The organism is Undibacterium sp. CY21W, assembly GCF_014284265.1.
In the GTDB taxonomy this organism is placed as follows: Bacteria; Pseudomonadota; Gammaproteobacteria; order Burkholderiales; family Burkholderiaceae_D; genus Undibacterium; species Undibacterium aquatile.
This window is the reverse complement of record NZ_JACOGE010000001.1, coordinates 634385-749727: the sequence shown is the minus strand read 5'-3', so window position 1 is coordinate 749727 and position 115343 is coordinate 634385. Positions and strand designations below refer to the sequence as shown.

At 50.7% G+C, this 115343-nt stretch carries 98 protein-coding genes, 1 tRNA gene and 1 riboswitch (2 of these 100 running past the window's edge); of the genes, 47 read left to right on the top strand and 52 right to left on the bottom strand.

Annotated elements, in window-relative coordinates; genetic code table 11:
* The 6 genes from H8K29_RS03365 to H8K29_RS03340 form a co-directional block, all read right to left on the bottom strand.
* On the bottom strand, positions 1 to 616 hold the 5' portion of the coding sequence (locus H8K29_RS03365) for an enoyl-CoA hydratase (RefSeq protein ID WP_186884765.1). 161 nt of this gene lie to the left of the window's left edge; 616 of the gene's 777 nt are visible here — the first part of the coding sequence; its start codon is at positions 614 to 616; its stop codon lies off the left edge, out of view.
* Between the two features lie 223 nt (positions 617 to 839).
* Positions 840 to 2036, bottom strand: a complete 1197-nt coding sequence (locus tag H8K29_RS03360; protein WP_186884764.1) for an acetyl-CoA C-acyltransferase — start codon at positions 2034 to 2036, stop codon at positions 840 to 842.
* A gap of 123 nt (positions 2037 to 2159) precedes the next feature.
* On the bottom strand, positions 2160 to 4547 hold the full coding sequence (locus H8K29_RS03355) for a 3-hydroxyacyl-CoA dehydrogenase/enoyl-CoA hydratase family protein (RefSeq protein ID WP_186896374.1): 2388 nt from the start codon (positions 4545 to 4547) through the stop codon (positions 2160 to 2162).
* 193 nt (positions 4548 to 4740) lie between these two features.
* Positions 4741 to 6531, bottom strand: a complete 1791-nt coding sequence (locus H8K29_RS03350) for an acyl-CoA dehydrogenase C-terminal domain-containing protein (protein WP_186884762.1) — start codon at positions 6529 to 6531, stop codon at positions 4741 to 4743.
* A gap of 76 nt (positions 6532 to 6607) precedes the next feature.
* Complete coding sequence (locus tag H8K29_RS03345) at positions 6608 to 7210, bottom strand: TetR/AcrR family transcriptional regulator (protein WP_186884960.1); 603 nt, start codon at positions 7208 to 7210, stop codon at positions 6608 to 6610.
* A 282-nt stretch (positions 7211 to 7492) separates the two neighbouring features.
* The gene (locus H8K29_RS03340) at positions 7493 to 7897 is read right to left on the bottom strand and encodes an RNA-binding S4 domain-containing protein (protein ID WP_186896373.1); all 405 of its coding nucleotides are present in this window, start codon (positions 7895 to 7897) and stop codon (positions 7493 to 7495) included.
* A gap of 267 nt (positions 7898 to 8164) precedes the next feature.
* On the opposite strand from H8K29_RS03340, the gene H8K29_RS03335 reads away from it, so the two are divergent.
* Positions 8165 to 8818: a TetR/AcrR family transcriptional regulator gene (locus H8K29_RS03335; RefSeq protein WP_186896372.1), complete on the top strand. Its 654-nt coding sequence runs from the start codon at positions 8165 to 8167 to the stop codon at positions 8816 to 8818.
* Positions 8819 to 9005: 187 nt separating this feature from the next.
* Here H8K29_RS03335 and H8K29_RS03330 read toward each other — a convergent pair whose 3' ends face one another.
* The 11 genes from H8K29_RS03330 to H8K29_RS03280 all read right to left on the bottom strand — a co-directional run bounded on the left by H8K29_RS03330 (position 9006) and on the right by H8K29_RS03280 (position 19304).
* Positions 9006 to 9806, bottom strand: a complete 801-nt coding sequence (locus H8K29_RS03330; RefSeq protein WP_186896371.1) for a DUF429 domain-containing protein — start codon at positions 9804 to 9806, stop codon at positions 9006 to 9008.
* On the bottom strand, positions 9803 to 10975 hold the full coding sequence (clsB, locus tag H8K29_RS03325; protein WP_186896370.1) for a cardiolipin synthase ClsB: 1173 nt from the start codon (positions 10973 to 10975) through the stop codon (positions 9803 to 9805). The genes H8K29_RS03330 and clsB overlap by 4 nt, the downstream gene beginning before the upstream one ends.
* Before the next feature lie 10 nt (positions 10976 to 10985).
* On the bottom strand, positions 10986 to 11792 hold the full coding sequence (locus tag H8K29_RS03320) for an endonuclease/exonuclease/phosphatase family protein (protein ID WP_186896369.1): 807 nt from the start codon (positions 11790 to 11792) through the stop codon (positions 10986 to 10988).
* Between the two features lie 4 nt (positions 11793 to 11796).
* On the bottom strand, positions 11797 to 12246 hold the full coding sequence (gene nudB, locus H8K29_RS03315; RefSeq protein ID WP_186896368.1) for a dihydroneopterin triphosphate diphosphatase: 450 nt from the start codon (positions 12244 to 12246) through the stop codon (positions 11797 to 11799).
* Between the two features lie 186 nt (positions 12247 to 12432).
* Positions 12433 to 12912: a cache domain-containing protein gene (locus H8K29_RS03310; protein ID WP_223826804.1), complete on the bottom strand. Its 480-nt coding sequence runs from the start codon at positions 12910 to 12912 to the stop codon at positions 12433 to 12435.
* A 387-nt stretch (positions 12913 to 13299) separates the two neighbouring features.
* Positions 13300 to 14106, bottom strand: a complete 807-nt coding sequence (locus H8K29_RS03305; RefSeq protein ID WP_186884755.1) for a CsgG/HfaB family protein — start codon at positions 14104 to 14106, stop codon at positions 13300 to 13302.
* Between the two features lie 144 nt (positions 14107 to 14250).
* The gene (locus H8K29_RS03300) at positions 14251 to 14778 is read right to left on the bottom strand and encodes a GNAT family N-acetyltransferase (protein WP_186896367.1); all 528 of its coding nucleotides are present in this window, start codon (positions 14776 to 14778) and stop codon (positions 14251 to 14253) included.
* A 70-nt stretch (positions 14779 to 14848) separates the two neighbouring features.
* Positions 14849 to 16654 (bottom strand): aspartate--tRNA ligase, encoded by a 1806-nt coding sequence (gene aspS / locus H8K29_RS03295; RefSeq protein ID WP_186884753.1) that lies wholly within the window; start codon positions 16652 to 16654, stop codon positions 14849 to 14851.
* Positions 16655 to 16724: 70 nt separating this feature from the next.
* A complete protein-coding gene (locus tag H8K29_RS03290) occupies positions 16725 to 17333 on the bottom strand; it encodes a DUF502 domain-containing protein (protein WP_186896366.1) in 609 nt (202 codons plus the stop codon).
* A gap of 55 nt (positions 17334 to 17388) precedes the next feature.
* Complete coding sequence (locus H8K29_RS03285) at positions 17389 to 17709, bottom strand: FmdB family zinc ribbon protein (protein ID WP_186896365.1); 321 nt, start codon at positions 17707 to 17709, stop codon at positions 17389 to 17391.
* A gap of 164 nt (positions 17710 to 17873) precedes the next feature.
* Positions 17874 to 19304 (bottom strand): sodium:solute symporter family protein, encoded by a 1431-nt coding sequence (locus tag H8K29_RS03280; protein WP_186896364.1) that lies wholly within the window; start codon positions 19302 to 19304, stop codon positions 17874 to 17876.
* A gap of 635 nt (positions 19305 to 19939) precedes the next feature.
* Here H8K29_RS03280 and H8K29_RS03275 point away from each other — a divergent pair.
* The 5 genes from H8K29_RS03275 (at position 19940) to H8K29_RS03255 (ending at position 27691) form a co-directional block, all read left to right on the top strand.
* A complete protein-coding gene (locus H8K29_RS03275; protein WP_186896363.1) occupies positions 19940 to 20674 on the top strand; it encodes a ribonuclease in 735 nt (244 codons plus the stop codon).
* 197 nt (positions 20675 to 20871) lie between these two features.
* On the top strand, positions 20872 to 21801 hold the full coding sequence (locus H8K29_RS03270) for a hypothetical protein (protein ID WP_186896362.1): 930 nt from the start codon (positions 20872 to 20874) through the stop codon (positions 21799 to 21801).
* A 227-nt stretch (positions 21802 to 22028) separates the two neighbouring features.
* A complete protein-coding gene (locus tag H8K29_RS03265; RefSeq protein WP_186896361.1) occupies positions 22029 to 23279 on the top strand; it encodes an exonuclease SbcCD subunit D C-terminal domain-containing protein in 1251 nt (416 codons plus the stop codon).
* Entirely contained in the window at positions 23276 to 27223 is a 3948-nt protein-coding gene (locus H8K29_RS03260) for an AAA family ATPase (RefSeq protein WP_186896360.1), read from the top strand. Before H8K29_RS03265 ends, H8K29_RS03260 begins: the two co-directional genes overlap by 4 nt.
* Positions 27224 to 27361: 138 nt before the next feature.
* Positions 27362 to 27691, top strand: a complete 330-nt coding sequence (locus H8K29_RS03255; protein WP_186896597.1) for a DUF2322 family protein — start codon at positions 27362 to 27364, stop codon at positions 27689 to 27691.
* Between the two features lie 183 nt (positions 27692 to 27874).
* Here H8K29_RS03255 and H8K29_RS03250 read toward each other — a convergent pair whose 3' ends face one another.
* On the bottom strand, positions 27875 to 28201 hold the full coding sequence (locus H8K29_RS03250; protein ID WP_255423232.1) for a phage tail protein: 327 nt from the start codon (positions 28199 to 28201) through the stop codon (positions 27875 to 27877).
* 103 nt (positions 28202 to 28304) lie between these two features.
* The gene (locus H8K29_RS03245) at positions 28305 to 29546 is read right to left on the bottom strand and encodes a hypothetical protein (protein WP_186896359.1); all 1242 of its coding nucleotides are present in this window, start codon (positions 29544 to 29546) and stop codon (positions 28305 to 28307) included.
* Between the two features lie 336 nt (positions 29547 to 29882).
* Here H8K29_RS03245 and H8K29_RS03240 point away from each other — a divergent pair, with 336 nt between their 5' ends.
* From H8K29_RS03240 to H8K29_RS03230, 3 genes are all read left to right on the top strand, one after another.
* The gene (locus H8K29_RS03240) at positions 29883 to 30194 is read left to right on the top strand and encodes a single-stranded DNA-binding protein (RefSeq protein ID WP_186896358.1); all 312 of its coding nucleotides are present in this window, start codon (positions 29883 to 29885) and stop codon (positions 30192 to 30194) included.
* 429 nt (positions 30195 to 30623) lie between these two features.
* Entirely contained in the window at positions 30624 to 32084 is a 1461-nt protein-coding gene (locus H8K29_RS03235) for a hypothetical protein (protein ID WP_186896357.1), read from the top strand.
* Between the two features lie 273 nt (positions 32085 to 32357).
* The gene (locus H8K29_RS03230) at positions 32358 to 33062 is read left to right on the top strand and encodes an ABC transporter substrate-binding protein (protein ID WP_186896356.1); all 705 of its coding nucleotides are present in this window, start codon (positions 32358 to 32360) and stop codon (positions 33060 to 33062) included.
* A 56-nt stretch (positions 33063 to 33118) separates the two neighbouring features.
* Here H8K29_RS03230 and H8K29_RS03225 read toward each other — a convergent pair whose 3' ends face one another.
* A complete protein-coding gene (locus tag H8K29_RS03225; RefSeq protein ID WP_186884739.1) occupies positions 33119 to 33259 on the bottom strand; it encodes a DUF3149 domain-containing protein in 141 nt (46 codons plus the stop codon).
* Positions 33260 to 33557: 298 nt separating this feature from the next.
* On the opposite strand from H8K29_RS03225, the gene H8K29_RS03220 reads away from it, so the two are divergent.
* The gene (locus H8K29_RS03220; protein ID WP_186896355.1) at positions 33558 to 34733 is read left to right on the top strand and encodes a GNAT family N-acetyltransferase; all 1176 of its coding nucleotides are present in this window, start codon (positions 33558 to 33560) and stop codon (positions 34731 to 34733) included.
* Between the two features lie 156 nt (positions 34734 to 34889).
* Positions 34890 to 35699 (top strand): ABC transporter substrate-binding protein, encoded by an 810-nt coding sequence (locus H8K29_RS03215; protein ID WP_186896354.1) that lies wholly within the window; start codon positions 34890 to 34892, stop codon positions 35697 to 35699.
* A gap of 3 nt (positions 35700 to 35702) precedes the next feature.
* Here the strand turns inward: H8K29_RS03215 and pssA are convergent, their stop codons facing one another.
* The 13 genes from pssA to H8K29_RS03150 all read right to left on the bottom strand — a co-directional run bounded on the left by pssA (position 35703) and on the right by H8K29_RS03150 (position 50862).
* Positions 35703 to 37073, bottom strand: coding sequence for a CDP-diacylglycerol--serine O-phosphatidyltransferase (gene pssA, locus H8K29_RS03210; RefSeq protein ID WP_186896353.1), 1371 nt, complete (start codon positions 37071 to 37073; stop codon positions 35703 to 35705).
* Positions 37074 to 37136: 63 nt separating this feature from the next.
* Positions 37137 to 37763, bottom strand: coding sequence for a methyltransferase domain-containing protein (locus H8K29_RS03205; RefSeq protein WP_186896352.1), 627 nt, complete (start codon positions 37761 to 37763; stop codon positions 37137 to 37139).
* Between the two features lie 3 nt (positions 37764 to 37766).
* Positions 37767 to 39332 (bottom strand): ubiquinone biosynthesis regulatory protein kinase UbiB, encoded by a 1566-nt coding sequence (ubiB, locus tag H8K29_RS03200; protein ID WP_186896351.1) that lies wholly within the window; start codon positions 39330 to 39332, stop codon positions 37767 to 37769.
* Positions 39329 to 39901, bottom strand: coding sequence for an SCP2 domain-containing protein (locus H8K29_RS03195; protein ID WP_186896350.1), 573 nt, complete (start codon positions 39899 to 39901; stop codon positions 39329 to 39331). The genes ubiB and H8K29_RS03195 overlap by 4 nt, the downstream gene beginning before the upstream one ends.
* 201 nt (positions 39902 to 40102) lie before the next feature.
* Positions 40103 to 41023: a Tim44 domain-containing protein gene (locus H8K29_RS03190; RefSeq protein ID WP_186896349.1), complete on the bottom strand. Its 921-nt coding sequence runs from the start codon at positions 41021 to 41023 to the stop codon at positions 40103 to 40105.
* Positions 41024 to 41053: 30 nt separating this feature from the next.
* Positions 41054 to 41788 (bottom strand): bifunctional demethylmenaquinone methyltransferase/2-methoxy-6-polyprenyl-1,4-benzoquinol methylase UbiE, encoded by a 735-nt coding sequence (gene ubiE, locus H8K29_RS03185; protein ID WP_186884731.1) that lies wholly within the window; start codon positions 41786 to 41788, stop codon positions 41054 to 41056.
* Positions 41789 to 41979: 191 nt separating this feature from the next.
* Positions 41980 to 42477, bottom strand: a complete 498-nt coding sequence (locus H8K29_RS03180) for a TonB family protein (RefSeq protein WP_186896348.1) — start codon at positions 42475 to 42477, stop codon at positions 41980 to 41982.
* 147 nt (positions 42478 to 42624) lie between these two features.
* Positions 42625 to 43044: a gamma-butyrobetaine hydroxylase-like domain-containing protein gene (locus tag H8K29_RS03175; RefSeq protein WP_186896347.1), complete on the bottom strand. Its 420-nt coding sequence runs from the start codon at positions 43042 to 43044 to the stop codon at positions 42625 to 42627.
* Positions 43045 to 43053: 9 nt separating this feature from the next.
* Complete coding sequence (locus tag H8K29_RS03170) at positions 43054 to 43500, bottom strand: HIT family protein (RefSeq protein WP_186896346.1); 447 nt, start codon at positions 43498 to 43500, stop codon at positions 43054 to 43056.
* Positions 43501 to 43503: 3 nt separating this feature from the next.
* Positions 43504 to 47478, bottom strand: a complete 3975-nt coding sequence (locus tag H8K29_RS03165; RefSeq protein ID WP_186896345.1) for an FAD/FMN-binding oxidoreductase — start codon at positions 47476 to 47478, stop codon at positions 43504 to 43506.
* Between the two features lie 454 nt (positions 47479 to 47932).
* Positions 47933 to 48487: a hypothetical protein gene (locus H8K29_RS03160; protein ID WP_186884726.1), complete on the bottom strand. Its 555-nt coding sequence runs from the start codon at positions 48485 to 48487 to the stop codon at positions 47933 to 47935.
* Between the two features lie 345 nt (positions 48488 to 48832).
* Positions 48833 to 50137, bottom strand: coding sequence for an HAD family hydrolase (locus tag H8K29_RS03155; RefSeq protein WP_186896344.1), 1305 nt, complete (start codon positions 50135 to 50137; stop codon positions 48833 to 48835).
* A 233-nt stretch (positions 50138 to 50370) separates the two neighbouring features.
* Positions 50371 to 50862 (bottom strand): YqaA family protein, encoded by a 492-nt coding sequence (locus tag H8K29_RS03150; protein ID WP_186884958.1) that lies wholly within the window; start codon positions 50860 to 50862, stop codon positions 50371 to 50373.
* An 81-nt stretch (positions 50863 to 50943) separates the two neighbouring features.
* On the opposite strand from H8K29_RS03150, the gene ilvA reads away from it, so the two are divergent.
* The 7 genes from ilvA to rapZ all read left to right on the top strand — a co-directional run bounded on the left by ilvA (position 50944) and on the right by rapZ (position 59160).
* Complete coding sequence (gene ilvA / locus H8K29_RS03145; protein WP_186884724.1) at positions 50944 to 52491, top strand: threonine ammonia-lyase, biosynthetic; 1548 nt, start codon at positions 50944 to 50946, stop codon at positions 52489 to 52491.
* Positions 52492 to 52498: 7 nt separating this feature from the next.
* Complete coding sequence (gene queF / locus H8K29_RS03140; RefSeq protein ID WP_186884723.1) at positions 52499 to 53347, top strand: NADPH-dependent 7-cyano-7-deazaguanine reductase QueF; 849 nt, start codon at positions 52499 to 52501, stop codon at positions 53345 to 53347.
* A gap of 50 nt (positions 53348 to 53397) precedes the next feature.
* Complete coding sequence (locus H8K29_RS03135; RefSeq protein ID WP_222611391.1) at positions 53398 to 53991, top strand: hypothetical protein; 594 nt, start codon at positions 53398 to 53400, stop codon at positions 53989 to 53991.
* A gap of 95 nt (positions 53992 to 54086) precedes the next feature.
* Positions 54087 to 56741: an EAL domain-containing protein gene (locus H8K29_RS03130; protein ID WP_186896343.1), complete on the top strand. Its 2655-nt coding sequence runs from the start codon at positions 54087 to 54089 to the stop codon at positions 56739 to 56741.
* A 103-nt stretch (positions 56742 to 56844) separates the two neighbouring features.
* Positions 56845 to 57318, top strand: coding sequence for a PTS sugar transporter subunit IIA (locus tag H8K29_RS03125; RefSeq protein ID WP_186884721.1), 474 nt, complete (start codon positions 56845 to 56847; stop codon positions 57316 to 57318).
* Between the two features lie 41 nt (positions 57319 to 57359).
* Positions 57360 to 58301 (top strand): HPr(Ser) kinase/phosphatase, encoded by a 942-nt coding sequence (gene hprK / locus H8K29_RS03120; RefSeq protein ID WP_186884720.1) that lies wholly within the window; start codon positions 57360 to 57362, stop codon positions 58299 to 58301.
* A 1-nt stretch (position 58302) separates the two neighbouring features.
* On the top strand, positions 58303 to 59160 hold the full coding sequence (rapZ, locus tag H8K29_RS03115; protein WP_186896342.1) for an RNase adapter RapZ: 858 nt from the start codon (positions 58303 to 58305) through the stop codon (positions 59158 to 59160).
* Between the two features lie 111 nt (positions 59161 to 59271).
* Here rapZ and H8K29_RS03110 read toward each other — a convergent pair whose 3' ends face one another.
* From H8K29_RS03110 to mutM, 6 genes are all read right to left on the bottom strand, one after another.
* Positions 59272 to 60426 carry an ABC transporter permease gene (locus tag H8K29_RS03110; protein ID WP_186896341.1) on the bottom strand — a complete coding sequence of 385 codons (1155 nt, stop codon included), beginning with the start codon at positions 60424 to 60426 and terminating at the stop codon, positions 59272 to 59274.
* A gap of 5 nt (positions 60427 to 60431) precedes the next feature.
* Positions 60432 to 61301 (bottom strand): ATP-binding cassette domain-containing protein, encoded by an 870-nt coding sequence (locus H8K29_RS03105; RefSeq protein WP_186896340.1) that lies wholly within the window; start codon positions 61299 to 61301, stop codon positions 60432 to 60434.
* Positions 61298 to 62731 carry an alpha/beta hydrolase gene (locus H8K29_RS03100; protein WP_186896339.1) on the bottom strand — a complete coding sequence of 478 codons (1434 nt, stop codon included), beginning with the start codon at positions 62729 to 62731 and terminating at the stop codon, positions 61298 to 61300. The genes H8K29_RS03105 and H8K29_RS03100 overlap by 4 nt, the downstream gene beginning before the upstream one ends.
* Positions 62732 to 62906: 175 nt before the next feature.
* Positions 62907 to 64073 carry an A/G-specific adenine glycosylase gene (mutY, locus tag H8K29_RS03095; RefSeq protein WP_186896338.1) on the bottom strand — a complete coding sequence of 389 codons (1167 nt, stop codon included), beginning with the start codon at positions 64071 to 64073 and terminating at the stop codon, positions 62907 to 62909.
* An 11-nt stretch (positions 64074 to 64084) separates the two neighbouring features.
* Positions 64085 to 66022: a dynamin family protein gene (locus H8K29_RS03090; RefSeq protein ID WP_186884714.1), complete on the bottom strand. Its 1938-nt coding sequence runs from the start codon at positions 66020 to 66022 to the stop codon at positions 64085 to 64087.
* Positions 66023 to 66321: 299 nt separating this feature from the next.
* Positions 66322 to 67143, bottom strand: a complete 822-nt coding sequence (gene mutM, locus H8K29_RS03085) for a bifunctional DNA-formamidopyrimidine glycosylase/DNA-(apurinic or apyrimidinic site) lyase (protein WP_186896337.1) — start codon at positions 67141 to 67143, stop codon at positions 66322 to 66324.
* A gap of 184 nt (positions 67144 to 67327) precedes the next feature.
* Here mutM and H8K29_RS03080 point away from each other — a divergent pair, with 184 nt between their 5' ends.
* The 7 genes from H8K29_RS03080 to ggt all read left to right on the top strand — a co-directional run bounded on the left by H8K29_RS03080 (position 67328) and on the right by ggt (position 74731).
* On the top strand, positions 67328 to 69175 hold the full coding sequence (locus tag H8K29_RS03080; protein ID WP_186896336.1) for a lipopolysaccharide assembly protein LapB: 1848 nt from the start codon (positions 67328 to 67330) through the stop codon (positions 69173 to 69175).
* Positions 69176 to 69271: 96 nt separating this feature from the next.
* The gene (gene lolB, locus H8K29_RS03075; protein WP_186896335.1) at positions 69272 to 69889 is read left to right on the top strand and encodes a lipoprotein insertase outer membrane protein LolB; all 618 of its coding nucleotides are present in this window, start codon (positions 69272 to 69274) and stop codon (positions 69887 to 69889) included.
* Positions 69886 to 70728 carry a 4-(cytidine 5'-diphospho)-2-C-methyl-D-erythritol kinase gene (ispE, locus tag H8K29_RS03070; RefSeq protein ID WP_186896334.1) on the top strand — a complete coding sequence of 281 codons (843 nt, stop codon included), beginning with the start codon at positions 69886 to 69888 and terminating at the stop codon, positions 70726 to 70728. The genes lolB and ispE overlap by 4 nt, the downstream gene beginning before the upstream one ends.
* A gap of 83 nt (positions 70729 to 70811) precedes the next feature.
* Positions 70812 to 70888: transfer RNA gene (locus tag H8K29_RS03065), tRNA-Gln, on the top strand.
* Between the two features lie 122 nt (positions 70889 to 71010).
* Positions 71011 to 71973, top strand: a complete 963-nt coding sequence (locus H8K29_RS03060) for a ribose-phosphate pyrophosphokinase (RefSeq protein ID WP_186884709.1) — start codon at positions 71011 to 71013, stop codon at positions 71971 to 71973.
* Positions 71974 to 72088: 115 nt separating this feature from the next.
* Positions 72089 to 72688 (top strand): 50S ribosomal protein L25/general stress protein Ctc, encoded by a 600-nt coding sequence (locus tag H8K29_RS03055; protein WP_186884708.1) that lies wholly within the window; start codon positions 72089 to 72091, stop codon positions 72686 to 72688.
* A 333-nt stretch (positions 72689 to 73021) separates the two neighbouring features.
* The gene (gene ggt, locus H8K29_RS03050) at positions 73022 to 74731 is read left to right on the top strand and encodes a gamma-glutamyltransferase (protein ID WP_370527134.1); all 1710 of its coding nucleotides are present in this window, start codon (positions 73022 to 73024) and stop codon (positions 74729 to 74731) included.
* Positions 74732 to 74977: 246 nt separating this feature from the next.
* Here the strand turns inward: ggt and H8K29_RS03045 are convergent, their stop codons facing one another.
* A complete protein-coding gene (locus tag H8K29_RS03045; RefSeq protein WP_255423231.1) occupies positions 74978 to 75571 on the bottom strand; it encodes a 5-formyltetrahydrofolate cyclo-ligase in 594 nt (197 codons plus the stop codon).
* A gap of 70 nt (positions 75572 to 75641) precedes the next feature.
* Here H8K29_RS03045 and H8K29_RS03040 point away from each other — a divergent pair, with 70 nt between their 5' ends.
* The 4 genes from H8K29_RS03040 (at position 75642) to H8K29_RS03025 (ending at position 80301) form a co-directional block, all read left to right on the top strand.
* Entirely contained in the window at positions 75642 to 77588 is a 1947-nt protein-coding gene (locus tag H8K29_RS03040) for a lytic transglycosylase domain-containing protein (protein WP_255423230.1), read from the top strand.
* Positions 77575 to 78288, top strand: coding sequence for a glutathione S-transferase family protein (locus tag H8K29_RS03035; RefSeq protein ID WP_186896331.1), 714 nt, complete (start codon positions 77575 to 77577; stop codon positions 78286 to 78288). The genes H8K29_RS03040 and H8K29_RS03035 overlap by 14 nt, the downstream gene beginning before the upstream one ends.
* A complete protein-coding gene (locus H8K29_RS03030) occupies positions 78285 to 79538 on the top strand; it encodes a multifunctional CCA addition/repair protein (RefSeq protein ID WP_186896330.1) in 1254 nt (417 codons plus the stop codon). The genes H8K29_RS03035 and H8K29_RS03030 overlap by 4 nt, the downstream gene beginning before the upstream one ends.
* An 82-nt stretch (positions 79539 to 79620) precedes the next feature.
* Positions 79621 to 80301, top strand: a complete 681-nt coding sequence (locus H8K29_RS03025; RefSeq protein ID WP_186884703.1) for a GNAT family N-acetyltransferase — start codon at positions 79621 to 79623, stop codon at positions 80299 to 80301.
* A 37-nt stretch (positions 80302 to 80338) separates the two neighbouring features.
* On the opposite strand, the gene H8K29_RS03020 is transcribed toward H8K29_RS03025, so the two are convergent.
* On the bottom strand, positions 80339 to 80842 hold the full coding sequence (locus H8K29_RS03020) for an Lrp/AsnC family transcriptional regulator (protein WP_186896329.1): 504 nt from the start codon (positions 80840 to 80842) through the stop codon (positions 80339 to 80341).
* Between the two features lie 175 nt (positions 80843 to 81017).
* Between H8K29_RS03020 and hppD the strand changes: the two genes are divergently transcribed.
* Both hppD and phhA read left to right on the top strand, forming a co-directional pair.
* A complete protein-coding gene (gene hppD, locus H8K29_RS03015) occupies positions 81018 to 82133 on the top strand; it encodes a 4-hydroxyphenylpyruvate dioxygenase (RefSeq protein WP_186884701.1) in 1116 nt (371 codons plus the stop codon).
* 90 nt (positions 82134 to 82223) lie between these two features.
* Positions 82224 to 83111 carry a phenylalanine 4-monooxygenase gene (gene phhA / locus H8K29_RS03010; protein WP_370527133.1) on the top strand — a complete coding sequence of 296 codons (888 nt, stop codon included), beginning with the start codon at positions 82224 to 82226 and terminating at the stop codon, positions 83109 to 83111.
* A 173-nt stretch (positions 83112 to 83284) separates the two neighbouring features.
* Here phhA and H8K29_RS03005 read toward each other — a convergent pair whose 3' ends face one another.
* From H8K29_RS03005 to H8K29_RS02995, 3 genes are all read right to left on the bottom strand, one after another.
* Positions 83285 to 83815: a hypothetical protein gene (locus H8K29_RS03005; protein ID WP_186896327.1), complete on the bottom strand. Its 531-nt coding sequence runs from the start codon at positions 83813 to 83815 to the stop codon at positions 83285 to 83287.
* A 269-nt stretch (positions 83816 to 84084) separates the two neighbouring features.
* Positions 84085 to 84948 carry a lipid A biosynthesis acyltransferase gene (locus H8K29_RS03000; protein WP_186896326.1) on the bottom strand — a complete coding sequence of 288 codons (864 nt, stop codon included), beginning with the start codon at positions 84946 to 84948 and terminating at the stop codon, positions 84085 to 84087.
* Positions 84945 to 85805, bottom strand: coding sequence for a lysophospholipid acyltransferase family protein (locus H8K29_RS02995; RefSeq protein ID WP_186896325.1), 861 nt, complete (start codon positions 85803 to 85805; stop codon positions 84945 to 84947). Before H8K29_RS02995 ends, H8K29_RS03000 begins: the two co-directional genes overlap by 4 nt.
* Before the next feature lie 221 nt (positions 85806 to 86026).
* Here H8K29_RS02995 and metK point away from each other — a divergent pair, with 221 nt between their 5' ends.
* The 7 genes from metK (at position 86027) to H8K29_RS02960 (ending at position 99234) form a co-directional block, all read left to right on the top strand.
* Positions 86027 to 87208 carry a methionine adenosyltransferase gene (gene metK / locus H8K29_RS02990; protein ID WP_186884696.1) on the top strand — a complete coding sequence of 394 codons (1182 nt, stop codon included), beginning with the start codon at positions 86027 to 86029 and terminating at the stop codon, positions 87206 to 87208.
* 26 nt (positions 87209 to 87234) lie between these two features.
* Positions 87235 to 88152: a M14 family zinc carboxypeptidase gene (locus H8K29_RS02985; protein WP_255423229.1), complete on the top strand. Its 918-nt coding sequence runs from the start codon at positions 87235 to 87237 to the stop codon at positions 88150 to 88152.
* A gap of 669 nt (positions 88153 to 88821) precedes the next feature.
* Positions 88822 to 90696, top strand: coding sequence for a M4 family metallopeptidase (locus tag H8K29_RS02980; RefSeq protein WP_255423228.1), 1875 nt, complete (start codon positions 88822 to 88824; stop codon positions 90694 to 90696).
* A gap of 327 nt (positions 90697 to 91023) precedes the next feature.
* Positions 91024 to 93135 carry a prolyl oligopeptidase family protein gene (locus H8K29_RS02975; protein ID WP_186896324.1) on the top strand — a complete coding sequence of 704 codons (2112 nt, stop codon included), beginning with the start codon at positions 91024 to 91026 and terminating at the stop codon, positions 93133 to 93135.
* 344 nt (positions 93136 to 93479) lie between these two features.
* Positions 93480 to 95231 carry an ABC transporter ATP-binding protein gene (locus H8K29_RS02970; RefSeq protein WP_186896323.1) on the top strand — a complete coding sequence of 584 codons (1752 nt, stop codon included), beginning with the start codon at positions 93480 to 93482 and terminating at the stop codon, positions 95229 to 95231.
* 1 nt (position 95232) lies between these two features.
* A complete protein-coding gene (locus H8K29_RS02965) occupies positions 95233 to 96993 on the top strand; it encodes an ABC transporter ATP-binding protein (RefSeq protein ID WP_255423227.1) in 1761 nt (586 codons plus the stop codon).
* A gap of 6 nt (positions 96994 to 96999) precedes the next feature.
* Complete coding sequence (locus H8K29_RS02960) at positions 97000 to 99234, top strand: penicillin-binding protein 1A (RefSeq protein ID WP_186896321.1); 2235 nt, start codon at positions 97000 to 97002, stop codon at positions 99232 to 99234.
* 155 nt (positions 99235 to 99389) lie between these two features.
* Here the strand turns inward: H8K29_RS02960 and metC are convergent, their stop codons facing one another.
* On the bottom strand, positions 99390 to 100595 hold the full coding sequence (gene metC / locus H8K29_RS02955; protein WP_186896320.1) for a cystathionine beta-lyase: 1206 nt from the start codon (positions 100593 to 100595) through the stop codon (positions 99390 to 99392).
* Between the two features lie 145 nt (positions 100596 to 100740).
* Between metC and H8K29_RS02950 the strand changes: the two genes are divergently transcribed.
* Entirely contained in the window at positions 100741 to 101223 is a 483-nt protein-coding gene (locus tag H8K29_RS02950) for an Lrp/AsnC family transcriptional regulator (RefSeq protein WP_186896319.1), read from the top strand.
* Here the strand turns inward: H8K29_RS02950 and H8K29_RS02945 are convergent, their stop codons facing one another.
* From H8K29_RS02945 to H8K29_RS02915, 7 genes are all read right to left on the bottom strand, one after another.
* Complete coding sequence (locus H8K29_RS02945) at positions 101224 to 102006, bottom strand: MBL fold metallo-hydrolase (RefSeq protein WP_255423226.1); 783 nt, start codon at positions 102004 to 102006, stop codon at positions 101224 to 101226.
* Positions 102007 to 102254: 248 nt separating this feature from the next.
* On the bottom strand, positions 102255 to 103082 hold the full coding sequence (gene metF / locus H8K29_RS02940) for a methylenetetrahydrofolate reductase [NAD(P)H] (RefSeq protein ID WP_186884689.1): 828 nt from the start codon (positions 103080 to 103082) through the stop codon (positions 102255 to 102257).
* Complete coding sequence (locus H8K29_RS02935) at positions 103079 to 103423, bottom strand: phage holin family protein (RefSeq protein ID WP_186896318.1); 345 nt, start codon at positions 103421 to 103423, stop codon at positions 103079 to 103081. The genes metF and H8K29_RS02935 overlap by 4 nt, the downstream gene beginning before the upstream one ends.
* 68 nt (positions 103424 to 103491) lie before the next feature.
* Positions 103492 to 104919 carry an adenosylhomocysteinase gene (ahcY, locus tag H8K29_RS02930; RefSeq protein ID WP_186896317.1) on the bottom strand — a complete coding sequence of 476 codons (1428 nt, stop codon included), beginning with the start codon at positions 104917 to 104919 and terminating at the stop codon, positions 103492 to 103494.
* Between the two features lie 26 nt (positions 104920 to 104945).
* A riboswitch (S-adenosyl-L-homocysteine riboswitch) is annotated at positions 104946 to 105019 on the bottom strand.
* 386 nt (positions 105020 to 105405) lie between these two features.
* Positions 105406 to 105930: a GNAT family N-acetyltransferase gene (locus H8K29_RS02925; protein ID WP_186896316.1), complete on the bottom strand. Its 525-nt coding sequence runs from the start codon at positions 105928 to 105930 to the stop codon at positions 105406 to 105408.
* A gap of 164 nt (positions 105931 to 106094) precedes the next feature.
* Positions 106095 to 106637: an adenine phosphoribosyltransferase gene (locus H8K29_RS02920; protein ID WP_186884685.1), complete on the bottom strand. Its 543-nt coding sequence runs from the start codon at positions 106635 to 106637 to the stop codon at positions 106095 to 106097.
* A 33-nt stretch (positions 106638 to 106670) separates the two neighbouring features.
* Entirely contained in the window at positions 106671 to 108653 is a 1983-nt protein-coding gene (locus H8K29_RS02915) for a monovalent cation:proton antiporter-2 (CPA2) family protein (protein ID WP_370527122.1), read from the bottom strand.
* Between the two features lie 124 nt (positions 108654 to 108777).
* Between H8K29_RS02915 and H8K29_RS02910 the strand changes: the two genes are divergently transcribed.
* From H8K29_RS02910 to H8K29_RS02875, 8 genes are all read left to right on the top strand, one after another.
* Entirely contained in the window at positions 108778 to 109818 is a 1041-nt protein-coding gene (locus H8K29_RS02910; RefSeq protein WP_186896314.1) for an SIS domain-containing protein, read from the top strand.
* Positions 109818 to 110342, top strand: a complete 525-nt coding sequence (locus H8K29_RS02905; protein ID WP_186896313.1) for an HAD family hydrolase — start codon at positions 109818 to 109820, stop codon at positions 110340 to 110342. Before H8K29_RS02910 ends, H8K29_RS02905 begins: the two co-directional genes overlap by 1 nt.
* Positions 110339 to 110959: an LPS export ABC transporter periplasmic protein LptC gene (lptC, locus tag H8K29_RS02900; RefSeq protein ID WP_186896312.1), complete on the top strand. Its 621-nt coding sequence runs from the start codon at positions 110339 to 110341 to the stop codon at positions 110957 to 110959. Before H8K29_RS02905 ends, lptC begins: the two co-directional genes overlap by 4 nt.
* Positions 110960 to 111017: 58 nt before the next feature.
* Positions 111018 to 111593, top strand: a complete 576-nt coding sequence (gene lptA, locus H8K29_RS02895) for a lipopolysaccharide transport periplasmic protein LptA (protein WP_186884680.1) — start codon at positions 111018 to 111020, stop codon at positions 111591 to 111593.
* Position 111594: 1 nt separating this feature from the next.
* The gene (gene lptB, locus H8K29_RS02890; RefSeq protein ID WP_186884679.1) at positions 111595 to 112347 is read left to right on the top strand and encodes an LPS export ABC transporter ATP-binding protein; all 753 of its coding nucleotides are present in this window, start codon (positions 111595 to 111597) and stop codon (positions 112345 to 112347) included.
* Positions 112348 to 112358: 11 nt separating this feature from the next.
* Entirely contained in the window at positions 112359 to 113840 is a 1482-nt protein-coding gene (locus H8K29_RS02885) for an RNA polymerase factor sigma-54 (RefSeq protein ID WP_186896311.1), read from the top strand.
* Between the two features lie 109 nt (positions 113841 to 113949).
* The gene (gene hpf, locus H8K29_RS02880) at positions 113950 to 114294 is read left to right on the top strand and encodes a ribosome hibernation-promoting factor, HPF/YfiA family (protein WP_186884677.1); all 345 of its coding nucleotides are present in this window, start codon (positions 113950 to 113952) and stop codon (positions 114292 to 114294) included.
* Positions 114295 to 114443: 149 nt separating this feature from the next.
* Positions 114444 to 115343, top strand: partial view of an enoyl-CoA hydratase/isomerase family protein gene (locus H8K29_RS02875; RefSeq protein WP_186896310.1) — the 5' portion only. Its footprint extends 195 nt past the window's final position; only the first 900 of its 1095 coding nucleotides appear in the window; the start codon lies at positions 114444 to 114446; the stop codon falls past the right edge of the window.

Genomic DNA, 115343 nt, shown 5'->3' with positions numbered 1-115343 from the left:
CGCGTATCGACGCTGCGGGTAAAGCCACAATTTTTGCAGCGACTTGCTGCGCATACGGTAACAACTCGTCCAGCGGCAATACTTTGTTGACAAAGCCCATCTCCAACGCTTCCTGCGCGCTAAACGGTTCACCCAGCATCAATTTCTCAGCGGCACGCTGATAGCCGACGATTTTCTGGAAAATCATACTGGAAGCAAATTCCGGACATAAACCCAACTGCGTGAATGGCATGGATAACTTCGCATTATCGGCAAGATAAATCAGATCACAATGCATCAGCAAGGTCGTACCGATGCCGACGGCTGCACCGGAAACAGCAGCAATTACCGGCTTACCCGATTCATTCAATGCCTGCATGAACTGATACACAGGAGGCACAACCTCTGGTGAAGCAAGTGAAGACGCATTTTTCATGAAATCTTCAAGATCATTACCGGCAGTAAAAATTTCTGGTTTACCAGTAATCAGAATCGCCCGCACGGCATTGTCGCTCTCGGCGTCACGCAATGCGTCAGCCATCGCCTGATACATTGCCGCGGTAATCGCATTTTTCTTTTCAGGGCGATTGAAGCTAATCGTCAGAATGCCATTTTCTTTGTGAGTCAGGATATCCATTATTTTGTCTCTTCAAATCGATTATTTTTTTGGGGTGTTATGACCAGTAATTGTAAAGCCTGCTGCCAACAGGTATGAAGTTTTTCGTCATCCATCGTGCACTGGCAGCAGCAACAATTCGTCTCGCCCGTATGAGGGCAGATTCCAGATCATTTCACATACCTTTAAAAAAAACGCGCAGAAAAATTATTCTGCGCGTTTTGATTGTAGCCGGGCTTAAAGCTTACATACGCTCGAAGATACCTGCTGCACCCATGCCGGTACCAACGCACATCGTCACCATACCGTATTTCAGATTGTTACGATGCAATGCATGGATGGTGGTTGCGGAACGGATTGCACCAGTTGCACCGAGTGGATGACCCAATGCAATCGCGCCACCCATAGGGTTCACTTTCGCTGGATCGAGACCGAGGTCTTGTACCACCGCCAGCGATTGCGCAGCGAACGCTTCGTTCAGTTCGAACCAGTCGATCTGATCTTGCGTGATACCAGCGGCGCGGCAAGCAGCCGGGATCGCTTCTTTCGGGCCGATACCCATGATTTCCGGTGGTACGCCACGCACTGCGAAAGACGCGAAACGTGCCAGCGGTGTCAGGTTGAATTGCTTCAGGATTTTTTCACTGACGATCAGCAAAGCACCAGCGCCGTCGGAAGTCTGGGAACTGTTACCGGCAGTAACGCTGCCTTTGGCCGCAAACACGGCTTTCAGTTTTGCTAAACCTTCCAGCGATGTATCAGGACGTGCACCCTCATCGCGTGTCACGGTACGGGTTTTCAGTTCAATTTCGCCAGTCGCCAGATTCGGCACACGGTCGATGATATCCACAGAAGTGGTTTCCGCATCGAAGTAGCCCGCGTTTTGCGCAGCGATTGCACGTTGATGCGATTGCAAGGCAAATGCGTCTTGTGCTTCGCGCGATACTTTCCATTGCGCTGCTACTTTTTCCGCTGTCAGACCCATACCGTAAGCGATACCGGCATTTTCATCTTTCAGAATCGCCATATTCATCGATGGATTGTTACCCATCATCGGTACCATGGACATCGATTCGACACCGGCAGCGATCATCACGTCGGCCTGACCAACGCGGATGCGGTCAGCCGCCATTGCCACGGCGGTGATACCGGATGCGCAGTAACGGTTAATCGTGACGCCACCGATAGTGTTAGGCAAACCTGCCAGCAACACACCCATACGCGCCAGATTCAAGCCCTGCGCGCCTTCTGGAAACGAGCAGCCGACAATCGCGTCTTCGATCAGTTTCGGATCCAGATTAGGTACCTGTGCCACTGCCGATTGCAGTACGCGCACCAGCAGATCATCAGGACGGGTGTTACGGAACATACCGCGACCGGATTTGCCGATCGGGGTGCGTGTAGCAGAGACGATGTATGCGTCTTGAAGTTGTTTAGTCATTTTGAGTACTCCTTTTGAGTAAAGTCAATTTGTATCCGGAAGGAGAGCAAGGCGCGCTATCGAAGACAGTACTTTAGTACGCCAAGATTGCGTAACGCAGCTATCGTTCCGGTGACAAATTGATTAATTGCGTACTGGTTTGCCGGTTTGCATCATGCCCATAATGCGCTCTTGCGTTTTCGGATGATTCAGCAATTCCATAAACGCCTTACGTTCCATGTCGAGCAACCATTGTTCGCTGACCAGACTGCCATTATCGATATCGCCGCCGCAAACAACTTCAGCAATCATCTTGCCGAGTTTGAAGTCATGCGCAGAAATGAAGCCGCCGTCACGCATATTGATCAATTGCGCGCCGATTGTTGCGATGCCATGACGACCAGTGACCGGCACCAGCTTTCTCATCGGTGCACGATAGCCAGCATCAAACATCGCACGTGCTTCTACCTTCGCTACATGCAGCAATTCATAAGGGTTGAACACGACGACATCGCTGTCAGACAGGTAACCCATTTTCTTCGCTTCCAGCGCCGATTTGGATACCGCTGCAGTCGCTGCATTGGTGAAGTAGTTCTTCAGGAATTGCAGCAAGTCTGTGCCTTTAGCATCCGCTGCAGCACGTACTGCGGCTTCTTTCAGACCACCACCGCCTGGAACCAGACCAACGCCGACTTCAACCAAACCGATGTAGGATTCTATCGACGCCACGCGTTTTGCTGCGTGCATCATCAATTCGCAACCGCCACCGAGTGCCAGACCAGAAACGGCTGCCACCACAGGAATGTTCGCGTATTTCAATGCCTGATGCGCATTTTGCAGACGGGAAATCGCGGGCTCGATCGCTTTCACACCACCGGACATGAACAGCGGCAGCATCGCTTGCAAGTCAGCACCGGCGGAGAACGCGCCGCCATCAGCTGCATCAGCACTCCAGATCACCAGACCTTTGTAATTCTTCTCAGCTTCGGCGATCGCTTTTTCCATGCCTTCGATCACGCCAGGGCCAATCACGTGCATCTTCGTTTTCATCGACAGAATCAGCACGTCGTCGTTCTGATGCCAGATACGGACGGAGTCATCTTCGAAGAATGTTGTACCGGCTGTTGCACCAGTCGCGGCGCCAGTACCAAGTACAGGAGCACGGAATGCCTGACGGTCGTACACAGCGAGTTTGGAACGCGGAACATAAGTGCTGCTTGCTGGCGACCAGGAACCTTCAGCTGTGTGCACGCCGGTGCGGCCATCGAATACCCACGCTGGCAATGGCGCGTTACACAATGCTTTACCGACGTCGATATCTTCTTTGACCCAGCCAGCTACTTCCTGCCAGCCGGATGCCTGCCATGTTTCAAACGGACCTACCTGCCAGCCGAAACCCCAGCGCATCGCAAAGTCGATGTCGCGTGCATTGTCGGCAATCGTTGCGCCATGCACAGCGATGTAATGGAACGCATCACGGAAAATCGCCCACAGGAACTGCGCCTGTACATTGGTCGATTCACGCAGAGTCTTCATTTTCTTGACCGGATCTTTTTCTTTCAGCATGCGGGCAACAACGTCATCTGCTTTCGCGCCGCCAGTCACGTATTGTGCTGTCGCGAAGTCAAGACGCTGAATGTCTTTACCCACTTTTTTGTAGAAACCGGCACCAGTTTTGGAACCGAGCGCACCGGCTGCGACCAGCTTCGCCAATACTTCCGGTGTTTTATAGACCGCGAAGAAAGGATCATCCGCCAGGTTGTCCTGCATGGTCTTGATTACATGACCCATGGTATCCAGACCAACCACGTCGGCAGTACGGAAAGTACCGGACGATGCACGACCGAGTTTTTTACCGGTCAGATCATCGACAACGTCAACGGTCAGACCAAATTTTTCTGCTTCATAAATCGTTGCCAGCATACCGAAAATACCGACGCGGTTAGCGATGAAGTTCGGTGTGTCTTTCGCACGTACCACGCCTTTACCCAGCGTTGTTGTCAGGAAGCCTTCGAGCTGGTCGATGATTTCCGGACGGGTAGCCACGGTAGGAATCAGTTCCACCAGATGCATGTAACGTGGCGGGTTGAAGAAGTGCACGCCGCAGAAACGCGCTTTCAGTTCTGCGTCAAAGCCTTCGGACAATGCTGTGATCGACAGGCCGGATGTATTCGAAGCGAAGATTGCAGTTGGCGCAATGTGTGGCGCAACTTTTTTGTACAGATCATGTTTCCAGTCCATACGTTCAGCAATCGCTTCGATGATCAGATCGCAGCCAGCCAACACGTCGAGATTGTCTTCGTAGTTGGCGACTTCGATCAACGCAGCGTCGTCTTTATTGCCAAACGGTGCAGGATTGAGTTTTTTCAGGTTGTCGATCGCGCGCAGAACGATACCGTTTTTCGGGCCTTCTTTGGCAGGCAGATCAAACAGAACGACAGGCACTTTTGCATTGACGCAATGTGCAGCAATTTGCGCACCCATAACGCCAGCGCCGAGAACGGCGACTTTTTTAACGATGAAATTGGTCATTTTTAACCTCGGTTAAATTCGTAAAACAACGAAAAGCAATTTTTTCAGATGCCCCCTCTTAGCGAGAGGGTGGGAACGGGTGACAGATGAAGCAACTCCGGTTGATATTCTGCTACCGAAGAGCTTCAATCTGATGACATCATTTCATCCGTTACCAATAACGCTCTCCGTTTGACGGGAGAGCGCATTTGCATCAGAACAGATCAGCTTCGAGAGACAACAGATTAGCGGAGCCGGAACGTGCCTGACGGATCAGCATGGCTGTTTCAGGATACAGGCGGGCAAAGTAGAAACGTGCTGTAGCCAGTTTCGCTTTGTAGAAGGTATCGCCGGAATCTTGTTTTGCCAGAGCGATTTTTGCCATTTGTGCGAAGAAATAGCTGTAGACCAGATGGCCAACCACACGCAGATAAGGCACAGCAGCAGCGCCGACTTCATCTGGATTCTGGAAAGCTTTCATGCCGATTTCCATCGTCAGTTTCGTCACTTTGTCACCGATTTCAGCCAGTGGAGTGATGAACTCTGCCATCGCTTCGTCTGTACCGTTCGCTTCCACAAATGCCTGTACTTTCGCGCCGAATTTACGCAGTTTCGCGCCGTTGTCCATCAGGATTTTGCGACCCAGCAAATCGAGTGACTGAACGGTGTTTGTGCCTTCGTAAATCATGTTGATACGGGCGTCACGCACGTATTGCTCCATGCCCCATTCTGCGATGAAACCGTGGCCGCCGTAGACTTGCAGACATTCGGATGTCGCAGTCCATGCATTGTCTGTCATGAAGGCTTTGATGACCGGTGTCAGCAACGCAACTTCATCAGCACAGTCTTTACGTACTTGCTCGTCAGGGTGATTCAGTTCTTTATCCAGTTGCAGGGCAACGTAGGAGCTGAATGCACGGCCAGCTTCTGCGTAGGCTTTTGCTGTGAACAGCATACGACGCACGTCAGCGTGAACGATAATCGGATCAGCAGCTTTGTCCGGTGCTTTCACGCCAGACAGACTACGCATCTGGATACGGTCTTTCGCATACACCAGCGCGTTTTGATACGCGACTTCGGTCAGACCCAGACCTTGCATACCAACGCCCAGACGCGCAGCGTTCATGAATACGAACATCGCGTTCAGACCTTTGTGCGGGCCGCCGATCAGCCAGCCTGTTGCACCGTCCAGATTCATCTGGCAAGTGGAGTTCGCATGGATACCCATTTTTTCTTCGATCGCGCCGCAGAAAATCGGGTTGCGCGCGCCCAGTGTGCTGTCTGCATTCGGCAAGAACTTCGGTACGATGAACAGGGAAATACCTTTTGAACCTTCCGGTGCATCTGGCAAACGTGCCAGCACCAGATGAACGATATTTTCGGCAACATCATGTTCACCGGCAGAAATAAAGATTTTTGCGCCAGTGATTTTGTAAGAGCCGTCTGCCTGCGGTTCTGCTTTAGAACGCAGCAAGCCCAGATCGGTACCGCAATGCGGTTCGGTCAGGCACATCGTACCTGTCCATTCACCGGAAACCAGCTTAGGCAGATACAACGCTTGCTGTTCTGGTGTGCCATGTTCATGGATACATTCGTAAGCACCGTGCGACAAGCCTGGGTACATCGTCCAGGCCTGGTTCGCAGAATTCATCATTTCATAGAAAGAATTGTTGATGACAACAGGCAAGCCCTGACCACCGAATTCCGGATCACAGGACAATGCTGGCCAACCAGCTTCCACGTACTGTTTGTACGCTTCTTTAAAGCCTTTTGGTGTCGTGACGGTGTGGTTTGTTTTGTCGTGGTGGCAGCCTTCGCGGTCACCGGAATGGTTCAGCGGGAAGATGACTTCAGAACTGAATTTGCCGCCTTCTTCCAGAATCTGATTGATGATGTCAGCATCGACTTCAGCATGCTTAGGCAGTTGCTTGAGTTCAGATTCAACATTCAATAATTCATGCAACACGAACTGCATATCACGCAATGGAGCGATATATTGACCCATGATTTTCTCCTGACGGCAAAGTTAGTACATTAGATTGAGAAACAAAATTTGGCTTGCAACAACAACGACAGCAGCCTCAGACTTTTGAAGCTGCTGGCGCGTAATATTCGATCATTCGTTCAAATCCGACCTGTGCCCTATCCACACTTCCCGGTTTGCGCAAGAAACGCGCATCGTGGTGCAGAGCGAGTATCAGTCCATACATTTCATACACGATCTGATCGGCATCCACATTGGCATTCAGATGACCAAGCTGGATGGCCTGACTTGCTGCGCGGTGCAATGCGCCTTGCCAGGCTTTCACCATGCCGACCAGTTCATCACGGATAGGTCCCTGCCGATCATCGTATTCGGCCGCGCCACTGATATAAATACAACCAGAGGCAATTTCAACCGTCACGCGTTTAATCCACAATGCAAACATCGACTGCAAACGCGGCAAGCCACGTTCTTCTTTCATGCTCGGGTAGAACACTTCCTGCTCAAAGTGATGGTGATATAACTTCAGCACTTCGATCTGCAAATCCTCGCGCGAGCCGAAATGAGCAAAAACGCCGGACTTGCTCATGTTCATCTTGTCGGCCAACAAACCTATCGTCAGGCCTTCGATACCATCACGACTGGCGGCGTCCAGTGCAACATCCAGAATGGCGGCGCGAGTCAATTCTCCCTTACGCATGAATTTCGATGTCATATTCATATTACATTGTTTTTATTGAAATGCTTCTTGCTTACATAAAACATGTAAACCAGTGAATTAATCGAACGCTCGTACTATTAAGCAGAGCGCATTAAAAGTCAAACCCGATTCCGTCTTTAGAGGAGAGTATCTACTTGTTTTGCTGGCCTGACGGCTGCCGTTTTTTTACTCCTTTTTTGCCGTATTTCCCTATGAAATTCCAACCTCCACAACATTGCTGTCAAGCTGCCCCGTCGCGCTGCAATAGAGCTTTTCTTCAAATTAACCACGGGTAAAATCGATTTGCCGCCGGTCACGCTTGGTCGGCCGCCCCTGCAGTTGAGCGGCAGGTTCGCGGAAGTATTTTCTGTCTTCCGCTGCTTTACTGCGCTTCGCCAGACTCTCTGCCGTTTCTTCATACATCGTTTGCGCGACCGCTGCCGATCCGCGCACATCAGAGACCCGCAGCACTTTGATCTGCCAGATTTGTTCGCCGTGCTGGACTTCGATCAGATCGCCGGCTTTCACACTATGCGCTGGCTTGATACGCTGTTCGTTCTGCAAAACCCGACCCAGCTCGACGGCATGCGTGGCGAGGCTGCGGGTTTTAAAAAACCGCGCGGCCCATAGCCATTTATCGATACGGATAGTGCCGTTCTTGTCGTTCTTCTCGTTCTTCTCGCTCATCTCTATCATTTTGTTCTGACGGCTGGCAGACCTGTGCCAGGTGTGACTGGCGACTGAAAAGGCGCCGCTGCCAAATCCGTACGTTCATTCTATTTTGAAGCAATGTATTGCAGCCCGACGGCAAATACAAGGCATTTATCTTGCCAGCGCAGGAACAGCAGCGGATTCCGTTGCTTATGTTGCGGCGCGCATAGACAAGAATTCGCACGACCGTACAATTCACGACACCTTACTGTTGGCATAGACGTTTGCACCTTGGGATCTGTGATGAGCTCAGTTGATGATTTGAACGGAAAAAAGCGTGCCATTCTGATCGCTGCCGAAAAATGCTTTGCAGCGCAAAGCTACGAGGGCGTATCGATTCGCGACATTGCGCATGAAGCCGCAGTTCCGGTCGCGCTGGTCGGATATTACTTCGGTGCCAAAAATGAGTTGTATCACGCGATCTTTGAATATCACAGCAGTTATCTGGCCGAGCGTCTCGACAAATTACGTCATGCGCGCCAGCAGGCAAGGAACGACAGCATGCTCGATGCCGTCATTGCCGCCTTCATTTTGCCCACCCTGCAACTGAATCAACACCCGGAAGGCAAGTATTTCTGCCGCATGGTCATGCGCGGCGCCATCGACCAACACGAAGCCAGCGAACGGATTTATCAGGATTTTTACGAACCGATGGCGAAAGAATTCATCGCCGCCCTGCGAGACGCGCTGCCACTCGCCAGCGCCGACAGCATTTGCTGGAGTTATCAATTCACACTGGGAGCGCTGCTACACCATGTCGTCGATACCAGCCTGCCGCGTCTGGCGGGTACGCCGTACGCTGACAAGCTGAATCTGAACGCCGCACCCTATTTGCTGAAATTCATCAGCAGCGGCATACGCGCCACCACCGATACGGGTGTCGCAGAGGAAAATTAAGGATACTCCCCCCTGTTTTTAATAAAAACGCCTTCATCTCCTTGAGAATAAAGGGCTTTAAAACATACTGAGGGGGAGTATATTTAGCATCAAAAACCGCTGAATTTGCACTTTACGGCGTCAACGCCGGATATTCGTTCAACGCTGGCTGACATCAGTCACAAATCCGGCATTTGCCGAGCCAGATTCAGGCACCGACGATCCAGCCTTCGAGTGCATCAAATACCGGCAAACCATAATTCTGTTCCCGCCGTTGCCACGCCCATGCGGCGAGCATTAGACAGAGCACGGCATCGAGCAAATCGGCGCTGCCATCGTCGATCAGCGCATCGCGGAACTGTCCGGCATCCAGCCGAATCTGCCACGGGGTCGCGCCCTGCTCCAGCGCAGAAACGATGCGCTCACGCGCAAGGCTGCGTTCCGGTGTCTGCTTCGCCTTATCGTCGCTCTTGTACGAAGCGCTGGTAATACTGCGCGCCACCATGCCCGGATAAGCTTCCAACGCAATGCGTTGCGGATCACCGGCAACCATGCCGGGAATGCTGACCTCGGCGGCCAGCAAGCGCGGCGCACCCGCATGCAACATATACGCGACCGGCGGATTGACCCATTTCATCGAGGGCGACGAGCCTGCCGGAATATCGGTCGCCCGGTGCGCGAACTTGCCTCCCACGGGGCGGGCATCGCAAAATGCTTTGAATTGCAATCGCATCTCTGCGCGCGTGACAGTAGTCAAATGACGCATCAAGGCTGACCACTCCTGCGGCCAGCGCAGATGTGTCAGCAATTCGCGTGGCAAAGAAAAAGGTAAATCAAACCCAGCCAGCCACGGCCCGTCATGTTTTAACCAGGCATCAAACGCCGCAAAATTCGTCAGCGATTGCAAACTGTCGAGACATAAAATGCCAGATCTCAGCGCGCCGCTGGCGATGGTGATCGCCTTGCGTTTCGACGGTGCCGAAGTGAAATCAACGCCGTGCAGCCTCATCCGTAGCCACCCAGCGTGACAATGCGCATCAGACCGCGATACAGCAGATACACGCTGCCATACCAGGCACGCCGGTACCATGCGCGGCTGACATAATCTTCCAGTAATACCTCAACGCCATCGTCAATACCTTGTTGCAACTCGGTCGTCAGGCGCTGGTTAAAATGTTTGTCACGAATCACGATATTGGCCTCATGATTAACAAACAGGCTCAGTCCATCAAAGTTACTGGAGCCGACCGTCGCCCAATCATTGTCGATCACAGCCACTTTCGCATGCAATTGTGTTTTCCTGTATTCAACGATGCGCACGCCTTTGCTGAGTAACTTTGGATAGTAAGAATGCGCGACGGCGTCTTGCAAAACAAATTGATTCACGCCGATCAGCAGCGTTACATTCACACCGCGTGACGCTGCAGAAATCAGAGCACTCCGGAATTTTCTGCCGGGCGCAAAATAAGGTGTCACCAGCACCGCGCTCTGGCGTGCGTTGCCCAGCGCATGTAAATAAGCTTTTTGTATGGTGGCGCGGTTACGCAAATTATCGCGGACAACCAGCGCCGCCCGGCTGAGGTGCCGAAGCTGGCTGCGCGAGACTTTTGCATCGGTGCGCAAATCACGCATCAGACCTATCCGCGACAGCAAATCGAGCCGGCCTGTGCGCCGCCATTGGGCATCGGCTTCCAGATGGATATGCGCAACCAGCGGGCCGCTGATCGCGACAGCAAAATCCCAGCGTGGAAACGGTAAGGTATCCGCCCAACCGTCATCGGAAATGTCGTCGCTGATAATATTAAAGCCGCCCAGAAACGCACGCTGCCGGTCGATCACGCAAATCTTTCTGTGGGTGCGCGCCCATCCGCGCCGGAACCACGGATTAAAGCAACGGCACTCAACACCCGCGGCCACCAGCAAGGCAGTTAATTGCAGAGCCTGATCGCGCCCGCTGCCCAGCCAGTCGATCACCACCCGCACCACGACACCGCGTTGCGCGGCCGCGATCAGCGCATCACGCACTTGCGTTGCCGTTACGTCGCTCGCAAAAATATAGGTTTCCAGACAGATTTCTTGTTGCGCCTGCGCTATCGCCGCCAGCAAGACAGAAAAATATTCGCCGCCAGAATGCAATAGCCGGACATCATTACCATCGATGTAATGAAGTTTTTTCATGCCTCAAACATCAGCGAAGCTGGCGCAATTCAAGATGCGCCATGATGGGAACATGATCTGACAATTTGCGCCACGGGTCGCCGGTCATCACATTCGCTGCGGCAATGTGAAAGCCACGTAGATACACGCGATCCAGACAAAGCCACGGAAAGCCCGCCGGAAATGTGCGGGCATGAGCAGAAGCGGACTGCGAAAATAAATGCGCCAGACCTTTGCGCTGGAATTTATCCGTACCATGCTGACCATCCACATCAAAGGCTTCCACTACGCCTAGCTGTTCATATAAAGCAGAACTGAGGCGTTGATTCCAGTCATTGAAATCCCCTGCGATGATCAGTGGCGCATCGGCTGGCGTATCTCTTTGGATGGTATCAATCAGCGCTTGAATCTGGCGCCGGCGACTGGCGGCAAATAAGCCCAGATGAATCACAAAACAATGAATATCAACCTGATTTGCGCGGACCACGGCATGCAAAATGCCGCGTTGTTCATACGCATGATCCGAGACATCATGATTCACCTGAGTGGTAATCGGAAAGCGGCTGAGCAAGGCATTGCCGTGATGCCCGTGGTCGTACACCGCATTCATTCCGTACGCGACATGATGCGATGCCCCCGCCAGAAATTCATGCTGACCTTCTTGCGGCCAACTGAGATGTTTTCTGGCGTGCATATCATGCTGTCCCTGCACTTCCTGCAAAAACACCATATCGGCATCCAGCGCAGCAATCGCGTCTTTAATGCTGTGTATGCGCTCATGCCGGCCAAAAGCACTGACGCCTTTGTGGATGTTGTAGGTCGCAATGCGTAGCTTCATGATTTCAGTTCTGATTAAATTCTGGCAGCAGCAATATCGCTTCTGCATTCGATGCTGAAAAACAGCGGTCTGCAGCGGCTTGCCACGGCAACCACTGATATTGCACATGTTCACGCGGAGCAAGGCGCACCGTCACATCCGGGCTGACACATAAGCCAAATACGTGTTCCGTATTGTGTGTCACACCCGGCGCATAGCGATGACGCCAGACCGGATAAATTTCATACACATTCGATAATTGCCAGTCGCGCAGCGCAAATTGCGTGGCGTCGATGCCGGTTTCTTCCGCCACTTCACGTATGGCGGTGGTAAGCAACGCTTCGTCCGGCGTATCTTTAGAGCCAGTGACCGATTGCCAGAAACCGGGTTTATCAGCGCGTTCAATTAAGAGTACATCGAGTGCAGGGGTGTAAATCACAACCAACACAGATTCAGGAATTTTATACGGGGACATTATGCTCGTGGGTGCTTATGCTTATACATACATGTGTCGTCAACCACTCCATTCTAGCGCCTTTAGCTACCGTTTTTTTCTTTCGCTGAAAGTAAAACGCTGCTCCGGAACAAACTTTCACGGAACAGCGTTTTACTTTTGTCAGATCAGTACCCGCGTTTTGCAGCAGGCATTTTCCGAAGCAGATTATTTGGCAACGTAAGTGCCGACACACACGATGGTATCGCCCGCACCACGTTCGCAATACGAACGTTTCAGATCATACGATTTGGTCGCCGGATTATTGAATTTATACGGACCGTACCAGCCTTTTGACGATGCTTTGACGGTATCGATCATGCCTTTGATAAATGCATTGCCATCAACGTCTTTCATCGACAACAGATTTTTACCAACCATCTTGGCATTCGCACCCTGTGCCAGACAGTTGCCTTCAAAATCGTACACGAAGACATACAGATCTTTATGGTTAAACGTTGCATCAGGATGCTCGGTGAATGCTTTATAGGCTTTTTCCGGACCGGCTGATTTCACCAGCGCTACCGCTTTTTTTACCATCTCTTGTGCTTCCGCTTCAGTCCCATGATCCGTCGCATACGCAACCGACGACAACGCAACACTTGCCAACATGGCGACCGGCATGATTTTCTTTACAAAACTGCTCATTTTCCACTCCCTGAAATTAATTATTGTTCTGACCAGATACCAATATTTCTTGTAACTACAGGATAGTTATAGCAGTTTTTTATTGCTTAATTGCATCTGGAAACAAGAATTCACATTGTCGTATCGATGTCGTTGTGACGGTATGTGGCACCAACGCTAAGCGTGACAAAATGCATTCCCGGCTTCGTGCAGCAACATTTTTCATGTTTGCTCAATAGGTATTGAAGCTGTTCCTGTAAGGCTGAATGGGGCGGATCAATTCAGTAGCACACGAGGTCCGCGGGAATGTTCATTTCAGGAAAATCAACATGCAACAGCGCCCACAACGTAAAAGGGTTCGCCATGCGAACCCTGAACGAACTTTTTATCACCCGCAAAAAATATACGCTATTTCTTCAGCGGCACAGCAGGTGGTAATTCTTTACTCTGCAACTGCCTGATCTGCGGCACCAGTTTATTGTGTGCATCAAGAAACGCGGCAACAATCACTTTGGCTTCATTGGTATTGCTCCATCCAGCCCCTAAGCCGCCTATGCCACCACCAAAACTGAGTCCGCCGATACCAAGATCAGTCGTCTTCGCAGCGCCTGTTGACGCCGCGATTTGTTCGGTTGTCTCATTATCAGTTAACAATAGTGCGACCTGCGCTTCTTTAAAACTGACCTTTTCTGCATATCCGGTATAGTTTTTCAAGAAAGGAACCATGCCCATAATGACGCCGAGTACGCCGCCAGCTTTGCTTTCAGAAAATGTCAGGCTCGGCGTCATGGTGTATTGCGCTTCATAGCCTTTGCCTTTTTGCACGGTCGTGTTCTTGCGAATGATGCCCTGCGCCTGTAAATCCTGCTCTTGTATCACGGCCTTCAAACCTGACGCCCGGTCAACGACGCGAAAACATCCACTTTGCTGCGCCAGCAAACGAATCAGCGGTACAGGCGAAGTCGGCAAATTGTAGGAACTTTGCAGCGTATAGCCATTCGGATTTTCCACCAGCGCCAGCGTGGCGACAGGTGCATCGCACTTCACCAGCGATTTGTTTGCTCCCATTGCACCGACTGGCCCCGCAGCACCGGTGATTTCCGACGAACCTTGTCCCAGCTCGGTCTTTTTTTCACCACAGGCACTCAGTACGAATGCAGAAAGCCCGAGCACAACACAGACACCGCAACGAGATGCAGACAGACGATATTTCATCACTACGAACCCAATCTTCCAAAAAATGAACCCGCCGAATTTACACGAAATTGCACTCCGCAACGCCAAACCTGATATGTAAAATTCGTAACAATTTATGTTTCAGGGCGATGACGATAGCGCTCCGCGTCTCTGCACTGGTTCTTATGCTGTGTCTGGTGTTTGTAACATGATCCAGTTTTTATGCCGGGTCTCTCCTAAGTCAAAAAAGATCTCGCCACATTGCTGGTATTGATGTTTCTGATAAAACTGCATCGCTTTGCTATTTTCCGCATTGACACTCAACCACAAGCGGCTGCCTTGTGCCGCAGCCAGTTGTCCGGCACGTTGCAACAATGCTGTACCAAGACCATTGCCAGCAAAATGTGCCTGCACATATAAAGTCTTCAATTCGACATGGCTAGCGTCACACGTCGGACATGCACTATCAGTATCCACCAATGCCAGTGCGAGCAAATGTTGCTGATGTTCCGCCACCAACAAATGCTGCGATGCCTGTTGCATACATTGCAGAAAATAAGCAGGCGTCAGATTCTTCAGGACGTAGCTGGCAATCTCGTCGTTAATTCCCTGCTTCGCATAGGTATGCGTCCAGACCTGCACTGCCAGCACGGCCAGACGCGGTGCATCTGCCGGAGTGGCAAGGCGAATCTGCATGGTCAAATTCAGCATAGTTCAATTTTTCAAAAAAGATGGCGAAAAAAAAAGCGCGGAATCCGCGCTTTTTTTAATCTGAAATAATTCAGGCTTTGATTGCTGGCTCTGTCGCACGCAGACGGATGTGCAATTCGCGCAATTGCTTTTCGTCGACTTCCGATGGTGCTTGCGTCAACAGACATTGTGCACGCTGAGTTTTCGGGAAAGCGATCACGTCGCGAATCGATTCTGCACCAGTCATCATCGTGACGATACGATCCAGACCAAACGCCAGACCACCATGCGGAGGCGCGCCGTATTGCAATGCATCCAGCAGGAAACCGAATTTCAATTGCGCTTCGGCATCGTCGATCTTCAATGCACGGAACACTTTGCTTTGTACATCTGCACGGTGAATACGAACCGAGCCACCGCCGAGTTCCCAACCATTCAGCACCATGTCGTAAGCCTTGGCGATACACTTGCCCGGATCACTTTCCATCAAGTCTTCATGACCATCTTTCGGAGCAGTGAACGGATGATGCGTTGCTGTCCAGCGGTCATTTTCTTCATCATGTTCAAACATCGGGAAATCAATCACCCACAATGGTTTCCAGACATCTTCAAACAAGCCATTGGCTTTACCGAATTCGCTGTGGCCGATCTTGACGCGCAACGCACCGATCGCATCGTTAACAACTTTGGCTTTGTCTGCACCAAAGAAAATCAGATCGCCGTCTTTGGCACCAGTGCGCGCCAGGATTTCTGTCAATGCAGCGTCATGAATATTTTTGACGATAGGCGACTGCAGACCGTCACGGCCTTTTGCCAGTTCGTTGACCTTGATGTAGGCCAGACCTTTAGCGCCATAAATCGCAACGAATTGCGTGTACGCATCGATCTCGGAACGCGGCATGTTCGCGCCACCAGGCACCAGCAAACCAACCACGCGGCCATTGTTCATGTTGGCGGCGCCAGAGAACACTTTGAAATCCACGTCCTTCATGACATCCGTCAATTCAGTGAATTGCAGCTTGACGCGCATATCCGGTTTGTCGGAACCATACAGACCCATCGCTTCGGCAAAGTCCATCACTGGGAATGGATTCGGCAGGTCGATATCCAGCGTGTTTTTGAAGACCAGACGGATCATGCCTTCAAACATGTCGCGGATTTCCTGCTCATTCATGAACGATGTTTCGCAATCGATCTGAGTAAATTCCGGCTGACGGTCAGCACGCAGATCTTCATCACGGAAGCATTTGGTGATCTGGTAGTAGCGGTCAAAGTTGGCCACCATCAGCAATTGTTTGAACAACTGCGGCGACTGTGGCAACGCAAAGAAGTTACCCGCATTCACGCGAGACGGCACCAGATAGTCGCGTGCGCCTTCCGGTGTGGATTTGGTCAACATCGGTGTTTCGATATCGATGAAGCCGTTTGCATCGAGAAACTTACGCACTTCCATCGCGACTTTGTAACGCAGACGCAGATTGTTTTGCATTTGCGGACGACGCAGATCGAGTACACGGTGGGTCAGGCGTGTAGTTTCAGACAGATTGTCATCATCCAGCTGGAACGGTGGCGTGACGGAAGGATTCAGCACTTCAACGTTGTGTGCCAGCACTTCGATCTTGCCGGATTTCAGATTCGCGTTACCGGTTCCCTCAGGGCGGCTGCGTACAACACCGGTGATACGCAGACAGAATTCATTACGCACGGATTCTGCAGCAGCAAAAACATCTGCACGATCAGGATCGCAGACCACCTGCACCAGACCTTCGCGGTCGCGCAGATCAATAAAAATCACACCGCCGTGATCACGACGACGATGAACCCAGCCGCACAGGCTGACGGTTTGGCCGAGTAATTCCTCAGTAGTGAGGCCGCAGTAATGGGTACGCATGGACATAATTTCTTACCTGTCTGTATTCAAAATTTAAAATGAGTTGATCAAGCGGCAGCTTGTGGCTGCAAGATCTTTATTTCTTCTCGGTGGGGAGATGCTCGGGAGCCACCACGCCCATGGAAACAATATATTTGAGCGCCGCATCGACACTCATATCCAACTCTATCGCATCCGCCTTCGGCACCATCAGGAAAAAACCTGAGGTCGGGTTCGGCGTTGTCGGCACATACACGCTGACAAAATCACCTTGCAGATGATTGACCACATCGCCGCCCGGCACACCGGTCAGAAAACCGATGGTCCAGCAATCACGGCGCGGATATTCAATCAACACGGCTTTACGGAAAGCATTGCCGGATGACGAAAACAAGGTATCGGACACTTGTTTAACGCTGGAGTAAATCGAATTCACAATCGGAATCCGGTTAAGCAAGCCTTCCCAGATACGCACAACATAATTGCCGATGAAATTTCGTGTCAGCAAGCCTGTCACAAAAACAATCAACACTGTCAGTAAGGCACCGAGACCGGGCACCTTGGTACCGAACACCACTTCAGGCCGCCATTGCTCCGGCAGCAGCAGCAAAGACTGATCCATGGTCGTGATAATGGCGTGCAACACCCAGAAGGTGATACCCAGAGGAACCAGAATCAGCAAACCGGTAATAAAGTATTTACGCATAGTGTTCAGTCAAGCTCAGTCTAAGTAGTGTTTCATTGTGCATCGTTGACAACGATCAGGTCGATGTCTTGTCGCTGGCCGCAGCAGATGCTGCTGGTGTGGCCGGTGTTTCTGTCGCCGTTGGGGCGCTTCCTGCGGCACTACCGCCATCTGTCGACACAGCCGGTGCGGATGTTCCTGCAGAACCGCCGGAACCACCACGAAAATCCGTGACATACCAGCCCGAACCTTTAAGCTGAAAGCCAGCGGCAGTGACTTGTTTCTTAAATGAGGCTTTGCCACAAGAAGGGCAATCTGTCAGCGGTGCATCGGAAATCTTTTGCAATACATCTTTGGCAAAACCACACTCTTCACAACGGTAAGCGTAAATCGGCATACTCTCGCCCTAAAAAAACTGATAAAACCCTGAATTATAAAGGTTTTCAACTGAAATTTGCGCATTGCATCAACAAGCGGTGTGCGCAGTAGCGCTGAGCCGACCCACGTCACTGGCTGGCGACATCGCTGAGGCGGACAAAAAGCGCCGCCACAAGCTGGAAATCAGCGTAACGACGTTTTCACCCCGCCCTTGTATTGCGGCAATAGCGAACCGACGATCATTCCGGCCATACTCATCAACACGCCGACCAGTTGCGGCGGCCAGAAACCTTCCGGCGCAGTCAATTCCAGCGCAACCCAGCAAGTAATGCCGAAAATAATCGATACCAGCCCGCCCTGCGCTGTCGCCCGTTTCCAGTACAAACCGAACGCCAGCGGTACAAACGCAGCCACCAGCGTCACTTTGTAAGCATTCTCCACCATCTTGTAGATGCTCGATTCGGTATTCATGGCAAAGATGGTTACGATTGCAGTAAATACCAGTACCACAACCCGCATCATCAACAGGAACTGTTTATCTGACTGTTTCGGGAAAAATGGTTTCAGTATATTTTCTGAAAAAGTAACCGATGGTGCCAGTAAGGTCGCACTGGCGCAGCTCTTGATCGCCGACAACAAAGCGCCGAAAAACATCACCTGCGCCAGCATCGGCACTTTATTCATGATCAGCGTCGGTAAGATCAACTGCGAATCTTTATCGATCAGGCTATTCACCATGCCAGGGTCGATCAGCGTAGCGGAATACGCGAGAAACATAGGAATAAACGCAAAGCAAAAATACAAAACGCCGCCGAGTATCGATGCGTTCCCGGCAATTTTTTCGTTTTTCGATGAGGCTACGCGCTGGAAAACGTCCTGCTGCGGTATCGATCCCAGCATCATCGTGATCCAGGCGGCAAAAAACCATAGCATTTCCCGCGCTGTCGGCGACGGCCAGAATTCAAATTTACCCGCCGCTGCCGCATGTTCGATCACGACGCCTGCACCGCCCACCATGCCGGAAACTTCCCAGCCTATGTAGACCATGCCGACCACGATAATGATCATTTGCAGAAAATCGGTAATCGCCACCGACCACATGCCGCCCATCAGCGTATAAATCAGCACGCTGGCGGCACCAATGATCATCCCGGTTTCCATGGCTATGTAACCACCGGAGACCACGTTAAACACCAGCCCCAGCGCCTTGATCTGCGCCGCAACCCAGCCCAGATACGAAATCACGATACACAAAGTGACCAGAATTTCGACTGTGCGTCCAAATTTATTCCGGTAATAGTCGCCTATCGTCAGCAGATTCATGCGGTACAGCGGTTTGGCAAAAAACAACCCGACCAGCACCAGACACAAAGAGGAACCAAACGGATCTGCCACCACGCCTTTTAAGCCTTCTTTGACGAAAGTGGAAGAGATGCCCAGCACCGCCTCAGACCCGAACCAGGTCGCGAATACAGTGGCAGTCACCACGTACATCGGCAAAGAGCGTCCGGCAACAGCAAAGTCCTTAGAGTTATTCACATAGCGCGCCGCATACAGGCCTATGCCAACCGAGATAACCCAATACAGGATAACGAACCAGATAAGTGTATTCATGAAGTTGCGTGTGTCAGGAAACCAATAAAAAAACCCGCGAATTTTGAGCGGGCATTATAAAGACATAGGAGATGAGAATATACAGCGAATAATCACTATTTATATAGAGAAAATCATCAGTTTCCGGCATCACCGTAATGATCTGTGCGTATCTTCAAGCTTTGCAACAGCATGCGTGCATACAGTTCGAATCACAACTGTCATACCCACGTAACACTCAGCATATATAGTGCGCGTCAGACATGTGAACGTCTCCCCTCGGATTAACCATCCATTCGGCAGCCTGATAAGGCTGCCTTTTTTTTGCTGGTTTCGACAGAAAACGCCGCCCGTAGACAGACTATGACTGCGAACAGCGTCGCCATCACAACGGTAACAGTTCAACAATCTCGCAGAAATCGTCATAAAACAACATTTGCCACACCAAATAGCTTGATGGGGCCAATCGCTCATTGTTGTTATATTTAAATTACAAATTTGTCACATTGCCGTCATATCCTGACGGTAACTTTCTCAAGTCGCCGCACTGGCGATAAATCCGGCGCATTCATGTCTCAGCGATGCGTTTTCACCTCACTGGCATCTCAGTGTATTTCGCTTTAAAAACAAATAAACATTAACCTCAGGGAAAATCTATGTTGTCTAAACTTATCAAGGCGTCAGTCGCTATATGTGTTTCTATGCTGGTCAGCGTTGCGGCTCAGGCGCAATCGTATGACTTCGTTTTACTTGCTGCGTCCTGGCAGCCTGGCTTTTGCGTCACCCACAGCAGCAAACCAGAATGCCAGAATCTGAAAGGCACTTACGCTGCCACGCATCTGTCTCTGCATGGCTTGTGGCCAAATGCCTACGATGGCAACCATCCACAATATTGCAATGTTCCGCAAAAAGATATCGATCTGGATGCCAGCAGCGCCTGGTGCAGCATGGATTCTTACGGCGCCAGCAGTTCCACCTTGTCGGTGCTGAGCACTTATATGCCAGGCGTGCAATCCTGCCTCGACAAACATGAATGGTTCAAACACGGCAGTTGCAGCACCAAAACAGCCGACAACTACTGGGGCGATGCCAGCAGCCTGAGCAATCGTCTGGGTCAAACCGCGCTCAACACGCTGATCGCGAATAACATCGGTAAAACTTTATCGCGCTCGCAATTGCTGGCAGCCGCGAATACATCGTTCGGCAGCAGCGGCTCGTCCGCAGTGTCGCTGAAATGTACCAAAACCAACGGCGTCAGCTATCTGACTGAAGTCTGGGTCAACCTGAATAAAAATAATCTGAGCCAATTCCCGGCATCGACGTCGCTGGTCACGAATGCGAATGTTGCCGGCACCTGCCCAAGCACCAATATTTTTATCGCTAAACCATAATGACTATAGAGTTGCGCTGCTGACGACATTCGTCATGGTCGAATTGTCGTAGATCGAAAAATTTACGGTGACGGTGACGCAGTACGCAACGCAGGTCAAAAATAAAAACGGCTATCCGCTTGCATGACGGATAGCCGCTTCACAGAACACCAATCAAAACATCAATACAACATCAATCCGCCATCGACAGTCATTTCATGTCCCACAAACAATTGCTGGCATTTTCCTTATTTCTCAGCAGCGTCGTGCTGATGCTGGTATTCGCCACGCAAAATTCTGGCGACAGCGATCATGCGCCGATCAGATTAGTTATGCACGGCAGTTCATCGGCACCAAGTGGCGACAACAGCACCAACGACACACAAGCGACTGAAACACTTGCCACCAACACTGCCATTGCCGACCCGCTCGAGCAAAGCAAAGATTTACGCGCGATTTTTGAACAAAACAAAAACGCACAGGATGCCGCACGCCAGCAACTGGCTTATCGCGCATGGCGCACCTGTCTCCCGAATTTTGCAGGCACCGGTGGCGATACCCTGCGCCAACAGATGCAATTGCTAGCGGATAACACGCCACAAAAAATCGCATATAAGCAGTTGACAGAACGTTGCAAAAATTTCGATCAACTCTCTGCGGATGAGATACGGCAACAGCAACAGATACAGCAAGCCCATTGGTCCGATGGCATGGTCAGAACAGCGGGTGAACGCGCAAGCCAATTGCTGCAGCAAGAGCAGTACGCTGCCGCGATGCAAGCGGCCAACGCTGCGTTAGCGACGCGTAACCCGCAGGCGCTGGAATCCTTGCGCGGCTTTGTCAACGCCTATCTGCGCAGCAATAGCCTCGATGAAGAACAACAGGCAGCACTCAGCATACGCGCGCAGGCATTCACGCTGGCGGCGTGTCAACTCGGTTATCCATGTGCTGCAGACAGCCTGCAGGCAACCGAACAATGCGCGTACAGCGGTGTCTGCGAAGGAAATATCCGTGAACGATTACTGGCGGCATTTCCGCATGATGCTGGCGGCGACAGGCAACGCCAGCAATTATTGCTCGACAACGCCCGCATCCTCAAAGAGTTGCAGGCACCGCACCCGGATCTGCAAACGCTGCTGAATCCCTGAATTAATATGCGCCTTTCCAGCCATTTTTGGTCTGTGAAGCGCATAAAATATAGGGCATTTATCGTCAGGTTTTCTGCCATCTCATCCGCCACTTTACAAGCAGCTCTGGTAAAGTCATCGCTATACATTTAAACGCACAGCGATGTCCGCCGCGCCTCGGAAAGCCGCCGCAACATGGCAATCCGGGCAGACTGGCATCGCACCGCTACCGCATTCAAAGGCTTCCCTTGCGCATCATTCATACTTCCGACTGGCATCTCGGCCAGACTCTGCATCAATTTGACCGCAGTGTTGAACATCAGGCTTTTCTCGACTGGCTGAGCGACACGCTGGTCAGCGAGCAAGCCGATGCCTTGCTGATTTGCGGCGATATTTTCGATACTGCGAATCCGTCCGCCGCCGCCCAGAAACAGTTTTACCGTTTTCTGCAGCAAAGCAAAACCCTCCTGCCGCAATTACAGATCGTCATCATTGCGGGCAACCATGATTCGCCGGGGCGTCTTGAAGCACCTGCTCCTTTACTCGATAGTCTCGGTGTGACTGTGATCGGTTTCGTGCCGCATCTAGCCGATGGCAGCATCGACATCGCATCGTTGCTGCTGCCGCTGAAAAATGCGCACGGTGATATTGCCGCATGGTGTATGGCCATTCCCTTTCTGCGTCCGGGTGATGTGCCGCGCATAGAAAATGCGAATGATCCGTATATGGAAGGTATCGCGCTTTTGTATCGTCAGGTCTTGCAACATGCCATCGACATACGCGAACCTCAGCAAGCCATCATCGCGCTGGGTCATTGCCATATGGTGGGCGGTGAAATTTCTGAAGAATCTGAACGCCGCATTGTCATCGGTGGCACCGAAGCTTTATCGGCGACTATTTTTGACAGCAACGTCGCTTACGCAGCGCTGGGACATTTGCATCTGGCACAAAAAATCGGTAAGCAGGAACACTTGCGTTATTGCGGCAGCCCGCTGCCCTTGTCGTTCGCTGAAGTGGATTATCGCCATCAGGTATTACGCGTCGATCTGCAGGAAAATCAGGTCAGCGCGATCACGCCGCTGTATGTGCCGCGTGCAGTCGCCTTATTGCGCGTACCGGAAAAACCGGCACCGCTGGCGCAAGTGCTGGTGGCACTGACCGCGCTGGATATCCCGCACGATACACCCGCCGAACGTATGCCGTTTCTGGAAGTGCGCGTGCGGCTGAACGCACCGGAACCCGGTTTGCGCGCAGCGATAGAACAGGCTATCGAAGGCAAACCTGTGCGTCTCTCTAAAATCGAAACCAGCTTTGCGCAAAGAGACGTCAGTGCGACATCCGATGTTGCGCTAGCAGAGCTGGAACGCCTGCATCCGGATCAAATTTTTGATCGTCTGTATCAAAGCAAATTCGATGATGAAAATAAGAGCGGAACACCGCCGGAAATCAGCGCTGCCTTTGCTGAATTATTGCTGGCAACGCCGGAGGTGCAGGCATGAAAATTCTGGCACTCCGGGGTAAAAATCTGGCCTCACTGGCGGGTGAATTTGTCGTCGATTTTGAACAGGAACCCTTGCGCTCCGCGGGCTTATTCGCCATCAGCGGCGCCACTGGCGCAGGTAAGAGCACGCTGCTCGATGCGCTCTGCATGGCCTTGTATGAGAACACGCCGCGTCTGGTGAAAGCCGGTGGCAATAAAACCTTGCCGGATGGTAAAGAACTGATCTCGCAACAAGACACCGGCAACCTGCTGCGCCGTGGCACGGGTGAAGGCTATGCCGAAGTGGATTTCACCGGCAATGATGGCATCAATTATCGTGCGCGCTGGAGCGTGCGCCGCTCGCGTAACAAGGCGAATGGCAGCTTGCAACCGACCACGATGACGCTGCATCAATTGCCGGAAATGCTGGCCATCGGCGGCAAGAAAACTGAAGTCAAAGACGAAATTGTCAAACGCATAGGACTCAAATTTGAACAATTCACGCGCGCTGTTCTGCTCGCACAAAATGAATTTTCCAGCTTCCTGAAAGCCGACGATAACGAGCGCGGTGAATTACTCGAAACACTCACCGGCAGCGACATTTATTCTGTACTGTCGAAGCGCGCGTTTCAGCGCGCCAAAGACGAACGCGAAGCACTGGAACGTTTTCACAGCCGCCTGGCCGACAATCAGCCATTGAGCGATGAAGAACGCGCGTCGCTGGAACAGCAGTTCGCCGCCGCGCAGGCAACAATGGAAAAACTGGATGCCCACAGCGCCGCGATTGAACTGCATCTGCGCTGGCATCAGGATGCTGAAAAATTCGCGCAAAGCGAGCAAGCCGCGCTATCTGATTTGCAGGAACGTGAGCAGGAGTATGCAGCCAGCATCCCGCGCCAGCGCTTGCTGGAACAGCTTGATCAGGTGCAAAGCGCCCGCCCTTTGTTCGCTGACATCACCCGCCTGCAACGTGAGATTGTGCAAGATCAGGCGACGATAGAAGCTGCGCAGCATCAGCTGCTGCAAGCACAACAGGCGCAACAACAAGCACAGGCGGCGTTCCTTCTCGCGCAAAACGAATTGCAAAACAGAGAACAGGAACAAGCTGCCGCGGCCGTCTTGCTCGATCAGGCAAAAGCCTTGGATGCCAGCATAGAAATTATGCTGCCTGCGCATCAGGCTTTACAGCAAAGTAAAGAGCAAGCCGATTTCGCATGCGGTGACGCCAACACGGCATTTCTCAGCAAGCAAAACGAACTCGGCCAGTTGCAAAAGCGCCTGACAAACTCGGCGCAATGGTTGCAACAACACGCCGCGCTGCGTGTGCTCGCTGAACATTGGGATAAATGGGATACCTTGTTATCCCAAGCCGCCGTTGCCCGCGCCGACCACGAACGCTATCAGGCCAATATCCTCGCACTGGATGCAAAACAAGTAACGCAGCAAGCGCAAGTGGCACAGCACGCAACCAGCCTGCACACTGCAGAAGAAGCACTGGTTGCCGCCGATCAGCAACGCCAGCAAACCGCGCAGGCATTCGCGTTGATCGATATCGACGCACTCCGTCGCAACAAACAAAACGCGGAAGAAAAGCGCGAACAACTCAGCAGCGGCATGCAATTATTGGAACAGTTGCAGGAACGCCATGCGCGTCTGCAAAACTTGCAGACACAAGCAGATCAGGCGCAACTGGCGGTCACTGCCGCACAAGCCGCCAGCGTGCAAGCGAGCACGACCTTGCCGGCATTAAGCGCAGCTTTGCTGCAAGCAGAACGCGCACTCAGAAGCGCGGAAGCAGCCTGCGCCGACAATGTAGAAAATCTGCGTGCGCAATTACAGGACGAAGCGCCCTGCCCTGTGTGCGGCGCGACGGCGCATCCGTATGCACAGACCGACAGCAATCCACAATTGCATGCGTTGCTCACGCAACTGCAAGCGCAGGTGCAGGATTGCCGTCTACAAGAACAGCTCGCCCGCGAACAAGCCAGCCACCACCACACGCTAGCCACACAACACGGCCAGCAGCTTGCACAACTTCAGCAGGAACTCAGTACCCTGCACGAACAGATCGCACACCAGCAGGCGCAGTGGCAACAACACGCCATGTTTGCGTTCGCCGCATCTGAGGAATTACCTTATCTGCAAACATGGCAATCGCTGGAACAACAGCAGCAAGCGCTTCACCTCCATACAGCAGAAATACAAAAAAGCGAGACCGTTTATTATCAAGCCCTGCAGGCCAAAGATGCCGCACAAGCCGCATGGGATAAGGGACATCAGTTATATCTCGGTTTAAAAGAAGCACACAGCATTGCGTTGAACGCGCTGGAAAATAACGCAACTGAACGTGCAAATAACGCGGAACAGGCGATACACAGTCGCACCCGGCTTGACGACATATTGAATGAACTCGATACCGCTTTCGCCGTCACGGATGTCGTCAGCGATGACAGCAACGATGCACAAGTATCCTGGCGCGACCACTGGCAAGCGTCTGCCATCGCCTTCCAACAACAATGCAAACAAAATGCCCTAGCCTGGCAACAGCAGCAGCAAACACATCAGCAAGCTGAACTCGGTATTGCAACGCTGAATATCAGTCTGGAAAGCAGCCGCATTCAGCAGCAAAAGGCGAACGACGATCAGCAAGGTATTGCGCTGGCACTCAGCAACAGCGAGCGCGCGCTCAACGATAAACAACAGCAACGCCGCGCGCTGTTTCAGGGTGAAGCCGTGGCTGTCATCAGCGCGCGTTTTGCCAACGCTATACAAGTGGCGAAAGACCAGTTGGCGCAACATACGATCGCCACCAGCGCCAGCCAGCAACAGCTAAGCCGCAGCACCGAAGCACTCGCCCAGGCACAAGCACGGTGCAGTCAGCATCAACAGGAAGCCATCAACGCACAAATGCAACTGACTGCATGGCTGTCGCACTACAATGCAAAGGCTGCCAACGCCAAGCACAGCGAGGCTGAAAGTGATCATAGGGATGACGATGCCAATAGCGGCAGCATCCTCACCGAAGCGCAGTTGCACACGCTGCTTGAACATGACAATGCATGGATCAGCGCCGAACGCAGCGCACTGCAAGCGATTGCCAATGCGCGTCAGCAAGCGGCCACGGTATTGCAGGAACGCCGCCAGCAAAGCAGTGCCCATCAATTACAGCGACCGCCAACATTGCCACCGCCAGATGTTGCTGACACCGAAGATAGCGACAACACCACAGCGACCAGCAACAACGATGACGACAGAGCTGTGCTGGCAGAACAAGCGTCAGAAGAACACAGCAACAATGCGGCACACATCGCCCATTTGCAACAATGCCTGCAGACCTTGCATAGCGAACGTCAGCAAGCGCAACAGCATCTGGGTCAACATCAGCTTGCCAAAGCACAGGACGATGCACGTCGCCAGCAGTCCGCCGATCTGCTGCAGGAAATGCAGCAGCAACAACACCGCCAGCGCATCTGGGCGCAGCTCAACGACCTGATCGGTTCGCAGGACGGCAAGAAATTCCGCAATTATGCGCAGCAATACACACTCGATGTGTTACTCGCTTATGCCAATCAACATCTGCATCAGCTGGCGCGGCGTTACCGTCTGCAACGCATACGCGACAGCTTGGGTCTGATGGTGATTGATCAGGATATGGGCGACGAAAACCGCTCTGTGCATTCGCTGTCCGGCGGCGAATCTTTCCTCGTTTCACTCGCCCTCGCACTCGGCCTAGCCTCACTTTCCAGCAATCGCGTGAAAGTCGAATCGCTGTTCATCGACGAAGGCTTCGGCAGCCTCGACGCCGATACTCTCAGAGTCGCCATGGATGCCTTAGACAGCCTGCAAGCCCAAGGCCGCAAAGTCGGCGTCATCTCACATGTACAGGAAATGACCGAACGCATCGCAACGAAAATCATGGTGCAAAGAACAGCGGGAGGACGGAGTTTGGTGGGAGTTTTATAGCGATCAGATTTTTTATTCGAAATCAGATGAAATTGGAAATGCACCCGGGATGACTTTAGAATGCTGTCATTTGCTCATCCGCCGACATCGGCAACCACGATTCTTCTGGTCACCATTTTATTTATTGAAAGAAGCCTCATGCAATTCAGTGAAGTCTTAGCCACCCTACCCAGCATTGACCATATCGCCGCGCTGGAATTATCTGATGGTGATGTACTCATCGCCAGACTGGAAAACAAGCCTGGCACGGCAGGCAGTGTGCGTGTCTATCATGCGCTGGCGCAGGAGTTTGGCGAGATCAATGCCGCAGCAGCAGAAAAAGGGCTGCGTTTGTATGCAGAGCACACCACCGATGCCAAAGCGTTTCCGGGTAAGCATCCGAATATCGACCGCTTGCTGACATTGATCAGCAACGCTGCCGACCGTGCTGGTGCTCAGTCTCTCACCGTCAAACTGATTACACAATAAGGCCAGAGCATGGCGATGCGCGGTACTGATGTGCCGCAGGCTATACCCTAATAAAAATGCGCCTCGCCAGCCATTAATGACTTGCGAGGCGCATTTTCATTAGGGGTTTTATTTTACTTTCGATTTTCGTGATAGGACAAAATCCCGTGAGTAAAACGCAGTGAGTATTAATTTCAGCGAATGTCAGGCAAATCTGATCAACTGAGAAATCGTGACATTCGCGGGTCTGGTCTCAGCCGTGTCTCCCACCGCAGAAATATTGGCAACATCTGCCTGAGGAATATGAAATTGTCCGTCACTGCCACCAAATCGATAACCGATCACGGCAAATAAAACGGGATACTGCGCAACGTTCAGCGTTCTACCATCGCATACCATCCAGCCTGATGGCTCGATGATGTTCTGTGTCACATCTCCGGCAAATGCCACGATACTGCCGACAGGTGGTTCAGTACGGATAAATCCTGGAATTCCGGACGTATTGGATGTCATAGTGCCTGGTGTTTTCATGGTGACCTCTTTCAAATATTACTGACAGTTCAGGAAGAAATTGGGAGATCGTGCTCTGAGCCAGAAGCATTTCACCCTATTAAAACAGAGCACGGGGGCTCGCTTAAGCTAACAAAGAATCCGTCATCATCGACGCGCTTTTCGGGTGACGCAACAGATCGGTTAACATCTGCCAGCGCAAATCTTGATTATCGGTTCCGGCGCGCTTTTCTATGTAGGCCTGCACGACATCCTGACCAAGATTGTAGTTGATGACATACGAACGCAGATGTTCGATAAAACGCAGCCGCTGCGCTGAGCGGTCTGCATCTGAGAGGCTGTATTTCATCAACATTGCCAGCGCGGTGTCTTTATCTATCATGCCATCCAGATACTGTTGCGCCACCATATTGCCGGCATACGACAGCTTTTGCAGCACGGCTTGTATCTGGTAATAGCGTTCGGCTTTGGCGGGATCAATACCGGCCAATGGGAACAAAACTTCCTGTTCAAACTGCATGCGTTCTGCATGTGGAAAGGCGACCTCGATACCGTAATTCGCACTTCCTTCAGCCAGAAACGACATCGGTGAATACAGTGGATATATCGAGTATTCGATCCAGCCTTTTTCTTTCACTAATTCATTTTCGATCAGCACATTAAAGACGTGGTGACCGGGATAGGCTTCGTGGCTGGCGAGATCAATTGCGCGGCTGATGAACATAGGAAAATCGGTGTTGACTTCGATCAGGCTGTGACTGTTTCCCTTGTACCAGTTATACGCACTCCAGACTTTATCCGTCACATAAGCAACCTGAAAACTTTCATGCTCAGGTAATGCGATATAGCGTCTGGTGCGGGCGCGCGCTTCATTAATCGCGGCAGTGAAAACGGCATCGAGTTTATCGCGCGGAATTTCAAATGCTTTGTTATAAGCAGACAATCTCGCATTCAGATCACTACCCTTAATTTCCTCTGGCAAAAGTGCCGCCAGTTCTGCCAGCGTGATATCGAGGTCCGCTGTGGTCAACGCCGGGGATACCGCATCGTATAAGGCTTTCGATTCCGCATCGAATGGCAATTTGCTGCCATTCAGTTGCGCGATAAAAGCTTTTACTGCATGTAACTGCAGACGTAAAAATTCCTGACGTTCAAGCTGATCTTGTTGCGGCGCCGGCAAAGCATCTGCCTGCTGCAATAAAGCATCAGCTTGCGCCAATAATTCTGATAATGGAGTCGTCGGTAATTGTTGTGCTTCGTTTTGCCAGGATGGCGGGCCGATATAGGCATCAACATAACCGGCGTCATGCTGACCTACAGCAAGGACGAGTTTGACGTAGTGTTCCGCAATCTGATTCAGAGTCATAGCGTTTAAGAAAAAAGTAAGTGTGGAAGGCAGAGCTGAGACGATATCACGCCAGCGTCGTTGCGCAGGCTTGAAGTATAAGCATTTTACTTTTGATGTTCACACATCCACACCGACCGCGTATGAATGTGATGGATGAGTCGCTTATTTGCTTTATTCCCGCATCCGGCGTTTAATTCGTTTCGCACAGAAAAGAGACTGACAAAAAATTGACGAGACAAAATGTGGCGGCAAAGATAATGCAAATAGCCGCGATGCAATCCGAAAGATGGACAGCAGCTTCTCATAATGAATCCTCTGGTGTAACAGGCCAGACTGAATGAAAATAGAAAAACGATGATAGATGGATTAATCGCCGGGCGCATGTACGGCAACGCCGAAGAACGTAGCGGACAAGCTGGTTCAGCATATGTGACTTGTAAGGTGCGTGCTGCGACAGATGACGGTGACACAATCATGTGTAATGTGATCGCCTTTAATGACAAGGTACGGCAGGCCTTACTTGCGTTGAACGATGGCGACAGTGTCTCGTTGTCCGGCGCTTTAACACCAAAAGTCTGGGTTGATAAGCAAGGAAAACCCAGACCCGCCATTGATCTGATTGCGCATCAGATTCTGACGGCCTATCCATCAATGGCGTCTGCCTGAGTAAGCAGATGCGCCATCCTTCGCGGTGTGATTGATCTGCTGAAAGGCAGATCAGCTATCCCAACAACCGCGCGTCGCGCTGGTCTTGCCCCGCATCCGCGCAGCGATAAGTAACTCCGCATATTCAAAACCTGCGTGCTTCTGACCGGCACCAGGAATGCCAACCTCCCACGATATTAGAGATATACGTCCTTCAGTTTGATTTCAGAAAAACATCTGCTGCTCGTCCGGATACCCGATGGGGAAACGATCAATCTATTTAACTTGCTATTCCATCAATTCCGGCTACACTGAAAATCTTACATAAAAAGTAAGATAAAAAAGCAACATCCCCGCTGGCACTATTATTCAACGTTCCACGCTATCGGGTTCCGTTTCAAGCCTCAGATCAACCTTACGTCGTTCGCAGTAACATCACAGGGAGAAGGTATGAAAACGCATCTGAAATTCGATCATTCCAATAAGACCAAGCTTCGGCAGATACGCATTTTCTGCTCAGCAACGATGGTCGCTGGCTTGTTGAGCAGTCAAACGCTACAGGCACAAACGATGCCTGCGGATAGCGGCAAATCTAATGTCATTGTCAGCTCTTTTAAGCCAGTTCCACTACCAGATCCTAAAATCCCCGGTTATACCTACCCGGTCGCGGCAGACACGATTACTGCCTGGACAAAATCTCCGAAAGGACAAATTGAAATACAAAAACATGCATGGGGTATCTGGACGGCGCTGACACTCAATTCAGGCGAGACCTATCAGGGGCAGCCTTTGCGGGTCTTTGAAACCTGGGAAACGCCAGACGATATTATGACCGCCAGTTCGCAAGCATTAATGAATAAGCCACGTGTTCCCAACATACTCACACCATTTCATCAATTGAACCACGCCGGCTTATTGAAGACGACGCAGGGAAAAGAAACGGTGCTCGGCTTTGTCAAATATGATCCGATTGCCGCAGCGCATATCCGCGCGAATAATCTGTTTTCCATCGCTGCATTAAACAAAATGCTGGCAGCGAATGAGACCAGCATTCCGGCTTTTCCTGCGCCATCCCTCTCTCTGAAACCAGTATTTCAGACTTTAAAAAGTAAGAATCTGGTTCAGGCAAGATATTTTCAATTATCGGTCTGGCCCGGTCCGCCAAAAACTCCGGTTCCATTTCCGTCTTCCGACTGGAAAACATGTGTTTGGATAGATACTCAGGATACTGGCACAGAGAAATTATCCGGTGGTGTCGATAATAAATGTGCGGTCGATGGTTCGTCACGTACAGCGGCAAACACCTATGGTCTGAAAAATTTTATTCACTTTAAAGTGGATGCCGCCAATGCAGAATTGCTGAACAAATCGACTGAGAATTTCAAAGGTATCGCAGCCGGTGATTATTCAGTGCTCGTCGCTATGCATGTCGGTAGCCGTGAAATTACAGAATGGACCTGGCAAAGTTTCTGGTGGACGCCAGCCCCCGATTTACCGCCAGCACCTAGTTCAGCAGCGATAGCAAAACTGCGCCCTGCCGCACTGCAAGGTGCACCGCGCCATTACGCACATTGTGCGGCCTATCAAACCTTGTCTCCACCACAACCTGAAACTGGCGGCAAAAATGTCGGGGAATCCGTTTACTGCTACAACCCGTATCTGGAAGCAGGATTTGGCCCGAGTGATTTGCCCGACTCCATTCCGGGTAAATATAAAGGACAAACCGTTGCCAATAACGTTGGCGTACAAACTAACTGTATGAGCTGTCACGCAGCCGCAAATTTCAATCCTAAAAACCTTACGACTGCACCAAATTATTCCGGTGATCGTTACCTTGGTTTAAACGATCCGCGCTTTAAAGGAACTCTGCAAGTAGATTTCTTATGGTCGATTCCTGGTAACGCTAAATAAAGCAGCTTAAGCCCGTGCCAGCCTGTGTAGCGGTAGCGTCAGTTTTGATGCCGGAACGCAGGCTGGTGCTGGTGCAGACAGTATCTGAAGTTCTCTCTCGCCACAGTTTCGTGACAAACAACGTGGCATTCTCCCCACATTTTCTTTCCAGGTTGCATTACACATCAGAATCAGCCAACATTAAATCGTGAAGACGATGCCACTGGTGCGACATCGTTGACTTTATTTAGCACGGTGATAAGGGCTGACATGAGGTTTTTCCGGATATATGTATTGCTAAGTTGTCTGCTGACGAGCTGGGAAGCGCAAGCACTGGAACTCTTGTTTCATGTTTCAGCGTTACCACCGTATGTCAAAGACGATCCCCGTCGGGGTCTGGTGCCGGAAATTGTTACCCGCGCCTTTGCCACGCAAGGCATACAGTGCAGATTTATCCGATCGAATAACAAACGTATGGAAACTGAGGTGGAAGCGGGAACTGCAGATGCGGGGTTTGCCGGAATTCCGGTGAATAACGCGAAAATCTTTTTCTCTGACCCTGTCATCGAATTTGAGAATGTGGCTGTCACGCTGAGTGATAAACACTTACAGATCAATTCCTTATCTGATCTATCAGACAAAAAAATCGTGGCGTTCAGCAATGCGCAAAAAGTGCTTGGCTCAGAATTTACGATGGCAGTTAAAAACCATCGATCATATTCAGAAGTAGGCGATCAGGCTTCTCAGGTACCGATGCTGGATGCCGGCCGGGGGGATGTTATCTTGCTGGATTTACGGGCTTTCCTGTATTTCGCGCGGTTATTGCATGGCAAAACAGAGGCAGCGAACCGTTATACGGTACATCATTTATTTAAGCCGACTCCACGCTTGCTTGGTTTCCACAAAAGTGAACATCGCGATCACTTCAATAAAGGACTGAAAGCAATACGGCAAAGTGGCGAATATGCCGCAATTCTGAATAATTACCGTAACGACTAAAACAAAATCAAGGTGACCGAAAGCACAAGGTCACCAATTTCATAGGTATCCGCAGCTTATCGTTCTTGCTGCTCTTCTTCACGCATGTGCGATAAGAAATAGCGAATAAAAAATATCCCCATGCAAATCATAAAAATGATTCCGGCAATACTCATCAGGCCGTAGTCAGTAGAAAACAAGTCGATTAACAGTTTCATTTCCGTTCTCCTTTAAAGTTTTTACTGCAGGAAGTATGGAGTGCTTACTCCCGTCCGCTGTTGATTTGTATCAAGGGACGACCGTGACAGATTCAGAACACTTTATGTGTACGAAAAATAAGACAATATGGTGGCCAGAGAAATCTACGCCGCCAGTCCCAAATAAGCCTATTGATACTCGCCATTCTCCCTTGCAAAAAGATAACTTTTATGGGATAAGTTACTTGTTTCAGTTTGTAACGTACTCTATCAAACAGACAAACAGATAAAGTTAAATCAAAGCAATATTTTAGTTTCTGTGAGCTCGCCACATTTATCTTCGATGCACAACCTCAAACAAATCATCATCACCAAAGAAAAAGATTTCGACGCTCTTGCGACAGCATGGCGAGCTTTAGAGACGAAAGTAAACTATCTGCTCCCGTTCCAAACCTACGACTGGAATTGCGCGTGGTGGAAAGTTTTCTCTGGCAAATCCTTCTTTCATCAACATGAACTGGCTATTTGTGCCGTGTACGATAACGATCAGTTGGTTGCAGTGATGCCGCTGATGAACACGCATGTAGGATTGCATCGTTTTTTCCTGTATCGCTATGTACGACCTTTCGGCGGCGACCCCAATCTGACCGAACTACGTGTTCCCCTCACCTTGCCGGAATATGCTGAGAAAGTGCTGCAACTCTGGGAAAATTTAACTCGTTGCGAGACCTTCGGACTCACAGAGTTTCAGATCATCGGAGCAAAAGCGACCGCAGATCATTTCATCCAGAATAATAAGTCGCTCTTCCCTCTGACCGACCGCACTATTCCTAACTTCGTACTAACGCTGGGTGAAGACTGGGATAGCTTTAAATCCGGATTAAAGCGCAACATTAAAGAATCCCTGCGTCGCTGTTACAACTCGCCCAAACGAGACGGCCTGGACATGAGTTTCCGCGTTCTCCAAGGGCGTACCGCTATCGTTCAACAATTACCGATGTTTTATGCGCTGCATGGTGCACGTGCGTCAGCGAAAGAGACGATAGAACATCCTGATTATTTTTCTCATCCACAACACAAGGCACTGCTGGAAAATCTGCTTGATACGCCTTTTGCTGATCGCATGTGTTTGTTTTGTCTCGAGTTGAATGGCAAAGTCGTCGCGATGCGACTGGCATTCAATATGGGTGATGAACTCTATTTATATTATTCAGGCTACGATCTGGATTATGCGCAATACAGCGTCATGACGACCTTAGTAGCAGAAGCAATCCAATGGGCAATCGGACAAAAAATTCAACGCCTGAACCTGTCAATTGGCGAGGATGTATCCAAAACGCGCTGGGGCCCCGCTGTGATTAACTATGTTGAATATCAATGCGTCAAAAACAGTGCGTGGCGCAGGTTTGTCGGAAAGCAGATTTTCCGCTTGAGAAAAATCAGAAATAATCAGCGATCTCAACTCAGCTCTGCCAACGACGACAAGCCAGGCTGATGGCGGTAAAAAAGAATCATTGTGACGATGTGTTACATTCACAGTGATTACCTGAAATCCTCTGGCTCTGACTGTGTAAACGGTTTACATTGGCAATATGTGTACACATTTTGTTGTTCACTGCAATTTGCCAACAATTTGCTGCTGATGATGATCATGTCCCACATTGACTGTCGCCCACTGATCACTACCCGCTGTCGCACATTCGTAGCGATATGCCTGTCATTTTTCTGTTCTTTGTCTGATGCACAAGAGTTACAGATCCTGACTGAAAACTGGCCTCCGATTTCTTTCGGCAACGATACGAAAGCAGAAGGTATGGCGGTAGAAGTCGTCAAGGCAATACAAGCAAAAACAGGGAATATACAAGCCATTCAGGTAGTGCCATTTGCGCGAGGATACAAAGCCTTACTGGATGAGTCTAACGTTTTACTTTTCACGGTAGGACGTTCGGAAGAGCGCGAAAAACTCATGCACCTGGTGGGCCCGGTTGCGATCTCTTACATCACGCTGTATACCCGTAAAGGAAATGCGGCAAATTTGCTGCGTCAGGGAGACGCTATCCGCAAACTGAAAGTCGGTGCTTATCGCTCCAGTATTTTTGCTGACACAGCGCGTAAAAAAGGTTTTTTCAATCTGGAACTGGCGGTGTCGCCACTGGTCATCGCAAATATGCTGATGGCCAAACGTTTTGACTTATGGGTGGAAGGAAGTATTGTTGTACCCTCGATTCTGAAAGACATAGGCTATTCCAGCGATGATGTTGAGCCTGTCATGGTGCTTGATGCACTGGAGCTATATCTGGCGTTTTCCGCTAAGACGCCAGCCTCAACTATTAAGATATGGGAAGATGCATTACGCGCCATCAAGAAAGACGGTAGCTTCGCAAAAATCTATCATAAATGGTTGCCTGACGAAGTCCCGCCCATGCAAGTCATTCATACCTCGCCGCCAACACAACCTTAACTCCTACAGCACCCGGTAAGCCAGACGATCCAGTCTGATAGTACTCAGGCGTGTCAGTAATTTCCGGACTGGTTCCGGATAATCTTTTACCTTCTCCAAAGAACGATAATCGCTGATCAGCGTCGTATGCTCAACGATGCTCGCCAGCTCTGCATTTCTTTGTGCCAGTAACTCTTGCCGCGGATCATGGATTAACAGCGCATTTTCCAGATCAAGACGGAATGCCCTGGGATTCAGATTATTTCCGGTCATCAGTGCGTAACACTGATCTATCCACAATCCTTTAAGATGATAGGTATTCTCCCCGTCTTTCCAAAGGCGTAATCTGAGCCGGTTTTTTTGGATATCAAGCTGATGCGCTTTGGCGAAACGCCTGAGGTTGACCTCATAAAGATAAGGGAGAGCCGAAATGACTTTAAAAGGCTGCTCCGGTGGAATAAAAAAATCATTCGCAACTTTATCGCCGACGATGATATCAACGCTCACTCCGCGTTTCAGCGCGCGATTCACTTCTCTGGTCACAGCACGGGGAAAATTGAAATAAGGGGTACAGATGACAATCTGCGTCTTACTCGCCGCAAGCAACTGACATATCGCTTTATTCAGTGGATTATTTTTACCAACACCAACCAATGGCGTCACACTCAGCGCAGGTGGCGTCTCTGAATATTGTCCTACAAATTTTTCATTGAACTGATAGCGTGCCTTTTTTAACTGCTCGCGAAAGCGGCGAATGTCATTACGAATGCTGCGTGTGGCAGGAATTTCCGCCTTATCGAGGCGATGTACCGCTGAGGCCAACAGCAAGTGCTGACGTATAAAATCAACCATCGTGGTCGCCAATACAGAATTCTGGATCAGTAAATAACGGTCGTGCCGGTATTTATCCTGCTTATGCAGATACACGTTATTAATACTGGCGCCGCTGTAAATCACCACATCATCAATCACAAAACCTTTAAGGTGCAAAACACCAAACAACTCGCTGGTCTGTACCGGAATGCCATACACTGGTACGCCTGCAGCATGCGCCAGACTTAGTTTTTGATACCAGGCGGCATTTCCGGTTTGTTGCCCTGCCTGCCTGCGTTCGCCGATCAAGCCGCGTTGCGCGCGATGCCAGTCCACCAATACCGCAATGTCCAATGATGGGCGTGCAGCTTTGGCAGCATACAAAGCCTCCATGACTTCGGCGCCAGCCTCATCATTTTGCACATATAAACTGCACAGATAAATCCTGTGTTTCGCACTGGCAATCTGTTTCAGCAATTCGCCCCGGTATTCAGCAGCACCAAACAAGGTTCTGACCGCCTCCGCCTGCAATGGAATTGCGGGTAACTGCTCAGTGCTCAAACGGGGATTCAGATAGCGCATAAGTGGGTACCACAAATAAGACACGTGCTGATAGTAGCACCGAAGATCATCGCTAAAAAAGGATTACTGGCCATTCGTCGCGTGACGCCGCTGCCAGATCTGCCAACGCTCGCGGCCTTCGAATACGGCAATCGAATCGTTCACAGCCCTATCTGTCAATAACGTGAAATGAGGCGCCATTAACTCTTGCCAGACCTGATCCGATATAGAAAAAGGCGGGCCTTTTTTGCTCGCGTCAGCATTCGTATCAAAGAAAAAATATCCTGCCAGCAAAGCACCTGGAGGCAGAAGTTCAGCCCAGCGCTGGACGATATCCTGTCGCCGCACCGGCGGTAAGGCACAGAAAAATGCGCGCTCGTAAATCAACTCCGGCGCCTGTGCGGGTTGATATTCAAAAAAATCCGCTTCAACGACATGGTGGGACCACTCCCCTATCGTCATCTGCGCACTTTTCACTGCTGCCGGTGAGAAGTCGATTGCAGTCACGTCCCAGCCAGCCTGCGCCAGAAAAGCCGCTTCATAACCGTTACCGCACCCTGGTATCAGCGTTCGTATTTTACCAGTGGCTGTCAGCACAAAATCGCGTAAGTCCTGAGGAACCGCCCCTTTATCCCAAGGCGTAAAATTTTTGCTGAAACGCTCGTCCCAAAAACATGAATTATTCGGATCTCTGCTGACAAAATTTGCCATGACTCAGCCAATAAAATAAAAATGAAGTAATAGCTGCGCCGCGATAACGCCGGCGAACAAACCACCGCCGAAGTAAATAATAACTTTCAGCAAGGTATTGGTGCTACGCTGCTCCGACAATAATGCAGCAAGCATTTCATTACTATTATTTTGTTCGCCAGCCCGGCTCAGAGCCTGATGCGCAAGCCGCGGCAATTGTGGGAAGATGTGACTGTAACGTGGCGCTTCCGCTTTCAATTTATCAATCAACCCGCGCCAACCCACTTGCTCATTCATCCAACGCTCGAGATACGGTTTAGCAGTTTTCCATAAGTCCAGCTCAGGATCGAGTTGACGTCCGAGACCTTCAATATTCAACAAAGTCTTTTGCAATAAAACAAGCTGAGGCTGGACTTCAACATTGAAACGACGCGATGTTTGAAACAGACGCAACAAGACCTGACCAAAGGAAATATCTTTCAGCGGCCTATCAAAAATCGGCTCACAACAGGCGCGGACGGCCGCTTCCAGCTCATCTACCCGCGTATCCTTAGGCGCCCAGCCAGATTCGATATGCGCTTCGGCTACACGTTTATAGTCACGCTGAAAAAATGCCAGAAAATTTTGCGAAAGATAGTCTTTATCAAAATCATTCAAAGTGCCGACGATACCGAAATCGAGCGCAATATAGCGCCCGAAAGTGGCAGGATCAGTCGAAACCAGAATATTCCCCGGATGCATATCCGCATGAAAAAAACCGTCGCGAAAAATCTGTGTAAAGAAAATCGTGACGCCGTCGCGTGATAATTTCGCCAGATCGACACCCGCCGCCTGTAATTTATCGATTTGCGAAATCGGTATGCCATTCATGCGTTCCATGACGATCACGGATGAAGAGCAGTAATCCCAATACATTTCCGGTACCAGCAACAAATCAGAATTCTGAAAATTCCGCCTTAACTGGCTGCCGTTCGCGGCTTCCCGCATCAGATCGAGTTCGTCGTGCAGATATTTGTCAAACTCACCGACCACTTCTTTTGCCTTGAGACGCTTGCCATCTGCCCATAAAGCTTCCAGCCATCCGGCGGCTACCTGCATCAGTGCAACATCTTTATCGATCGTGTCCTTCATACCGGGACGCAGCACTTTCACTGCAACTTCACGACCATCTTTCAGCGTGGCGAAATGTACCTGAGCAATTGATGCCGATGCTACCGGAATACGTTCAAAACTCGCAAACAATGTATCCGGATGCGCGCCTAATGACTTGGTAATCTGCGCTATCGCCAGATCAGGGTCAAACGACGGCACACGATCCTGCAACTTCGCCAGTTCATCCGCGATGTCAGGTGGCATCAGATCACGCCGGGTCGAAAGTACCTGCCCCAGTTTCACAAAAATCGGTCCCAGGTCTTCCAAAGCCTTACGTAAGCGTTCGCCACGGGGAGCCGATAAATTGCGCCAGAACAGCAGCGTCTCTATCAGGCGTGCAGTACGCGGGACTTTAAGACCGGATATGGCGATTTCATCAATCCCGTAACGTAACGTCACGCGAATAATTTTAAAGAGCCGTAAAAACTTCAATATCATCTGCGCGTCCTTTCGAGTTTCTCGATGCGCTTGATGAGACGCTCGACATCATCACGAGTTTTATTCACTTCTGTAGCAAAGCCCTGCACTGCGACTGGACGAACCAGCAGTGGGTTTTCTTCGAGAAAATATTCCGCCAGATTTTCCTGAATTTTAAGATGCGTCTGCTGTGCGGTTTTGAATATCGATTTAGCGCCACCGACCATGCGAACCGCCGCAATATCACCAAATATTTTACTTAAATCGGCTTCGGCTTCCCATTTTAATTCCTGACTCAAATGGGAAATCGTATTCGCAAAATCAGCATCTCCTTCAATCTTGACATAAGAAAATGCACGCTCACGATTCTGCGCCATCAATGGCAAATCGCTCAGTCTGGCACGGATAGTCACATCGGGAGACGCCTGCGCATCAGCAGATTCAAGGTATCCGTCAACACCGACTTTCAGGCGCAATTGAAATGCGTGCAGATCAATACAGGCGATTTTGCCAGCATGTGGCAGGAGCTTATTTCTGGCCCAGGTTTCCTGTGCCAGCAAATGATTAATGAAGGGAGCAGTTGAAATCATATCGTTGAGAAAAGACTGACTCAGGTTTGTGCAATAAGCAGCTACTTTGTCGAAACAAGATCCCGGCGGATCAATCTGTGTCATTCTTAATAAAAAACCGCCCGACAAAATGACGGGCGGTCTTTAGTTTAACAGCTTATGCAGCCTGTTATGTTCGATCTGCATCAGGACTTATACGAATCAGGCTAAGTCCTGCTGACATCATAATTGCTGAATACCTGCGAGCACCCAACCGCCCTGACCATTCACAGGTTTAGACAAGTTCCAGACCTCGGCAAAAGCTTCTGCCGGGGCATTGGCAGCTTCTTTGATCATGCCGGTAAATTTAACGCTCGCCAGATGATCGCTACCGATGTTTTCTATACCCAGCAATTCAGCGTCAATCGATACAACATCCGTCACGTTGGCAGTCGCACCACGCTCCTGAATTTCCAGTTTCAGCTCTGCATACATTTCAGGTGTCGTGAACTCACGCAAATCATTGATATCAGCTTTATCCCATGCAGCCTGCAAACGAATGAAATAAGTTTTCGCGCTACGCAGGAAAGCAGGCACATCAAAATCAGCAGGAATACCCCAGCTTGCCGCGGCGGCTGGTGCTGCGGACGAGGAAGAACCAGATTGATATGCCTGCGGCTCCAGACGCGAACCAATTTCTGGCGTCGCAGAGGAAGGAACACCCGCATAAGCTGGCGGAGCAAATGCCGAAGGTGCATTCGTATTTGCTTTATTGCCGCGGAACAAACGGATAACAAAGAAAATCGCAAACGCGATCAGCGCAAATGTCAGCAAAGAACCTAACATGCTGGCCATCGCGCCACCCAGTCCGAAGTGCGACAACGCTGCACCCAACAATGCGCCACCGATCAGGCCGCCAACGATGCCTTTCCATGGGCTTGCTGGTTTAGGCGGAATCGCCGGAGCAGGCGCTGCGGCCGGAGCCTGCGCTGGCCGGGCCTGATTGGCATTATTGGTATTCGACGGTGGCGTCGCCTGACGCGAGACATTGCTTGACTGGCGACCGATAGAACCACCACTGCCCAGACGTTTGGCGTCGGCATCATGCATCGTCATTGCAAATGTGCTGGCAACCATCACCATGGCGAGTAAAAATTTCTTCATTGATGTCACTCCTTTTGCTTCGTCAGCGATTTAAAGTTTAATACCAGTGTGTAATGCGGCCACACCTGCCGTCAAATTAAAGTACTGCACTTTTTCAAGACCCGCCGTTTCCATCATACCTTTCAGCGTTTCCTGATCAGGGTGCATGCGTATCGATTCTGCCAGATACCTGTAACTGTCCGCGTCACCCGCAATTTTTTGCCCCATCCACGGCAAAAAATTGAATGAATATAAATCGTAGGGCTTTTGTAAAATTTCCGGCACTTTAGAAAATTCCAGCACCAGCAATTTACCACCCGGCTTTAACACACGCTGCATCTCGGCTAAAGCCTGATCTTTATGTGTCATATTGCGCAAACCGAAAGCCACCGTCACACGGTCAAAATAATTATCCGGAAATGGCAGTTTTTCTGCGTCGCAAAGTAACGTGGGGGTGATCAGGCCTTTATTCAAGAGGCGATCCCGGCCAACCCGTAGCATGGATTCGTTGATATCCGTGTGCCAGACTTCACCTGTCTTGCCAGCTTGTTTGACAAATTCTTTCGTCAGATCGCCAGTGCCACCGGCAATATCCAGCACCTTGAATCCTGGACGTACACCTGCCTGTGCAATAGTGAACATTTTCCAGATACGGTGCAGACCGGCGGACATCACGTCATTCATGATGTCGTATTTCGCGGCCACCGAATGAAATACCTCGGCAACTTTATGCACCTTCTGGTCTTCTTCGACAGTGGTATAACCGAAATGGGTAGTATTACTCATGATCTCAAGGCTCCTATACGAAGTCGCATTATAGGGGAACTGAGACTGGCTTGGCAGCAGATTGGCTGAAAAAGGCTAGCCGGCCTGACCTTAGTCAGAAGGCGGAGAATGCAATCAAAACCAGCGGGGGCGCTTAAACAAAGGCCTGATCCGCCGCGACTCAGGAATGCCAGCTTTTCCCGAAGGAATTTTTATCCGGCACGCTGCGGCAATGCAATGCTGCGGATCTGAAAGCGTCCATCATCGTTAAATAACCATGTTTCCGACACTTCAAGGCGCCCGCTGCGCAATAACTGCGGATGCGGTTTAGGGAATGGTGCACTATTTTTCAGACTCGCCAGTGCAGTCTTTTCCGTCTCATGATCTTTATTGCTGCGCTGAATCTGGGCGTTGATCAAGCTGCCATCAGCATTGACCGAATAACGCACAACGACGACCGAGCGTAATAATGGCTGAGGGTTTTCAGAATAAACCTGCTGCCGGTGCAGGTGACTGATACGGTGCGCCACTTCTGCCTTGTACGCTTCGACAGTACGCGATGCTGACGCCGCCGGAATTAGTTCACTCCCCTTTGTTGTTTTACCGGATTGCACGCCGCTCACAGTTTTACCCGCGCTGTTTCCGGTTTCATTTGTGGAGCAAGCGGCCAGCGCACAGACGGTGACCATGCTCAGTATGCGTATTTTCATGCTATCGTTCCCAGCTTAATGATTCTGCGGTAAAAAGATTCCTGTTCGAGGAATCAGAGATGATGAATCACCTTACTGCCAGGCTCAGCAATAGCCAAATTTTTATCGTAAGCAAACGTAAAAAATGCGTCACGAAGACGCATTTTTTTAATGATGGTGGCCGCAGGCACCGCCCGACTTTGCGGTCATCGGTGCATCCCTGCCGGTTTCTCCCGGATACCCGGCTTCCTGCAAGCGCGCCAGATAGTCCTGCCAGAGCTGTGCCTGATTCTCGCCCAGCCAATATAAGTAATCCCACGAAAATATTCCTGAGCTATGTTCGTCAGAAAATACTGGCTTGACAGCATAATTACCAACGGGTTCCAGCGCAACCAGGCTCACGTCACGCTTACCGGTTTGCAGCGTTTCCTGTCCTGCGCCGTGTCCCCGCACCTCCGCTGATGGCGAATACACCCTTAACAGCTCGAACGGTAAAGAATATTCTTTACCATCGTCGAAAGAAATTTCCAGCACCTTCGATTGGGTGCGCGCGTTCAGGGATGTTGGTTGTGGCTTACTGTTACTCATTATTTCTGCCTAATAAAAACGGGAAACAAGCGCTGCACGTAATGCTGGTAGCAGCGCACGACGCGCATTCAATGCAGCCGCATCAACAGCGGTCTTTTTTTCTGATGCCCATATGGGATCAGGAAAATGCAGGTCATCGGTGTAACGCGGGATGACATGCCAATGCAAATGCGGAACCATATTCCCCAGACTCGCCAGATTGATTTTCTGCGGCACCATAACATCGCGAATCGCCTGCTCTACTTTGCATACCGCCTGCATAATGGCAGAACGATCCTCTATCGATAAATCGGTCATTTCTTTCGCATGAGCATTCCAGATCACGCGACAAAAACCCGGATAATTCGCATCATCCACTAAGACCACGCGCAACTTATCTGTTTTGACGATGAGTTCGCCACCATCCACCTCGCATAATTCACAAGGAGGGACGTCATGATTGATTAAGGTGCTCATCGTTTATACCAATACTCTCTCAATACCGCCGTTATTCGCTCTTGCGACGTATTCTGGCAGCCAGTTCTCACCCAACAAATGACGAGCCATCTCGACGACAATGTAATCGGCTGTCGTGTCAGCATCTTCGTTATAACGGGATAAACCTTGCAAACACGACGGACACGACGTAAGGATTTTCACATCGCCATGAAAACCGTCTGCCCGCAATTTATCTGCACCCTTACGCATTTCCTCTTCTTTGCGGAAGCGGACTTGCGTAGAGATATCCGGGCGGGCAATCGCCAGCGAACCGGACTCACCGCAGCAACGCTCACTTTTTTCGATCTTGACATTACCCTCAGTCGTAATCAGCGTATTCACCGTTTTCACCGACTCCTGCAACTTCATCGGATTATGGCAAGGTTCGTGATACATGTAACGCGTCCCCGTGACACCTTCAAGTCGGACACCTTTTTCCATCAGATATTCATGAATATCAATGATGCGGCAACCAGGGAAGATTTTTTCAAACTCATAGGTTTCCAGCTGGTCATAACATGTCCCGCAAGACACAATGACGGTTTTGATATCCAGATAATTCAGTGTATTCGCCATGCGATGGAATAACACGCGGTTATCCGTCATCATCTTTTCTGCTTTATCAAACTGACCGCTGCCGCGCTGCGGATAGCCACAGCACAGATAACCCGGTGGCAATACCGTCTGCACACCAACATTCCACAACATCGCCTGCGTCGCCAGACCTACCTGCGAAAACAAACGCTCGGAACCACAGCCGGGGAAATAAAATACGGCCTCCGTATCTGCGGTGGTCGTCTGCGGATCACGAATAATCGGGATGATTTTATCGTCTTCAATATCAAGCAAAGCTCGCGCGGTTTTCTTCGGCAGATTGCCCGGCATCTTTTTATTGATGAAGTGAATCACCTGCTCTTTAATGGGCGCTTTGCCAACGGTCGCTGGCGGCATACGGGTTTGCTTTTTCGCAAATTTCTTCAACAAATCATGGCCGAAACGCTGTGCTTTGTAACCCCAGCCTATCATGACCTGGCGCGTCGCATTGATCGTCGCCGGATCTGTCGCATTCAAAAAGAACATGGTTGCAGCCGAACCGGGATTAAAGGATTTTTTCCCCATCTTCCGCAACAGATTTCGCATGTTCATCGACACATCGCCAAAGTCGATATCGACCGGACACGGGTTCACGCATTTATGGCAGACGGTGCAATGATCTGCGACATCTTCAAATTCTTCCCAGTGTTTGATCGATACGCCGCGACGGGTTTGCTCTTCGTACAGAAAAGCCTCAACCAGCAAGGATGTCGCCAGAATTTTGTTACGTGGCGAATACAGCAGATTGGCGCGCGGTACATGCGTGGCACAAACCGGTTTGCACTTGCCGCAACGCAGACAGTCTTTCACACTATTCGCAATCGCCCCGATATCGCTTTGCTGCATGATCAACGATTCATGTCCCATCAGACCAAACGAAGGCGTATAGGCATTACGTAAGTCAGCAGCAAAATCCGGCAGGTTCAGCAGCTTGCCTTTATTGAAGCGGCCTTCAGGATCAATCCGTAATTTGTAGGCGCGGAAATCTTTAATCTCATCTTCGGTCAGGAATTCCAGTTTGGTAATGCCGATACCGTGTTCGCCAGAGATCACGCCATTCAGCGAGCGCGCCAGCACCATGATGCGGGCAACCGCATGATGTGCGACCTGCAGCATTTCATAGTCGTCGGAATTCACCGGTAAATTGGTATGCACATTGCCATCACCGGCATGCATGTGCAAGGCGACGAACACGCGGCTACGCAATACTTTTTTATGCAAAGCAACGCACTCATCGAGGATGAGTTTGAATGCCGCGCCGCTGAAAATCTGGCGCAATTGCGCGCGTATTTCCGTCTTCCATGAAATACGGACTGTTCTATCCTGCACGATAGAAAACACGGTGGCGTCAGGCTGACGCTGCAAACGCTCATCAAACACAAAAGCCAGTTTATCGAGACCCAGTGCTATCAATTCTGCTTTTGCGTCGATCAGCGGTTTGTCGAGATTATTCAGCACATAGGTCCAGCGGGCATGCGTTGTATCCAGCAATGCTTCCGTCTGATGAACCCGGTCTTCCAGCAATTCGGTCGCAGGAATATCATCGCCATCAACGTCTTCACTTTTACCTAATGGCAGATTGCCTTTCGCAAAAAAGTCCTGAAGCGCGGCGACTAAGGCAAGTTTGTTTTGTATCGACAACTCGATATTGATACGCTCAATGCCATCCGTGTATTCACCCATACGATTGAGCGGAATGACAACGTCCTCATTGATTTTGAACGCATTCGTATGCTTGGAAATCGCCGCTGTTTTAGCACGATCCAGCCAGAATTTTTTACGCGCTTCGGGGCTGACCGCAACAAAACCTTCGCCAACCCGCGTATTCGCCATGCGCACGACTTCAGATGCCGCCTGTGCTACCGCATTTTCATCATCACCAACGATGTCGCCGAACAAGGCCATCTTAGGCAATACGCCGCGTTTCGATTTCGTGGTGTAACCCACCGCACGCAGATAACGTTCATCCAGATGCTCAAGCCCGGCCAGGATAGCGCCGCCTTTTCTGGTTTCGCCATCGAGATAATCTTTAATCTCAACAATGCTCGGAATAGCGTCGCGTGCCTGTCCAAAAAATTCCAGGCAGACAGTCCGTGCAAATTTCGGCATCTTGTGCAATATCCAGCGTGCCGACGTGATCAGACCATCGCAGCCCTCTTTCTGCACGCCCGGCAAACCGGCCAAGAATTTATCGGTGACATCTTTACCCAGACCTTCTTTGCGGAAGACGCGGCCTTTGATATCCAGTTGTTCGGTTTTGAACGGCTGCTTTTCACCGGGATGTCGCCATTCGAGCCGGAATTTCGCGACTTCGACATCATGAATTTTGCCGAGATTGTGTTCAAGACGGGTCACTTCCAGCCAGTCGCCATTTGGGTCGACCATTTTCCATGACGCGAGATTGTCTAATGCCGTTCCCCACAATACCGCTTTCTTGCCGCCTGCGTTCATCGCGACATTACCGCCAACGCAAGAAGCTTCGGCAGAAGTCGGGTCAACGGCAAAGACAAAGCCAGCTTTTTCAGCCGCATCCGACACCCGCTTGGTGACTACACCGGCACCGGAATAGATCGTTGCATAGTCACGATCCACACCTGGCAAGCGCGTCATTTCAACCGCACCAAGCTGTTCCAGTTTTTCAGTATTAATCACCGCAGATAACGGTGTCAGCGGAATAGCGCCACCGGTATATCCTGTACCGCCGCCGCGTGGAATGATCGTCAATCCAAGCTCAATACAGCTTTTGACCAGCCCGGCCATTTCATCTTCAGTATCCGGTGTCAGTACCACAAACGGATATTCAACACGCCAGTCGGTGGCATCGGTGACGTGGGAAACACGGCTCAGGCCATCAAACTTAATATTGTCTTTGGCGGTGTAGCGCGATAACAGCTTATTCGCCTTTTTACGTAAATCGTACGTATCGCGAAATTCCTGCGAAAAATCGGCGACTGCTTTGCGCGCCGCCAGCACCAGCGTTTCGACACTGTTGCTGCGCTCCGCATCGTCATCGTTCGCGGTATTTAAACGGCGTTTTTCCACTTCGCCCAGACGATGGTTCAGTGCATCGATTAAATCCTGACGGCGCTTAGGATTGTCCAGCATATCGTCTTGCAGATACGGATTACGGCGTACCACCCAGATATCACCTAACACTTCGTACAGCATGCGGGCAGATCGCCCGGTCTGCCGTTTCCCACGCAATTTGTCGAGCAACTGCCAGGCGTCTTCACCGAGCAAGCGGATTACAATCTCACGATCAGAAAATGAGGTGTAGTTATAGGGAATTTCCCGGACACGGGTAGGCAAAGCGCCCTGCGGCGACTCGGCATGCAGGTGAGGTATCTGGACTGGAGCGTTCATGTATGGCGTGGTTTGGCGATGACAGACAACGCAATCAAACTGCCGGCAAACCACCGCCAGCTCAATGCCTTACATCCGTCTGAGGTTTCTCAAAGGCTTATTCTAACTTATTGCGATGCACCACGCGGCAACAGCCTTGAAGTTTGTACGGCTATGAGCCTGTTTTGTGGCTATTCACCAAAGTTTATTTCGTTGAAGGTTAAATTTCGAGAAAAATAAATGAAAATTTAATCGCCAGACCAAATTCACTGATGGAAAAATCTGATCATTTATGAGTGAGGATTCTTAATGAAGTAAAGGCACTGCAAGCTGTTCATTACTTTATCGCGGGGAGACATGAGACGTATCCTGCGCTCAATGTCACAGTTGAGTTAATTTTCATTGCTTATATCCTGACAGTCAGGATGAATAGCGCATTCTACATCTACTAACTCCGCGTCTAATTACCTTAAAATCAAATAGATCCTTGTGTTTTCTTGCGTGCGGTTCGAACCTCGCGCGCCTTCTCCAGCTTCTCAATTAGCTTTGATGGAAACACAACCAGTTCCGAGTCATCGAAAATCCATCTGAAGTAGTCCATTATCACGCCCACCAGTTCGTACATTAAAAAATGAAACGACTTCGTCTCAATAGAAAACTGGGGACCGAAAAAATACGAATACCATGAGCTTATTTCACGCTCACCCACGGCAACCTTGGCAGGCGCATTCAGCTCAAAATGTTTACTACCGTTTGCGATGTCCCGCATCACATCTTTGACTTCGATAAACTTCGAATTTGCCTCCTGAATTTTTTCTAGAGAATATTTGGGCTTATTCAGGGTATCTCCCTGCAACCAATCTTTGTATAGATGCCAAGCGGTAATGAAGAAATTGAACGCCTCAAATTCTTCCAAGCGGCGCTCTTCTGCGCTCCGCTTTCGACGCCGTAACAGCAACTCGGAGTCGTACTTGAGCTTGTCGTACAAATCATAGGAAGTCCTGAGACCAAACTTTGCGATATTAGACATGATGTTTTGCTTTACTAGAAGGAATCTGAGCTCTTAGCTCGATAAGCATGCCTTGTTATTTAGCTCACCGTCGGATGAATACTCTGGAGCCAGATTCTCTTAATTTTGCTTTTTCATCTAACCTGTCAGATATTGAACCGGCGAGGCCGATTATAAAACACTCAATATATACACAAAGCTAGCAGCCATCTTTGCGTTGCGGTCGTCTAGCCAGTACGGCATGTTAGCGTTCGCTTTTTAAGTAACTGCGGTTGAGATCTTATTGTCAGCACATCAAAAAATCCCGGGAGCCGCATAGAGTACCCGGGATTTTTTACGTTCAGCCGGCAAACCTCATTCGCTGAATCAGCCTAACAACGCGGCGGCAGTTTTGCCGAATTTCAGCGTGGTTTCGACAGGCAACCAGTTGCCTGTCGATTCCTGGCGCCCCTGCAATAAGAAGCGAGGATGCGCTTCTTTCAATGCCTCAGTTGCAGCCTTCGATAATTCACCGATTTTGCCTTTTTTCAGGCGGTTGACGACCAGGCCGATTTCGGTTTCCGGGAAATCACGCAACATATCGTAATCGCCGTCGCTGTCGCCAGCAACAAACACCGGACCATAGCCTTTTTGCGCAACGAGTTCACGCTTGATGACCGCAGTTTTACCGGGTCCCCAATTCAAAGGCCAGTCTTTGCGGTAAGCGTTTTTAAAAACGTCGCCGTTTTGTTCAAGACGCAAACCCAGGACATTTTCGCGTTTGACGTGATAACCATACTTAGGATTGGTCGCAAATACAGCAACCACATCTTCCATCGAAGCGGTACTGACATACACGTCGAAACCATGATGACGGAAGGTGTCCATCAGTGTCGCGATTTCTGTGCATAAGCGTATGCCGTGAAAATGGGCAGTCGTGATGACACCGGCCACACCGGGCAAAGATGCCGGGCTGGTGTATTTGGTCTTAGTCAGGCTCATGCCAAGATTGGCGTCATTTGATGCCTCGGTCAGTGCACTGACTTCAGATACGGTCATATTGGCAAAGAAGTAAATCACCCATGGATAACCGACATTCACGCCATGCGTATCATTGACCGCTTCGTACAGGAAATACAATTTGGCGCGGAAATCTTGGAATTGTGGTGTCTCTACGATCTCTTCCAGAGTACGGCTACCGGCCATGCCTTTGTAATTCGCATGCAGGAATGCGTAATCGCTGTCGAGGTCAGCGCAGATACTTGCCAGATCCAACACTTTACCTGACGCATTTTTGTAGTCAGGCGCAAAGTTCCCGGCAGGAACATTCTGACGAATGATCGCAGAGAATTCTGTCGGGCTGAGTTTGAAGGCCAGATGGTTGATCTGGTACATCAGCAAAGCTTCTTCGCAGTCATTCATGATGCTGGTGTTATCCCAGTCAAACACTGCATAGGGCTTGCGTTTAGGGTTATAGGTCTTGCTGCTGATGCCATGTCTGGCGATCAGCGCTGTCACCATTTCACGGTTACGCGGTGCCCATTTCGCCGCATCCAGATACACATTTGCCACTGTCGTCGCTGGTTTTGCTATGGCTGGGGCAGCGAGAGCGGTACCCGCCGCCGTAGCGACCAATCCTTGCAAAAATCCCCGGCGTGGTTGCTTGCTTATCAGTTCTTCTCGGTCTTGCATTTTATTTCCTTGTGTTGAGCATGCCTATTCCGCAACGCCAGGCGAATAATCCTGACACCCCGTCAGCTAAAAAGCATTGATATGCTGAAGACTGACGATCATATTCAACAATTGTGACAAGCCTGTAAAACGACGGCATTTTTCGGATAAAAATCTGCGCTTATCAACGCTTCTCAACGCTTCTCAGCGCTGTTCAAGCGTAGGAAAATTAAATTTGCATGAAATCCGGCAGATCAAAAAATGAACTTGGCAACACTGTGCCAGAAACCATCCGGCACACTGAGCAGTAAAGAACTGACCGTCAGGTAACGCAGGAATTTTCCCAGTGCCATGTAGGCGATGCTGGGCCAGAAAGGGAGCTTCAGCCACCCGGCCAGCGTACAGATAGGATCACCAATAACCGGAAGCCAGGAGAGCAACATAGTCTTCGCACCGAATTTCTGTAACCAGGCAAACCAGAAACTCTGACGTTCATGATGAAATGCCCGGTTCGCGGCATAGCCCATCGCATAATCAACAACGCCACCCAGCGTGTTACCCAGAGTCGCGACCAGCATCGCAGGCCAGAATAATTCAGGGTTGGCTTTAATCACCGCAAATACGGCTGGTTCCGAGCCCATAGGAATCAGCGTCGCAGAAATAAAACTGATAATAAATACAGAGCTGAGCCCTACTTTGGGTAGGGCTAATACGCTAAACAACCATTGCACACCTGCTTCTATCATGTCATTCCAAAGGTCAGCTGAAATGACATCCATTATAATAGGAGCCATGTTTCCCACCATCCCACTCACTTTCTCAAGCATATGAGCACTGATTATCTGAAAAAGATCCTGACTGCGCGCGTCTATGACGTTGCATTTGAAACTCCGCTGGAATTCGCTCCCAGCCTGTCAGCGCGGATGGATAATCGAATTATGTTCAAGCGTGAGGATATGCAAAGTGTCTTCAGCTTTAAGTTGCGCGGCGCTTACAACAAAATCGCCCATCTGACGCCGGCACAACTCAAACGCGGTGTCATCTGCGCTTCTGCCGGCAATCACGCGCAGGGGGTCGCCCTGAGTGCGAAACGCGTCGGTTGTAAAGCGGTGATCGTGATGCCGACCACCACACCACCAGTCAAGATTGATGCGGTTCGTGCGCATGGTGGTGAGAATGTCGAGATTGTGCTGTTTGGGGATTCGTATTCAGACGCGGCAGCCTATGCGTCTGAGCTGGAAAAGAAACGTAAATTGACGTTTGTGCATCCGTTTGACGATCCTGACGTGATCGCCGGACAAGGCACTATCGGCATGGAAATTTTGCGCCAGCACTCTGCGCCTATCCATGCGATTTTTGTCGCTATTGGCGGTGGCGGTCTGATCTCAGGTGTAGCGGCGTATGTGAAAGCGATACGCCCGGAAATCAAAATTATCGGCGTGCAAACCGTCGATTCAGATGCAATGGCACGCAGCCTGAAAGCGGGCAAACGCGTAGCATTGACCGATGTGGGCTTATTTTCCGATGGCACTGCAGTCAAGCTGGTTGGTGAAGAAACATTCCGGCTGGCAAAAATGTACGTCGACGAGATCATCACTGTCGATACCGACGCTGTCTGTGCCGCGATCAAGGATGTATTTCAGGATACCCGCAGCATTCTTGAACCTGCCGGGGCATTGGCGGTCGCGGGTTGCAAGGCGTATATCGAACGTGCCAAAGCGAATAAAAAGCCACTGAAAAACGAAACACTGGTAACCATCGCCTGTGGTGCGAATATGAATTTCGACCGCCTGCGCTTCGTCGCTGAACGTGCCGAAGTCGGTGAAGCGCGCGAGGCAGTGTTTGCCGTTACTATTCCAGAGGAACGTGGTAGTTTCCGGCGTTTTTGCGAACTGGTCGGTGACCGTAATGTCACCGAGTTTAATTACCGCATCAACGACGAGAAAAACGCGCATATCTTCGTCGGCATACAAGTCAATGGTCGCGCCGAATCTGGAAAAATCGCCAGGAATTTTGAAAAACATGGTTTTCCAACCTTGGATCTGACCGATGACGAGCTGGCAAAAATGCACATTCGCCATCTGGTCGGCGGTAAAAGTGCACTGGCGGAAAACGAATTACTGTACCGCTTTGAATTCCCTGAACGTCCCGGTGCACTGACCCGCTTCCTCAACAGCATGGCACCGAACTGGAATATCAGCCTGTTCCACTACCGTAATCATGGCGCGGATTACGCGCGGATTCTGGTGGGATTGCAGGTACCGAAAAAAGAAATGCGTGCTTTCCGCGAATTTTTATCGACACTCGGCTATCAATACTGGGATGAAAGCAACAATCCTGTCTATCAATTATTTTTAGGCCAAAAGCCAAACTGACTTTGCAATGACTGAATCAACATCCGGTAATCTGCCTGAGCAATCTTTACTCGGGAAAGTCGCCACCTACAAAGCAGAATATGATCCCTCGCTGCTGTTTCCGATTCCCCGCTCGGGTAAACGCGAAGAGATAGGCGTCGGTAATACCTTGCCTTTCTTTGGCATCGACATCTGGAATGCCTACGAGGTATCGTGGCTGAATTTACGCGGCAAACCGCAAGTCGCGATTGCCACGGTCACGGTGCCGGCAGATTCGCCAAACATCATCGAATCCAAATCATTCAAGCTGTATCTGAATTCGTTTAATCAGACAAAACTGGCAGGCAGCGATGCATTAATCAGCTTGCTGCAAGCCGATTTATCTGCGGCAGCTGGTGCGCCTGTGCATGTGCAACTGACGCTGTCAGACAATTTTGGCTCGCTGACGATGGCAGAACTTGAAGGTACTCTGCTCGACAGACTTGATATCGAAGTCGATTCTTACACGCCTGCACCGGAATTGCTGCGTGCCAATCAGGCAGAAGCGATCGTTGAAGAAACACTGATTTCTCATTTACTGAAATCCAACTGTCTGGTGACTGGCCAGCCAGACTGGGGCAGCGTACAGATTCACTACGTCGGTGCGCAGATTGATCAGGAAAGCCTGTTACGCTATCTGATCGGTTTCCGCAATCACAACGAATTTCACGAACAGTGTGTCGAGCGTATTTTTGTTGATATCATGCGCCACTGCAAACCACAGAAGTTATCAGTTTATGCACGTTATACCCGTCGTGGCGGGCTCGATATCAATCCCTGGCGCAGTAATTTTTCGACAGGGAAAAAACCTGCAAATGACCGGAACGCGCGGCAATAAGCTGCATTACAGGAAACTTTGCATCTTTTTTATATTTTTCTGAATTGATTATGTCTATTTCTAAAATCTCATTTTTACATCGTTTTTTTTGCATATCAGGTTTGCTGATGGCGTTAAGCTCATTCAGCGGTACTGTTCATGCACAACAAAAAGAAGACGAAAGCTGGTGGGACAGCGGTAAAGCGAAAGCTGAAAATATTCTCGACAAAGGTGATTTGTCTTTACTGCTATCCGGTTACGCTCATCACGGCCGCAACACATACACCCGCGAGCGCCTCGCAGAATTGAATGAACGCGCATGGGGTTTAGGTTTTGCCAAAACGATACGGAATGAAAAAGACAATGAAGAATTGTTGTACGCAATGATTATTTCTGATTCTCATTTCAAACCGCAACCAATGGCAGGTTATGCCTATCAATGGATGAAGCCGCTGTCTGAAAAACTGGAAGTCGGCGTTGGTGCTACCGCCTTGTTAATCAGCCGCGCCGATTACTTCTCAGGCGTTCCGTTTCCGGCAGTATTACCGATTGCCTCCATCGGTACCCGCAAAAGTAAATTAATGGCATCCTATGTGCCGCGCATCTCCCAAAATAAAGGGAATGGCGACGTCTTGTTGTTATTTGTGCGTCTGGATTTGAACTAAACAATTGACGAAGCGACTAAGAGTTTGTCATTATTGATGGCGTACATTGCCATAGTGCAACAACCGAAGTTCGAACAGATTCCAGAATTGTTGTCGTGAAATTGCCTCCACCACTCCTGAGTAGCAACATTCCTGCGTACATCCTTGATGACGAATGGCATGCAACCTTGTTGGAACAGCATCCTGACGCCTTCTATGTCCTGATCGACAATCGCATCGCTTATGCAAATCCGGCCGGGCTGGCTTTAATAAAAGCCGCTGATCTGGTACAAGTGCTGGGCTTAAAGCCTGAGGCTTTCTTACTCGCCAGACAACCCGGTGCGGGAATCATACCGACACCCGGCAATCACGACGATCTGCACTTTTATCAATGCATCGCACTCGATGGTCAACAACAAGAAATTGAAGTCCGCAGCGTTAGCTTTGACTATCAGGGGCAGCCGGCAATATTGCTAAGTGCCCGTGAAACGCACCGGCATGGTCTTCAGGTATTCAGCCGCAACGGGAATGACTCCCTAGACGCAAAGGCCAGCAGAATTCACGAAGCACTGCATCACGAGAAAGAGATTCTCGAGATGATAGCGCTGGACAAACCCTTGGTGCACATACTGGAAGATGTCTGTGACCGCATGGAACGCTTGCTGGACAACAACGCCCTTTGCGCAATCAGCCTGTTTGATCATTCAAGCAAGCAAATCACGATAGGTGCCGCGCCCTCTCTGCCGGAAACATTCACTTCCCTGCTTAATAATATTGAAGTTGGCACAGACAGCTGTACAGCCGCCGCCGCAGTCCATTACAACCGCCTGACGATCGTTCAGGACATCGCACATAGTCCGATGTGGGAAAAATTCAAAGCCAGTGCGCTGGAACATGGTTTGCAAGCATGTTGGTCTTATCCTATCAGTACCGCTTTTAACAGCGTGCTGGGAACCGTGGACGTCTATTACCGGCACCGGCACAGCCCAGGTGAGGATGAGCAGGCTATGATCATTGATGCCTGCGATCTGATCGGTTTGGCGATCGATAAAAAGAACATGGAGCAAACGCTGGAAGAAAGCGAAGAACGCTATCGCTCCGTTGTCACTAATCTGTCCGAAGGCATTATGGTGATTGCGCCTGGAGGACAAATCCTGACCAGTAACCCCAGCGCACTCAGAATTTTAAAGATAGACGATATTACTAAAATCAGTCGCCGCCACCGTTACTTCAAACGCCTGATGAGCGAGGATGGTAAAGATATCCGACTCGGTGACGATCCGGCATCTACCGTTGTTCGCACCGGCAAACCGATATTGAATTTATCAACCAGCGTGGAATTAAGTGATGGTTCTATCGTCTGGTTACTGATCAATTGCTTCCCGATTTTTAAAAACCGCAGCACTTCCGTTTCCGCGGTTTTACTGTCGTTCACCGATACCACCCAAGTCAGGGAAACGCAGCAGCAGCTAAAGTTCATGGCATCGTTTGACGCACTGACTGGCCTGCCGAACCGTCATCAACTGAATTTAAGACTGACCCGGGCGCTCACTGATTCGCAGCAAAAAAAGCAACGCGTGGCGATATTATTTCTGGATCTTGATCGTTTCAAATACGTCAACGACACGGCAGGACATGCCGCCGGAGACAGCTTGCTGCGCGATGTTGCAAAACGCCTGAGCTCGTGCATACGCACCACCGATCTGCTCGCTCGCTTAGGTGGCGATGAATTTGTGATCGTTGCCGAAAATGTCGAAGATGTGCAATACCTGCGCGACCTCAGCGAACGCGTTCTGGCAAGAATGCGCGATCCTTTCATCATCGATGGCAATGAATATTATCTCGGCACTTCCATCGGTATCAGCATCTCGCCGCATGATGGACTGGATGCCTCTACGCTGATGCTGTGCGCGGATTCCGCGATGTATCACGCCAAAGAATCAGGCCGGAATAACTATCAGTTTTTTACAACGGAATTAAATACTCGCGCCCAGCATCGGTACACGCTGGAAACGAATCTGCGACGGGCGCTGACCGAGCAGGAATTCCTCGTTTATTATCAGCCTAAAATTTCTCTGCAAACATCGCGTATCGTTGGCGCTGAAGCCCTGATACGCTGGCAAATGCCCGGCCAGGGTTTAATTCCTCCGAATGAGTTCATACCGATTTCTGAAGAAATTGGACTGATTCTGCCGATAGGGCGCTGGGTACTGGAACAAGTCTGCCAGCAAACAAAATACTGGCGGGACAATCTGGTTCCCGATCTGGTGGTCAGCGTGAATATTTCTCCGCGTCAGTTTCAGGACGTGACGTTGTGCGATTTTATTGCGGCAACCCTGCAAAAATCCGGCTTACCGCCTTCGGCTTTACAACTGGAAATCACCGAAGGTTTGCTGATGGGTGAGATTGATCGCCTGTTGCCGATGTTCAACGCAATCAAAGCGCTGGGTGTGAGTATCTCGCTCGATGATTTTGGTACCGGTTTCTCCTCTTTATCGTATTTACAACGCTTCCCTATCGACAACCTGAAAATTGATCGCTCCTTTATCAGTAAAATTCCGGAAAATCAGGATTCTGTCGTCCTCACGCACGCGATTATTGCGATGGCCAACGCATTGGGTATGAGTATTACCGCCGAAGGTGTGGAAAATGCAGAGCAAATGTTTTTCCTGACCGACTCCGGATGTCAGGAAATGCAGGGCTATTATTTTAGTAAGCCCTTACCCGTTGAGCAGTTTGAAAAACTGTTGAAGAACAACAGACAGCAGTGAAGTTGCGCTAATTTGCCGCCCCCTCCAAAAGCAGCCTATAATTCGGTTCGCACCGGACTCGCCTTTGCACACCAAACCCTCTGCTGTAACCCGATCTTGCACTATGACGAATATCGCAAAAATTCTTCCCCTCGCCAACGTACTGCTGGACCTGGAAATTTCCAGTAAAAAACGTGCATTCGAGCAAGCAGGCCTGTTATTTGAAAATAATTGCGGCATCGCCCGTTCTACTGTCTCCGATAATCTGTTTGCGCGCGAACGCTTAGGTTCCACCGGTCTGGGGCACGGCGTTGCCGTCCCGCACGGACGCATCAAGGGTTTGAAAACTCCGATCGCAGCATTAGTCAGACTGAAAGACGGCATTCCGTTTGAGTCACCGGATGGGCAGGCTGTCAAACTGCTGATTTTCCTGTTAATGCCAGACAATGTGACGCAACAACATCTGGAAATACTGTCAGAAATTGCCGAAATGTTGTCGAATGAAAGCTTCCGTGACGAATTAAACGCAGAAGCCAGCGCCAGCGTCGTGCACGAAAAAATTCTCGCCTGGCGTCCGGACGTTTCCGCCGTTTCCTGACACACCATTTTGTTGTCGTCTGATTTTTTTATTGCTTATCCATGCCCTTACTCACTGAATTAACGATACAAAAAATTTACGATGACAATCGCGACATCATGCAGCTCGGCTGGTTCGCCGGCTTTGCAGGTGCCGATAAACAAATCATCGGCGATGCAGCCTCGTCTGCGGATCAGGTTGGCCATTTAAATCTGATTCATCCGGGTCGCATTCAGGTACTTGGACCGCAAGAGTTAGCCTACTTTGAACGTTTATCCAGTGCATCCCGCGCCAATCTTTTCCGGGAACTGGTGGCCGGTGAGCCGCCGGCACTGATCGTCGCACAGGGACTCGATTCTCCGCCGGAATTTCTGACTGCCTGTGACGATAACAACATCGCCCTGTTTTCCACACCTTATCCTTCAGCGCAGGTGATCGATTATCTGCGCGTGTATCTGTCGAAAAAACTGGCACAGAAAATCACCATGCACGGCGTCTTCATGGACGTGCTCGGCGTGGGTGTACTGATTACCGGTGAATCTGGTTTAGGTAAAAGCGAGCTGGGTCTGGAATTGATTTCCCGTAGCCACGGTCTGGTGGCGGACGATGCGGTTGAGTTTTCCCGCATTGCGCCGAACATGATAGAAGGCCGCTGCCCTGAGCTTTTACAAAATCTGCTGGAAGTCCGCGGTCTGGGTCTGCTCGATATCAAAACAATTTTCGGTGAAACAGCAGTACGCCGCAAAATGCGGCTGAAACTGATAGTACATCTGGTTCGCCGCAGCACACTCGAAGAAAATTACGAACGCCTGCCTATCGATTCACAAACCGAAGATGTGCTGGGACTACCGATACGCAAAGTCGTGATCCCGGTTGCTGCGGGTCGTAACATCGCCGTTTTGCTGGAAGCAGCGGTACGCAATACGATCTTGCAATTGCGCGGTATTAATACACTGGAAGATTTCATGGAACGCCAGCGCCGCGCAATGGAGGCGGGAGACTGACATGCAAATCCTGCTGATCTCCGGTATTTCCGGCTCAGGAAAATCGGTCGCGCTGAATGTACTGGAAGATGCGGGCTATTACTGCGTCGATAATTTACCGCCCAGCCTGTTGCCGGAATTAATCACAACTTTATCGAATGAACCGCTGGTGGCGGTTGCGATTGACTCGCGCAGCGCCAGCCAGCTGACCGGCGTCCTGCAGACCAAGCAGATTTTATCGAAGGCCGGACACGAAGTCAGAATGCTTTTTCTCACGGCCAGCACTGATTCGCTGGTCGCCCGTTTTTCAGAAACGCGGCGCAGCCATCCGCTGTCGCACCGGCTGATCCGGGAAGATGCTTGTGTCGAGAAATTGAGCCTGATTGAATGCATAGAAGAAGAGCGTGAAATTCTGGCCGAAATTCAGGCCTTAGCCCATGTCATCGACACGACAGACCTGAGCGCCAATCAGTTGCGTAGCTGGGTCAAGAACATGATAGACATGCCGCATGCGCCATTAACGCTGATGTTTGAATCATTTGCGTTTAAACGCGGCGTACCGCTTGATGCTGATTATGTTTTCGACGTCAGGATGCTGCCGAATCCTCATTACGATCTGGTGCTGCGTCCGCTGACCGGGCGTGATGCCCCTGTTGTTGACTATCTGGACAATCAGGCCATGGCGCAGGATATGTATGCCGATATTCTGGCTTTTCTGACGAAATGGATACCGTCGTTCAAAGACGACAATCGCAGTTACCTGACTATCGCCATCGGTTGTACTGGCGGTCAGCATCGCTCGGTCTACATGGTAGAAAAACTGAGCCGCCATTTTCAGCAGTCAGAACAGGTGCTGGTCAGACACCGCAGGCTGCACTGAGCATTTTTAGCAAAAATATACTCCCCCGGAGTATATAAAAACCCCGTTTATTCATAAGGACATCAACGGGGTTTTCTTAAAAATAAGGGGGGAGTATCGCTAAAATACGCGTTACACCATCACTACCTTGCGCATTTTCTGCGCAATATACATCAGACAAATCACGGTAATCAGAACGCAGGTGGCAAGCGCCATACCAATCGTCAGCGGGTGCAGCACCTCGCCTTTTAACACCTGATTCATCATCTGATTCTGCGCCAGCACCGGCACCCATTTGAACCAGGCCGGCTCACGCCCCGGGAACAAAATCGGAATCAGGCTGACGAACGGAATGAACATGGTCACGATCTGATTGCGAACCTGCGCTTCTTTGTAGCTTTTACAATCGAGCGCAATCGCGATCTGCAACGCCGCCATGCTTGCCGCCAACGGCAACAGCACCATCAGAAAACCAATCGCATCCTTGATACCGAATTGAAATTCGGCGCGCAAAGTATCATTTTTAATCAGCCACTGCGACGGAAAAAAGCTGAAGATCGTCAACACCACCACTCCCATTCCTACCGCCGCTACCGCGCCCCATTTGCCTATCGCCAGTTGCCAGCCGCTGACCGGATTCATCATCAGCGGTTCGAGCGAGCCGCGCTCACGTTCACCCGCGGTGGTGTCAATCGCGGCATACATGCCACCGATGATAATCGCCATCAATACCATCATCGGCAGCATTTCCGTGATCGATGCTTTGCGTTCTTCCGGCTTTTGCAAACGACGTTCCCTGACCTCAATCCGTTGCAATAATTCTGTAGAAATGCCGCGCATGGTCAAGCCCATCAGCGTGGTTTCCTGTGTGAAGGCTTCCAGCAAACGCTTGAGTGGTCGCAAGCCGAATTCGGCCTGACGATTATTACTGTCATACGCGACTTCGAGAATGGCTTTATCGCCCGTCATCAGTTTCTTTTCAAAATCCTGCGGCACCAGTAACACCGGCTGATCGAGCTCTTTACTACGTGATTTGGCCTCATAATCCACCGGAGCAGCTTTGATCTGATATCCCTGCCGCAAAATGAAATTTTCCAGTTGCGGCGCATATTCGATACCAACTGCCAGCACTGTGCGTTTCTCTTCCTGTGATTCGACCTGCGATAACACAGTCGAGAAAATAAACAGCATCAGAGGAACGCCAAGCAGGGAACTCAGCAAGGCCGTCATCAACGTGCGGCGGTCGCGCAAAGCATCTTTTATCTCTTTGCGAAAAATCGTTAACATCTCTTTCATCCGCGCGCTCCCATCGTCATATTAGTCGTCACATTAATCGTCACATTAATCGTCACATTTTCGGTCTGCAAAAATGCCAGCTTCACGAAGGCATCTTCAAAATTGTTTTCTTCTGCCTGTTGCAACAAGCCTGCAACGGTGCCGCGCGCAACATTTTTCCCCTGCGCCACGATGACGACATCGTCACACAGACGTTCCACTTCCTGCATGATGTGGGTGGAAAAAATAATGCATTTGCCGCCGCCTTCGGCAGAACGCAACCAGCGCAAAAATTCTCGCAACGCGCGTGTCGCCACGACATCCAGACCATTGGTAGGTTCATCAAGAATGATGTTTTTGGGATCGTGCACCAATGCCCGTGCCAGTGCTGTTTTCATGCGTTCGCCCTGACTGAAACCATCGGTACGTCTGTCCAGTAACGCGCCCATTTCCAGCCAGTGCGACAGTTGCTCGGTGCGCTGTGCCGCCTGCTCTGCGGACATGCCATGCAACAGACCATAGTAGTGAATATTCTCGCGAGCCGTCAGTCGCGGATACAAGCCGCGCGCATCGGATAACACGCCCATCTGCGATTGCGTTGATGAAACGCCCGCCTGCACCTTGATGCCATCGACCGTAATGTCACCACGATCAGGATTCAGTAAGGCGGCGACCATGCGCAAGGTAGTCGTTTTACCGGCACCGTTGGCGCCAAGCAGGCCAGTAATCGCGCCGTCCTGCGCAGTAAAACTGACACCGTTCACGGCATTCACAACTTCATTTTTTTTCTTCATCAGCCCCAACAATCGCGCAATATCGGTGATATTTTTTGTGTTGACTTTTCCTTGTCTGACGAAGGTCTTATGTAAATCGTTGACGATAATCATGGCTGCACTTCCTTTCCGGCTTGCAGAGCTTGCCACGCTAATGGGCGTGGAATCTGACGTACACAACTGCTATCAACTTTCAGCGCATCGGTATTTTCTTTGGCGTTCAGAAAACGATAAACCACATCCCGCACGCAGCCTTGCGCCAGCAAACCATGACCAGCGTTCTCTATCGTGATATGCACGGCCTGCGAACCCAATGCTTTCGCAACGGCTGCACCATGCCGTATAGGCGTGACCGGATCGATGCCACCGCTCATCAACATGACTGGTGACTGTGCTGCTGGAATCGAGAAAAATTCCGCCGGAATACTGGCGCGTGGCCAGTTTTTACAAGTGCGCTGATACATATCCGTCATCAGCTTTTCAAATTCATCTTTAGGAGGAGCTAAGGGGCGCGCAAATATCTCGGAACACCAGACCGAAAAATGCATGCCGTAATTAATTCCTGCCGGGCCGGGCAGATTCGTAGCGCCACTCAAAGTAACCAGCGGCTGGTAGTTGCCCTGACCTGCCTGCGTCAGCGCATACGGCAAACCGGCGAGCGTCGTCGGTGCATACAAGGTCTTATGCACCAGACTCAAAAGAACGTCATGCGTCATATTGAATTTCAACGGTGTACCCAGGCGAGGATGCGTGACACTGACAGATTGCGGCATACGCGCGCTTAAACTTTTCCATTGCTGTGCCAACGCCGGATAAGCCGCGTTGCACGATGCTTGCCGGGCACAATCCTGAAACACACCATCCAATGCAAGCTGCGCATCCGCGGCGGGCAGACTCATGTCCGGCGGCACCACACCATCGAGCACCATGCGCTTCACTGAAAGGGGAAATTGTCTGGCAAATTCAAGACCTACGCGGGTGCCATACGAAGCACCGACCAGATTAATTCTGTCGTACGCCTGTTGCTTGCGCACCGCTTCAATATCCTGTACCGCGATACTGGTACTGTAAAAACGCAGATCACCGTGCGGCAAGGTTTTTAAACGCGCCAGACAAGCGTCTGATTGCTTTTGCATCTGCACGTCATCGGCAACGTCTGGTGAATTTTCGAGTTCAGGACAAGCCAGCGAGGCGCTGCGCCCGGTACCACGCTGATCGACAAAGACCAGATCACGTCGCTTATTTAAACGACTCAACATGGCCTGCCCAAAGCTGGCGAGACTGATCGCACTCTGCCCCGGCCCACCGGCAAGCAAGAACACGGCATCAGGCAGTTTATTTTTATCCTGCGAAGGCAATACAACGTAATGCACATCGATTTTTTTACCGCCCGGCTCCGCCGGATTCAACGGCCGTTGAACTTTTCCGCATCGTAATTCCTGAGGAAATTCAGGTAAACGGCAGGGGCTGGTGACGGTATCAGCGGCGAACGACGCACCGACTGAAAAAATACCAAAAACCGCAAGGAAAATATGCTTTCGCAAGGTGGTCTCCTGAATAAACAATATCGAGGAGCGTAGTGTAAAGCGAACAATATATAAAAAGTCCGTCTTGCGACAAAACAACGAAATCAGTGACGAAAACCACGGATAAGAGGATGAGTTCGCGATTGCCTCGAGTGGCAATGAATCATCTCAGTGACAAAACCGCGACAAACAATTAAAGCTGCAACTCCGCTTGCGCTAAGGAGTTCAGCAAAGTTTTGATCGGCGCTGGCAGGCCCGCATCAGCCGCCTGCTTCAAATCCAGCCAGACATAATTGGCGTCAGCCACTTGTGGTGCATGTTGCGTCAGCTCGGCCACCACTGTATGAATATGCAATTTAAAATGTGTGAATACATGCTCAATCACCGGTAATTCACGACGGATTTCAACCTCGCCAAATCGCGCAGTCAGCGCCAGCAAGGCTGGTGTCTTCACCTTGAAAGTCGTACCTGCTTTGCCAGCATCATCCTCAGTCGCGATATGTTCCTGCATGCCGTCAACTTCGGGCAATGACAGTAAGCCGCCCCAGATGCCGCTGTCAGGGCGCCGCTCTAATAAAACCCGATTCTGATCCAGCAGCAATAGCATCACAGCGCGCTTTTCTTTTACTTGTTTCTTCGGCTTGCGGGTGGGTAATTCGGCGGTACGGCCTTCGGCAAAAGCAACACAGCGTGCCTGCAAAGGACAACGCCCGCAAGCAGGGCTGCTGCGGGTACACAAGGTGGCGCCGAGATCCATCAGACCTTGCGTGTACGATTCAACACCCTCTTCCGGCAACAGCGCGAGCGCACGTTGCCACATACTGTCTTCGATAACTTTGGTACCAGGGTAACCGGCAATACCGAATACCCGCGCAAAGACACGTTTGACATTGCCATCGAGAATGGCCGCCACCGTGCCATAGGAAAATGCTGTAATCGCGGCGGCAGTGGAACGACCTATGCCCGGCAATTGTTCGAGCAAGGCCTGATCCGTGGGAAACTGCCCCTGATATTTTTCCACAACTTGCTTTGCGCACTGATGCAGATTGCGGGCGCGGGTGTAATAGCCGAGTCCGCTCCAGTGCGCCATCACATCTTCAGCGGGTGCGGCGGCAAGATCAAAGACGGTGGGGAAACTTTGTAAGAATTTCTGGTAATACGGAATGACCGCGCTCACCTGCGTCTGCTGCAACATGATTTCGGATAACCAGACGCGGTAGGCTTCGCGGCTTTGCTGCCAGGGTAATCCATGTCTGCCATGTTGTTTCTGCCACCGTATCACCGTTGCAGAAAAATCGGGATCAACAAATTCAGGGTGAATAAAATTGGCGGCCGCAGCCGCCGGAATACGACGTTTCATTAATTCTCGACTTATGCCGCGACCTTCAGGTTTTTCAAGTCTGCGCTCAATGCTGCTTTCAAATTGTCCTGCATCTGTTGCAAACCCTGCTTCTGTGCATCCACCTCGGCTTGCAGCGCTTCGAATGAGGCAATTTTATCTTCCAGGCTATCGGTCGCAACGTGTATCCGTTGTATCGACTGCATGCGGTTTTTCAGTTGATTTTTGTGTTCACGGATTTGCGCTTCTAACGGTGCCATCACCACTTTCTGCCAGGCTTCCACATCTTTATTTGCCTGTAAAAAGTTTTGCTTTACACGCGCCGCAACAGAATCGAAAAACTTACGCATCAGGGCGACACGGGTGTTCGTCAACATGGTCGTCGCGTTAAATTGTTTCTGATATACGACTTCGATTGCGTCCAGTTCTTTGATGTATTTATCCAGAGAAAACGGCATCGGTGCGGATAAGGCCAGACCATGTTCGGTCGAGAATTTACGGTACATCACGACCATCATTTCTGATATTTCATCCGTCTTTTTATTGGACTCAATCAGATTCAGGCGCACCTGCGCAAAGAAGTGTTTGATTGACTCGCGCAAGCCCAGCGACAAATAACTTTTTTCCATCGCTTCACGGGTCTTGCGTATTTCTTCTCGCAAAATATCCATGCCGAGATTGGTGTAGACCTCGGTCGACAGGCGAGTAAAGACGGAACGTGTTCCTTGCATACGGATCAGGCTCGCATCAAATTCTTTTTTCTCTGCGTCGACACGTTTCATCATGTGTTCGATCACATTCATGTTTTTGCCACGCAAACCTTTGAGCTCCAGCATCTGCTCCACGACGTTCCGGCCGCGCGATGAAATGATGGCCTGTTGCGTAGCAGCGATTTCATGGATATCGGATTCCAGTTGGGCGCGGATGATGTCTTGTTTAGCCGGAATCAACTCTTTCGATAACGCGTATTCCAGTGCAGGCAAGCGGGTTTTCGCCAGTAAAGGCGCATCTTTGTTGATCTTGGCGACCAGCCCTTTTTGTGCCGACACAGGAAAAATCTGCTTTTCTTCAATCGCCAGCGTATGCGCAACGGTAGTCACCTGACGCGACAACTGTTTTTCAATTTCTTCCGGTGTGCGCAACTCGTCCCACATGCTGTCGATCTTGTTCAGTACGACCATGCGTCCTGGCCCGCCACCGATATGGTTGCGCCAGACATCAATATCACTCTTGGTGACACCGGTATCAGCTGCCAGAATAAACAAGACGGCATGCGCATTCGGAATCAGATTCAGTGTCAGTTCAGGCTCGGTACCGATCGCGTTCAAGCCCGGCGTATCAACGATGATCAGGCCTTCCTTTAATAAAGGATGAGGGAAGTTCACGATGGCATGACGCCATTGAGAAATTTCCACCATGCCGTTTTCGTCAACTTCCAGCGCGGCATCCGGGTCATCTTCATCAAACAAACCATATTGCTTGGCCATCTCGATACTGACTTTCTTGGTCAGACTGACTTGCTTGAATGCTTCCAGCATGCCATCACCGGAACTGATATTCAGCGGCAGCACTTTCCAGACGTGGCTCTGACCTTTGTATTCGCTGGTGGACTGCGCCTCTGCGCGGGTCTCTATCGGCAACAGGCGTATACATGGCGGAATCGTGTCGTCATACAGTAATTCTGTCGGACACATCGTCGTGCGCCCTGCTGAAGAAGGCAGAATGCGCTGACCATAATCGGCAAAAAAAATCGCGTTAATCAATTCAGATTTACCGCGCGAAAATTCCGCCACAAAAGCGATCGACAACTTATCGTCAACCAGACGTTCCATCAGGCGCGCAAGTCGCTGGTCTGTCGCCGTATCGGCCATATCCGATCCATTCGTCCAGGCGCGATACTGTTCAAGTGCACGTACAACTCCCTTGCGCCACTCACTGTATTCTTGGAATTTTTGGACCAGATTGCTCATGTTTCCCTCGGTTAATTTCTTATTCGTTCAAGTATATATGGATGGACGAAAAAATACCCGTAAATCCAGCTTTCACTCACAATTCGAAACACAAATGCCACAGGATTTACGCAAAGTTGTGCTAGCCAGGCTAAAAAGTTTTTTTGCTTTGGGAAACATCGCTGGTAAGCAATGTCCGTTTCGCCAGCAGGCAACATCTTGCCTGAAACCCTGGCTACACCATGGCGATGAAGACAACCGAATAGCACGGCCACGAGTCATAACGCTGCTGGTGCGGTATTGCGTCAGTCCTATGCAATTTACTTCTGACAATGCGGACAATAAAAGCTGCTGCGTTGCCCTTGCAATATTTTGCGCACAGTATGCCCGCAAAGTCGGCAATCTTCACCTGCGCGATCGTAGACGAAGTAATTTTGCTGAAAATAGCCGCTTTGTCCGTCAACTCCGACGAAATCTTTTAAGGTGCTGCCGCCCTGCTCTATCGCTGCGGCCAAGGTTTCGCGAATCGCCTCGGCCAGCAAACGATAACGGACAAGGCTGATGCGTTTTGCCTGAATTTTTGGGTTAATTTTTGCTTTAAACAGACTTTCCGATGCGTAAATATTGCCAACGCCGACCACGATATCGCCTGCCAGCAATACCTGCTTGATCGCAGCACTGCGCTGCCGGGTCTGGCGAAACAGCAATTCTGCACTGAACTGATCTTCCAGCGGTTCAACACCCAGATTTTTCAGCAAGACATGATGATCAAGATCCCCATCCGCCAAGGCATGCCAGAGTACCGCGCCAAAACGACGCGGATCCGTCATCCGCAACGCCTGCCCGCCGACGATGATATCAATGTGATCGTGTTTTTCTGGCGGCGTTGTCGCTGGCAAAATACGCAAATGCCCCGACATTCCCAAATGAATCAGCAGCGTGCCATGCTGAAAATGGAGCAACAGATATTTACCGCGCCGTCCTGTCGCAAGTATGGTGTGCCCCGTCAGCAAAGCAGGTAAATCTGCGGGAAAAGGCCAGCGTAAGCCAGCGCGCCGCATGATCACAGCGGTCACCCGCTGCCCGGTTAAATGGGGCGCAACGCCACGACGTGTCACTTCAACCTCAGGTAATTCGGGCATAGTCTGGAACTTTTATATCAATGAAGTTTCTAATTTTGCAGAGTTCAGAAAGTAAAGCGGCATTCATGTGCATGAACATGAGTCGTCGCCATATACAATTTGAAACAGGGTCAGGCGTGTCAGCTCCCACGCGTTGGCTACTTCGGCGTAAAATCAGCCATCCACAGTTCATTTCGGGTTCGTCTTGAAAACTATCTCTGCATTTGTCACCACATCTATTGTATCCGTACTTCGTCCGGCGGCTTACCTCAGTTGCGCCGCGCTGCTGTCTGCCTGTGCCGGCATCGGCGGGTTACATAATTTTAAATCCGAAGACACCCATCATGTCAGCGATGCAGCGAAAGCGGCTCTGTCTGCCGATCAGGATCTGAACGGCGCCAGCCCGGCGATTGTCGAAAACAAAGATAAACTGCCTGCGGTCGCCCTGACAGACGAGTTGTTATACAAAATACTGACAGCAGAAATCGCGTACCAACGCGGTAACTGGCAGGCGGCGTATATCACTCTGATGAGCACCGCTCAGCAAACCAGCGACCCGCGTCTGGCAAAGCGTTCAGCGGAAATCGCCCTGAGTGCGAAACAACCCGGCGAAGCGCTGGCAGCAATCCGTCTGTGGCGCGAACTGGCACCAAACTCAAATGAAGCGACCCAGTATTATCTGGGCTTCATGGTCATGAATAATAATCTGGCCGAAATCCAGAAAGTGTTTTCAGAAAAGCTCAAAGAAGCTGACCCGAAACAATACGGCGTCATCATGTTGCAAACCCAGCGTCTGCTGGCACGCGGACGTGATAAAAATGCCGCATTTGACGTTCTGGAAGAAACCTTAGCGCCCTACAAATCGCTGCCGGAAGCCCATCTGGCGCTGGCGCAAGGCGCTTACAGCAAAGGCGACAACAAACGTGCCGTTGAAGAAGCGCAACTGGTTCTGAAAACCAAAACCGATTCGCAACTGGCGATACTCACCATCGCGCAGGCATCCTCGCAAAAAGATGCCGCCAAAGCGATGGCGGCATTTCTAGCCAAAAATCCGGATGCGCGCGATGTCCGCCTGGCCTACGCCAGTATCCTGATCGATTTAAAACAGCTGGACAAAGCCAGTGTCGAGTTTGAGCATATTTTGCGCGACAAACCCGATGATCTGAGCGCGATTTACACACTAGGTTTGCTGGCGATGGAGAAAAAACAGCCGCAACAAGCCGAAGAATATTTCATGCAGCATCTGAAAATCGTCGAAACCAAAGGTGAAGACCGCGACACCACGCCAGTGCTGCTGAATCTGTCCAGAATCGCGTTCGAACGCAAGGACTACAAAGCCGCACAAGAATGGCTGAGCAAGGTTGAATCCTTTGATGGCCGCAATTCTGCATGGTTTAATGTACAGATGCGTCGGGCAAACTTATATGCCCGTGATGGCAAGCTCGACAGTGCGCGACAATTGCTGAAAGACCTCAAACCGGCAAATCCGTCTGAACAACTGCAGATCATACAAACCGAAGCGCAAATTCTGCGCGACAGCGGTCTGCCAGCAGAAGCCGATCAGGTTCTGCAAAACGCGATCAAAACCCATCCGGATAATGCAGACCTGCTGTACGACTACGCAATGCTGCTCGAATCACAATCAAAGTATGCAGAAATGGAACAGGTTTTACGGCGTGTGATCAGCATTGAGCCAAAGAGCCAGCATGCCTACAATGCGCTCGGATACTCGTTTGCCGACAGAAATATCCGCCTTGATGAAGCGCTGACACTGATCGCAAAGGCAAACGAATTATCGCCGGATGATCCATTCATTCTGGATAGTTTAGGCTGGGTGAAATTCCGCCTCGGGCAATTTGATGACGCAGAAAAAGCCTTGCGCCGCGCTTATGAATTGCGCTCCGATACCGATATTGCCGCCCATCTTGGCGAGCTGTTATGGACGCAAGGTCAGAAAGATGCGGCACGCAAAATCTGGCGTGAAGGTCGCACCAAAGACCCGAAAAACACTTCCCTGAAAAATACGCTGGAACGCCTGAATGTGAAGCTGTAAGCGCTCAGTCAAGACCTTCAGATAATGCATATACTCTGGTGGGGTATATGCATTATTTTTAATATAGTCCAATAAAATAAAGGGCTCCAGAGCATCATGAACAGATACTCCCGCATTTTCATGCTTCTGACAGGCTTATCCGGCGCGCTTCTCAGCAGTGCCTGCAGCAGCCTTCCACAAGCAACAACAAACAGTGCAGAACGACTGCACAGCGTCAGCCGCAGCTATCAGGAAACCATACACCTGAGCGGTAAAATCTCCGTTCGCTACGAACACAACAACAAACCGCAAAACCTGCCCGGCAGTTTCGAGTGGGAACAAACCGGCAACAGCTTGCAGATCACATTGTTCTCTCCGGTTGGACAAACGATCGCCAAAATCACCCAGAACGAGCGTGGCGCGTTACTCGAACAGGAAGGCAAAATGCCGCAACAGGCCGACAATCTGGATCAGCTACTTGCCGATGCTCTGCGCTGGCCGCTACCGGTGTCTGGGATGCGCGACTGGCTGCAAGGCTTTATCCGTCAGTCTGATGGCAGCAGAACCGCGCTGACAGCCAGCGATCAGACCATCAGCAGCGACGGCTGGAATATCCGCTACGCGAGTTGGCACGAATCGACAAATTCCCCCAAGCGCATTGATTTAAATCGCTACACTACGAGTGCCGGCGAAGTAACCCTGAACATTTTTATTGAAGCGCCACAGAACCCATGACGCAACGACTCCTTGCCTGTCCGGCTCCCGCCAAACTGAATTTATTCCTGCATGTGACTGGTCGGCGCGCCGATGGCTACCACTTGCTGCAAACCGCATTTCAACTGATAGACCGTTGCGATACGCTGGACTTTGAAGTTCGCGACGATGGTCAGATCATCCGCTCCAACGATATTCCCGGTGTGCCGGCAGGCACCGATCTGATCGTGCGCGCCGCGCGCCTGTTGCAAGACAAAACGCAATGTCAGCTTGGTGCGAATCTGACACTGCATAAAATTCTGCCTATGGGTGGCGGACTGGGTGGCGGTTCCTCCGATGCAGCCACCACACTGATGGCACTAAACCAGTTGTGGCACACAGGTCTGAGTAAAACTGAACTGATGTCGCTGGGCTTGCAGCTCGGTGCCGATGTACCGTTTTTTATCTTTGGCGAAAATGCTTTTGCGGAAGGCGTCGGTGAAGAATTGCAGGCAATTCAGACGCCGGAACGCTGGTTCGTCGTCATCGAACCCGGCGTGCAAGTGCCGACACCTGCAATTTTTTCGGCAAAGGAGTTGACAAGAGACAGTAAGATCGTCAGAATAGCGGACTTTTCCAGCAATGCAGAAATGTTCTGGAAAAACGATCTGCAAACAGTTGCCTGCGCAATGTTTCCTGAGGTTGACGAAGCGGTTAGATGGCTGTCACAATTCGGAAACGCGAAGATGACAGGATCAGGATCTTGTGTTTTTTGTGCTTTTGCCGACGAATCGGCAGCAGACAAAGTGATAGCGCAAATGCCTGAACGCTGGACATCGTGGAAAGCAAAAGCACTGAATCGCCATCCTATGGATGAATGAAGCAGAAGTAAAAAAGATTTGGTCTGATGCCGATTTGACGCTAAAATAGCGGTCGATTCTGGACGACAGACAAACGGTTGAGTAGGGGAGTCGCCAAGCTGGTTAAGGCACCGGATTTTGATTCCGGCATGCGAAGGTTCGAATCCTTCTTCCCCTGCCATTAAAATTAAAGCCGCCGCATAGATTCTGCGGCGGCTTTTTTAGTTTTTACTTTTGATTTTTTTGCAAAAAGTCTATGCAAATAAATCAGGTCCTCAAAAAATTCAGCCAATAGGTCCCGCCATGGCAAACGCGCGCGCAAATGACAACATGATGGTCTTCACTGGCAATGCCAATCCGGCATTAGCAGCTGGAGTCGTCAAACAACTGGGCATTCCTCTAGGTAAAGCAGATGTTTCAAAATTCTCCGACGGTGAAGTGATGGTCGAGATTAATGAAAACGTCCGTGGTAAAGATGTCTTCGTTTTACAATCCACCTGTGCTCCAACCAACGACAACCTGATGGAAATCATGTTGATGGTCGATGCACTCAAACGTGCTTCTGCTGGTCGCATTACAGCAGCCATTCCTTACTTCGGTTACGCCCGTCAGGATCGCCGCCCACGCTCAGCGCGTGTCGCGATTTCTGCCAAGGTGGTCGCGAACATGCTGGAAGAAGCCGGCGTTGACCGCATCATGATCATGGATTTGCATGCCGATCAGATTCAGGGTTTCTTCGACATTCCGGTCGATAACATCTACGCGTCGCCAATTTTGCTGGGCGATCTGGTCTCGAAAAACTATGACAACCTGCTGGTTGTTTCCCCGGACGTCGGCGGTGTGGTACGTGCCCGCGCTCTGGCAAAACGCCTCGGCTGCGATCTGGCGATTATCGATAAACGCCGTCCGAAAGCCAATGTGTCAGAAGTCATGAACATCATTGGTGAAGTCGAAGGCCGTAACTGCGTGATCATGGATGACATGGTCGATACCGCAGGTACGCTGACCAAAGCAGCAGAAGTATTGAAAGAACGTGGCGCCAAGAAAGTGCTGGCGTATTGCACGCATCCGGTATTATCCGGTCCGGCCATCCAGCGCATTACCCAATCACCGCTCGACGAGCTGGTGGTGACGGACACGATTCCATTATCCGAGGCAGCACGCGCCTGCCCGAAAATCCGTCAACTGTCTTGCGACAGCTTGCTGGCAGAAACCTTCCGCCGTATCACCAAAGGCGAATCAGTTATCTCCCTGTTCACGGATTAATTTGTACCAGTTTCGGCGCTGTCTTTTATCTGACGGCGCTTTTTTATGAATCCCTGGTCGCGGGGATTCTTTATCGCAAAACGACAAACCGTTTTGCATTTTTTGGAGTAACACCATGAAAGTTATCGCATTTGCACGCAAAGAACAGGGGACCGGAGCGAGCCGCCGCCTGCGCAATGCTGGCCAAACACCTGGCATCATCTACGGCGGCACAGAAGCACCAGTCGCTATCACTCTGGATCACAATGCGCTGTACCATGCATTGAAAAAAGAAGTATTCCATTCTTCTATTCTGGATCTGGAAGTTGACGGTAAAGTAGAAAAAGTTCTGTTGCGCGACTTCCAAGTCCACGCATACAAACAATTGGTATTGCACGCTGATTTCCAACGCGTTGATCCAAATAAAGAAATCCACGTTAAAGTGCCTCTGCACTTCGTGAACGCTGACGTATCCCCAGCAGTAAAAACTTCTGGCGCAGTCATCAGCCACGTAGCAGTTGAGCTGGATGTATCCTGCTTGCCAGCAAATCTGCCAGAATTCGTTGAAGTTGACCTGTCCAAACTGGAAGCTGGTCAATCTATCCACGCATCTGGTCTGAAACTGCCAAAAGGCGTAACAGCTGTTGTACACGGTGGTGATATCACTATCGCTATCGCAACGGTACCAGCAGGCGCAGTTTCTGCTGAAGCTGAAGCCGGTACTGAAGCGAAATAATTCTCGCGAATTCATTTCGTTTTACCGCTGAAAAGCCACCTTACGAGGTGGCTTTTTTATTTTGACGATAGCTCTGGACTGAGCTCCCCTACTCTCTTTACACATCCGCACAAGAGCGCCGCATCGCCCGTCAATCGCACACGACCCACGTGCAAATCACCTATCGATATGCGATAGAAATATATTCGTCGCCAGACTAAGCAGATACACTGTCGGCTGCGCATTATGCAACGCACACCAGACATGACATCACGGAGAATTCGCGTGTTACTAAAGAAAAAATCGGGGCTGACGCCATTCATTGCAGCCAGCTTCACGGGTTTCAGCCTCGCTATCAGTCTCGCCGTCAGCCTCACCATCAGCCCACTCCCCGCACAGGCGCAAATCGCGGCGAACATCCGTTACGATACCAATTTCCCCATCATCAGCCCGGTCAGCAGTCGTCAAGGTATGGTCGCGACCGAACAGGCTTTGGCCAGTGAAGTCGGTGTAAAAATACTCGCGCAAGGTGGCAACGCTGTCGATGCGGCAGTCGCCACCGGATTCGCTCTCGCAGTTGTGCTGCCGAATGCCGGTAATATCGGCGGCGGCGGCTTCATGCTGATTCACGATAGTCGTTCCGGAAAACAGATCGCCCTCGATTTTCGTGAAAGCGCGCCGGAAAAAGCCCACAAAGACATGTATCTCGATGCCAGCGGCAACGTTATTCCCGGCAGTTCCACCCACAGCCATCTGGCGATAGGCGTGCCCGGCACCGTCGCCGGTCTGGAGCTCGCGCTCAGCAAATACGGCAGCATGAAACTGAAAGATGTCGTCGCACCCGCGATCCGTCTGGCGGAACAAGGGTTCACCGTCACGCCTTATCTGGCCACCTTGTTGCAGGCCGAACGTGAGCATCTTGGAAAATGGCCGTCCAGCCGGGCGATTTTTTTCAAAGATGGACGACCATTGCAGGCCGGTGAAAAGCTGGTTCAAAAAGACCTTGCGCATTCGCTGCGACTGATAGTGTCACAAGGTTCCAAAGCATTTTACGAAGGCGAGATTGCAAAGAAAATTGTCGCCGAAGTGCAGCAGCATCAAGGCTTTATCAGCGCCAGCGATCTGAAGAATTACAAGGCGATAGAGCGCCAGCCAGTCAAAGGCAATTATCGCGGCTACGAGGTCGTTTCCATGCCGCCACCCAGCTCTGGCGGTGTGCATATCATCCAGATGCTGAATATGCTGGAACACTACCCGCTCAGACAGCAAGGTGCCAACAGCGCGCTGACCTTACATCAACTCAGTGAAGTCATGAAGCTCGCTTATGCCGACCGTTCCGAATATCTGGGCGACCCGGATTTCTACACCGTCCCCAAAAAAGGACTGACTGCGCGCAGCTACGCCGATGAACTCGTCAAAAAAATTAATCCTGAGCGCGCCACGCCTTCGGCAGAAATCAAGCCAGGCCAACCACAAGCCTATGAAAGCGACCAGACTACGCACTACAGCGTGGCCGACAAATTCGGCAACGTTGTCGCAACGACCTACACCCTGAATCTGAATTTCGGCAGCGGCATTGTCGCCAGCGGCACTGGCATCGTGTTGAATGATGAAATGGATGATTTTTCCGTCAAGGCTGGCGTACCGAATGCGTTCGGACTCATCGGCGGCGCCGCTAATGCGATACAGGCAGGTAAGCGCCCGCTAAGCTCCATGTCCCCGACCATCGTTTTAAAAGATGGCAAACCGTTTCTGGTCACAGGTAGCCCCGGTGGCAGCCGCATCATTACCACCACGCTGCAAACGATCTTAAATGTGATCGACCACGGCATGAACGTCGCCGAAGCAACGATAGCGCCACGCATTCACCAGCAATGGATGCCGGATCAGCTTTATTTTGAAAAAGGCATCAGCGCCGACACCTTAAAAATCCTGACAGACAAAGGCCAGAATCTGAAACAGGCACCGGTGATAGGAAAAACCCAGACCATACAAGTCAGCGATGGCGTGTTTTACGGCTTTTCTGATTCCCGCAATCCAGATGGTAAGGCGCTGGGGTTTTAAAGAACGACATTGCTGATCGCATCGCGGGGCGTATCAATGCAGCTTATTGTTGCGCCCTTATCTTCCCTGTTTTGATATCGGATCAATACTCCCGCATCATAAAAAAACACCGATTTTTAGCATACTCCCCCTCTTTTTTATCAAAATCATGCTCTTGTCAGCGAAAAATAAGGGGGTAAATATATACTCCCCGGGAGTATATAAAGCACATAAAACGCCTAAATTACCTCTGTTACACCAACTGACTCAAGCCAGACATCCGGTTTCGGTCATGATCTGCGTCATAGGAATGTCGTGTTCACCCGGCGCAAAGTCGGCGCAGGCGCACTGGTAGGCGATGCCGAGGCTGACCGCATCTGGCAGACCGGGCAGCGTTCTGTCGTAATAACCACCACCATAACCGAGACGATAGCGGGCGGTATTAAAACCAACGCAGGGAATCAGCAATGCAGCTGGCGTCACCAGATGATTACGTTGCGCCGGTAAAGGAATGCCGTAATCATCCGTCAGCATCGCATCCCCTTCGCACCAGGCGAGAAAGCGCAAAGGTTCCTCTTTCGCGCTGACCCAGGGCAATGCGAGTTGTATGCCCATTCCAGCAATCGCGGCGTAGCAGGAACGCAAGTCAGGCTCAGCCTGTATCGGCCAGTAAACGGCCAGACTGGCGGGTTTTTCCTGACGGCACCACGCCATTAAATGATCTGCGATTTGTGCGTCCCATTGCTGGCGTACAGCTGCGTCAAGCTGACGACGGCAATCTAATAAATATCGTCGCAAAGCACTGCGATTCTGGTTAAGTTCTGCGAGGCTGGTGTGTCCGCTCAGAGGTGGCTGTGTCATACTGTCAGAAATAGATTTTGATAGCGATGCAAAGATGTCTGTGAAAAATAAATTAGCGCAATGTAGCCTCATGATCTTAGCAGGTTTGAGTGTTTTACCCAGTGCGTATGCGGCCTCTCCCAAAAAGAGTTTCATCAATGATGATGATCGCTTCATGGCCTTACGCGATGCAGGCTTGCATGAAGATGCGGCAAGTGCCGAGCAACATGCGCCGGCACTCGCGCAATATGAAATTCCCTCGTATGTCGATTACTACCGCCTTCGCTCACATCTGCAGCGGGCATCGAATACGGAATTCCGCGAATTCATCAGCAAATACGAAGGCAGCGCCATCGCAGACCGCTTGCGCAATGACTGGTTATCTTTGTTAGGCAAGCGCGGCGAATGGGATTTATTTGATCAGCAATATCCGCAGTTTGTGGTGGCTGACGATAATCAGTTGCGCTGTTACGCCCTGCTATCAAAAGCATATAAGCAGCAGAAAGTCGCCAACGACGCCAAAGCCTTGCTGAACGCGCCGCGTGATTATGGCGAGGGCTGTTACAGTCTGGTGAGCTATCTGGCAGCAAATGGCCAGCTCAGTCAGGCGGATTTGTGGACACAGATACGCATGGCGGCAGAATACGGTGCCGTACCGCTGGCACAACGCTTGGGGAAACTGCTGGATTTGCCGGAAAAAAAGCTGAGCGCGGCACTGGAAAAACCTGCGAGTCTGTTAAAAACCGGGCCGGAAAATAACCGGATTTCCAAAGAGTTGTTCGTCATCGCGCTGGGTCGCGCAGCAAAGTCTGACCCCGAAGACGCGGCAGAAAAATTATCCCGCTTCAGCGCCAAACTCAACGACAGCGAGCGCGCGAATGCGTGGGCGCAAATTGCCTTACAGTCGGCGCTGAAATTAGAACCGGAAGCGCTGGCTTACTGGGTACGCGCGGATGGCGCCACCTTGTCGCAGGAAGCCTACCAATGGCGGGTGCGTACTGCATTGCGTGAAGGCGACTGGAAAATCGTTAAGACAACAATCGCGCTGATGCCTGCCTCACTGAAAAATGAACCGGCCTGGATTTACTGGCTGGGACGCGCACTGAAAGCCGAAGGCAAAAACGAAGAAGCGCGGCAGTTATTTGCCAGTATCGCAGATCAGATTCACTTCTACGGCCAACTCGCGCTGGAAGAAAACGGTCAGAAAGTCGGCGTGCCTCTGACTTCCAGACCCGTCACTGCCGAAGAACTGGCGGCGGTGGAGCGCAATCCGAATTTGCAACGTGCGCTGAAATTTTATTCCATGAATCTGCGGCTCGAAGGCACGCGGGAATGGAATTGGGAATTACGCAAAATGACAGAGCGGCAGCATCTGGCCGCCGCAGAACTGGCGCGTAAAAACAATATGCTGGATCGCATGGTGAATACCTCTGACCGCACCCGGGGCGAATTCGATTTCAACCAGCGCTACCCTACGCCGTTCAACGACAGCATGTACAAAACCACGCAGGCGCTCGGACTCGATATGGCGTGGGTGTATGGTCTGATCCGTCAGGAGTCGCGGTTCGTTATGCATGCGAAATCGCATGTCGGCGCATCGGGATTGATGCAAATCATGCCAGCGACGGCCCGCTACGTCGCCAAAAAAATTGGTCTGGGTAATTTCGTGCCGGAACAGGTCAATGATATCGATACGAATATTGCTCTCGGTACCAATTACCTCAATATGGTGCTGACCGATCTGGGTGGTTCACAGGCACTGGCGTCCGCCGCCTATAACGCCGGGCCAGGGCGTCCGCGCGCGTGGCGGGCAAAGCTGACGCGCCCAGTTGAAGGCGCCATTTTTGCGGAAACCATTCCGTTTGCAGAAACCCGTGGTTACGTCAAAAATGTCTTGTCCAATGCGACCTACTACGCGGCATTGTTCGAGAGAAAACCACAATCGCTGAAAGCCCGTCTCGGCATCGTCGTGCCCAAAGGCATGTCTGCCAATGATGCCGAAATACCTGAAGAGTCTACGAACAATGCAAGATACTGAAATGCTTCCCGCGCTGGCCGCACTGATGGATGAACGCCGTTCCCGTATGGTGCTGGTGATAGGCAATAAGAATTACTCATCGTGGTCCATGCGCGCATGGGTAACCATGAAAGCCTTTGGTATTCCATTTGAAGAGATACGCATACATCTGGATCAGCCTGATACCACAGCAAAAATTTCAGAATATTCGACGGCCGGAAAAGTGCCGGTGCTGATCGCCAACGATATTACCGTCTGGGACTCGATGGCGATTTGCGAGTTTTTGGCCGAACAGTTTTCTTTATTAAATTTATGGCCGGAAGACACGGCCGCGCGTGCATTTGCACGTAGCATCTGCGCTGAAATGCACGCCGGATTTTCTTCGTTGCGTTTTGACATGCCGATGAATATCCGGGCTGATTTACATGGCAAAGGTCATACACCTGGCGCGCAGGCGGATATAGGCCGGATTTGCGAAATCTGGGAAGATTGCCTCGCACGTTTTGGCGCCCATGAATTTTTATTTGGCGCATTCTCCATCGCTGATGCGTATTTCGCCCCAGTCGTCACGCGCTTTAAAACCTACGGCGTTTCCTTAGCGCCAGCGCTGGAAGCTTATGCAGACAGAGTCTGCGCACACCCGGCCGTAGCGCAATGGATACTGGAAGCCAGGGCCGAAACAGAATCTGCCCCCTGGCATGATGCCCGTCCCCCAAAATGAGTACGAAGCAAATCTATATCGTCGGCGGCGCTGTCCGTGATTCACTGTTGGGATTGCCGGTACAGGACAGGGATTATGTCGTCGTCGGCAGTACACCGGAAGAAATGATCCGGGATGGTTTTCAGGCCGTGGGTAAAGATTTTCCGGTTTTTCTGCATCCGAAAACCCACGAAGAATATGCGCTGGCACGTACCGAACGTAAAACCGCAGCCGGCTACAAAGGCTTTGTTTTTCACACCGATGCCAATGTCACACTGGAACAGGATTTAATCCGACGCGATCTGACGGTGAACGCGATGGCGCAAGACAGCAACGGCCAGATTACCGATCCGTTTGGTGGTCAGCAGGATTTGCAACGACGCGTATTACGACATGTCTCTGCCGCATTTGCGGAAGACCCAGTGCGCATACTGCGGGTTGCGCGCTTTGCTGCGCGCTTCGCCTTACCGCCGCACAACTTTACCGTTGCCGACGAAACCAATGCGCTGATGCAAGAAATGGTGGCAGCCGGGGAAGTCGACGCGCTGGTGCCAGAGCGCGTCTGGCAAGAGCTGGCGCGCGGTCTGATGGAGGTCAAACCATCGCGTATGTTTGAAGTCTTGCGCGCCTGCGGTGCTCTGAAACGATTACTGCCCGAACTGGATGCGCTGTGGGGCGTGCCGCAACCGGAAAAACATCATCCCGAAATTGATACCGGTGTTCATGTCATGCTAGTCGTCGATTATGCGGCGCAACAGGGGTATTCGCTGCCGATCCGGTTCGCTTCCTTGATGCATGATCTCGGTAAAGGTACTACGCCGCCGGAACTCTGGCCAAAACACCACGGTCACGAGGAGCGTAGCGCAAGGCTGGTCGATATCGTCTGCCAACGCCTGAAAGTGCCGTCAGATTGCCGCGATCTGGCTTACATGACCGCGCGCGATCATGGCAATGTTGGGCGTGCGTTTGAAATGCGTGCGTCGACTATCCTCGATTTTCTGTCCCGCAATGATGCGTTCCGTAAACCACAACGTTTTAGCGACATGCTGCGGGCGGCCGAGTGTGATTGTTTTGGTCGTGCGGGCCTTGAAAACACAGAATTTCCACAAACTGCGTTTTTAGAACGGGCACTGAATGCAGCGCAGCAAGTGAATGGCGGTGAAATTGCACAGCTCTGTAAAGATCAGCCCAAACGCATCCCGGAAGCCATACGCGACGCCAGAATTGCGGCGGTGCAACAGATTAAAAAACAGACTCCACTCTCACATTGACAATGTTTTCTGGAATAATCAGAACAGATCGCCTACAATGCTTTGTGCACTGCACAAATTCTATTTGCAGTAAGGACATGTCATGAATCCTACCGATATTTTCCCCATTAATTTCAATGAACATTCCGGCAGCAACAAGCCTGCTGTCTACGTCAAAGAATTGTCTGAAAAAGACCGGCATCGCATACTCAAACATTTTCTGGCATTAGAAGAAAGTGATCGTTTACTGCGTTTTGGCACCTATCTGCCGGATCCCATGATAGAAAAGTATGTTAATGGTCTGGACTTTTCCCGGGATAAAGTATTCGGTGTGCTGAGCCGTAACTTCCGGCTGGTCGGCGTCGGTCATCTGGCATTTGCGCCGCGCAGCGAAAAAGATGAGGCTACCGATAAAGATACGGTCGCTGAATTTGGTGTCTCGGTATCCAAATCAGCACGCGGTAAAGGCGTTGGCGCCAAACTGTTCGAACGCGGCGCGATTCATTGTCGCAATGCCGATGTAGATACCTTGTACATGCATTGTCTGTCGTCAAATCAGACGATGATTCATATCGCCAAGAAAGCAGGCATGGAAATCCAGCGCGAATACGGCGAGGCCGATGCCTATCTGAAATTATTGCCAGCCGATGCAGTCAGCGTTCTGAAAGAAGCCGTGCAGGAACAAGTTGCCGCTATTGATTACTCGATCAAAGCGAATACCCGTGCCGCCGTCAAATGGCTCAGACACTTGCCGGGTATGGGCAACCACTCTGAAAAAAAATAGTCACCGCGCGGCGAATCATATACTCGCTGATTCGCCGTCAAGCCGTGCCTGACACTGGCATGGCCGTCGTCTCTTTGATCTGCTGTAATGCAAAGCTGGATTTCACATCCAGCACAGCCGGATGACGCAATAAGGTCTCCATCATGAAGCGTGAAAAATGATTCATGTCTTCGACATGCACGCGCAGTAAATAGTCCATTTCACCCGTCATCGCGTAACACGCCACCACTTCTGGCCATTGCCCTACCGATGCAGAAAAATCGTCCCGTGGCGACCGCGAGCCACTCTTTCCGGGCAAATCATTGTGTTTTTCCAGGCGCACATTCACGTACGCCAGCAAACCCAGACCAATCTTGGCAGGCTCGAGCAAAGCCACATACTTGCGTATCACACCACTCTCTTCCAGTCGCTTAATACGACGCAGGCAAGGTGAAGGTGACAGATTCACGCGCTCTGCCACCTCCTGATTCGTCAGCCGCCCGTCGGCCTGCAAGATCGCCAGAATTTTACGATCAATTTTATCGAGAGGAATTTCAGCCATTATTTGCCAATATTTAAAATAAATAAGACATATTATTGCTCAAATAAGAAATACCTTAGGTTATTTTGAAATTTAATGGCGCATTTGCCGGACTATACTGCTCGTTTGATCTACATCAAAACACGCGTAACGACGTGCCGATGCAGACCCGGACGAATTAATACAGGAGACACGCATGACTTTCCAGACTTGGGAAAACCCTATGGGGACAGATGGTTTTGAGTTCATCGAATACGCAGCACCAGACCCAAAAGCACTCGGTGAATTATTTGTCACCATGGGCTTTACCGCCATCGCCAGACACCGCACAAAAGATGTCACGCTGTTTCGCCAGGGTGACGTAAATTTCATCATCAATGCTGAAAAAGACTCGTTTGCACAGAAATTCGCCCGCAAGCATGGTCCGTCGGTGTGCGCTTTCGCATTCCGCGTCAAAGATGCGAATGCCGCCTACAAACGCGCGCTGGAATTAGGAGCCTGGGGTTTCGACAATAAAACCGGCCCTATGGAATTAAATATTCCTGCCATCAAAGGCATCGGTGATTCATTGATTTATTTCGTTGACCGCTGGCATGGCAAAGACGGCGCACAACCCGGCGCGATCGGCAATATCAGTATCTACGACGCCGACTTCGTTGCGATTCCGGGCGTTGAATCCAATCCGGTTGGACTGGGTCTCACCTACATCGATCACCTGACCCACAACGTACATCGCGGCCGCATGAAAGAGTGGGCTGATTTCTATGAAACGCTGTTCAATTTCCGCGAAATTCGCTACTTCGATATCGCCGGCAAACACACTGGTCTCAAGTCAAAAGCGATGACATCGCCTTGCGGGAAAATCCGTATTCCTATCAATGAATCTTCGGATGACAAATCACAGATTGCCGAATATCTCGACCTGTATCAAGGCGAAGGCGTACAGCACATCGCGATGGGCACGGACGATGTATATGCGACGGTCAGCGGCATGAAAGCAAGTGGCGTGGCGTTCCAGGACACGATAGACACTTACTACGATCTGGTTGATCGTCGTTTGCCCGGCCACGGTGAAAATCTGGAAGCCTTGCGCAAGTTACGGATTCTGATCGATGGCAAGAGCACGGAAACATCGCGCGAATTATTGCTGCAGATTTTCACGACAACAGTGATTGGTCCTATTTTCTTTGAAATTATCCAGCGCAAAGGCGATCAGGGATTCGGCGAGGGCAACTTCCGCGCATTGTTTGAATCTATCGAGCTCGATCAGATTCGTCGCGGTGTACTGAAAGACGACAAAGCGACAGCATAAAATTTCTGAACGGATGTGATGTGAATGACCTCAAAAGGCTGACCGGTTTCTGGTCAGCCTTTTGTCAAAGAGAGACAAGCTATGGACAACATCAACACAAACAATATGACCGTCAGTAATGAAGAATTTCTGGCAACTGTCGCTGAAAAATCTCATGGAGCAGCACTGCGCGGTGACTATGAACATGCCGATTCGCACTATGTCGTCAAACAACATTGGCACGCTTATACCGAGGCAGAACACGATCTCTGGCGCGCCTTATATCAACGACAGATGTCGCTGTTACCGGGACGCGCATGCGACGAATTTATTGATGCCTTACATAAAATGAATGCAGCCGATGGCATTCCTGAATTTGAAAAAACATCGCGTGCATTATTTGCAGCAACTGGCTGGAATATCGTCGCCGTTCCCGGCCTGATTCCTGAACTGACCTTCTTTGAACACCTTGCCAATCGCCGCTTTCCGGTCACCGTCTGGCTGCGCAAACCCGAAGAATTCAATTACATCGTTGAACCCGATGTATTCCATGATTTCTTCGGACATGTACCCATGTTGTTCAATCCGGTATTTGCCGATTACATGCAGTTGTATGGTAAAGGCGGTTTAAAAGCGATGCAGCTGGGTGGTCTTGAACAACTGGCGCGTCTGTATTGGTACACCGTGGAATTTGGCCTGATCAACACCCCGCAAGGCTTACGTATTTACGGTGCAGGTATTTTATCTTCCGGTGGCGAAGTCGAATATTGTCTGACACCAGGCACCAGCTCGCGGCATATCCATCTGGATATACAACGCTGCCTGAATACGCTGTACAAAATCGATACCTATCAAGAAACCTACTTTGTTATTAACAGCTTCCAGGAATTATTTGATGGTACTGCGGCAGATTTTGCGCCGTACTATGAAAAACTGATACAAGGTCAGGCGTTACCTGCCAATACCTTGTTGCCTGACGAAACCGAGCTTTTAGTGTAAATCCTTAGTCTTTAAAAAGTCTGAGCACCACGAACGCCGGAGAGTAATTCACCGGCGTTTTTTGTGGGTAGCTGAATATTTACCAGTTTTCAAACCTGGATAAAATTTTTCAACACCTGTGGCAGTGATAACCAACGGGGTTGTCAATCAAACGCGGTTTGCGTTCAATTCCCCTATTGCGCAAAGCGACCAACACGACTGGTTTGTAAACGTTGTAATGCCAGCGCTTGCCATGCAGGACTGGCATACGCCAGCGTCAGGTTTCTTTGCAGACCGTGCCACAATCCCGCATCCAGATTCAGCTGCAGCGCTTCCAGATAATGCGTGCTGACCAGCATGAATTGCCGCCGGTATGGAAGCAAATAAAGATGCGGGTCGGCCTGCAGTTGCTTGTCTGCGTCGGCGTAATTGGCATACCAGAGATTACTCAGACCAGCGACTTCCGGGCCATGCCAGAAATCCCCCATATCGTCACCCGCCTGTGCCTGACCAGACAGCACGTGGCGGGCATGCTCCCAATGAGAAAAGCCAATATCCGCAGCAGCCAGATTAAGACAATGGCGCAGTTGCCAGCCGTCAGGAATATCCCAGCGGTGCTGGCGACAAAGAACCTGCGCACGCTTGCGAGCATTGGCATTATCACTTTGCAGCAGTGTTAACCACAGACGGGCGCGGGTTTTAAGTTCGTTGATTAAAACGTTCATGTCTGCGCTCCCTGAGTAAGGCAGACAATAAAAGGAAATAGTGCAGAAATATACAAGGTCAACATGATGAGCTCCGATTCGTTATCTGACGACCCGCTACGTCAAACGAATTTCGCTTATCACATCAAAAGATGGCAGCAACAGTATCGTCAGTAACGACATTAGTACTGTAGCTGCAAAGATAAAGGGTGAGAGCCTCTTGTGCGGGAAGGCGCCCCTTAGCACCTGTGGCGCGATTGTAAAAGTAAGCGCAACAAAGTGTCAACCGCTCAATACAAACTGGCTTCACCTTCCGGCCGGGTCTTAAAGCGCTTGTGTGCCCAGAAATATTCTGCAGGTGCTTTCAGGATTTCCTGCTCAATGAAAGCATTCATCTGACGGGTCGCTGCGGTGATATCTGCACCAGGGTAATTTTCCCATGGTGGATGAAACGAGACTTTCCATCCCCGATAATCTGGCAGCATCGTTGCAATGACTGGCACCACTTTTGCACCGGTCGATGCGGCAAGCCGTGGCAATGCGGTCAGCGTTGCGGCAGGTACGCCAAAGAATGGAACGAACTCTGCATTTTTTGCGCCGAAATCCATATCTGGCAACATGAAATACGGCAAACCTTCATGCATCGCCCGGATAATCGGTTTCACACCATCAGCGCGTGAAAATAACTTCACCGGCCGAAACCGCGAACGGCCGCGACGCAAAGCAAGATCAAAAACTTTGTTTCTCTGCTCGGTGTAGATCGAGCACAATGATGATTCCAGCATCACAGCGACACCAGCCACATCCAGACAAACAAAATGCGGACACATCAGTATCGTCGGCCCCTGTTGAATAACATCCAATGGAACGGCTGGTTCGACCTGAATCAGACGCTTCAGACGAGGTTCTGATGCCCACCAGAGAATGCCGCGTTCCAGCACACTGCGTGCATACATTTGAAAATGCTGGCGGGCGATACGCACTCTTTCTGCCTCACTCAGATGCGGTAAACAGAGTCGCAAATTGGTCAGAGTAATATGGCGACGTTTGCGTATCAGAGAAAACAATATGCTACCGACGCCCGCCCCCAAACGCCCCAAAACTGGCAAAGGCAACCAATGCAACAACCACATCATCAGGAGCACAGCTCTCATGCCTGTCCCTCTGTAACATCAGTATCGGGACCACTGACACCATCCGGTTTTTTGTAGCGGTTATAGCTCCAGAAATACTGTGCTGGTGAACGGGCAATCAATTTTTCCATACCGCGATTAATCGCTTCCGCCTGTTGCACAGGATCGCTTCCCAACTCTTCCTCAAATGCGGCAAAACGTACGACGTAGCCACGCCCATGCGGTAAACGCTCAGCGTAAGTCAGAATAATCGGCGCACCGTTCATGCTGTGCAACTTGGCTGACAAGGTCATCGTATACGCTGGCTTACCGAAAAATTTTGCCCAGACACCTTCGCCTTCCTGCGGCACCTGATCTGGCAATAAACCAATCGCCTCGCCTTTCTTCAGTGCCTTCGCCATAATGCGCACACCAGATAAATTCGCCGGTGCCAGCAACAGATTTTCCCGCGCACGCGCACCTTCGATCAAAGGTTTCAGTGCATCTTTACGGGGAGGTCTATACATCACCGTCAAACGCGTGCGTACCGCGATCGACTGCGCAACAATTTCAAAGCAGCCTAAATGCGGTGTCAGAAAAATCACGCCTTTTTTGGCATCCAGCGCCTGTTGTACTAAGTCCCAGTTTTCCAGACTGGCGGTACGCAAAACACGATCAGGTTTCGCGCACCAGATAAAAGGTAACTCGAGTATATTTTTCCCGGCCTCTTTGACCGCATCGCTTAAATGTGCAGAAAATCCGGCACGTTCGAGATTTTCCCGCAAGCGCCGACGATAAGAGCCTGACAAAAAATACACAATACGTCCTAATACTGCGCCAATCAGATGCAGTACAGAGAGCGGAAAAATCGACAGAAATCGGAATAGAATGACAAGCATGACGCTGCTCAAGAATAGGTAAAAAAAAGAGGGGTATTCGACAGAAATCGAATAGAGAGCGTAAAATATCACACATTGGCTAGCTGTTGAGGTTCTGACGGCAAGCTACCGCCGAGTTAACAGACAACTTGCGAGGCGGTTTATAAAATTCGCTAAAGCGTCGCAGGATCTCTTTCCGACTGCGGCACAATTTTTTACGGTCATTTTTACAGGAGCCTGCGATGGCAAATGATTTTCTTTTTACCTCAGAATCCGTTTCTGAAGGACATCCCGATAAAGTCGCGGATCAAATCTCCGATGCAATTCTCGACGCTATTCTCGAACAAGATCCCTACTCCCGTGTTGCAGCTGAAACGCTGACAAACACTGGTTTAGTTGTCCTTGCCGGTGAGATTACGACGCAAGCCAACATCGATTACATTCAGGTAGCGCGCGATACCATCAAACGTATCGGCTATGACAATACTGAATATGGTATCGACTACAAAGGTTGCGCCGTGCTGGTCGCGTATGACAAACAATCGAATGACATCGCTCAAGGTGTGGATCGCGCGAGTGACGACTATCTGAATATCGGTGCGGGTGATCAGGGTCTGATGTTCGGCTACGCTTGCGATGAAACACCTGAGCTGATGCCAGCACCGATTTATTACGCACATCGTCTGGTGGAACGTCAGGCGCAATTGCGTAAAGATGGTCGTCTGCCGTTCCTGCGTCCGGATGCCAAATCCCAGGTCACAATGCGTTATGTCGATGGCAAGCCGCACAGCATAGACACCGTCGTATTATCGACCCAGCACAGCCCCGATCAAAGCGAAACACCGACCAAGATGAAGCAATCGTTCATCGACGCGGTCATTGAAGAAATTATCAAACCCGTGCTGCCGAAAGAATGGCTGCAGGATACCAAATACCTGATCAACCCTACCGGTCGCTTTGTGATCGGCGGTCCGCAAGGTGATTGCGGTCTGACCGGCCGTAAAATTATCGTTGATACATACGGTGGTGCCTGTCCGCATGGTGGTGGCGCATTCTCCGGTAAAGATCCTACAAAAGTAGATCGTTCTGCTGCCTACGCTGCACGTTATGTTGCAAAAAATATCGTGGCGGCAGGTCTGGCTAAGCAATGTCAGATTCAGGTGGCATATGCGATCGGCGTGGCACGGCCTATGAATGTCACGGTTTATACCGAAGGCACAGGCGTGATTCCTGATGCGCAGATCGCAGCACTGGTCAATGAATATTTTGATCTGCGTCCAAAAGGTATTATCCAGATGCTGGACTTACTGCGTCCGATTTATTCAAAAACTGCGGCGTATGGTCACTTTGGTCGTGAAGAGCCAGAGTTCACTTGGGAACGCACAGATAAAGCAGCGATCTTGCGGGCGGCGGCAGGTTTGTAATTTTTGTAGCGGGAGTTGAAGTAACGATGCGGTGGTTTTTATTGAGTGGTAAAAAAGTCATTGCATCGTCCTGCAAAAAAACAGCGCTGGCCTGCACGATGCTGATATCTGCCGTATCAGCATCCTCGACATTTGCCGTCCCCCTTGCCAAGACAAAAACCGTCACTGATTGGTGCACTCCGCTTGCACTCAAATTACCGGGAGTCAATGTCAACGATTGCCTCAAAAGTAAGTTGATACCCGCAGGTACAAATTCACTCAATGGTTTTCCTCTGCTGTCACGTGACTGGCGTGCAGATGCCAGACATCCGCATGCCATCAAAGTATTGCTGCTCGGCGGCATTCACGGAGACGAACAAACGGCGTCGGCCATCGTATTTAAGTGGCTGGAAAATATCCAGAAAAATGACGTGACCGAGTTTCATTGGAAAATCGCACCGGTCGTGAATCCTGACGGCTTACTCGCGGCGAAACCGCGCCGGGTCAACGCCCGTGGCATTGATCTGAACCGTAACTTCCCCACGCCGGAATGGGAAAAAGAAGCGCCCGCCTACTGGGCTCGCGTGACTCGAAAAGACCCGCGCCGCTATCCAGGTAAAGCACCGATTTCAGAACCAGAAAGTCGCTGGGTGTATGACACCATCGAAAAATACAAACCGGATGTGATCATCTCGGTTCATGCACCATTTGGTGTGCTGGATTTTGATGGACCGAGTAAGCCGCCGAATCGTTTTGGCAGACTGACCTACAACCGTGTCGGTGTTTATCCTGGCTCGCTGGGAAACTACAGTGGCTTGCACAAGGATATTCCAGTCGTCACCATAGAGTTACCCAACGCAACTCAGATGCCCCCTGAAGCTGAGGTGCAACGCATCTGGCAAGACATGCAAAAATGGATACGCCAGAATATCGCGGCACCAGTAAGAACTGCGCGCAACCCTTAAGTAAAAGTATTTTCAAAAAATTTTTTTAAAAATAGAAGGATGGCATTTCTACGCACAAAATCCGGCATTCAGATAAGGCAGCATTCATCCCCAAAAAAGCAGTTGCAGCTACTTAACTCGACGCAGAAAAATAAATTGATTATTTTTCTAAATAAAGGGAATTTTTTTCGATATGACGAATCTTAGCTCTGACTGATCAGAATCAATACGCCAGTCTTCAGAATAAGTTATTTAATCACAATAGTTTTTCTGTCAAGCCCACCTATCATCTTCCATTACTTATTACATAATAATTAGTAAAAATATTTTTAACTATTTGTTATGAAATATCCCTGTTTGCTTCGCACATCCCGTGTTTCGATGAAGCAAGTTCGATATTTACTAATTGAAAAGAAATTTTCTTCTGTTGGTAAAAAATTTACTTTTTTAAGTAATTAAAAATACGCAACACTGTCATTTTCCCTTAACAAATTATCTGATTAACTATTTATCGCTATCAGGACAATCGCTTGTCGGGTAGCGAGCATGTATCGCAGTGTTTTCGCTGGGCGATAAGCCATTTGTTTCAGGCTTTCCCGCTTTGATCTGGTTTGTTTAAGTTCTACTCTTAACTTGCTGCCATAAGCTGCAAGTTCAATAACATTAACAACAATTTAGGGATAAACAAAAATGACACGTACTTCTAATACCAGCTTAGTGTTCCGGCCAACCATGATGGTAGCGTTGCTTGCCTGTGCATGGAGCGCCTCAGCAGCAGACAAAATCAATTTGGAGCAATTGACGCCTTCGGCGACCGCGCAATCTGCGGCGAGCAGATCATCGTCGGTCACAGGTAAAGCGAGCTCGGGGACTCCCAGCATCCACAGCACTTTGGGTTTAACAAGCAGTGAACTGCAAGCCGCACGCAGCCAGACTTACGCTAACGGTCGCGTAGTAACGCGCTTCCAACAATTTCATCAAGGCGTGCCAGTCTGGGGTGAGGCCATTGTTGAGCACGCCAATGCTGGCGCAGCGCAATCGACCCTGTCAGGCTATCTGATCAGCAATCTGGCCAAAGATGTACCAAATGCCAAACCGTTCTATTCAACAACACAGGCAGTTACTCTGGCAAAAACTCAGGCTCGCGCATCCAGCAGCGAAAATGAACAGGCAAAACTGTTTGTGAAACTGGACGAGAATAACGTCGGCAAACTGGTCTATCTGGTGTCATTTCTTGACACTACAAATCCGGCAAAACCCAGCCGTCCGCATTTCATCATTGATGCCAATACCGGTGTCGTTGTCGAGAAATGGGAAGGTCTGACTCACGCAACGACAGGCACAGGGCCTGGCGGCAATGCGAAAACTGGTCAGTATGAATATGGTACAACAGCCGGATACGGCTTCCTCGACGTGACTGTCAGTAGTTCTACTTGTACGCTCAACAGCACTAATGTTGCCACCTACAACATGAACAGCGCAACATCAGGTTCAGGGACGCTGCATTCATTTACCTGCCCGAGAAATACCGTCAAAACCATCAACGGTGGTTACTCACCGATGAATGATGCACATTACTTTGGTAACCAGGTCTTCAACATGTACCAGACCTATCTTGGCGTGCGTCCTATCAGCCAGAAGCTGGTCATGAAAGTGCATTATGGTTCGAGCTACGAAAATGCATTCTGGGATGGCAGCTCGATGAATTTCGGCGATGGTGCCTCCACTTTCTATCCGTTGACAGCACTGGATGTAACCGGACATGAGGTCAGCCACGGCTTCACCGAACAAAACTCCGGTCTGGTGTATTCGGGTATGTCGGGTGGTATGAACGAAGCGTTCTCCGATATGGCTGGTGAAGCAGTTGAGTACTATGTCAAAGGGACGAATGATTTCAAAGTCGGTACCGATATTTTCAAAGCCACAGGTGCATTACGTTATATGTACAACCCACCGCTGGATGGCGGCTCCATTGCAAATGCGAGCAACTACACCAGCAGCCTCGATGTTCACTATTCGAGTGGCGTGTATAACAAAGCCTTTTACCTGTTAGCAACAACAGCAGGCTGGAATACACGCAAGGCATTTGAAGTGATGGCAGACGCTAACCGCCTCTACTGGACATCCAGCAGCACATTTAACCAAGGTGCCTGCGGTGTTGAAAAAGCAGCGACTAACCGTGGCTACGCCGTTGCCGATGTGACTGCGGCCTTCGCCAGCGTTGGTGTCAGCTGCACCACAACAACACCGACCGCCACCCCACTGACAAAAGGAGTAACCGTCAGCGGCATCACACTGGCGAAAGGTGCAACGAAACTGTATTCCATCGTGGTTCCTGCTGGCGCGACCAATCTGACATTCAAGTTGTCTGGCGGTACAGGTGACGGTGATATTTATGTCAAAGCATCGACAGCACCGACAACGACATCGTACACAGCAAAATCAACCGGTTCCACCAATACCGAAACCGTGACTATTGCTTCGCCGTCAGCTGCAACATACTATGTTCTGGTCAGTGCATACGCGGCAGTCAGCAGCACAACGCTGGTCGCGAATTACCAATAAACGTAAGTACAAAGCCGTCGCTCATTCGTAACGAATGAGAAAAAAATCCCGCTCCTTCTGCTATGCAGTTGAGCGGGATTTTTAATGTGCAGAAGTGCCGCAAAAAATGTGTGATCTGCACAAGCTGTCTGAATCTGCGCGTCAATTCAGATCGGCATAACAAATCAACTTTCTTACGGGGTGTAATATCAGAAGCAGGAAATATATGCTTACATGGAACTAGTCAGTTAATTCTGTGTCGATGTATAGCTACAATGGCGCAGATAAACAATACGGTACCTGCCACAAAACAAGTAACAAAATCACACAGCGGAGAACTCTTAAAAAATGAAACCACAGTTATCACTGCTCACCACCCTCTGCATGCTCGGTGTAACCAGCATCGCGGCGGCACAAACCACGGATTCTCAACAATGGCTGGAAGACGTCACCGGAGAGAAAGCACTGAATTGGGTCAAGGCACAAAACCAGGTCACCCGTAACAAGCTCGATAACGACGCTGGTTTCAAACAATTACGCAGTGATTTGCAAGTCATCCTGAATTCCAAAGACCGCATCCCCGGCATACGAAAAATGGGCGATGCCGTCTATAACTTCTGGACCGACGCTGAACACCCGCGCGGTGTCTGGCGCAAAACTTCACTCGAAGAATATCGCAAGGCGCAACCGAAATGGGAAACTGTGCTCGACATCGGCGCTCTGGCGGCAGCAGAAAATGAAAACTGGGTATTCAAAAACAGTAATTGCCGCGAGCCTGCGTTTGACCGTTGCCTGATTGAACTCTCGCGAGGCGGCGCGGATGCGGTCACCATGCGTGAATTCGATCTGAACACAAAAACCTTTGTGAAAGACGGCTTCTCACTGCCGGAAGCAAAAATGTCGCTGGACTGGCGCGATAAAGACACCTTGTTTGTCGCCACCGACTTTGGTGCCGGATCACTCACCGATTCCGGTTATGCCCGCATCGTCAAAGTATGGAAGCGTGGTACTCCGATCAGTGCGGCCAAAACTATTCTGGAAGGTAAAAAAGCCGACATGGCAGTCTCGGCGCAAAGTACGCAGCATGGCGGAATTCAACATGATCTGGTCTACCGCCAGATCACTTTTTACACTGCAGAGCAATTTCTGCTGGAAGGTGACAAACTCACTCGACTGGATGTACCAGCGCAATCTGGGGTGTCTTTCCTCAGCACCCAAATCATTATTACCCCCAGAGAAAACTGGATCATCGGTAACCAGACCTATACTGCTGGCAGCGTACTGGCGATGGACTTTGACGCTTTCATGAAAGGTGAACGAGAATTCACGATACTGTTTACACCGACTGCCAGCACCTCATTCACCAGCTTGGCAGGAACGCGCAACACCCTATTGCTGCAATCGCTAAGTGACGTGAAAAGCAAGCTGGCAGAATGGCATTTTCAAGCGGGTAAATGGACGCAACGTGAGGTGAACTTACCAACCTTAGGCGATGTAGGTATTAGGGCATGGGATGCGGTTCAAAGTGATGAATACCTGCTGAGATATTCTGACTATCTGACACCCGACGTGCTCCTGCTCGCGCATGCTGGCAACGATGAGCGCGAACAATTGAAATCAGCGCCCGCATTTTTTGATGCGACCCCTTACGAAACAGTACAGCAATTTGCGACCTCCGCCGATGGCACGAAAGTTCCTTACTTCGTCGTCAAACGGAAAGACGTGAAATACGATGGCAATAACCCGACACTGCTGTACGGCTATGGTGGTTTCCAGATTTCCATGACACCCTACTACTCTGGCGCCTTAGGTAAAACCTGGCTGGAAAAAGGTGGCGTCTACGTCGTTGCGAATATTCGTGGCGGCGGTGAATTCGGCCCACGCTGGCATCAGGCCGCACTGAAAGAAAACCGTCAGCGTGCATATGATGACTTTGCTGCCGTCGCAAACAGCCTCATTACCAGCAAAATAACCAGCCCGCGCCATCTTGGTGCCATGGGTGGCAGTAACGGCGGCTTGCTGGCGGGCGTTGCCCTGACACAGCATCCGGAATTGTTCAATGCCGTTGTCAGCCAGGTACCACTGCTGGATATGCAGCGCTACAATCAACTGTTGGCGGGCGCGTCCTGGATGGGCGAATATGGTAACCCTGATGTGCCGCAAGAATGGGCATACATCCAGCGTTACTCGCCTTACCACAACGTCAAAGCAGGCGTTCGCTATCCTAATGTTCTGTTTATTACCTCAACCCGTGATGATCGAGTACACCCCGGCCATGCACGTAAAATGGCTGCGAAAATGCTGGATCAGGGTCACAAGAATGTCTGGTACTACGAAAACATCGAAGGCGGACATGGTGGTGCGGCAAACAATGAACAAAGAGCCGATATGAGCGCAATTACCTATAGCTTCTTGTGGAATATGTTAAAACGCGACAACGAAGCAAATGCGATTCACTGATTGCGGCAAACTGCCACAAATTGGAGCGACGCTGATTCGACGATGATAGTCGAATCAGTCTGCGATCCAATCACAATCCGTTTAATCCGTTTACAATCCGTTATCCTATTGTGGGATAACGGATTTTTTATTTAACAGGGCTGACGCAAAATTGACCCGGCAAGACTAAAAAGCTTTGTTCTGCTTTGGGAAACATCGCTGGTAAGCGATGTCCGTTTCGCCAGCAGGCAACATGTTACCTGAAACCCTGGCTACACCATGGCGACGAAGATAGTACGAATAGGTCGGCCATGAGCCATCACGCCGCAGGAGCGGTTTTGCGGAAGTCCTACTTAAGAATTTGCATGACACTGTTCCAACTACTGAAAACATTTATCCGCCGCCATTGGCAGCGCTATTGTGCAGCAGCCAGTATGCTGTTCGCCGTCGCCCTGATGACCGTATTGATACCACGTCGCGTTGGCGCCGTGATTGATGGACTGGTCAGTGGGCAGCTTGATCAACGCGGTATGCTGACCGAACTCGCATGGCTGTTATTGATGGGCATTGCCATTTATTTCCTGCGTGTCGGCTGGCGCATGCAGCTGTTCACAGCCTCGTATCAGCTCGGTGTTGAACTCCGTACCCGTTTATATCAGCGCCTGAGTTTACAGGGACAGAATTTTTTTCAGCAACAACGTACCGGCGACCTGATGGCACTCGGCACCAATGATGCCGATGCGATAGAACTTGCGGCCGGTGAAGCAGCACTGGCAGGTTTTGATGGATCGATGACATTTGCCCTGGTCATCGGCATGATGTTACTTGGCGTGGACTGGCGTCTTGCGGTGGCGGCCTTACTGCCATTTCCCCTGATGGCCTGGGCGTTCCGGCATATCACACATCAGGTGCATGAAGCCTCGCGCGATTCGCTGGAACGCTTCAGCAAACTCAACGATCAGGTGCAGGAAACCCTCGCCGGCGTGCGCACTCTGCGCGCTTTAGGTCTGGAACAACGCAGTGCCGAGCAGTTTGCCAAACTCGCTGAAGACGCTGCCAGCGCCAGCCTCTCGGCGCAAAGCTGGGAAGCGGCCTATGAACCTGCGGTCGGCATCACGCTGACGGCAGCCGGTGCACTGACATTGGTGGTCGGCGGCTATCTGGTGTGGCACGAAGAAATGACGATAGGCGCGCTCACCAGCTTTACTATGTATCTGGGACAACTGATCTGGCCCATGTTTGCTGCGGGCTGGGTATTGTCTCTGATGGAGCGTGGCAAAGCAGCCTGGGGCAGACTGGAACCTATTCTGTCACAAGAACTGTCGATTCAGGATAAGGGTACGCTGAGCAGCCCGCTATCTGGCACGATTCATTTCGACCACATCAGTTTTTCGTATCCCGGCCAGAGCAGAAATGCACTGAACGATATTTCGGTGTCAATCGCACCTGGACAAACGCTGGGCATCGTCGGGCCAACCGGCGCAGGAAAATCCAGCATCATTAAATTGCTGTTGCGGCAAATAGAAACTGCACATGGGCAGGTGCGGTGGGGTGAACATGCCATTGCAGAATATCCGCTGCACAGCTTACGAACGGCCATTAACTGGGTAGCACAGGAACCTTTTTTATTTTCGGCGTCAGTGGCAGAAAATATTGCGCTGTCGAATCCCTATGCCAGTCGTGAGCAGGTAATCCGTGCGGCGACCTTAGCGGCAGTACATGATGACATTCTGCGTTTCCCACAAGGCTACGACACACCCGTCGGTGAACGTGGTGTCACACTGTCAGGTGGGCAGCGCCAGCGCGTTGCGATTGCCCGCGCACTGCTGACATCCAGTCCGCTGTTGATACTGGACGATGCGCTTTCCGCCGTCGATACGGATACCGAAACCCGCATCCTTCAGCATCTTGCCGAATTACGCCAAAAACAAAACGAACGCAGTGCGATCATCATCAGTCACCGCCTGAGTGCGGTGGTCGATGCCGATCACATCCTTGTTTTGCGGGATGGAAAAATCACAGAACAAGGAACGCATCAACAACTGCTGGACGCCAATCAATGGTACGCATCGCAATGGCGCTATCAGCAACTGGAGGCAAGCTTACATGCCGCGTGATATGAGTACTACAGAAAATACCACTCCGAAATCTGAAAAAAAATTAGCCGTACAGTTATTGGTGCAAGCAGCCCAGCCAGAAAAAAAGCACGTGATCTGGGGCGTATTTTTTTTGCTGATTGCGGCGGGACTGGAAGCGCTCGGCCCTTTGCTAGGCAAAGCGTTTATCGATCGCTATCTGCTGCCGCGCATCATGGACTGGCCTGCTGTTATCGCCTTACTGGTGGCGTATGTCGTAACAGGCTGGGGAGCAACCTGGCTGCGCTACATGCAGCTGACCCGGCTTGCAGGCGTTGCAATGCGTTCAGTGCGGCGCTTACGCGAACAAGTGTATGGGCACGTCCTGCGTTTGCCTATGGCCTTCTTCGATAAGGCGATTACCGGTCAGCTCGTCAGCCGCGTCACCAACGATACCGAGTCAGTCAAAAATCTGTATGTGCAGGTGCTGTTTGTGATGCTGGACAGTTCCATCGTCGTGCTCGGTGCACTGGTGGCCATGGCATGGCTGGACTGGCGATTGATGCTGATCGTCATCACCTTAATTCCGGCCGTCGTGATTATTGTCTGGTTTTACCAGCGCTGGAGCGCTCCGGCGGTCAGCAGGGCGCGCCAGTTACGCAGCGACATCAATGCGCAGGTTGCAGAGAGCATCAGTGGCATGAGCGCACTGCAGGCCAGCAATGCCGAACAACGTTTCGGCCAACGCTTTGCCAACACCAACCAATTGCATTACATCGCCCGTCTTGATGAACTGCGTGCAAACGCCTGGTTACTGCGACCAGCACTGGATTTACTCAATTCCGTGCTGCTGGTGGTCGTGATTTACAGCTTTGGGCAACGCAGTTTTTCAGGTGTTGAAGTCGGGATTCTGTATGCGTTTGTCAGCTATATCGCACGTGTTGTTGATCCGCTGATTCAGATTACGCTGCAATTCGGGCAAATTCAGCAAGCGGTCGTCTCAGCTGCGCGGGTCAATACCTTGTTACACGAACAGCAGGCAACGAACACCAGTACCGATGTACAAATGCTGTCAGGCGACGTGAACATCGAGCATCTGAGCTTTGCATACAGCGCCGGACATCCGGTATTGCAGGACGTAAATTTACACGTACCGGCAGGGAGTTTTTTTGGTGTGGTAGGTCATACCGGCAGCGGAAAATCGACGCTGATGAGCTTGCTGCTGCGCTTTTATTCCGCGCAATCCGGCAGCATCAGGATCGATGGGCATGACATTGCCGCTTTCTCGGACGAGCATTTCCGCGCCAGCGTCGGCCTGGTACCGCAAGAACCATTTTTGCTTGCCGCCAGCGCGCGTGAAAATATCGCGATGGGGCGCAGCATCAGCGAGGCTGACATCATCACGGCAGCGAAAGCAGCGCACGTGCATGAGTTTATTCTGCAACTGGAACATGGCTATGACACGCCGCTGGGCGAAGGTGGAGCCAGACTATCCACCGGGCAAAAGCAACTGATCGCCATTGCCCGCGCGCTGGCGGGTCAGCCACGCATCCTGTTCCTGGATGAAGCGACCTCCCATATTGATAGCGAAACCGAACAGATCGTGCAGATTGCGCTGAATGAATTACGCGGCAAAGTCACCATCATCGCCATTGCACATCGCCTTTCCACCATCAGGGAAGCGGACAGCATCATCGTTCTGAATCACGGCAAAATCGCAGAACAAGGTCAGCATCAGGAATTAATGCAGATAGATCAGGGTATTTATCAAAAACTGTATCTGCTGCAAACTTTAGAGGATTAAACCGACATGAAATGGATTGCTGCCATCGTGGCATCGCTGGGCATCATCGCTGCGGGCGTGCTGGCCTACGTGTTTCTGGTACTTGCACCAAACCTGCCGCCACTCGACGCGGTAACCGATTACCGTCCCAAGATACCGCTGCGTATCTACACAGCAGATAACGCGCTGATCGGTGAGTTTGGTGAAGAACACCGCGAATTTGTACCAATCAAAGAGATTTCAGAAAAACTGAAAACAGCCTTGCTGTCGACTGAGGATGCACGCTTTTACGAACATAGCGGTATCGACTTTATCGGTGCCGGTCGCGCCGTGCTGGCAGATTTGCGCGGTGGTTTTCATCAGGGTGCTTCGACCATCACGATGCAAGTTGCCAGAAATTTTTTCCTGTCACAGGAAAAAACCGTGAATCGCAAACTCAAAGAATTATTACTCACCACCCGTATCGAAGCCGCACTCAGTAAAGATCAGATTCTGGAGTTGTACATGAATCAGATTTATCTGGGTCAGCGTACCCATGGCTTTGCCGGTGCGGCACGCACTTACTTCAATAAATCGCTGAATGAACTGAGTCTGGCGGAAAGCGCAATGCTGGTCGGGATACCAAAAAATCCGGTGCGGCATAATCCGGTCAGCAATTTCCAAAAGGCCAAGCAAAGGCAGGAAGTGGTGCTCAAAGTTATGCTCAATCGTGGCGTGATTACCGAAGCGCAATACGATCAGGCCATACATGAAAGAATCACCGTCACCGGCAAACAAATTTATGACACTCATGCCGACTATGTTGCTGAAATGGTGCGCCAGAAAATCGTCGACGAATACAAAGAACAAGCCTACACCAGTGGTATCAAAGTCTATACCACGCTGCTGAAAGCTGATCAGGAAGCGGCCTATGAAGCAGTGCGTAACAACGTCATGGCATACGACCAGCGTCACGGCTATCGCGGCCCCGAAGCCTTTATTCAGTTACCTGCTGATGAAGATGAACGTGACGATGCAATTGATGAGGTGCTGCGAAAACATCCCTCCAGCGATAAATTACAGGCAGCGGTCGTAACCGAAGTCAGCAGCAAAATCATCAAGGCGGAACTAGCCAACGGTGACACCGCAGTGGTTGATGGCGACGGCTTAAAATTTGCTGCAAACGCCTTACAAGCGAAAGCGAAATCCAGTCTGAAAATCGTTCCGGGCGCGGTGATCCGCGTGATACAGGATACGAAGAAACGCTGGAGCATCAGCCAGTTACCTGAAGTCGAAGGTGCCTACGTTGCCCTGAATGCGGAAACCGGTGCTTACCGTGCACTGATAGGCGGATTCGATTTCAATCGCAAAAAATTCAACCATGTCACCAGCGCCTGGCGTCAGCCTGGTTCCAGCATCAAACCCTTCATTTATTCTGCTGCGCTGGAAAAAGGCTTTTCTCCGGCAACGCTGATCAATGACGTGCAACTCTCCGCCACGACAGGCACCCTGCTGCGCTGGGACCCACGTAATGACGATGGCAAATATGATGGCCCCATCAGCATGCGTACGGCGCTGGCACAATCGAAAAACGTGGTCTCTGTGCGCATACTCAAAGCTATCGGTGTCGATACTGCGCATAACTGGTTGCCGCGTTTTGGCTTTAACAAAGAAAAGCATCCGGATGATCTGACCATGGCGCTAGGCACTGGGGCAGTCACACCAGCGCAACTAGCGGCAGGGTATGCCGTATTTGCGAATGGTGGTTATCAGATCACGCCGTGGCTGATCAGCAAGGTCGTTGATGCCAAAGGCAAGGTGCTGAGTGAAAATAAAGTACCGGCGATTGCCCAAGAAGATGCGCGTGTGATTGATGGCAGGAATGCCTTTGTGATGCATAGTCTGTTAAGTGAAGTCACCCGCAGCGGTACCGGCGCCTCAGCCAGCGCGCGCTTAGGGCGCCATGATCTGGCCGGTAAAACAGGAACGACCAGCGATGCGGTTGACGGCTGGTTTGCTGGCTACGCAGCGAATGTCGTCGCGGTTGCATGGATGGGCTATGACGATCCTAAATCCTTAGGCGGCAGAGAATTTGGCTCCACGCTCGCCTTACCTATCTGGATAGACAGCATGCGTGCGAGTCTTGCTGGTAAAGCCGAGAGCCAGAGAAGTGCCCCGGACGGTGTCAGCAATGCCGAAGGCGACTGGATGTACGTGGAATTTCTGAATGGCGGCGGCGTAAAAACATTGGATATGGATGAGGCAGTCAGCCCACCACCATAACTCACCACCCAAAAAAAACCCGCAGAAAAATCTGCGGGTGAATATCCTGACCTTTGGAGGTAAAGCAGTAGGACGCTGGCATCTTAAACAACGCGAATGACACGTTGATGACAACACTGGCGAACGCCACGAACTGCATTCACTGAATTAAAAATTTATGCTGCTCTGGCGATAGCGCCTGGTTCTCGTAATGCAAAAAATCCAGCGTCCAGATCGGCAATTAAATCCTCCACTGCTTCCAGTCCGATATGCAAACGTATCATCGGTGCGCTCCATTTTTCTGCATTAATCGTCCGGTATCCGGCTGGGCGGGTCGGCAGAATCAGGCTTTCATATCCGCCCCAGCTGAAACCTATTCCAAACAAGCGCGTACGGTCAATCAATGCAGCGACCTGCGCTTCAGTCACATTGGAATGAAAGACCGCGCCCATCAATCCACATGCATATTCAGCACGGAAATCGCGCTTCCACAAAACGTGCCCTGCAGCGCCTTCCAGCGGTGGATATAAAACCTCTGCCACTTCAGGCTGCGCCTGCAGCCACTTCGCAACGACCTGCGCACTTTCGCGATGCACTGCCAGACGCGCAGCCATGGTACGCAAACCACGCAATGCCAGCGCCGCATCATCACCGCCGACAGACATACCCAATTGCTTATACGTATTGCGAATACGCAGATGCAAGGCTTCATTCGTCAAGATCGCACCCATCAACGCGTCAGAGTGACCGACGATGTACTTGGTCGCCGCATGCAGTGAAACATCAACCCCCAGCGCAAAGGAATCCCAGCCTATCGGCGTTGCCCATGTGCTGTCAGAAACCACCACCGCACCAGCCGCATGTGCAACAGCCGCAATCGCCGGTATATCCTGCACTTCAAACGTCAGCGAACCCGGAGACTCAACAAAAACCACTTTGGTGGTCGGCTGCATCAAGGCAGCAATACCCGCACCAATCAGCGGGTCGTAATACGTTGTGCTGACGCCGATCTGTTTCAACAAACCATCACAGAATTGGCGTGTAGGATCGTAAGCGGTATCAACCATCAACAGATGATCGCCCGGTTTCAGCAAAGCCAGCAAGGTCGTTGTAATCGCCGACAAACCCGACGAGGTCAGCATGCAGGCAGCAGCACCCTCCGCTGCGCACAATGCCTGCTCCAGCGCCAGTGTGGTTTCGGTTGCATGGCGCGCATACGAGCGGCGGGTGCCATTAGCTTCCTGCAAAGCCGCACAATCGGGAAACAACATCGTCGAGGCGCGAACCACAGGCGGGTTGACGGGGCCATGATGCTCTTTTCCTTTGCGGCCGGCATGGGTCAGGCGCGTTGCCGTTTGCAATTCAGATGAGTGTTGCTGCATGGCGTTCTCCAGAGACAGAATATTTCAGGTATCGCGTTAAGACGATGGTTTAGCCGTTATCGTAACAATCATCCGGCAGAAATTTTTACTCATTTTTTTATGCATATATGTTATTTTTAGAAAAATTTACTAAAAATAACTGATTATGGATAAAAAAGATCTTGAAATACTGAATTTCCTGCAGAAAGATGCCTCCATCGCCCTGGCAGATCTGGCGCAGGCAGTGCATCTTTCCGTCACACCTTGCTGGCGGCGGGTGCAAAAACTGCAGGAAGATGGCGTCATCCGCGGGCAGGTTGTTCTGTGCGATCCGGGCAAACTGAATCTCGGTTTAACCGTGATGGTGGCGCTCAAGGCGGCGCAGCATAACGAGAAATGGATGCAAAAGTTTATTGCAGGAGTCAAAGACATCAGCGAGATCGTTGAGATACTGCGCATGAGCGGCGACATCGACTATCTGTTGAAGGTCCATGTGCCGGATATGGCAGGCTTTGATCTGGTCTATAAAAAACTGGTGAAAGTCGCCGACTTACAGGACGTCAGCTCCAGTTTTGTGATGGAAGTGATTAAGAGTACTACCGCATTGCCTCTCGACTATGCGGTAGTGAAACCGCTGAAAGCTGGCTGATCAGCCACGGAAGCGGTAGTTTTCCTGCGTGAACAGGTCAATGCCGCACTGAAGATTTTCTATCCAGTCGAGGAACGCGTGTATCGCTTCTTTACCGACAAAATAACGACCATGTTGCGGCACCATCATATCGATATCCATTTGCCGAACCATGTTCGCCCACAGGCGACAGACCTTGTTTGACACCATGTAACGCTTATGGAAACCACTCATGGTGTGCAGCTCTTCGAGGAAATCTGCTTTGGTTCTCATCGGTTTCTCGATATCGCTCGCATCCACCATCGACGCGCCCATATCACCGGAAAACAGGATTTTTGATTTCGAGTCGTAAAACTGGAAATTGCCTTCCGCATGCAGAAAATGCGCAGGTATTGCATGGATCGTGGTGTCACGCATAGGCACAGGCATGCCCTCATCCGGAATACCGATAATGCGGCCGTCAGCACGGTTCAGATTACAGAAATGCGGTACAAAACGTGACCAGAGTTTAGACACGTACAGATTACATTCGGTACTGAACAGCCACTTGTCGAGTGAACCGATAATGTCAGGGTCCTGATGCGAAGCAAACATATACTTCAACTGCTGCTTGGGTACGTATTTGTGCATCGCCAGTACCAGTGAGTTGTATGTCAGATGGCCGGACGGATCTATCAAAGCGCCTTCACCATCGGAAACGACAAGGAACTGGTTGGCCTGAACGGCATGATCCCCGGCATCTTTCACCAGATCGTTAAACATCACGCAGATGTGTTTGCCGTCATTGTAAAGTTCAATAGCCAATTTTGCTCCCGGTGGCAAGGTTATTTAAATATGAAAAATTAAATATAACGAATTATTGTAGTGCAGAAAAAGGCCTGTATTCTTGACTTGAATCAAAATAAATATTTTCTTACAGACAAGAATTTGTGCTTAAAAACGGAGAATGAGTTCAGCCGCCTGACAAACCGCTCCTTTTCCACAAGCAAAAAAAAGCGTGCTGACATTGCCATCAGCACGCTTTTGAAAAAATGGACGATTACAAGGGACGATTACACCAGGCGTTGCCAGATTGCCGTTGTTGCGGCGGCCTGATTCAATGAATAGAAATGCAGCCCGGGAGCGCCGCCTGCCAGCAAACGTTCGCACATAGATGACACCACGTCGAGTCCAAACGCTTTGATCGACGCTGTGTCGTCGCCAAAACTCGCCAGCTTCAGGCGTACCCAGCGTGGGATCTCTGCACCGCACATTTCAGAGAAACGCAACAACTGACTGCTGTTGGTAATCGGCATAATGCCAGCGACGATAGGTGCGGTCACACCAGCCTTCTGTGCTTCATCAACAAAGCGGAAATAAGCGTCCGCATTGTAAAAATATTGCGTGATGGCGGCATTGGCTCCGGCGTTCATCTTACGGACAAAATTTTGTAAATCGTCCTGTGGCGAACGCGCCTGCGGATGCATTTCCGGATAAGCCGCCACTTCGATATGAAACCAGTTACCGGTTTCGGCGCGGATAAATTCAACCAGATCACTGGCGTGGCGGAATTCGCCACCCATGCCATAGCCACTCGGCAAATCACCGCGCAATGCCACCAGCCGGCGGATATCGTTGGCCTGATATTGCTGAAGAATGTCGCGTATCGATTCACGGCTGCCGCCGACACAAGACAAATGCGGCGCGGCATCATAGCCTTCTTTGCGAATGTCCAGAACGGTATCCAGCGTTCCTTGCTGCGTCGTGCCGCCGGCACCAAATGTCACGGAAAAATATTTAGGCTGCAACTCAGCCAGTTTTGCTCTGGTTGCACGTAATTTCTCAGTGCCTTCCGCCGTCTTTGGCGGGAAAAATTCTATGCTGAAATTATGCGTCTTCATCGTTGTTGGAAGAGTAAAGTCGACAGTGTCCAGGAGATCACGCTGTACAACAAAGCACCACCGACAGCGGCCCAGAAACCTGCAACATGAAAGCCATCAACCACATTCGCCACAACCCAGAACAACAAGCCGTTGATGACAAAAATAAACAAGCCCATGGTCAGCATCGTTACCGGCAAGGTCAGCACCAGCAACACCGGACGCAAGATGGTATTGACCAACCCCAGCACCAGCGCCACCAGCAAAGCTGTGCCGAAACTATCGATGGCAACAGAATGCATCAGATAAGGGATGGCGAGCAAGGCAAGGGCATTGACCAACCAGATAGCAAGCAGACGCATACGGACTCCTGTTTTAATGGACAAGAAAAACTCCCCGCTGGTAAGGCCAGACGAGGAGTCAGTGACAATTAATAACGGTAGTGATCAGGCTTGTACGGGCCTTCTTTTTTCACACCGATATATGCAGCCTGCTCATCGGTCAGTTCGCTCAGTTGCGCATTGAGTTTTTTCAATTGCAAACGGGCGACTTTTTCATCCAGATGCTTAGGTAAGGTGTAAACGCCAACCGGGTATTGATCGTTGTTCAGGAACAGTTCAATTTGCGCAATCGTCTGATTCGCAAAGGAAGAACTCATCACATACGAAGGATGGCCGGTACCGCAACCCAGATTCACCAGACGACCTTCTGCCAGCAGAATGATGCGTTTGCCATCAGGGAAAATCACATGATCCACTTGCGGTTTGATGTTATCCCAGGTGTATTGCTTGAGCGAAGCGACATCAATTTCATTGTCGAAGTGACCGATATTGCAAACGATCGCCTGATCTTTCATCTTCAGCATATGCGCATGATTGATGACGTGGTAATTACCGGTTGTCGTCACGAAAATATCGCCATGTTCTGCGGCGTATTCCATCGTCACCACGCGGAAACCTTCCATCGCTGCCTGTAATGCGCAGATAGGATCGATTTCAGTCACCCAGACCTGTGCCGACAATGCGCGCATCGCTTGTGCGCAACCTTTGCCGACGTCACCGTAACCAACGATCACCGCGACTTTACCGGCGATCATGACGTCAGTCGCACGCTTGATACCGTCCACCAGCGATTCGCGGCAACCATACAGGTTATCGAATTTGGATTTGGTCACGGAATCATTGACGTTAATCGCAGGGAAAGCGAGTTTGCCTTCTTTATGCATCTGATACAGACGATGCACACCTGTCGTCGTTTCTTCGGTCACGCCTTTGATAGCGGCCAGACGTTTGGAATACCAGTCTGGTTCTGTTTTCAGATGCGATTTGATTGCGTTAAACAGGCAGATTTCTTCTTCTGAACCTGGATTATCCAATACGGAAATATCTTTCTCCGCACGAGTACCGAGATGCAGCAACAGTGTCGCATCGCCGCCATCGTCCAGAATCATGTTGGAATAACCGCCGTCGGTCCATTCAAAAATACGGTGCGTGAATTCCCAGTATTCATCGAGGTTTTCGCCTTTGAATGCGAATACCGGTGTGCCGCCTGCAGCGATCGCCGCCGCAGCGTGATCTTGTGTCGAGTAGATATTGCAGGATGCCCAGCGCACCTGCGCACCGAGTGCATTCAGGGTTTCGATCAAGACGGCCGTCTGAATTGTCATATGCAACGAACCGGTGATGCGTGCGCCTTTTAAAGGCTGGCTGGCGGCGAATTCTTCGCGGATTGCCATCAGGCCTGGCATTTCTGTTTCAGCAATCTGGATCTCTTTGCGACCCCAGTCTGCCAGACTGATGTCGGCAATTAAAAAATCCTGGGATGTATTCGATGGTGCGGAAGTTACAGTGGCGTTCATCACGCCCTCCTTTCTGATTGAAAAAAGTAACGTGAGCGCAGTTGTGTGGATTCCAAGCCTGGCAAGATAGCAAGATCTTGTCGCAGCGCTCCTTGGAAGACCTGAAGTATAACGCAGATGCCTGTTGTTGGGCGATGTAAAAAACTTCGGCGCAATACGTCGGCTTGCCCATTTTGTGCGGATAAAACTGCTCGCAAGACGAAGCACGGCATCGGAAAATCAGCTGCTCATGCCTATTTCGCCAGCGCCAGTCTGAGCCATTTTCTGCCGGAAAATTTCTGTCAAAATCTAATTTTAATGGGAGTATATTCAAAAACCACGCTATTCTCACAATAAAACAAAGGGGGTTTTTATATACTCCCCCCAGTATATTTTAACGTCTAAACGGTCGCTGACAGAAAAAAGCATGTCAGCATACGCAGCGCATCGCAGAACAACACCGTGTTGGCGTCTGCAAAAAAACGACGTTGCACAAGCATTTTGCTTTTACTCGCGTAACAATTGTTTATACATAATGCTGGTGCTGTCGAGCGTTCCCGTATCCGACATGGCATAAGCGGGAATCGTCCCGGCCAACTGAAAACCCAGCGAAAAATACAAAGGCTCTGCAGCATCGCCGGTTCTGGTATCGAGCACGATCAGACTGCGTTGTTCCGCACGGCAAACATCTTCCGCCCACTGCATTAAGCTGCGCGCATTACCGCGCCGCCGTGCGTCCGGTGCCACCATCAGTTTGGCGATTTCCGCACGATGCTGGCCGTTTTGCGGCATATCCAGCACAAGCTGCACGGTGCCCAGCACCCGGCCATCGTCGTCGAGCACCAGCGCCATACGGCGTTCGCCAGACTGTACGGACTGATGGACATTTGCCCAGAAAGCCGCCGCTTTATCGTCGCTGAGCGGCGCGATAAAACCGATGCTGGCACCAGCGGCAACACATTGCTGCAACAACAGATTCAACTGCGCCGCATACGTCGCCAGCGTAGCGTCCTGCACTTCCAAAACAGGCATACTTTATCCCTCACAATTTCGACATAAAAAAAGCTGATAGCAATCAGCGTATCAGCTTTTTTCAGAGCCAGACGAACCAGTCCGTTCTTCTTTTCATTCTTTTTTACGCTGTCATGACGCCGTCAATTCAGCACGGCGTTCAGCGGCGAATTAATTTGCCGACATCAATGTCCGTCGAAATTACACACGGTAAACAGCGGCAGGCCACTTTCTTTAATCAGCTTAGAGCCGCCCAGTTCAGGCAGATCAACAATCACCGCACCTTCGACCACGATTGCGCCGAGACGCTCCAGCAGTTTTTTACCGGCCATCATGGTGCCGCCAGTCGCAATCAGATCGTCGATCAGCACCACGCGCTCACCTTTTTTACAGGCATCGGCATGCAGCTCGACGGTTGCGCTGCCGTATTCGAGTTCATATTCTTCCGACACGGTGTGAAACGGCAATTTACCTTTTTTTCGGATAGGCACGAAGCCCAGATTCAATTCATACGCCAGCACCGAACCGATGATGAAGCCGCGCGCATCCAGACCGGCGATCACATCAATCTTCTGATCCATGTAGCGATGCACAAACATGTCGATTAAAACGCGAAACACCTTAGGATTTTGCAACAAAGGGGTGATGTCGCGGAACATCACGCCTTCTTGCGGCCAGTTTGGCACGGTGCGGATATGTTCTTTAATGTACTCGGATGGATTTATCATCGCCGGATGACCTTCAATTTTTAAAATAACCCGCTATTTTAGCAGTCGCTGCTCTGCCCTTGCGACTGCTTCTGATGTTCCGCGCACGACGATCACATCGCCTGCCTGCAAAATGATTGCTTCAGCATGCGCCAGACGCTGCCGACCACGGCGCACCACATGCACATCCGCCCCTGTTTCCGTCAGGCGTATCTCTTGCAGGGATTTACCTGCTGCCGTTGCCCGCTCATTCAAAACGATCGTATGCAAACGGATCTGCATCGCTTCCGGGCTATCGGACGCATCGCTGGCACCACGGAAAAATCCCCGCAGCGATTCATAGCGCTCATCACGTGCCGCCTGCACCCGATGTACAACACGGCGTAGCGGGACGCCGAGAATCACCAGCGCGTGTGATGCCAGCATCAGGCTGCCTTCCATTAATTCAGGCACCACCTCGGTGGCGCCAGCGGACCTGAGTTTATCCAGATCCGCATCATCGTGGCTGCGTACGATCACCGGCAAAGCAGGATTGAGTTCATTCACGAAATGCAGAATTTTCAACGCCGAGGCAGTGCTGGTATACGTCACGACCAGCGCGGCCGCGCGATTAATACCAGCCGCCGTCAGACTTTCGCGGCGCGCCGCATCGCCATACGAAACATTTGCGCCCGCCATCTGCGCTTCTTGCACGCGATCCGGGTCAAGATCCAGCGCGTGATACGTGATCCCCTCCTCTTCCAGCAGACGCGCCAGACTTTGCCCACTGCGCCCGAAACCGGCGATGATCACGTGCTTTTTCGCATTCATCGTGCGGGCGGCAATTTGTGTCAGGGCGAGTGATTGCATCATCCATTCGTTGGCGGAAAACTTCATGACGATCACGTCTGATTTCGCCAGAATAAACGGCGATACCAGCATCGATAACACCATCGAGGCCAGTATCACCTGCAGCAATTGCGGGGGTATCAGATGCAGATCACCGGCCTGGTTTAGTAAAACAAAACCAAACTCACCAGCCTGTGCCAACGCCAGACCGGTGCGCAAAGAAATACTGGTCGAATTGCCAAACAATTTCGCCAGGCCGGCGATCAACAACAGCTTGATGACCATCGGCAAAATAAATAGCAACAACACTAACCACAGATGTTCAACCACCAGCCGCCAATTCAGCAGCATGCCGACGGTGATAAAAAACAGCCCCAGCAACACGTCGCGGAAAGGCTTGATATCTTCCTCCACCTGAACGCGGAATTCAGTTTCTGAAATCAGCATCCCCGCCACAAATGCCCCCAGTGCCATTGAGAGACCAGCCTTGTCAGTCAGCCAAGCAGCCCCCAGCGTAATCAGCAAAAGATTGAGCATGAATAACTCTTGCGAACGCTGCTTCACCACCACACGAAACCAGGCGCGTATCACCTTTTGCCCGACAACCAGTAATAAAATCAAGACCAGAATCGCCTTCGCGCTTGCCCATGCGAGGTTTTGCATCAGATCAGAAGAATGTGAAGCCAGCGCCGGAATCAGAATCAGCAGCGGCACCACCGCCAGATCCTGAAACAACAGGATGCTGATAATCTGCCGCCCATGCAGACTTTCTAACTCCAGCCGCTCCGTCAGCATTTTGGAAACGATCGCTGTCGATGACATTGCCAGTGCACCGCCTAAGGCAAAAGCGGCTTCCCAGCCGATCTGGAAATACTGCGGCAACCAGATGCTGGCTAAGCGTGCCGCCATCAGGCTAACCGCAATCGTCACGAATACCTGCGCCATCCCTAAGCCGAATACCGCCTTGCGCATCGTCATCAGCTTGGGCAAAGAGAATTCCAGCCCGATAGAAAACATCAGAAACACCACGCCAAACTCGGCAAGTTCGTGCGTGACCGCGCCATCGTCGGCAAATCCGAGGCCAAACGGACCGATCAACACGCCGACTACGAGATAACCCAAAATCGGCGGCAATTGCCACAGACGAAAAACAACAACCCCGAGAACCGCGGCAGCTAACAGAGACAGAGTAGTATCAAGGGCGTTCATAAAGGACATTATTGCCGATTTATGCCAATGCTTCCGTCATATCTCGTTAACAATATCGAACGAATATGCATTTCGTTACGTCTGGCAGAGTTTTTGCTTATAGGATTTCGTTTATACTTCAGGCATGAATGATCTGAACGCAACCCCATTTAACGAGACGACTGCAGACGATGCGTCCTCGATCGCCGCGCAACGCGCGGTGCAACTGGCATCCACGACCCTGCAAATCGAAGCAGATGCGCTGATTGCCTTACAAAACAGGCTTAATTCAGAAGACGCTGCGAGTTTTGCCGTTGCAGTAAAGATGCTGCTTTCATGCAACGGTCGTGTGGTCGTTTCCGGCATCGGTAAATCCGGCCATATCGCCCGCAAGATTTCAGCCACCTTCGCCTCGACCGGCACACCGTCGTTTTTTATCCACCCGGCAGAAGCGGCGCACGGTGATCTGGGCATGGTGACCAAACATGATGTGTTCATCGCGATTTCCTATTCTGGTGAGGCGGCGGAATTAATCTCTATTTTGCCTATCATCAAACGCCTTGGCGTCAAACTGATTTCACTGACAGGCAATCCGCAATCGAGTCTGGCGAAACTGGCCGATGTGCATCTGAATCTGCACGTCGATAAAGAAGCCTGCCCGCTGAATCTGGCACCGACCGCCAGCACCACGGTGACGCTCGCGTTAGGCGATGCATTGGCCGTCGCAGTGTTGGATGCGCGCGGCTTTCGCGAAGAAGATTTCGCACGCTCCCACCCAGGTGGCGCGCTGGGACGCCGTTTGCTCACCTATGTCAAAGATGTGATGCGCACTGGTGATGCGGTGCCCTGTGTGACACCCGAAACCCGGCTGACCACGGCATTGCTGGAAATAACAAAAAAAGGCATGGCGATGACGGCAGTCATTGATGCAGAACGAAAAATTATCGGCGTTTTCACCGATGGCGATTTACGCCGCCTGATGGAAGATGTGCGCGATTTCACGCAAATTCAGATTGCTGACGTGATGCACAAGAATCCACGCAGCATACGCGCCGATCAATTGGCTGTCGAAGCCGTCGACATCATGGAAACCTATCGCATCAACCAATTGCTGGTGACGGATGAGCATGACAGATTAGTCGGTGCCCTGCATATTCACGATCTGACCCGCGCCAAGGTGATTTAATGTCCGACGCAAGCACAAGAGCCGCAAAAATCAGACTGATGATCTTTGATGTCGACGGTATTCTGACCGATGGCAGCCTGCACTTCGGTGCAGACGGAGAAGCACTGAAAACATTCAACGTGCTCGATGGGCAAGGCATACGCCTGCTGCAAAATGCAGGCATTGCCACTGCGATCATCAGTGCCCGGCAATCACCGATCGTTGCGCGGCGTGCCGCTGACCTCGGTATCACCCATGTACGTCAGGGTATCCATGATAAAAAGACGGCGTTTCTGCAGTTGTTGAATGAGCTCAGCATACCCGCAGACGAATGTGGCTTCATCGGTGACGACGTGATCGATCTGCCGGTTCTGACCCGCGTCGGTTTCGCGGCCAGCGTTCCAAACGGACACGCCGAAGTGCGCCAGCGCGTGCATCATGTGACGACCGCCAGCGGTGGTAAAGGCGCGGCGCGGGAAGTCTGCGACTTCATTTTACGTGCGCAAAACAAGTACGACAGCGTTCTGGCAGAATACCTCGCATGAAGGCACAAATCACTATCGACCGTGCACGCATCTGGATGGCAATCGCTGCTGTCGGCGTCGTTGCACTTGGCAGTTTCTGGCTGTATGACACGGTGCGCCGTCAGGGTGCTGATGACTACAACCGGGCATCGGCACGTCTGGAACCGGATTATTACGTAGAGAATTTCAATTTCATCAAACTCTCGAATAACGGTAAAGCGAATTATCATGTCACCGGAAAAAGTCTGATTCATTTACCGCGCACAGATCAATACGATATCAAAGAGCCGCGTATCAGTAGCTTTGATGCGCAGCGCACACCGATTACGATCAATGCCGGACGCGCGGTTGTGGAACAGAAATCTGAGGTGCTGACACCCAAACGCACAGAAGACGTGGTGCATCTTTATGATCAGGTCACAGTCGAAAGACCGCTGGGACTCAACTCCAGTTTCATGCGGGTGGAAACTGAATATCTGCAATTACTGCCCGATGCCGACATCGTGAAGACCGATCAACGCATTAAGCTGATTACGGATAATGGCGAAACCCTTGCCACCGGCATGATGGCTAACAATACGAATCAGGAATTACGCCTGCTAAGTAAAGTACATGCGCGCCTGTCAAAACATAAATAAAGACATGCACAAAGATATTTATTCACTTCATCAACATCAACAAGTCAGAGAGTAAAACATGCGCCCCGAAAAAAAATCAGTTTATCTGGTACTGAACTCATGGACGTTAGCCCTTGTGACTTTGCTGTCAGCGTCCGGCGTTCATGCTGAAAAAGCAGACAGTCTCAAAGAAATGACGATAGAAGCAGATCAGTTTTTAAATAATGGTAAAACCAATGTCAGTACATTTTCAGGCGATGTCGTGGTAGTACGCGGTACGCTGAAAGTCAAAGCTGAAAAAGCCGTCGTGACAAAAAGTGCGGATGAATTCCAGCACGTGGTACTGACTGCCAAACCCGGTGCAAAAATCAGCTTTCGCCAAAAACGCGATGGCGGTCCTGATCTGTGGGTCGAAGGCGAATCAGAAAAAGCCGAATACGATGAAAAAACTGAGTTTGTAAAATTTCTGTCCAAAGCGCAGATACGCTATCTTGATGGCAGCAAAGTCACTCAGCAGCAAGAAGGTGAATTCCTCTCTTACGACAGTAAAAACGATGTCTTTGTTGGCGTCAATTCCAGCTCAGGTCAGTCAGTTTCAGGTGGCGGTCGCATCAAAACCACGATACAACCAAGAACTGAAAAACAGGCAAATTAAGATGGCATCAAAAGACAGTACGCTGACCGTCAAAGGTCTGCAAAAACGCTATGGCGCACGACAAGTGGTGCGTGATGTCTCGCTGTTGGTGAGAAGCGGTGAAGTCGTCGGTTTGTTAGGGCCGAACGGTGCAGGTAAAACCACCTCTTTTTACATGATCGTCGGACTCGTGCCTTCGGATTCCGGTGAAATCAATATCGACGATACGAACGTTTCTGATTTACCGATACATCAGCGCGCCGTACTCGGTCTGTCGTATCTGCCGCAGGAAGCATCGGTGTTTCGCAAGTTGACGGTGGAAGAAAATATCCGCGCCGTGCTCGAACTGCAAAGAGACAAAGAAGGAAAATTTTTGTCTGAGAAAAAAATCCGGCAACGTCTGGATAGTTTGCTGACCGATCTGCAGATAGAAAAAATCCGTGACAGTCAGGCGCTTGCTTTATCGGGCGGTGAACGACGCCGGGTTGAGATTGCGCGCGCACTCGCGACGAACCCGCGCTTTGTTCTGCTCGATGAACCTTTTGCCGGTGTTGATCCTATCGCAGTCATTGAGATTCAACGGATTGTCCGCTTCCTCAAAGAACGCGGCATCGGCGTGTTAATCACAGATCATAATGTGCGTGAGACACTGGGCATTTGTGACCACGCCTACATCATCAATCAAGGCTCGGTATTAGCCAGCGGCAAACCCGACGATATCATTCAGAATGAGTCCGTGCGACGCGTCTATCTCGGAGAACATTTCCGGATGTAACGGGACGCCTTATGAAACAAAGCCTGCAACTACGTACTTCACAGCATCTTGCACTGACGCCTCAACTGCAGCAATCAATACGGCTGTTGCAACTGTCAACGCTGGAACTGCATCAGGAGCTGGAAACACTGCTGATAGAAAATCCTATGCTGGAGCGTGTCGACGATCCTATGGATAATGCGGTTCGCTTACTGGCGGACGGTGCGATCAATAACACAAGTACGACACCGGATGCAGGCATGGAAAGCGCCGCTCAGGCTGACAACAATACGCCGCAAGAAGCGACAGCCGACGCCGATGTGCCGGTCAACGACAGCGTCAGCGCTAACGAGGAAGAATGGAGTTTTAACGACGCGCCTTCCGGTGCATCTAACAGCGACGAGGATGAAGGACGTCCGCAGCTGGAAGCAGCGCACATCAGCTTACGCGAATACTTGCTCGAGCAGATGCGTCTGACGCTCAGGGAACCGCGTGATCGTGCGTTGCTGGAACTGATCATTGACACCCTGGATGACAACGGCTATCTGACAGAAAGTCTGGAAGAAATTCATGCCGGTCTGCCGATAGAATTGTTAATTGAAGAAGATGAATTGTCGTTTGCGCTGAAGATGCTGCAGAGTTTCGATCCGCCCGGCGTCGGTGCCAGAAATTTATCAGAATGTCTGGCGCTACAGATCAGGCGTCTGCCCAAAATTCCTTTTGTCACCCGTCGTCTTGCACTGGCCGTGGTGGAGACTCAGCTGACTTTATTTGCACAGCGAGACTTCACTAAATTAAAAAAAATATTCGGCTGCGACGACGAAGATTTACGTGAAGCACAAGCAGTCATACGACAGTGTGAACCACGTCCCGGCATCACATTTGCCACCAGCAGTTCGGACTATGCAGTGCCTGATGTGATCGTCAAAAAAAGTGGTAATGGCTGGCAGGTTTTACTGAATCAGGATGTGATGCCGAAACTGCGCGTCAGCAGTATGTACGCCAATATCATGCGGCAAAACCGTGGCGAAGCAGGACTGGGAACGCAGTTACAGGAAGCACGCTGGCTGATCAAAAATATGCGTCAGCGTTTCGATACTATTTTGCGTGTATCGCAAGCGATAGTTGAAAGACAACGTAACTTTTTTACGCATGGTGCAGTCGCGATGCGCCCCCTTGTTTTGCGCGAAATAGCTGATACACTAGGTCTACACGAGAGCACTATTTCTCGTGTGACGACCCAGAAATACATGCTGACCCCGCATGGTATGTTTGAGTTGAAATATTTTTTCGGCAGCCATGTCGCGACGGAAACAGGGGGTGAAGCATCTTCCACCGCGATACGTGCACTCATCAAGCAGTTGATAGGAGCAGAAGACCAGAAAAGCCCACTCTCTGATAGCAAAATTGCAGACATGCTGGGCGAACAGGGCATGGTAATAGCCCGACGGACCGTTGCCAAATACCGTGAAGCCCTGAAAATTCCGCCAGTGAGTTTGCGTAAATCTTTGTAAGACGTCCTTGTAATCACGGTTTGAATTGCTATATATGATTTAGCTCAACGCAGTAAAAACGAAATGAGCTTATTGTTAATAGCAAGTAATATCACTATAGGAGCACAGTATGAATCTCACCATCAGTGGACATCACGTCGAAGTCACTCCTGCCATTCGTGAATATGTACATACCAAGCTGGAACGCATCCGGCGCCACTTTGATCAGGTCATTGACATTACCGTCACGCTGACCGTCGACAAACTGAGCGAAAAAGAGAAACGGCACAAAGCCGACATTGACCTGCATATCAGCGGTAAAGATATTCATGTTGAAAGTCTGGCGCATGATTTGTACGCAGCCATTGACACACTGATTGATAAACTGGATCGTCAGGTGATAAAACATAAAGATAAAGTCCAGGGTCACGATCGCGATGCGATCAAACATATCCCCGATCCTGCATCGGCATAATCGCCAACCCCGCGCTTAACGGGACTCCAAAACAAGGACGCCAACAGCGTCCTTTTTTGTTATCTGTTTTTTGTTATTTTTGTCGTACTGACGATGTGCAAACAGGAATAAAATGAATGCCCTGTCACGACTATGTTAATGGTATCTACATGAGCGAATACGTAATCACTTCCGTTAAAAATCAGATCGGCTACATCACTCTCGACCGCCCCAAAGCATTGAACTCCTTATCACTCGACATGGTGCGCGCACTCACCGCCACTTTATTGGCATGGCGAGACGATACAACGATCCGTGCAGTATTCATTCACAGCAGTAGTGAAAAAGCATTTTGTGCCGGTGGCGACATCCGTTTTTTTTATGATGTCGGCACCGCCACACCAAGCGGTGACAGCGCCCTGCTTGAAGATTTTTTTACCGAAGAATATGCGTTAAATCATTTGATACATTTTTACCCCAAACCCTACATCGCGTTGATGAATGGTGTGGTGATGGGTGGCGGTATGGGCATTGCGCAAGCAGGTGAAAATTGCCGTCTGCGCATCGTGACCGAGCGTACCAAAATGGCGATGCCGGAAGTGAACATTGGCTTATTTCCCGATGTCGGCGGCAGTTATTTCCTTTCGCGTACACCGGGTGAAATCGGTACTTATCTCGGTCTGACTGGCGACATCGTCGCCGCCGCAGATGCCTTGTATGCAGGCCTCGCCGACGTCTATATTCCGACGTCCGAGTTACCGGCATTACTGTCCATGCTGGAGACCAGCAACGCGCAGGATATCCGCCTGGCGATACGTGAATTTGCTGCGCCATTTGCGTCGCAGGCCGATCCGGACAGCAGCAAACTTGCCAGCCAGCGCGCCTTGATCGATCAGTTTTTCAGCGGCAACAACGTGCTGGCCATCGCAGAAAAATTAAGCAACAACAACGATGTGTTTGCCCAACAAACGCTGGTCACGATGGAGAAGCGTTCGCCTTTACTGATGTGCGTCACTCTCGAACAACTACGACGCGGTGCAGGTCAGAATGTGGCTGACTGTCTGCGCATG

Bases quoted from the DNA above. Each gene is read 5' to 3' on its own strand.
- H8K29_RS03360 (WP_186884764.1), bottom strand. From the start codon at position 2,036: ATGACTAAACAACTTCAAGACGCATACATCGTCTCTGCTACACGCACC.
- H8K29_RS03355 (WP_186896374.1), bottom strand. From the start codon at position 4,547: ATGACCAATTTCATCGTTAAAAAAGTCGCCGTTCTCGGCGCTGGCGTT.
- H8K29_RS03350 (WP_186884762.1), bottom strand. From the start codon at position 6,531: ATGGGTCAATATATCGCTCCATTGCGTGATATGCAGTTCGTGTTGCAT.
- H8K29_RS03345 (WP_186884960.1), bottom strand. From the start codon at position 7,210: ATGCGTAAGGGAGAATTGACTCGCGCCGCCATTCTGGATGTTGCACTG.
- H8K29_RS03340 (WP_186896373.1), bottom strand. From the start codon at position 7,897: ATGAGCGAGAAGAACGAGAAGAACGACAAGAACGGCACTATCCGTATC.
- H8K29_RS03335 (WP_186896372.1), top strand. From the start codon at position 8,165: ATGAGCTCAGTTGATGATTTGAACGGAAAAAAGCGTGCCATTCTGATC.
- H8K29_RS03330 (WP_186896371.1), bottom strand. From the start codon at position 9,806: ATGAGGCTGCACGGCGTTGATTTCACTTCGGCACCGTCGAAACGCAAG.
- clsB (WP_186896370.1), bottom strand. From the start codon at position 10,975: ATGAAAAAACTTCATTACATCGATGGTAATGATGTCCGGCTATTGCAT.
- H8K29_RS03320 (WP_186896369.1), bottom strand. From the start codon at position 11,792: ATGAAGCTACGCATTGCGACCTACAACATCCACAAAGGCGTCAGTGCT.
- nudB (WP_186896368.1), bottom strand. From the start codon at position 12,246: ATGTCCCCGTATAAAATTCCTGAATCTGTGTTGGTTGTGATTTACACC.
- H8K29_RS03310 (WP_223826804.1), bottom strand. From the start codon at position 12,912: ATGAGCAGTTTTGTAAAGAAAATCATGCCGGTCGCCATGTTGGCAAGT.
- H8K29_RS03305 (WP_186884755.1), bottom strand. From the start codon at position 14,106: ATGAAATATCGTCTGTCTGCATCTCGTTGCGGTGTCTGTGTTGTGCTC.
- H8K29_RS03300 (WP_186896367.1), bottom strand. From the start codon at position 14,778: ATGCTGAATTTGACCATGCAGATTCGCCTTGCCACTCCGGCAGATGCA.
- aspS (WP_186884753.1), bottom strand. From the start codon at position 16,654: ATGTCCATGCGTACCCATTACTGCGGCCTCACTACTGAGGAATTACTC.
- H8K29_RS03290 (WP_186896366.1), bottom strand. From the start codon at position 17,333: ATGCGTAAATACTTTATTACCGGTTTGCTGATTCTGGTTCCTCTGGGT.
- H8K29_RS03285 (WP_186896365.1), bottom strand. From the start codon at position 17,709: ATGCCGATTTACGCTTACCGTTGTGAAGAGTGTGGTTTTGCCAAAGAT.
- H8K29_RS03280 (WP_186896364.1), bottom strand. From the start codon at position 19,304: ATGAATACACTTATCTGGTTCGTTATCCTGTATTGGGTTATCTCGGTT.
- H8K29_RS03275 (WP_186896363.1), top strand. From the start codon at position 19,940: ATGTTGTCTAAACTTATCAAGGCGTCAGTCGCTATATGTGTTTCTATG.
- H8K29_RS03270 (WP_186896362.1), top strand. From the start codon at position 20,872: ATGTCCCACAAACAATTGCTGGCATTTTCCTTATTTCTCAGCAGCGTC.
- H8K29_RS03260 (WP_186896360.1), top strand. From the start codon at position 23,276: ATGAAAATTCTGGCACTCCGGGGTAAAAATCTGGCCTCACTGGCGGGT.
- H8K29_RS03255 (WP_186896597.1), top strand. From the start codon at position 27,362: ATGCAATTCAGTGAAGTCTTAGCCACCCTACCCAGCATTGACCATATC.
- H8K29_RS03250 (WP_255423232.1), bottom strand. From the start codon at position 28,201: ATGAAAACACCAGGCACTATGACATCCAATACGTCCGGAATTCCAGGA.
- H8K29_RS03245 (WP_186896359.1), bottom strand. From the start codon at position 29,546: ATGACTCTGAATCAGATTGCGGAACACTACGTCAAACTCGTCCTTGCT.
- H8K29_RS03240 (WP_186896358.1), top strand. From the start codon at position 29,883: ATGATAGATGGATTAATCGCCGGGCGCATGTACGGCAACGCCGAAGAA.
- H8K29_RS03235 (WP_186896357.1), top strand. From the start codon at position 30,624: ATGAAAACGCATCTGAAATTCGATCATTCCAATAAGACCAAGCTTCGG.
- H8K29_RS03225 (WP_186884739.1), bottom strand. From the start codon at position 33,259: ATGAAACTGTTAATCGACTTGTTTTCTACTGACTACGGCCTGATGAGT.
- H8K29_RS03215 (WP_186896354.1), top strand. From the start codon at position 34,890: ATGTCCCACATTGACTGTCGCCCACTGATCACTACCCGCTGTCGCACA.
- pssA (WP_186896353.1), bottom strand. From the start codon at position 37,073: ATGCGCTATCTGAATCCCCGTTTGAGCACTGAGCAGTTACCCGCAATT.
- H8K29_RS03205 (WP_186896352.1), bottom strand. From the start codon at position 37,763: ATGGCAAATTTTGTCAGCAGAGATCCGAATAATTCATGTTTTTGGGAC.
- ubiB (WP_186896351.1), bottom strand. From the start codon at position 39,332: ATGATATTGAAGTTTTTACGGCTCTTTAAAATTATTCGCGTGACGTTA.
- H8K29_RS03195 (WP_186896350.1), bottom strand. From the start codon at position 39,901: ATGATTTCAACTGCTCCCTTCATTAATCATTTGCTGGCACAGGAAACC.
- H8K29_RS03190 (WP_186896349.1), bottom strand. From the start codon at position 41,023: ATGAAGAAATTTTTACTCGCCATGGTGATGGTTGCCAGCACATTTGCA.
- ubiE (WP_186884731.1), bottom strand. From the start codon at position 41,788: ATGAGTAATACTACCCATTTCGGTTATACCACTGTCGAAGAAGACCAG.
- H8K29_RS03180 (WP_186896348.1), bottom strand. From the start codon at position 42,477: ATGAAAATACGCATACTGAGCATGGTCACCGTCTGTGCGCTGGCCGCT.
- H8K29_RS03175 (WP_186896347.1), bottom strand. From the start codon at position 43,044: ATGAGTAACAGTAAGCCACAACCAACATCCCTGAACGCGCGCACCCAA.
- H8K29_RS03170 (WP_186896346.1), bottom strand. From the start codon at position 43,500: ATGAGCACCTTAATCAATCATGACGTCCCTCCTTGTGAATTATGCGAG.
- H8K29_RS03165 (WP_186896345.1), bottom strand. From the start codon at position 47,478: ATGAACGCTCCAGTCCAGATACCTCACCTGCATGCCGAGTCGCCGCAG.
- H8K29_RS03160 (WP_186884726.1), bottom strand. From the start codon at position 48,487: ATGTCTAATATCGCAAAGTTTGGTCTCAGGACTTCCTATGATTTGTAC.
- H8K29_RS03155 (WP_186896344.1), bottom strand. From the start codon at position 50,137: ATGCAAGACCGAGAAGAACTGATAAGCAAGCAACCACGCCGGGGATTT.
- H8K29_RS03150 (WP_186884958.1), bottom strand. From the start codon at position 50,862: ATGATAGAAGCAGGTGTGCAATGGTTGTTTAGCGTATTAGCCCTACCC.
- ilvA (WP_186884724.1), top strand. From the start codon at position 50,944: ATGAGCACTGATTATCTGAAAAAGATCCTGACTGCGCGCGTCTATGAC.
- queF (WP_186884723.1), top strand. From the start codon at position 52,499: ATGACTGAATCAACATCCGGTAATCTGCCTGAGCAATCTTTACTCGGG.
- H8K29_RS03135 (WP_222611391.1), top strand. From the start codon at position 53,398: ATGTCTATTTCTAAAATCTCATTTTTACATCGTTTTTTTTGCATATCA.
- H8K29_RS03125 (WP_186884721.1), top strand. From the start codon at position 56,845: ATGACGAATATCGCAAAAATTCTTCCCCTCGCCAACGTACTGCTGGAC.
- hprK (WP_186884720.1), top strand. From the start codon at position 57,360: ATGCCCTTACTCACTGAATTAACGATACAAAAAATTTACGATGACAAT.
- rapZ (WP_186896342.1), top strand. From the start codon at position 58,303: ATGCAAATCCTGCTGATCTCCGGTATTTCCGGCTCAGGAAAATCGGTC.
- H8K29_RS03110 (WP_186896341.1), bottom strand. From the start codon at position 60,426: ATGTTAACGATTTTTCGCAAAGAGATAAAAGATGCTTTGCGCGACCGC.
- H8K29_RS03105 (WP_186896340.1), bottom strand. From the start codon at position 61,301: ATGATTATCGTCAACGATTTACATAAGACCTTCGTCAGACAAGGAAAA.
- mutY (WP_186896338.1), bottom strand. From the start codon at position 64,073: ATGAAACGTCGTATTCCGGCGGCTGCGGCCGCCAATTTTATTCACCCT.
- H8K29_RS03090 (WP_186884714.1), bottom strand. From the start codon at position 66,022: ATGAGCAATCTGGTCCAAAAATTCCAAGAATACAGTGAGTGGCGCAAG.
- mutM (WP_186896337.1), bottom strand. From the start codon at position 67,143: ATGCCCGAATTACCTGAGGTTGAAGTGACACGTCGTGGCGTTGCGCCC.
- lolB (WP_186896335.1), top strand. From the start codon at position 69,272: ATGAACAGATACTCCCGCATTTTCATGCTTCTGACAGGCTTATCCGGC.
- ispE (WP_186896334.1), top strand. From the start codon at position 69,886: ATGACGCAACGACTCCTTGCCTGTCCGGCTCCCGCCAAACTGAATTTA.
- H8K29_RS03060 (WP_186884709.1), top strand. From the start codon at position 71,011: ATGGCAAACGCGCGCGCAAATGACAACATGATGGTCTTCACTGGCAAT.
- H8K29_RS03055 (WP_186884708.1), top strand. From the start codon at position 72,089: ATGAAAGTTATCGCATTTGCACGCAAAGAACAGGGGACCGGAGCGAGC.
- H8K29_RS03045 (WP_255423231.1), bottom strand. From the start codon at position 75,571: ATGACACAGCCACCTCTGAGCGGACACACCAGCCTCGCAGAACTTAAC.
- H8K29_RS03040 (WP_255423230.1), top strand. From the start codon at position 75,642: ATGATCTTAGCAGGTTTGAGTGTTTTACCCAGTGCGTATGCGGCCTCT.
- H8K29_RS03035 (WP_186896331.1), top strand. From the start codon at position 77,575: ATGCAAGATACTGAAATGCTTCCCGCGCTGGCCGCACTGATGGATGAA.
- H8K29_RS03030 (WP_186896330.1), top strand. From the start codon at position 78,285: ATGAGTACGAAGCAAATCTATATCGTCGGCGGCGCTGTCCGTGATTCA.
- H8K29_RS03025 (WP_186884703.1), top strand. From the start codon at position 79,621: ATGAATCCTACCGATATTTTCCCCATTAATTTCAATGAACATTCCGGC.
- H8K29_RS03020 (WP_186896329.1), bottom strand. From the start codon at position 80,842: ATGGCTGAAATTCCTCTCGATAAAATTGATCGTAAAATTCTGGCGATC.
- hppD (WP_186884701.1), top strand. From the start codon at position 81,018: ATGACTTTCCAGACTTGGGAAAACCCTATGGGGACAGATGGTTTTGAG.
- H8K29_RS03005 (WP_186896327.1), bottom strand. From the start codon at position 83,815: ATGAACGTTTTAATCAACGAACTTAAAACCCGCGCCCGTCTGTGGTTA.
- H8K29_RS03000 (WP_186896326.1), bottom strand. From the start codon at position 84,948: ATGAGAGCTGTGCTCCTGATGATGTGGTTGTTGCATTGGTTGCCTTTG.
- H8K29_RS02995 (WP_186896325.1), bottom strand. From the start codon at position 85,805: ATGCTTGTCATTCTATTCCGATTTCTGTCGATTTTTCCGCTCTCTGTA.
- metK (WP_186884696.1), top strand. From the start codon at position 86,027: ATGGCAAATGATTTTCTTTTTACCTCAGAATCCGTTTCTGAAGGACAT.
- H8K29_RS02985 (WP_255423229.1), top strand. From the start codon at position 87,235: ATGCGGTGGTTTTTATTGAGTGGTAAAAAAGTCATTGCATCGTCCTGC.
- H8K29_RS02980 (WP_255423228.1), top strand. From the start codon at position 88,822: ATGACACGTACTTCTAATACCAGCTTAGTGTTCCGGCCAACCATGATG.
- H8K29_RS02975 (WP_186896324.1), top strand. From the start codon at position 91,024: ATGAAACCACAGTTATCACTGCTCACCACCCTCTGCATGCTCGGTGTA.
- H8K29_RS02970 (WP_186896323.1), top strand. From the start codon at position 93,480: ATGACACTGTTCCAACTACTGAAAACATTTATCCGCCGCCATTGGCAG.
- H8K29_RS02965 (WP_255423227.1), top strand. From the start codon at position 95,233: ATGAGTACTACAGAAAATACCACTCCGAAATCTGAAAAAAAATTAGCC.
- H8K29_RS02960 (WP_186896321.1), top strand. From the start codon at position 97,000: ATGAAATGGATTGCTGCCATCGTGGCATCGCTGGGCATCATCGCTGCG.
- metC (WP_186896320.1), bottom strand. From the start codon at position 100,595: ATGCAGCAACACTCATCTGAATTGCAAACGGCAACGCGCCTGACCCAT.
- H8K29_RS02950 (WP_186896319.1), top strand. From the start codon at position 100,741: ATGGATAAAAAAGATCTTGAAATACTGAATTTCCTGCAGAAAGATGCC.
- metF (WP_186884689.1), bottom strand. From the start codon at position 103,082: ATGAAGACGCATAATTTCAGCATAGAATTTTTCCCGCCAAAGACGGCG.
- H8K29_RS02935 (WP_186896318.1), bottom strand. From the start codon at position 103,423: ATGCGTCTGCTTGCTATCTGGTTGGTCAATGCCCTTGCCTTGCTCGCC.
- ahcY (WP_186896317.1), bottom strand. From the start codon at position 104,919: ATGAACGCCACTGTAACTTCCGCACCATCGAATACATCCCAGGATTTT.
- H8K29_RS02925 (WP_186896316.1), bottom strand. From the start codon at position 105,930: ATGCCTGTTTTGGAAGTGCAGGACGCTACGCTGGCGACGTATGCGGCG.
- H8K29_RS02920 (WP_186884685.1), bottom strand. From the start codon at position 106,637: ATGATAAATCCATCCGAGTACATTAAAGAACATATCCGCACCGTGCCA.
- H8K29_RS02915 (WP_370527122.1), bottom strand. From the start codon at position 108,653: ATGAACGCCCTTGATACTACTCTGTCTCTGTTAGCTGCCGCGGTTCTC.
- H8K29_RS02910 (WP_186896314.1), top strand. From the start codon at position 108,778: ATGAATGATCTGAACGCAACCCCATTTAACGAGACGACTGCAGACGAT.
- H8K29_RS02905 (WP_186896313.1), top strand. From the start codon at position 109,818: ATGTCCGACGCAAGCACAAGAGCCGCAAAAATCAGACTGATGATCTTT.
- lptC (WP_186896312.1), top strand. From the start codon at position 110,339: ATGAAGGCACAAATCACTATCGACCGTGCACGCATCTGGATGGCAATC.
- lptA (WP_186884680.1), top strand. From the start codon at position 111,018: ATGCGCCCCGAAAAAAAATCAGTTTATCTGGTACTGAACTCATGGACG.
- lptB (WP_186884679.1), top strand. From the start codon at position 111,595: ATGGCATCAAAAGACAGTACGCTGACCGTCAAAGGTCTGCAAAAACGC.
- H8K29_RS02885 (WP_186896311.1), top strand. From the start codon at position 112,359: ATGAAACAAAGCCTGCAACTACGTACTTCACAGCATCTTGCACTGACG.
- hpf (WP_186884677.1), top strand. From the start codon at position 113,950: ATGAATCTCACCATCAGTGGACATCACGTCGAAGTCACTCCTGCCATT.